106 protein-coding genes, 5 tRNA genes, 4 pseudogenes and 1 riboswitch (2 of these 116 cut by a window edge) are annotated in these 112,647 nt (G+C 72.1%); of the genes and pseudogenes, 64 read left to right on the forward strand and 51 right to left on the reverse strand.

Annotated features, from left to right (window positions below):
* Positions 1-99 carry the beginning of a hypothetical protein gene (locus E6W39_RS22375; protein WP_141635042.1) on the reverse strand. It extends 135 nt beyond the left edge of the window, so only the first 99 of its 234 coding nucleotides appear in the window; it begins with the start codon at positions 97-99; the stop codon falls past the left edge of the window.
* On the reverse strand, positions 96-473 hold the full coding sequence (locus E6W39_RS22380) for a hypothetical protein (RefSeq protein ID WP_141635043.1): 378 nt from the start codon (positions 471-473) through the stop codon (positions 96-98). Before E6W39_RS22380 ends, E6W39_RS22375 begins: the two co-directional genes overlap by 4 nt.
* 235 nt (positions 474-708) lie before the next feature.
* Here E6W39_RS22380 and E6W39_RS22385 point away from each other — a divergent pair, with 235 nt between their 5' ends.
* A complete protein-coding gene (locus E6W39_RS22385; protein WP_141635044.1) occupies positions 709-1,467 on the forward strand; it encodes a GntR family transcriptional regulator in 759 nt (252 codons plus the stop codon).
* 1,870 nt (positions 1,468-3,337) lie between these two features.
* Here E6W39_RS22385 and E6W39_RS22390 read toward each other — a convergent pair.
* The 5 genes from E6W39_RS22390 to E6W39_RS22410 all read right to left on the reverse strand — a co-directional run bounded on the left by E6W39_RS22390 (position 3,338) and on the right by E6W39_RS22410 (position 5,497).
* Positions 3,338-3,814 carry a glycine-rich domain-containing protein gene (locus tag E6W39_RS22390; protein ID WP_181799392.1) on the reverse strand — a complete coding sequence of 159 codons (477 nt, stop codon included), beginning with the start codon at positions 3,812-3,814 and terminating at the stop codon, positions 3,338-3,340.
* A gap of 426 nt (positions 3,815-4,240) precedes the next feature.
* Entirely contained in the window at positions 4,241-4,738 is a 498-nt protein-coding gene (locus tag E6W39_RS22395; RefSeq protein WP_141635046.1) for an NUDIX domain-containing protein, read from the reverse strand.
* Between the two features lie 5 nt (positions 4,739-4,743).
* Positions 4,744-4,950, reverse strand: a complete 207-nt coding sequence (locus E6W39_RS22400) for a hypothetical protein (protein ID WP_141635047.1) — start codon at positions 4,948-4,950, stop codon at positions 4,744-4,746.
* Positions 4,950-5,180, reverse strand: coding sequence for a hypothetical protein (locus tag E6W39_RS22405; protein WP_141635048.1), 231 nt, complete (start codon positions 5,178-5,180; stop codon positions 4,950-4,952). Before E6W39_RS22405 ends, E6W39_RS22400 begins: the two co-directional genes overlap by 1 nt.
* On the reverse strand, positions 5,177-5,497 hold the full coding sequence (locus tag E6W39_RS22410) for a sigma-70 RNA polymerase sigma factor region 4 domain-containing protein (RefSeq protein WP_141635049.1): 321 nt from the start codon (positions 5,495-5,497) through the stop codon (positions 5,177-5,179). The genes E6W39_RS22405 and E6W39_RS22410 overlap by 4 nt, the downstream gene beginning before the upstream one ends.
* 584 nt (positions 5,498-6,081) lie before the next feature.
* Here E6W39_RS22410 and E6W39_RS22415 point away from each other — a divergent pair.
* From E6W39_RS22415 to E6W39_RS22425, 3 genes are all read left to right on the forward strand, one after another.
* A complete protein-coding gene (locus tag E6W39_RS22415; protein WP_141635050.1) occupies positions 6,082-6,912 on the forward strand; it encodes a helix-turn-helix domain-containing protein in 831 nt (276 codons plus the stop codon).
* 8 nt (positions 6,913-6,920) lie between these two features.
* Positions 6,921-7,115, forward strand: a complete 195-nt coding sequence (locus E6W39_RS22420) for a DUF397 domain-containing protein (RefSeq protein WP_228718286.1) — start codon at positions 6,921-6,923, stop codon at positions 7,113-7,115.
* A 307-nt stretch (positions 7,116-7,422) separates the two neighbouring features.
* Positions 7,423-8,034 carry a glycosyl hydrolase family 18 protein gene (locus E6W39_RS22425; RefSeq protein WP_228718287.1) on the forward strand — a complete coding sequence of 204 codons (612 nt, stop codon included), beginning with the start codon at positions 7,423-7,425 and terminating at the stop codon, positions 8,032-8,034.
* Between the two features lie 337 nt (positions 8,035-8,371).
* On the opposite strand, the gene E6W39_RS39575 is transcribed toward E6W39_RS22425, so the two are convergent.
* Positions 8,372-8,521, reverse strand: a complete 150-nt coding sequence (locus tag E6W39_RS39575; RefSeq protein WP_181799393.1) for a hypothetical protein — start codon at positions 8,519-8,521, stop codon at positions 8,372-8,374.
* Positions 8,522-8,728: 207 nt separating this feature from the next.
* On the opposite strand from E6W39_RS39575, the gene E6W39_RS43065 reads away from it, so the two are divergent.
* Together E6W39_RS43065 and E6W39_RS22435 are read left to right on the forward strand one after the other, a co-directional pair.
* Positions 8,729-8,953 carry a hypothetical protein gene (locus E6W39_RS43065; RefSeq protein WP_181799394.1) on the forward strand — a complete coding sequence of 75 codons (225 nt, stop codon included), beginning with the start codon at positions 8,729-8,731 and terminating at the stop codon, positions 8,951-8,953.
* 97 nt (positions 8,954-9,050) lie between these two features.
* Positions 9,051-9,599 (forward strand): NUDIX hydrolase, encoded by a 549-nt coding sequence (locus E6W39_RS22435; protein WP_141635053.1) that lies wholly within the window; start codon positions 9,051-9,053, stop codon positions 9,597-9,599.
* Between the two features lie 15 nt (positions 9,600-9,614).
* Here the strand turns inward: E6W39_RS22435 and E6W39_RS22440 are convergent, their stop codons facing one another.
* Complete coding sequence (locus tag E6W39_RS22440) at positions 9,615-10,496, reverse strand: sigma-70 family RNA polymerase sigma factor (protein WP_141635054.1); 882 nt, start codon at positions 10,494-10,496, stop codon at positions 9,615-9,617.
* 72 nt (positions 10,497-10,568) lie between these two features.
* Here E6W39_RS22440 and E6W39_RS22450 point away from each other — a divergent pair.
* From E6W39_RS22450 to E6W39_RS22495, 10 genes and pseudogenes are all read left to right on the forward strand, one after another.
* Positions 10,569-11,926: pseudogene (locus E6W39_RS22450) on the forward strand (CoA transferase).
* 207 nt (positions 11,927-12,133) lie between these two features.
* Positions 12,134-14,260: an alkaline phosphatase family protein gene (locus E6W39_RS22455; protein WP_141635057.1), complete on the forward strand. Its 2,127-nt coding sequence runs from the start codon at positions 12,134-12,136 to the stop codon at positions 14,258-14,260.
* Between the two features lie 189 nt (positions 14,261-14,449).
* Positions 14,450-15,349, forward strand: a complete 900-nt coding sequence (locus tag E6W39_RS22460; protein ID WP_141635058.1) for a carbohydrate ABC transporter permease — start codon at positions 14,450-14,452, stop codon at positions 15,347-15,349.
* Positions 15,346-16,164, forward strand: coding sequence for a carbohydrate ABC transporter permease (locus E6W39_RS22465; protein WP_141635059.1), 819 nt, complete (start codon positions 15,346-15,348; stop codon positions 16,162-16,164). The genes E6W39_RS22460 and E6W39_RS22465 overlap by 4 nt, the downstream gene beginning before the upstream one ends.
* Positions 16,165-16,207: 43 nt before the next feature.
* Positions 16,208-17,584, forward strand: a complete 1,377-nt coding sequence (locus E6W39_RS22470) for an ABC transporter substrate-binding protein (RefSeq protein ID WP_141635060.1) — start codon at positions 16,208-16,210, stop codon at positions 17,582-17,584.
* Between the two features lie 152 nt (positions 17,585-17,736).
* On the forward strand, positions 17,737-19,101 hold the full coding sequence (locus E6W39_RS22475) for a hypothetical protein (protein WP_407658437.1): 1,365 nt from the start codon (positions 17,737-17,739) through the stop codon (positions 19,099-19,101).
* A 76-nt stretch (positions 19,102-19,177) separates the two neighbouring features.
* A complete protein-coding gene (locus tag E6W39_RS22480) occupies positions 19,178-19,954 on the forward strand; it encodes a MerR family transcriptional regulator (RefSeq protein WP_141635061.1) in 777 nt (258 codons plus the stop codon).
* Positions 19,955-20,099: 145 nt separating this feature from the next.
* The gene (locus E6W39_RS22485; RefSeq protein ID WP_141635062.1) at positions 20,100-21,416 is read left to right on the forward strand and encodes a hypothetical protein; all 1,317 of its coding nucleotides are present in this window, start codon (positions 20,100-20,102) and stop codon (positions 21,414-21,416) included.
* A 122-nt stretch (positions 21,417-21,538) separates the two neighbouring features.
* Positions 21,539-22,234 (forward strand): RNA polymerase sigma factor, encoded by a 696-nt coding sequence (locus tag E6W39_RS22490; RefSeq protein WP_141635063.1) that lies wholly within the window; start codon positions 21,539-21,541, stop codon positions 22,232-22,234.
* Positions 22,231-23,640: a hypothetical protein gene (locus E6W39_RS22495; protein ID WP_141635064.1), complete on the forward strand. Its 1,410-nt coding sequence runs from the start codon at positions 22,231-22,233 to the stop codon at positions 23,638-23,640. The genes E6W39_RS22490 and E6W39_RS22495 overlap by 4 nt, the downstream gene beginning before the upstream one ends.
* Positions 23,641-23,727: 87 nt before the next feature.
* Here the strand turns inward: E6W39_RS22495 and E6W39_RS22500 are convergent, their stop codons facing one another.
* From E6W39_RS22500 to E6W39_RS22510, 3 genes are all read right to left on the reverse strand, one after another.
* Entirely contained in the window at positions 23,728-25,224 is a 1,497-nt protein-coding gene (locus E6W39_RS22500) for an aminopeptidase P family protein (protein ID WP_228718288.1), read from the reverse strand.
* A 143-nt stretch (positions 25,225-25,367) separates the two neighbouring features.
* On the reverse strand, positions 25,368-25,637 hold the full coding sequence (locus E6W39_RS22505) for a hypothetical protein (RefSeq protein ID WP_141635066.1): 270 nt from the start codon (positions 25,635-25,637) through the stop codon (positions 25,368-25,370).
* Positions 25,638-25,726: 89 nt separating this feature from the next.
* The gene (locus E6W39_RS22510; protein ID WP_141635067.1) at positions 25,727-27,238 is read right to left on the reverse strand and encodes a PP2C family protein-serine/threonine phosphatase; all 1,512 of its coding nucleotides are present in this window, start codon (positions 27,236-27,238) and stop codon (positions 25,727-25,729) included.
* Positions 27,239-27,770: 532 nt separating this feature from the next.
* Between E6W39_RS22510 and E6W39_RS22515 the strand changes: the two genes are divergently transcribed.
* On the forward strand, positions 27,771-28,484 hold the full coding sequence (locus E6W39_RS22515; RefSeq protein ID WP_141635068.1) for a bifunctional DNA primase/polymerase: 714 nt from the start codon (positions 27,771-27,773) through the stop codon (positions 28,482-28,484).
* Positions 28,485-28,789: 305 nt separating this feature from the next.
* Here E6W39_RS22515 and E6W39_RS22520 read toward each other — a convergent pair whose 3' ends face one another.
* The 4 genes from E6W39_RS22520 to E6W39_RS22535 form a co-directional block, all read right to left on the reverse strand.
* Positions 28,790-29,764, reverse strand: a complete 975-nt coding sequence (locus E6W39_RS22520) for a DUF5926 family protein (protein WP_141635069.1) — start codon at positions 29,762-29,764, stop codon at positions 28,790-28,792.
* A gap of 126 nt (positions 29,765-29,890) precedes the next feature.
* Positions 29,891-30,436, reverse strand: a complete 546-nt coding sequence (locus E6W39_RS22525) for an ATP-binding protein (protein WP_141637888.1) — start codon at positions 30,434-30,436, stop codon at positions 29,891-29,893.
* Between the two features lie 227 nt (positions 30,437-30,663).
* Complete coding sequence (locus E6W39_RS22530) at positions 30,664-31,506, reverse strand: glycerophosphodiester phosphodiesterase family protein (RefSeq protein ID WP_141635070.1); 843 nt, start codon at positions 31,504-31,506, stop codon at positions 30,664-30,666.
* 61 nt (positions 31,507-31,567) lie between these two features.
* The gene (locus tag E6W39_RS22535) at positions 31,568-32,941 is read right to left on the reverse strand and encodes a purine-cytosine permease family protein (RefSeq protein WP_141635071.1); all 1,374 of its coding nucleotides are present in this window, start codon (positions 32,939-32,941) and stop codon (positions 31,568-31,570) included.
* A riboswitch (TPP riboswitch) is annotated at positions 32,933-33,081 on the reverse strand. (Overlaps the previous gene by 9 nt.)
* A gap of 239 nt (positions 33,082-33,320) precedes the next feature.
* Here E6W39_RS22535 and E6W39_RS22540 point away from each other — a divergent pair.
* The 6 genes and pseudogenes from E6W39_RS22540 to E6W39_RS22565 all read left to right on the forward strand — a co-directional run bounded on the left by E6W39_RS22540 (position 33,321) and on the right by E6W39_RS22565 (position 39,168).
* Positions 33,321-35,195, forward strand: a complete 1,875-nt coding sequence (locus tag E6W39_RS22540) for a S1C family serine protease (protein ID WP_228718290.1) — start codon at positions 33,321-33,323, stop codon at positions 35,193-35,195.
* A 74-nt stretch (positions 35,196-35,269) separates the two neighbouring features.
* Positions 35,270-35,357, forward strand: a tRNA-Ser gene (locus E6W39_RS22545).
* Positions 35,358-35,641: 284 nt separating this feature from the next.
* Positions 35,642-36,310, forward strand: coding sequence for a hypothetical protein (locus tag E6W39_RS40520; protein ID WP_141635072.1), 669 nt, complete (start codon positions 35,642-35,644; stop codon positions 36,308-36,310).
* Positions 36,311-36,424: 114 nt separating this feature from the next.
* Entirely contained in the window at positions 36,425-37,216 is a 792-nt protein-coding gene (locus tag E6W39_RS22555) for a COG4705 family protein (RefSeq protein WP_141635073.1), read from the forward strand.
* 75 nt (positions 37,217-37,291) lie between these two features.
* Positions 37,292-38,655 (forward strand): annotated as a pseudogene (locus E6W39_RS22560) (FAD-binding oxidoreductase).
* A 180-nt stretch (positions 38,656-38,835) separates the two neighbouring features.
* Complete coding sequence (locus tag E6W39_RS22565) at positions 38,836-39,168, forward strand: hypothetical protein (RefSeq protein WP_141635074.1); 333 nt, start codon at positions 38,836-38,838, stop codon at positions 39,166-39,168.
* Positions 39,169-39,189: 21 nt separating this feature from the next.
* Here E6W39_RS22565 and E6W39_RS22570 read toward each other — a convergent pair whose 3' ends face one another.
* Positions 39,190-40,170 (reverse strand): EamA family transporter, encoded by a 981-nt coding sequence (locus E6W39_RS22570; protein WP_141635075.1) that lies wholly within the window; start codon positions 40,168-40,170, stop codon positions 39,190-39,192.
* A 183-nt stretch (positions 40,171-40,353) separates the two neighbouring features.
* On the opposite strand from E6W39_RS22570, the gene E6W39_RS22575 reads away from it, so the two are divergent.
* Complete coding sequence (locus tag E6W39_RS22575) at positions 40,354-41,256, forward strand: glycoside hydrolase domain-containing protein (protein WP_141635076.1); 903 nt, start codon at positions 40,354-40,356, stop codon at positions 41,254-41,256.
* Here E6W39_RS22575 and E6W39_RS22580 read toward each other — a convergent pair.
* Positions 41,253-41,663 carry a nuclear transport factor 2 family protein gene (locus tag E6W39_RS22580; RefSeq protein ID WP_141635077.1) on the reverse strand — a complete coding sequence of 137 codons (411 nt, stop codon included), beginning with the start codon at positions 41,661-41,663 and terminating at the stop codon, positions 41,253-41,255. The two genes, E6W39_RS22575 and E6W39_RS22580, sit on opposite strands and share 4 nt — an antisense overlap.
* A 25-nt stretch (positions 41,664-41,688) precedes the next feature.
* On the reverse strand, positions 41,689-42,624 hold the full coding sequence (locus E6W39_RS22585; protein WP_141635078.1) for a zinc-binding dehydrogenase: 936 nt from the start codon (positions 42,622-42,624) through the stop codon (positions 41,689-41,691).
* Positions 42,625-42,738: 114 nt separating this feature from the next.
* Here E6W39_RS22585 and E6W39_RS22590 point away from each other — a divergent pair, with 114 nt between their 5' ends.
* Positions 42,739-43,695 carry a LysR family transcriptional regulator gene (locus E6W39_RS22590; RefSeq protein WP_141635079.1) on the forward strand — a complete coding sequence of 319 codons (957 nt, stop codon included), beginning with the start codon at positions 42,739-42,741 and terminating at the stop codon, positions 43,693-43,695.
* A 137-nt stretch (positions 43,696-43,832) separates the two neighbouring features.
* Positions 43,833-45,509: a long-chain fatty acid--CoA ligase gene (locus tag E6W39_RS22595; RefSeq protein ID WP_141635080.1), complete on the forward strand. Its 1,677-nt coding sequence runs from the start codon at positions 43,833-43,835 to the stop codon at positions 45,507-45,509.
* Between the two features lie 62 nt (positions 45,510-45,571).
* Here the strand turns inward: E6W39_RS22595 and E6W39_RS22600 are convergent, their stop codons facing one another.
* Positions 45,572-48,793 carry a hybrid sensor histidine kinase/response regulator gene (locus E6W39_RS22600; protein WP_141635081.1) on the reverse strand — a complete coding sequence of 1,074 codons (3,222 nt, stop codon included), beginning with the start codon at positions 48,791-48,793 and terminating at the stop codon, positions 45,572-45,574.
* Between the two features lie 198 nt (positions 48,794-48,991).
* Between E6W39_RS22600 and E6W39_RS22605 the strand changes: the two genes are divergently transcribed.
* The 3 genes from E6W39_RS22605 (at position 48,992) to E6W39_RS22615 (ending at position 49,433) form a co-directional block, all read left to right on the forward strand.
* Positions 48,992-49,085 (forward strand) — tRNA-Ser (locus tag E6W39_RS22605).
* A 165-nt stretch (positions 49,086-49,250) separates the two neighbouring features.
* A tRNA-Arg gene (locus tag E6W39_RS22610) sits at positions 49,251-49,326 on the forward strand.
* Between the two features lie 31 nt (positions 49,327-49,357).
* Positions 49,358-49,433, forward strand: a tRNA-Arg gene (locus tag E6W39_RS22615).
* A 384-nt stretch (positions 49,434-49,817) separates the two neighbouring features.
* On the opposite strand, the gene E6W39_RS22620 is transcribed toward E6W39_RS22615, so the two are convergent.
* Positions 49,818-51,581, reverse strand: coding sequence for an MFS transporter (locus E6W39_RS22620; RefSeq protein ID WP_141635082.1), 1,764 nt, complete (start codon positions 51,579-51,581; stop codon positions 49,818-49,820).
* A gap of 64 nt (positions 51,582-51,645) precedes the next feature.
* Here E6W39_RS22620 and E6W39_RS22625 point away from each other — a divergent pair, with 64 nt between their 5' ends.
* The 6 genes from E6W39_RS22625 to E6W39_RS22650 all read left to right on the forward strand — a co-directional run bounded on the left by E6W39_RS22625 (position 51,646) and on the right by E6W39_RS22650 (position 57,984).
* Entirely contained in the window at positions 51,646-52,236 is a 591-nt protein-coding gene (locus E6W39_RS22625) for an ArsR/SmtB family transcription factor (protein WP_141635083.1), read from the forward strand.
* A 104-nt stretch (positions 52,237-52,340) separates the two neighbouring features.
* Entirely contained in the window at positions 52,341-54,323 is a 1,983-nt protein-coding gene (locus tag E6W39_RS22630) for an Ig-like domain-containing protein (protein WP_141635084.1), read from the forward strand.
* A 199-nt stretch (positions 54,324-54,522) separates the two neighbouring features.
* Positions 54,523-54,801, forward strand: a complete 279-nt coding sequence (locus E6W39_RS22635; protein WP_141635085.1) for a hypothetical protein — start codon at positions 54,523-54,525, stop codon at positions 54,799-54,801.
* A 236-nt stretch (positions 54,802-55,037) separates the two neighbouring features.
* On the forward strand, positions 55,038-56,234 hold the full coding sequence (locus E6W39_RS22640; protein ID WP_141635086.1) for an SPFH domain-containing protein: 1,197 nt from the start codon (positions 55,038-55,040) through the stop codon (positions 56,232-56,234).
* Between the two features lie 504 nt (positions 56,235-56,738).
* Entirely contained in the window at positions 56,739-56,942 is a 204-nt protein-coding gene (locus E6W39_RS22645) for a hypothetical protein (RefSeq protein ID WP_141635087.1), read from the forward strand.
* 109 nt (positions 56,943-57,051) lie between these two features.
* Positions 57,052-57,984, forward strand: a complete 933-nt coding sequence (locus tag E6W39_RS22650) for a tyrosine-protein phosphatase (RefSeq protein ID WP_181799395.1) — start codon at positions 57,052-57,054, stop codon at positions 57,982-57,984.
* Positions 57,985-58,006: 22 nt separating this feature from the next.
* Here E6W39_RS22650 and E6W39_RS22655 read toward each other — a convergent pair whose 3' ends face one another.
* From E6W39_RS22655 to E6W39_RS22695, 10 genes are all read right to left on the reverse strand, one after another.
* Complete coding sequence (locus tag E6W39_RS22655; RefSeq protein ID WP_141635089.1) at positions 58,007-58,888, reverse strand: RNA polymerase sigma factor SigF; 882 nt, start codon at positions 58,886-58,888, stop codon at positions 58,007-58,009.
* A gap of 167 nt (positions 58,889-59,055) precedes the next feature.
* Positions 59,056-59,979 carry an RNA polymerase sigma factor SigF gene (locus tag E6W39_RS22660; RefSeq protein WP_228718291.1) on the reverse strand — a complete coding sequence of 308 codons (924 nt, stop codon included), beginning with the start codon at positions 59,977-59,979 and terminating at the stop codon, positions 59,056-59,058.
* Between the two features lie 98 nt (positions 59,980-60,077).
* A complete protein-coding gene (locus E6W39_RS22665) occupies positions 60,078-60,371 on the reverse strand; it encodes a Dabb family protein (RefSeq protein WP_101380866.1) in 294 nt (97 codons plus the stop codon).
* Between the two features lie 86 nt (positions 60,372-60,457).
* Entirely contained in the window at positions 60,458-60,622 is a 165-nt protein-coding gene (locus E6W39_RS39590; RefSeq protein WP_180356483.1) for a hypothetical protein, read from the reverse strand.
* A gap of 391 nt (positions 60,623-61,013) precedes the next feature.
* Positions 61,014-61,454, reverse strand: a complete 441-nt coding sequence (locus E6W39_RS22670; protein ID WP_228718292.1) for a DUF6917 domain-containing protein — start codon at positions 61,452-61,454, stop codon at positions 61,014-61,016.
* Entirely contained in the window at positions 61,451-62,431 is a 981-nt protein-coding gene (locus tag E6W39_RS22675) for a Gfo/Idh/MocA family protein (protein ID WP_141635090.1), read from the reverse strand. The genes E6W39_RS22670 and E6W39_RS22675 overlap by 4 nt, the downstream gene beginning before the upstream one ends.
* Positions 62,428-63,633, reverse strand: coding sequence for an Ldh family oxidoreductase (locus E6W39_RS22680; RefSeq protein WP_141635091.1), 1,206 nt, complete (start codon positions 63,631-63,633; stop codon positions 62,428-62,430). The genes E6W39_RS22675 and E6W39_RS22680 overlap by 4 nt, the downstream gene beginning before the upstream one ends.
* 21 nt (positions 63,634-63,654) lie before the next feature.
* Complete coding sequence (locus tag E6W39_RS22685; RefSeq protein WP_228718293.1) at positions 63,655-64,983, reverse strand: M20/M25/M40 family metallo-hydrolase; 1,329 nt, start codon at positions 64,981-64,983, stop codon at positions 63,655-63,657.
* Positions 64,977-65,963: a sugar phosphate isomerase/epimerase family protein gene (locus tag E6W39_RS22690; protein WP_220140252.1), complete on the reverse strand. Its 987-nt coding sequence runs from the start codon at positions 65,961-65,963 to the stop codon at positions 64,977-64,979. Before E6W39_RS22690 ends, E6W39_RS22685 begins: the two co-directional genes overlap by 7 nt.
* Positions 65,953-66,990 carry a Gfo/Idh/MocA family oxidoreductase gene (locus E6W39_RS22695; RefSeq protein WP_141635094.1) on the reverse strand — a complete coding sequence of 346 codons (1,038 nt, stop codon included), beginning with the start codon at positions 66,988-66,990 and terminating at the stop codon, positions 65,953-65,955. Before E6W39_RS22695 ends, E6W39_RS22690 begins: the two co-directional genes overlap by 11 nt.
* Positions 66,991-67,237: 247 nt before the next feature.
* Here E6W39_RS22695 and E6W39_RS22700 point away from each other — a divergent pair, with 247 nt between their 5' ends.
* The 7 genes from E6W39_RS22700 to E6W39_RS22730 all read left to right on the forward strand — a co-directional run bounded on the left by E6W39_RS22700 (position 67,238) and on the right by E6W39_RS22730 (position 75,212).
* Entirely contained in the window at positions 67,238-68,434 is a 1,197-nt protein-coding gene (locus tag E6W39_RS22700; RefSeq protein ID WP_228718294.1) for a DegT/DnrJ/EryC1/StrS family aminotransferase, read from the forward strand.
* Entirely contained in the window at positions 68,431-69,567 is a 1,137-nt protein-coding gene (locus E6W39_RS22705; protein WP_228718295.1) for a DegT/DnrJ/EryC1/StrS family aminotransferase, read from the forward strand. The genes E6W39_RS22700 and E6W39_RS22705 overlap by 4 nt, the downstream gene beginning before the upstream one ends.
* Before the next feature lie 291 nt (positions 69,568-69,858).
* A complete protein-coding gene (locus tag E6W39_RS22710) occupies positions 69,859-70,356 on the forward strand; it encodes a hypothetical protein (protein WP_141635095.1) in 498 nt (165 codons plus the stop codon).
* Positions 70,357-70,426: 70 nt separating this feature from the next.
* Positions 70,427-71,224, forward strand: coding sequence for a class I SAM-dependent methyltransferase (locus tag E6W39_RS22715; RefSeq protein ID WP_220140253.1), 798 nt, complete (start codon positions 70,427-70,429; stop codon positions 71,222-71,224).
* Positions 71,225-71,267: 43 nt separating this feature from the next.
* A complete protein-coding gene (locus E6W39_RS22720) occupies positions 71,268-72,233 on the forward strand; it encodes a UbiA family prenyltransferase (RefSeq protein ID WP_228718296.1) in 966 nt (321 codons plus the stop codon).
* On the forward strand, positions 72,230-73,822 hold the full coding sequence (locus E6W39_RS22725) for a class I adenylate-forming enzyme family protein (protein ID WP_141635096.1): 1,593 nt from the start codon (positions 72,230-72,232) through the stop codon (positions 73,820-73,822). Before E6W39_RS22720 ends, E6W39_RS22725 begins: the two co-directional genes overlap by 4 nt.
* Positions 73,823-73,880: 58 nt before the next feature.
* Positions 73,881-75,212: a protoporphyrinogen/coproporphyrinogen oxidase gene (locus E6W39_RS22730; protein ID WP_141635097.1), complete on the forward strand. Its 1,332-nt coding sequence runs from the start codon at positions 73,881-73,883 to the stop codon at positions 75,210-75,212.
* 4 nt (positions 75,213-75,216) lie between these two features.
* On the opposite strand, the gene E6W39_RS22735 is transcribed toward E6W39_RS22730, so the two are convergent.
* The 5 genes from E6W39_RS22735 to E6W39_RS22755 form a co-directional block, all read right to left on the reverse strand.
* The gene (locus E6W39_RS22735; RefSeq protein ID WP_228718297.1) at positions 75,217-75,846 is read right to left on the reverse strand and encodes a histone deacetylase; all 630 of its coding nucleotides are present in this window, start codon (positions 75,844-75,846) and stop codon (positions 75,217-75,219) included.
* Between the two features lie 68 nt (positions 75,847-75,914).
* A tRNA-Ser gene (locus E6W39_RS22740) sits at positions 75,915-76,004 on the reverse strand.
* A gap of 56 nt (positions 76,005-76,060) precedes the next feature.
* Positions 76,061-76,576 (reverse strand): tRNA adenosine(34) deaminase TadA, encoded by a 516-nt coding sequence (gene tadA, locus E6W39_RS22745; RefSeq protein ID WP_101380876.1) that lies wholly within the window; start codon positions 76,574-76,576, stop codon positions 76,061-76,063.
* A gap of 32 nt (positions 76,577-76,608) precedes the next feature.
* A complete protein-coding gene (locus E6W39_RS22750) occupies positions 76,609-77,172 on the reverse strand; it encodes a tRNA adenosine deaminase-associated protein (protein ID WP_228718298.1) in 564 nt (187 codons plus the stop codon).
* A gap of 261 nt (positions 77,173-77,433) precedes the next feature.
* Positions 77,434-77,640, reverse strand: a complete 207-nt coding sequence (locus tag E6W39_RS22755; protein ID WP_141635099.1) for a hypothetical protein — start codon at positions 77,638-77,640, stop codon at positions 77,434-77,436.
* 135 nt (positions 77,641-77,775) lie between these two features.
* Here E6W39_RS22755 and upp (E6W39_RS22760) point away from each other — a divergent pair, with 135 nt between their 5' ends.
* A complete protein-coding gene (upp, locus tag E6W39_RS22760; protein ID WP_101380879.1) occupies positions 77,776-78,411 on the forward strand; it encodes a uracil phosphoribosyltransferase in 636 nt (211 codons plus the stop codon).
* A gap of 8 nt (positions 78,412-78,419) precedes the next feature.
* Here upp (E6W39_RS22760) and E6W39_RS22765 read toward each other — a convergent pair whose 3' ends face one another.
* The 3 genes from E6W39_RS22765 to E6W39_RS22775 form a co-directional block, all read right to left on the reverse strand.
* Entirely contained in the window at positions 78,420-79,139 is a 720-nt protein-coding gene (locus tag E6W39_RS22765; protein ID WP_141635100.1) for a LytR C-terminal domain-containing protein, read from the reverse strand.
* A gap of 302 nt (positions 79,140-79,441) precedes the next feature.
* Positions 79,442-79,738 (reverse strand): type II toxin-antitoxin system VapB family antitoxin, encoded by a 297-nt coding sequence (locus E6W39_RS22770; protein WP_101380881.1) that lies wholly within the window; start codon positions 79,736-79,738, stop codon positions 79,442-79,444.
* A 120-nt stretch (positions 79,739-79,858) separates the two neighbouring features.
* Positions 79,859-80,140 carry a hypothetical protein gene (locus E6W39_RS22775; RefSeq protein WP_141635101.1) on the reverse strand — a complete coding sequence of 94 codons (282 nt, stop codon included), beginning with the start codon at positions 80,138-80,140 and terminating at the stop codon, positions 79,859-79,861.
* Positions 80,141-80,453: 313 nt separating this feature from the next.
* On the opposite strand from E6W39_RS22775, the gene E6W39_RS22780 reads away from it, so the two are divergent.
* Positions 80,454-83,201 carry a GH92 family glycosyl hydrolase gene (locus E6W39_RS22780; protein ID WP_141635102.1) on the forward strand — a complete coding sequence of 916 codons (2,748 nt, stop codon included), beginning with the start codon at positions 80,454-80,456 and terminating at the stop codon, positions 83,199-83,201.
* Between the two features lie 42 nt (positions 83,202-83,243).
* Here E6W39_RS22780 and E6W39_RS22785 read toward each other — a convergent pair whose 3' ends face one another.
* From E6W39_RS22785 to E6W39_RS22795, 3 genes are all read right to left on the reverse strand, one after another.
* Positions 83,244-83,837 (reverse strand): HhH-GPD-type base excision DNA repair protein, encoded by a 594-nt coding sequence (locus tag E6W39_RS22785; protein ID WP_141635103.1) that lies wholly within the window; start codon positions 83,835-83,837, stop codon positions 83,244-83,246.
* A 127-nt stretch (positions 83,838-83,964) separates the two neighbouring features.
* On the reverse strand, positions 83,965-84,744 hold the full coding sequence (locus E6W39_RS22790) for a crotonase/enoyl-CoA hydratase family protein (protein WP_141635104.1): 780 nt from the start codon (positions 84,742-84,744) through the stop codon (positions 83,965-83,967).
* 107 nt (positions 84,745-84,851) lie between these two features.
* On the reverse strand, positions 84,852-85,709 hold the full coding sequence (locus tag E6W39_RS22795) for an SCO6745 family protein (RefSeq protein WP_141635105.1): 858 nt from the start codon (positions 85,707-85,709) through the stop codon (positions 84,852-84,854).
* A 207-nt stretch (positions 85,710-85,916) separates the two neighbouring features.
* Between E6W39_RS22795 and E6W39_RS43070 the strand changes: the two genes are divergently transcribed.
* Together E6W39_RS43070 and E6W39_RS22805 are read left to right on the forward strand one after the other, a co-directional pair.
* The gene (locus E6W39_RS43070; protein WP_141635106.1) at positions 85,917-87,449 is read left to right on the forward strand and encodes an aminotransferase-like domain-containing protein; all 1,533 of its coding nucleotides are present in this window, start codon (positions 85,917-85,919) and stop codon (positions 87,447-87,449) included.
* Between the two features lie 300 nt (positions 87,450-87,749).
* The gene (locus E6W39_RS22805) at positions 87,750-89,183 is read left to right on the forward strand and encodes an amino acid permease (RefSeq protein ID WP_141635107.1); all 1,434 of its coding nucleotides are present in this window, start codon (positions 87,750-87,752) and stop codon (positions 89,181-89,183) included.
* Between the two features lie 116 nt (positions 89,184-89,299).
* Here the strand turns inward: E6W39_RS22805 and E6W39_RS22810 are convergent, their stop codons facing one another.
* The gene (locus E6W39_RS22810; protein WP_141635108.1) at positions 89,300-89,887 is read right to left on the reverse strand and encodes an NADPH-dependent FMN reductase; all 588 of its coding nucleotides are present in this window, start codon (positions 89,885-89,887) and stop codon (positions 89,300-89,302) included.
* Between the two features lie 217 nt (positions 89,888-90,104).
* Here E6W39_RS22810 and E6W39_RS41885 point away from each other — a divergent pair, with 217 nt between their 5' ends.
* The 3 genes from E6W39_RS41885 to E6W39_RS22820 all read left to right on the forward strand — a co-directional run bounded on the left by E6W39_RS41885 (position 90,105) and on the right by E6W39_RS22820 (position 91,578).
* Positions 90,105-90,518, forward strand: a complete 414-nt coding sequence (locus E6W39_RS41885; protein WP_228718299.1) for a TetR/AcrR family transcriptional regulator — start codon at positions 90,105-90,107, stop codon at positions 90,516-90,518.
* Entirely contained in the window at positions 90,476-90,901 is a 426-nt protein-coding gene (locus E6W39_RS41890; RefSeq protein ID WP_228718300.1) for a TetR/AcrR family transcriptional regulator C-terminal domain-containing protein, read from the forward strand. The genes E6W39_RS41885 and E6W39_RS41890 overlap by 43 nt, the downstream gene beginning before the upstream one ends.
* Positions 90,902-91,110: 209 nt before the next feature.
* The gene (locus E6W39_RS22820; RefSeq protein WP_141635109.1) at positions 91,111-91,578 is read left to right on the forward strand and encodes an SRPBCC family protein; all 468 of its coding nucleotides are present in this window, start codon (positions 91,111-91,113) and stop codon (positions 91,576-91,578) included.
* 94 nt (positions 91,579-91,672) lie between these two features.
* On the opposite strand, the gene E6W39_RS22825 is transcribed toward E6W39_RS22820, so the two are convergent.
* From E6W39_RS22825 to E6W39_RS44240, 3 genes are all read right to left on the reverse strand, one after another.
* A complete protein-coding gene (locus E6W39_RS22825) occupies positions 91,673-92,530 on the reverse strand; it encodes an isocitrate lyase/PEP mutase family protein (protein ID WP_141635110.1) in 858 nt (285 codons plus the stop codon).
* A gap of 194 nt (positions 92,531-92,724) precedes the next feature.
* Positions 92,725-93,450, reverse strand: coding sequence for a class I SAM-dependent methyltransferase (locus tag E6W39_RS22830; RefSeq protein ID WP_407658628.1), 726 nt, complete (start codon positions 93,448-93,450; stop codon positions 92,725-92,727).
* On the reverse strand, positions 93,362-93,577 hold the full coding sequence (locus E6W39_RS44240; protein ID WP_407658439.1) for a pentapeptide repeat-containing protein: 216 nt from the start codon (positions 93,575-93,577) through the stop codon (positions 93,362-93,364). Before E6W39_RS44240 ends, E6W39_RS22830 begins: the two co-directional genes overlap by 89 nt.
* A 154-nt stretch (positions 93,578-93,731) precedes the next feature.
* Between E6W39_RS44240 and E6W39_RS22835 the strand changes: the two genes are divergently transcribed.
* Both E6W39_RS22835 and E6W39_RS22840 read left to right on the forward strand, forming a co-directional pair.
* Positions 93,732-94,979, forward strand: coding sequence for an FAD-dependent monooxygenase (locus tag E6W39_RS22835; protein WP_141635112.1), 1,248 nt, complete (start codon positions 93,732-93,734; stop codon positions 94,977-94,979).
* A gap of 251 nt (positions 94,980-95,230) precedes the next feature.
* On the forward strand, positions 95,231-95,998 hold the full coding sequence (locus E6W39_RS22840) for a DMT family transporter (protein WP_220140254.1): 768 nt from the start codon (positions 95,231-95,233) through the stop codon (positions 95,996-95,998).
* Positions 95,999-96,138: 140 nt separating this feature from the next.
* On the opposite strand, the gene E6W39_RS22845 is transcribed toward E6W39_RS22840, so the two are convergent.
* A complete protein-coding gene (locus E6W39_RS22845; RefSeq protein ID WP_181799396.1) occupies positions 96,139-98,085 on the reverse strand; it encodes an ABC transporter permease in 1,947 nt (648 codons plus the stop codon).
* Between the two features lie 144 nt (positions 98,086-98,229).
* On the opposite strand from E6W39_RS22845, the pseudogene E6W39_RS22850 reads away from it, so the two are divergent.
* Both E6W39_RS22850 and E6W39_RS22855 read left to right on the forward strand, forming a co-directional pair.
* A pseudogene (locus tag E6W39_RS22850) lies at positions 98,230-98,436 on the forward strand (sensor histidine kinase); the annotation flags it as partial.
* On the forward strand, positions 98,400-99,044 hold the full coding sequence (locus E6W39_RS22855) for a response regulator (protein ID WP_141635114.1): 645 nt from the start codon (positions 98,400-98,402) through the stop codon (positions 99,042-99,044). The pseudogene E6W39_RS22850 and the gene E6W39_RS22855, both read left to right, overlap by 37 nt.
* 98 nt (positions 99,045-99,142) lie before the next feature.
* Here E6W39_RS22855 and E6W39_RS22860 read toward each other — a convergent pair whose 3' ends face one another.
* Entirely contained in the window at positions 99,143-100,075 is a 933-nt protein-coding gene (locus E6W39_RS22860) for an NADP-dependent oxidoreductase (RefSeq protein ID WP_141635115.1), read from the reverse strand.
* Between the two features lie 219 nt (positions 100,076-100,294).
* On the opposite strand from E6W39_RS22860, the gene E6W39_RS22865 reads away from it, so the two are divergent.
* Entirely contained in the window at positions 100,295-101,251 is a 957-nt protein-coding gene (locus E6W39_RS22865; RefSeq protein WP_141635116.1) for a GlxA family transcriptional regulator, read from the forward strand.
* Between the two features lie 168 nt (positions 101,252-101,419).
* Here the strand turns inward: E6W39_RS22865 and E6W39_RS22870 are convergent, their stop codons facing one another.
* Positions 101,420-102,514: an EamA family transporter gene (locus E6W39_RS22870; protein WP_228718301.1), complete on the reverse strand. Its 1,095-nt coding sequence runs from the start codon at positions 102,512-102,514 to the stop codon at positions 101,420-101,422.
* 184 nt (positions 102,515-102,698) lie between these two features.
* Between E6W39_RS22870 and E6W39_RS22875 the strand changes: the two genes are divergently transcribed.
* Together E6W39_RS22875 and E6W39_RS22880 are read left to right on the forward strand one after the other, a co-directional pair.
* The gene (locus E6W39_RS22875) at positions 102,699-103,214 is read left to right on the forward strand and encodes a MarR family winged helix-turn-helix transcriptional regulator (protein ID WP_141635118.1); all 516 of its coding nucleotides are present in this window, start codon (positions 102,699-102,701) and stop codon (positions 103,212-103,214) included.
* Positions 103,215-103,326: 112 nt separating this feature from the next.
* Entirely contained in the window at positions 103,327-103,803 is a 477-nt protein-coding gene (locus E6W39_RS22880) for a hypothetical protein (protein ID WP_141635119.1), read from the forward strand.
* Between the two features lie 8 nt (positions 103,804-103,811).
* Here the strand turns inward: E6W39_RS22880 and pdxR are convergent, their stop codons facing one another.
* Positions 103,812-105,245 (reverse strand): MocR-like pyridoxine biosynthesis transcription factor PdxR, encoded by a 1,434-nt coding sequence (gene pdxR / locus E6W39_RS22885; protein ID WP_141635120.1) that lies wholly within the window; start codon positions 105,243-105,245, stop codon positions 103,812-103,814.
* Positions 105,246-105,331: 86 nt separating this feature from the next.
* On the opposite strand from pdxR, the pseudogene E6W39_RS22895 reads away from it, so the two are divergent.
* A pseudogene (locus E6W39_RS22895) lies at positions 105,332-105,819 on the forward strand (carboxymuconolactone decarboxylase family protein).
* 16 nt (positions 105,820-105,835) lie between these two features.
* On the opposite strand, the gene E6W39_RS22900 reads toward E6W39_RS22895, so the two are convergent.
* Positions 105,836-106,876, reverse strand: a complete 1,041-nt coding sequence (locus E6W39_RS22900) for a helix-turn-helix transcriptional regulator (protein WP_141635123.1) — start codon at positions 106,874-106,876, stop codon at positions 105,836-105,838.
* Between the two features lie 111 nt (positions 106,877-106,987).
* Here E6W39_RS22900 and E6W39_RS22905 point away from each other — a divergent pair, with 111 nt between their 5' ends.
* The 7 genes from E6W39_RS22905 to E6W39_RS22935 all read left to right on the forward strand — a co-directional run.
* Entirely contained in the window at positions 106,988-107,527 is a 540-nt protein-coding gene (locus E6W39_RS22905; protein ID WP_141635124.1) for a DinB family protein, read from the forward strand.
* A 464-nt stretch (positions 107,528-107,991) separates the two neighbouring features.
* On the forward strand, positions 107,992-108,675 hold the full coding sequence (locus E6W39_RS22910) for a phosphoribosylanthranilate isomerase (protein WP_220140255.1): 684 nt from the start codon (positions 107,992-107,994) through the stop codon (positions 108,673-108,675).
* Positions 108,676-108,747: 72 nt separating this feature from the next.
* Complete coding sequence (gene upp / locus E6W39_RS22915) at positions 108,748-109,410, forward strand: uracil phosphoribosyltransferase (RefSeq protein WP_101380906.1); 663 nt, start codon at positions 108,748-108,750, stop codon at positions 109,408-109,410.
* Positions 109,407-110,366, forward strand: coding sequence for an EamA family transporter (locus E6W39_RS22920; RefSeq protein WP_141635125.1), 960 nt, complete (start codon positions 109,407-109,409; stop codon positions 110,364-110,366). Before upp (E6W39_RS22915) ends, E6W39_RS22920 begins: the two co-directional genes overlap by 4 nt.
* The gene (locus E6W39_RS22925) at positions 110,363-111,295 is read left to right on the forward strand and encodes a pseudouridine-5'-phosphate glycosidase (protein WP_101380908.1); all 933 of its coding nucleotides are present in this window, start codon (positions 110,363-110,365) and stop codon (positions 111,293-111,295) included. Before E6W39_RS22920 ends, E6W39_RS22925 begins: the two co-directional genes overlap by 4 nt.
* Positions 111,296-111,321: 26 nt before the next feature.
* Positions 111,322-112,392, forward strand: coding sequence for an alkene reductase (locus E6W39_RS22930; protein WP_141635126.1), 1,071 nt, complete (start codon positions 111,322-111,324; stop codon positions 112,390-112,392).
* Positions 112,389-112,647 carry the 5' portion of a ribose-phosphate diphosphokinase gene (locus E6W39_RS22935; RefSeq protein ID WP_141635127.1) on the forward strand. It continues 713 nt past the right edge of the window, so only the first 259 of its 972 coding nucleotides appear in the window; the start codon lies at positions 112,389-112,391; its stop codon lies off the right edge, out of view. Before E6W39_RS22930 ends, E6W39_RS22935 begins: the two co-directional genes overlap by 4 nt.

The raw sequence follows: 112,647 nt of genomic DNA on the forward strand, positions 1-112,647 counted from the left end.
CCGGGCCCGGCCCCAATCCATCCCGTCACGCATCTCGTCGCCCAGGTCGGACAGGCTATGCAGCCTCTGGCGCAGGTCCTTCCAGGTGCGGTGACTCACTTCGCAGCACCACCGCGCGAGCCACGCGGATCAGCCGGCGGCGTCTCTGGCACCGGCGGGATACCGCCCGCAGGCGCCATGGTCACCGAGTCGGCCCGGTACGCCAGACCCGCCCGACCCTCGATCTCCCACAGCGACGCCTCCAAGTTGGCGAAGGACACCACCTGACCCACCTCCACCACCGGCTCACCGGCAACCGTCACCTCGATCACCGACGCCCGGTAACCCACCGGCCGCACCGCCACACCCACCGTCCACAAAGGGACACCGTCACGATTGGCACGCTGTGCGCCCGTCTCACGGTCGGTTTTCTGCTCCTTGGACACGCACAGACAGACACCCACGCGCGCCAGATCAACGGGAACGTTCCGCAAGGTCAACCTCCTTGTAGGCTCCCGGAGATGACCACCTGGGTCAGCAGTCATCCGGATGAATCTGGGGGGAGCACTGATGATGCGTCAGCTTGACGATGCGCGCAAGGGGATTCATCCTGATGACTACTGAATGAGTGTCAGCGCATGCCCGATGACCAGGGCATAAGATGATCGAAAAAATGTTCTGACAGGCGAGTCCAGGCATGCGAGCCTGACCCGAAGGGGCGGACACCACATGGCAGTGCGACCAAAGGCCCTGTATCAGCAGGTCGCCGCAGAGATGCGACGCTCCATCGCACGCGGCCGATGGAAGCCAGGCGAGAAGATCCCCACCGAAGACCAACTGACCGTCCTGTACGAGGTCTCGCGCGCCACCATCCGCCAAGCCGTCGCCGAACTACGCAACGAAGGCCTCCTGTCCGTCGAGCAGGGACGCGGAACCTTCGTCCGCGAGCCCCGCCGCGAACCCGACCCCGTCTACGTCGAGCGCACCGTCTTCGAGCACGCGGACGGCACCTTCAACGGCCCCGGCTGCTGGCAGCACGACGAGACGCCAACGGTCTACACCGTCCGACTCGAAGACGCCCCCGCCGCCATCCTGCGAATCGACGAAGGCGAAGCCGCCTACCTGGTCGACCGCCTGATCACCCACAAGCCCACCGGCGCCCGCGCCCGACACGCCATGCTGCTCCCCATGGAACGGATCATCGGAACCGCGCTCGCCACCGATCCCAACGTCCTCCCCGCCGAGGCCTACGCCGTGCTGACCGCTACCCACGGCCCGATCGAGTTCCGCGAGGGCATCACCGCCCGCATGCCCAACCCCGACGAGAACGCCGCGCTTCACGTCCCCGACGGCACGCCCGTGCTCATCACCCAGCGCGTCACCCAGACCCAAGACGCCGCCAAGCGCCTGATGCTGGAAACCCTCACGTTCGGCGCTACCGGCGTGCACCTCACCTACACCCACCGCGCCGTGATCGGCGGTTCCTGACCGCCCCTTCCGGAATTCCTCGTTTACGTACTCAAGGGCGGCGGCGCGTTCGCGCCGCCGGGCGGCCTTGGCCCGCAGGCCGGGCATGCGGCCTGACGGCCGGTCCCGGCCGGCGGCCCGGCCGCCCCACGCGAACACCACCAGCCTCCCGCCACGACACCGCCAGACAGCAGTCAGGCCCCACTGCCACGCGCAGTATCAGGCCGAGTCGCCCCCGTCGTTCGAGTCAGCGAACCGCGCAAGCAGCGCTGCCAGTTTCCGCGCTCCCGCGGCCGTCCCTCGTAGACAAACGACCCCGCTCCCGTCGTCCCCCCAACCGGCCTGTGCCCGCACGACCTCATCGCCCACCAGACCCAGCCGAGCGAACGCCGCGTTCAACGCCGAGACCGCCTGTCGCGCCTCCAACCACGCCGCCGCGTAGTCGACGCCCGGCAGCTTCGGGCCACCGCCCAACCAGTTCATGCCCCCGTCATATGCCGGAGCGTCGTCTCTTTCCCAGTCGTCCATGCCCTCCACCCCTCGGCCAGACCTGATGAGCACATGCACAGGATCCGAACGAGCTCCCCGACACGCCCGGCGCGCGACAAGTACTGTAGTCGCAGCATCACACCAAGCAGCGACAAACACGCAACCGCCGTGTCACCGTCAACAAACCACCCACAATCACCACCGCCCCACAACGCAACAGCCCGACCACCCCCAACGCGGGTGATCGGGCCGCCACTTCAAACCGGTACTACCTGCCCAGCAGCAAGCGCCTCACCGCGCCAGCACAACCGAGGCACGCCCACACAGGTCGCGCAATACTGCTCATCATCGGAAGGCTGCCGACACGAACCGGGATCAACGGACGCACATGGCACCGCACACACACAGGCCTGGTGATCATCGCGCCACACCGCCCGGCATCCGGTGTGCGCCCGGGTAGCTGTAGCCCGGGTCCGGCAGTCCGGCCGACAGGGCGGCGAGTGCAGCTCGCCGAACTTCCTGCTGCCGCTCCTCATACGCTTGCCACAAGTCTGTCACGCGGGCCGTCTGAGTCGGAGCGGGCACAGGAGCCATTGCGGGAGGGAACACCGGCTTCGGCGGCATCGCGGTGGGCGGAACGGGCGCGGGAGTCGGGGTCTCGGTGACCCAGCGCCGAACGTGGCCGCGAACGAGTTCCGCCGGGTCCTCCCAGGGGGCTTCGGACTGGGCAGCGACGCGCGGCATAACCGCCAGCAACGTCGCATACTCGCGGGGCCGGGGCTCGCGCCATGAGCCAGGTGGGAGCACGCCGAGCTGCACCCGGATCGGTTCGAGCTTGGCGGGCCGGTCCGGCGTCGCCGGGATAGCCCAGGCCAGAGCCCAAGCAATGCAGAGGCAGATAGCCCAGGCAAACGCCCAGGCGATAGGGTGTGTCATGTCGGAGCCCTCCAGTGGCTTCGGCCATGCCCCGGGGGTGTGTCCAGCACCCGCCGGGGTCTCTCTTTTGTTGTGGTTTCGAACGTAGACCGGCTCGTCTCGATCTGTCTAGCCGTCAGCTGAGGCTAAGGCCTGATTACTTCAGCCAGTCATCGTCTCCAGGCACAGGCGCCCGGTTGTGACGCTTTCGCTCCACAGGGCCGTGACGCGGCGGCCGCAACCAGACAGTTCGGAACCCGAGCGGAGTTCCAACCAGCTGGTCATACTGCTCACAGCCCGGAGGCCACAGAACGGGAATCAGGTCGTCAACTGCCAGCAAGCCGACTGAGACCGCGTATGCGGCGTAGACGTGATCCCGTAGCCAGTCGGGAGCGTCTTCCGGTAGGTCACTCACCATGAGCATGGGCTCAGCATGGCAGAACCTGGCAGTGAGCGAGTCAACTACCGGGTTCTGCCTGCCTACTTGCTAGGCGACGTTCGGCCCGGTGTTCGAGCAGTCTCCAGTGCACGACCCCTCAGGGCCGGGCGGGCTGTGCTCACAGTCGGCCGCGACGGGAATGCTCGTGTCCGCCGGTCCGGCCCACAGCGCGTGATCCACGGGGTAGCCGGCGGTGCTGATCGCTCGCATGGTTCGCTTGAGCGCGTTCGGGTCGTGGCGCGTCACGTCCGGTGCCTCAGGCCTATGGTGAACGAACACCCCGAGCTTCGTGCACAGTTCCGCGTACAGGCGGGTGTGGAGGATCAGCGCGTGCCATCCCTCGTCCACGACGCGGGAGGGCTTCAATCGAAGCTCCGGGAATTCCGCGCACGCTGCCACGAACGCAAGGGCTTCGGTGGTGATTCGCTGCGCGATCTCCGACACCATGCCCGGGTTGTTCTGCCGCACGGTGGCGACGACGCCCGAGAAAGCTTCCTCGGACAGCAGGGTTCGGGGGTCGAGCATTTGAGCGGTATTCATTGTGTTTCCCTTCTGGCTCTGTCACTTGCAGGACCCGCCCCGGCGTCCGGGGTTGGGCGAGCACAGCTTGAGCCCGTCCCGGGGCGGGAGCTTTGGGGCCGCCTCAGGAGGCGCGCTCAGCCGGTGCAGATCCTCTGCATTCCGTTGGGCGTGATCTTGACTCCAGACCCATAACCCAGCGGGCAACTCATGTTGCCGTAGCTTCGAACCACGGCGATCGCCGCGAGCTGCTTCCCGTTCATTTCCTAATCCGTTCAACGGAGTTGAGTGGATGGGCCTGCCCGTCGACGTCCGCGCACTGACGGACGGGATCGAGCGCCGCACTGGTCGCATGCCATGACTCCAGTGCGGAGCTGGTGCCCCGCGCCGGCGGGAGAAGTTCCAACGGTCGGCGCGGGAGTCTTGGAGGCACTACGCGGCAGGCTCGCCCGCGAACAGCACAGGCAGCTCCTGGCCCCGATCCAGCATGTACAGCGCCTGGCGGATGCGGCGTGCCTGGTACGGCTCGCAGAGCTCGTTGAGCCGGTCACGGGGCAGCCACACCAGCGCATCGATCTCGTCCCGGGCGTCGACGGGCACGCTCAGCGCGGCGGCCTCGGCGTCGGTCAGCATCCCGCCGTTGAAAACTACGTTGAACCCCTCGGTGGCACCGGTGGCCGGATTGGCGGGGGTCTGGTCGAACGCCAGGATGCCCGTCAGATCGCGCCGGATCCCGGTTTCCTCGAACAGTTCACGGGAGCCCGCAGAGTTGCTCCGCTCACCCTGGCGGGCAGCACCGCCGGGCAGGATCGGCTTCGGCTTGTAGGTGGTCTGAACCCCGAGGACGTCACCGTCCGCGTTGGTCACGAGCACCACGCAGCCGATGCGGCGGCGCGGCTGGTTGGCGGCGTCAATGTCGTTGTGGGCCAAGGTAGTTACTCCTCTGTGATAGTCAGGTTGAGTGGCACGTCTTCGGGGATGCCCAGCGCTTCACGAACCGCGTCGGACACCGCCTCTTCGCGGTGCCTGTCGAAGTCGTCTTCAGCGACTTGGGGGTAACCGTCAGCCCCCTCAATCTCCAGCTCGTAGCCCGAGATCGGACGGACGACGACGTTCACGACGCGAGGCGTCTGCTCGGCCATCAGGCGACGGCGCACAGCTGCACGGCCGCGAACTGCTTCCGGCGGACGGCCGCCGAGTTGGCCGACTGTCCGTCGGTGCCGCGCAGCAGGTCAACGCTGGTCTCGTGAAGCGCTTTCATCACGCCGAGCGTGACGTCCAGCTGCTCCGTGGGCGCGTGGGCGTTGGCCATCGCGTGCAGCATCGTGCCGGTGGCGTACAGCTCGGCGCGGATGGCGTCGACGGTGCTCATAGAGGCTTCCTCTCGATTGTCTTGAGGCTCCCGTCCGCCAACGTGCGCGCGCCGACGGACGGGGGCTCTTGGGTTGGCCAGGGCTGGCGATAGCGCACCCCTGCCTCTCTCAGGCGTTTGCTGACCAGCGGGCCCGTGCAGCCCAGTCGGGCGGCAATCTTGGCGATGGACAGCCCCTCTTCCAGGTAGAGACGCACCATCTCGTCGGCCGAGAACTGACGCGCGCTGCCGCCTATTACGGCGATGGCGCGAGCAAGCGTGAACGCTGAAGGATCAAGCACCGTAACGGAGTTGTCGCCCCACTCGATCCAGCTCACGCTATGTCCCGATCGCCATGGAGCTGAGCACGGACCTCCACCCTCCGGACATACCGCGAAGCGCGCTCAAAACCGGTCTGGCAGTACGGCAGGGTGACCGCGCATCCCTCGTCCGTGTAGATCTGCGGCCCGGGTGCGATCAGGGTCTGACGATCGCAGCAGACGCACCGCCCGAACCGCCACATGCGGCGCGGCGGCAATGAAATCGGCGATCGCGCGAACGGCGTTTCATCCGGGGGGAGTTGACTCATCAGGCACCTCCGCATGGCGCGGGCACTGGCAGTCTGCCGGCGGCCCGTATAAGAGGTTCCGACCTTGCCGCGACGCCTCGCCAGCGAGGTAGTCAAGGCGCATCGCCTCGAAGTCGGCTTGGGTCGCCGTGTGCTTGCTCCGATACGGCGGCGGGTTGGCTCGTTCGGACACAGCACAGCTCCTTTCAAGGAGATCACTGGATCACAAGGCCAGGCGCCCAGGCGCAGGCCTTTCGCTCAGTAGCCACTCGACTACCGGGAGGGCGTCTACCATCTCTCCCGACGGGAACTCGTGCAACTTTCAGTGGGCTCAATACAAGTTGACGGAGGGTCATGAACATCAAGCGCCTGAACCCTGGCGCGTCCCCGAGGGCAGCCTTCGGCGACCAACTACGCAGGTCACGACTCGAAAAGGGCTGGACGCAGGTTGAGGCCGGGCTTCATCTCGGCTGCACGGGCGCACACGTGTCCGGCGTAGAAACTGCGTCCAAGTTGCCTGGTCGTCTGTTCGCCGTGAGGGCGGATGAGGTCTTCTCTACGGGCTTGCTGTTTCAGATCCTCTGGCAGGCCATCAAGGGTCGATCGTTCCTCGAAGGCTTCCCGGAGTACCTGGCAGAGGAAGCGAAGGCCGTTGAGGTTCGCATGTTCGAACTTGATGTGATCCCCGGCCCCTTGCAGACGCCGGAGTACGCAGCGGCTATCGCGAAAGCCGACGTGGCGCGAGGCATCATCGACGAGACGCAAGCCAAGGAGCGGTTGGCTCTACTGGCAGCGCGTCGACGTAGGTTGATCCAGAGTCCGGCCGGACCGTACTTCTATGCCGTACTCAATGAGGGCTGCCTGCGTCGCGTGGTCGGCGGTCCAGCGGTCATGGTCCGGCAGCTTGACGCCCTTGAACAGGCATCTGCTAGCCCGAGGATCACCATCCAGGTAGCCCCATTCGCTCTGGGTGAGCACCGGCCGTTCGTACTGCCAATCAGCTTGCTGTCACTGCCTGATCGATCGTTGATCGGGTACACGGAGTCGGAAGGTCAGGCAACTCTCGTGCGGGACGCGGCCACTCTCGCCACCTGGGATAGGGCCTACCATCATCTTCAGGTAGGTGCGCTGTCTGAACTTGCGTCCCTCGACAAGATCCGCGCTGCTCGGGAGGAAAATCGGTGAGTATGGCCATGGCCGACGTTCGCTGGCGGAAGTCGTCCTACAGCCAGCAGGGGGGCAACTGCGTCGAGGTTGCCGACGGCCTCCCCGGCGTGATGCCCGTTCGGGACTCGAAGGACCCAGAGGGGGGCGTCCTGATGATTCAGGCGGATGCGTGGCAAGCGTTCGTCGGTGCCGTCAAGGTCGCAGCGCTCCCGAGCGCCTGACTGCCAACGTCCCGCGATCGCAGCCCCGACAGATGCTCGCCTGTCGGGGCTGCCGCATTGTGGCCACTGCCGGCGAAGGAAGCTTTACGCACCTACCGCTGGCGGAACCCGAGTCGAGCAAGACCGGGGGGCCACTCGGCCAAATTGCGGTCAGGCCCAGAAGCCCTGACCGAGTCGCAGCAGCTTACGGCCCCCCGGCCATGCCCGACCCCACCACCGGCAGGACACCGCCCAAAGCTTCCCCCGCCTCTTGCCGACCGCCCACGCCCCAGCCAGGCCCCGCGCCACCCGGCCGAACGGCACCCTGGTGGGATCGTTATGGGAACTACATCCGCATCACCATTGCAACATCATGTCCTACGACATGCACGGCGCCTGGGACGCGACCGGCCCGACCAACCTCCAGGACCCGCTGCACGACAGCCCTGACGACCCCAGCAAGGCGGTCGCCCCGGGCACCGAGAAGTACAACGTCGACAACGCGGTCAACGCCTTCATCAACGGCGACCCCGCCTACGGCATCAAGGGCGGCTTCCCGGCGAACAAGCTGGTGCTGGGCGTGCCGTTCTACTTCCGCGGCTGGACCGGCGTGCCGGCGGGTGGCAACAGCGGCCTCTACCAGAGCGCCACCGGCCCGTCCGCCGCGCAGGCCACCAGCCAGGCGGCCGGTGTGGCGTTCTGGAAGGAGCTGGTGGCGACCGGCAAGACCGGCTCGGCCGATGTGCACTGGGACCCGACCACCCAGAGCTCCTGGATCTACGACGGCACCGACTTCTTCACCGGTGACACCCCGCAGGCCATCGCCGCCCGCGGCACCTATGCCAGCGGCAAGGGACTGGGCGGCATCTTCGCCTATTCCCTGGAAGCCGACGACCCGTCGGGCACCCTGGTCAATGCCATGACCAGCAGCATGAAGTAGGACATTTACGGTCCATCAGGAACATTCCTCCCCGGTCCTCGGTGTCAATTCGGCACCGGGGACCAGGGCTATTCGATGTGTCATCAAGACCTGTTAATCTCAGCCTTTTTCCGCCGCACCCGCGCTGGCGGACTAGACGGGGTAAGAGGGAAAGAAACATGGCGATCCGCCGGTCAAAGCAGAAGGCACAGGTCATCGAGAAGCTCTCGCAAATGGCACCGCCTGGCGAGCAGTTCATCGCGTGCGTCCACGTGGAGACCGGTCCGAGCCCGTGGCTCAACGGGATCTTCGACGAGATCCCGGGCCTCGGTCTGATCGTCGCGCTGACCCGCAAGTTCTACTTCCTGACGCTCACCAGCAGCTCGGTGGTCGTCAACACGGCCAACCGCTGGACCAACCGCCCCGGCGACGTGATCGCGGTCTTCCCGCGCCACGCCTTCCCGGTCAGCCGGGTCAAGCGGCGCAGCATCTGGAGCTCGATGTACATGCAGCTCCCGACCGACAGCAAGCCGAAGCGCATCAACATCCACCGCTACTGGCGCAACGAGCTCGACCAGCTGAGCGCGGCCTTCCCGCCCGGATCGATCGACCCGAGCTCGCAGCCGTTCGAGAACGTCCCGCAGGGTCAGCCGTTCCCGCCGCAGGGTCAGCCGTTCCCGCCCCAGGGCCAGCCCTTCCCCCGCAGGGCGCGCCGATGCCGCCGATGGGCGCCCCGGTGCCGCCGCAGGGCCAGCCGTTCCCGCCGCAGGGCGCGCCGATGCCGCCGATGGGCGCCCCGGTGCCGCCGCAGGGCCAGCCGTACCCGCCGCAGGGCGCGCCGATGCCGCCGATGGGCGGCCCGGTCCCGCCGCAGGGCGCCAACCCGTACACGGGCCAGCCGGGCCAGCCGGGCTACGCGCCGCACCCGGACCAGATGTGACGCGCCACCGCTGATGCGCCAACCGGGCCCGCACCCTTCCCATGGGTGCGGGCCCGGCGGCATTCGGGGCTCGTCGCAGCGGCCGGATACTGAAGCCATGACCGAGCCAGAAGCAGTGCCCGCCTTCAGCCGCATCGGAATCCGTGTCGGGGCGCTGGTCTTCTGCGGGGACGAGGTTGCGCTCATCCGGCGCGAACGGCCCGGTGGGGTGCGGTTCTTCACGCCGCCCGGGGGCAATGTCGAGCCTGGCGAGGACCTGGAGGCCGCGTTGTGGCGGGAGCTGGACGAGGAGCTCGGGCTCGCCCGGGGGCAAGTAGCCGCCGCCCCCGAGCTGTTGTGGGTGGTGGACCAGCGCGTCAGCCGGCCCGGGCCGACTGCGGCGCCGCGCAAGCTGCATCTGGTCTACCGGCTGCACATCAGCGAGGCGGTGCGCGATGGCCTCGCCGCCGAGGAGTACGACGAACTCCCCGACGGCACCCACGAGGTGGGCCACATCGACTGGCTGGACTACCGCGGCACCGCCGACCTGCCGGTCTTTCCGCCGATCGGCCCGGCCCTCGCGACGCTTCCGACCCCCGACGCACCGATCAGCAGCGCCGCGCTGCCCGCCGTCACCGACGCCAACTACACCTGGGTCGAACGGTGAGACGAGGCGGCTGCCTCAGTCGTCCAGCAGCGTCAGGTCCAGCTGCGCCAGGCGGTCCTGGTCGGCCAGGATGTTCAGCTCCACCACGCGGTCGTCGGCGACCGTGAACGACATCACCGAGACGACCTGCTCGCCGTCGCTGGACACCATCCCGTACGCGCCGTTGATCAGCGCCGGGTGGCTCTGGTAGGCGAACTGGCGGAAGAACAGCGCCTGCGAGGCCACCGCCGCCGCGCCGCGCACCAGCCGGCCGCCCACGCCCACATCGGCGCGGAGCAGCACGTCGGGGTCGAGCACGGCGAGCAGGGCGTCGAAGTCGCCGGCCTGGGAGGCGGCCATGAAGGCGTCCACCACGGCGCGCTGCCGGCCGACGTCCGGCTCCTGGGCGGGCGCCGAGCCCTGCACCCGGCGGCGGGCGCGACTGGCGAGCTGGCGGGTCGCGGCCGGGGTCTTGCCGACGATCGGGGCGATCTCCTCGAACGGCACGGCGAACATGTCGTGCAGCACGAAGGCGAGCCGCTCGGCGGGGGCCAGGTGCTCAAGCACCACCAGCAGGGCCAGCCCGACCGAGTCGGCCATCAGCGCCTGCTGCTCCGGGTCGGCGGTGTCGGAGGCGGTGGAGGTGACCACCGGGTCCGGCACGAAGGTGTCGTCGAGCGCGTCCTCGCGGCGGGTCCTGCGGGAGCGGAGCATGTCGAGGCAGACCCGGCCGACCACGGTGGTGAGCCAGGCGCTCAGGTTGTCGATCTGCCCGGTGTCGGAGCGGCTCAGCCGCAGCCAGGCTTCCTGCACCGCGTCCTCGGCCTCGGGCACCGAGCCGAGCATCCGGTAGGCCACCGCGCGCAGTTGTCCCCGGTCGGCCTCGAAGCGGTCGGCCAGCCAGTCGTGGTCGTCCATGATGATCTCCTCCCCGTCGTGTCGTTCATATCACTGACGGATGCCGGTCAGAGGATGTGACAGGCGGGCAGAATGCGGCAGGTGACGACTGACGACTTCACCACCGCCGCCTGGTCCGCCCTCGGCGGGGACCCGGCCGCCGCCACCGCCGTCGAGTACCGCGAGGTGCCCGGTGCCCTGGCCAGTCCGCTGCCCGTGCGACAGCTGGCCCGGGCCACCGTGGCCGCCTGCTCGCTGGCCGCCGCCGAGCTGCTGGCCGAGCGCAACGGCACCGAGGCACTCGCCATGGGGGTCCCCCCGGCCGGAGGCTGGGGAGGATCGACGAGGGCGCCGTGGCCACGGCGTTCACCAGCGAGCGCCAGCTGCGCATCGACGGCCGGGCGCTGACCACCTTCGCCCCGCACTCGGGCTTCTGGCGGACGCTGGACGGCTGGGTACGCACCCACGCCAACTACCCGCACCACCGGGCCCGGTTGCTGGCCGCGCTGGGCCTGCCCAAGGACGCGTCGGCGGAGCAGCTGGGCAAGGTGCTCAGCGAACGCAACTCCGCCGAGGTGCAGGAGACCGCCTACGCGGCCGGCGCCCTCGCGGTGGCCGTCACCGGCCCGGCGCCCACCGACCACCAGCTGATCGAGTACCTCGAACCGGGCGCCAGCACCCGTCGCCTGGCCCCTGCCGAGCTGCCCGCCGCCGGGGTGCGGGTGCTCGACCTGACCCGGGTGATAGCCGGCCCGGTCGCCACCCGCACGCTCGGCCTGCTGGGCGCGGACGTGCTGCGCATCGACTCGCCCCGGCTGCCGGAGAGCGAGGACGCACACGCCGACACCGGTTTCGGCAAGCGCTCGACCCGGCTGGACCTGGCCGAGCCGGCCGACCTGGACGTGCTGCGCGAGCTGGCCGCGACCGCCGATGTGGTGGTGGCCGGATACCGCCCCGGCGCGCTGGACCGGTTCGGGCTCGCGCCCGAGGCGCTGCCGGGCACCATCGTGGTGCAGCTCAACGCCTGGGGCTGGCACGGTCCATGGGCCGGGCGCCGGGGCTTCGACAGCCTGGTGCAGGCGGGCTGCGGGATCGCCGAGCTGACCGGGGACGGCACGCAGCCGGGCGTGCTCCCCGCCCAGGCCCTGGACCACGGCACCGGCTACCTGATCGCGGCGGGCGTACTCCGTGGCTTGACGGAGCGTCAGCGCACCGGGCAGGCCGCCCGGTTGCGCTACTGCCTCGCCGGCACCGCGCAGTGGCTGCTCACCACGCCCGCCGAGCCCACCGCCCAGGCGCCCTTCGACCCGACCCCGTACCTGGTGGAAACGCCGTCCCCCTACGGACTGCTGCGCCACGCCCGGTCGCCGCTCGGCTACCAGGGCGTCCCGGGCGGCTGGCAGCACGGCCCGAGCCGGTGGGGCAGCGACGAGCCAATCTGGAGGGCCTGACTTTCAGTCAATCTTGCGCCGTTCACCCTGACTTCACCACGGCAGCGCGCACGCCTCCTGTTGCGTTCAGGTCGGCTGTGGCAGCCTGTGGCACGCGTGGCGGGGGGTGGCTCGGGCTGCCCTCCGGCCAGCGATCTACGCGCGTCCCCGACATGGCACCACTGCGGGCGCGCGGACGTGCCCGCAGGCGCCCAGAGAGGGAGCAGGATGCGCAGGAGCAAGTGGCTGGCGCTGTCGCTGACGGCGGGGCTGGGGCTGGGGATGGTGACCGCCGGTGCGGCGACCGCCGACCCTGGCCACCGCCACCCGCAGTCGAACGGTTGCCAGATCTCGGCCGACGGCCGGGACGTGCAGCATGTGATCTACCTTCAGTTCGACAATGTGCACTTCACCCGGGACAACCCGAACGTGCCGTCCGACCTCGAGCAGATGCCGCACCTGCTCGACTTCCTCAAGGACAACGGCACCCTCGACACCGACCACCACACGCCGCTGATCGCCCACACCGGAGACGACATCCTCACGTCGATCACCGGCCTGTACGGCGACAAGCACGGCCAGTCGGTCTCCAACTCGTACCGGTACTACAACCCGGACGGCACCACCAACTCGGCCAGCAGCTTCGCCTACTGGACCGACGGCGTGGCCGACACCTCGGTGCCGAAGCCGTCCGACAGCGCCCCCACCATGGTGGGCCCGGACGGCAAGATGGCGCCGGCGCCGTGGGCCGGCTACACCAAGGCGGGCTGCGACTTCGGCTCGGTCTCCACGGCCAACACCGTGCTGGAGAACACCACCGTCGACATCAACAAGGTGTTCGGCACCGACGGCCCGCAGTACGCCGAGGCCAAGGCCGACCCGGCCAAGGCGCAGGCCGACTACGTGGGCATCGGCGTGCACTGCGCCAAGGACTCCGCGCTCTGCGCCAAGGGCACCCCCAGCCCGGACGTGCTGCCGGACGAGCCGGGCGGCTACGACGGCTACCAGGCCCTGTTCGGTGCCAAGTACGTCGACCAGGCGATCAGTTCGGACGGCGTGGTGCGCAGCACCGCCGGCACCCCGATCACCGACCCGAAGGGCAACCCGGGCTTCCCGGGCTTCGACGCGATGACCGCCGACAACTCGCTCGGCTACGTCGCGCAGATGCAGGAGGCCGGCGTGCCGGTCACCTACGCCTACATCTCGGACGCGCACGACCAGCACGGCGCCGGCGCCGGTGCGATGGGACCGGGCGCGGCCAACTACACGGCCCAGTTGAAGTCGTACGACAACGCGTTCGGGAACTTCTTCGACCGGCTCAACAAGGACGGCATCAACAAGAGCAACACGCTCTTCGTGGTCACCTCGGACGAGAACGACCACTTCGTGGGCGGCCAGCCGACCCCGGCGAACTGCGACGGCATCACCGTGCCGTGCAGCTACCAGCAGATCGGCGAGGTGAACGCCAACGCCCGTGGCCTGCTGGCCACTCAGCAGGGCGTCACCACCCCGTTCCAGGTGCACGCCGACTCGGCGCCGAACTTCTACCTGAACGGCCGGCCCGGCCAGGACGACCCGGCCACCAGGTCGTTCGAGCAGGCCTGGTCCAAGGTGACGGCGGTCAACCCGATCACCGGCAAGACCGACACCGTCTCCAACTACCTGGCGGACCAGGCGGAGCAGAAGATCCTGCACATGCAGACCGGCGATCCGCTGCGGACGCCGACCTTCACCTCGTTCGCCGATCCGAACTACTTCGTCTACGCGGGCGCGGCCAACTGCAACGCGACCTGTGTGGCGCTCGGCCCGGCGTACGCCTGGAACCACGGTGACTTCTCGCCCGACATCAACACCACCTGGCTGGGCCTGGTCGGCCCGGGCGTGCGGCACGACGGGGAGACCGGCAAGGTCTGGTCGGACCACACCGACATCCGTCCGACCATGTTCGCGCTGCTCGGCCTGAGCGACTCGTACACCCACGACGGCCGGGTGCTCACCGAGTTCCTGGACAACAACGCGCGTCCGGGCAACCTGCGCGGGCAGCACGGCCGGGACTACCAGAAGCTGGCCGCGGCCTACAAGCAGCTGAACGCGGGCGTCGGCGCCTTCGACTCGGCCACCCTGAAGGCCTCGACCCGGAACATCGAGTCGGTCAGCGCCGGTGACCAGCAGTACCAGCAGGGCACCGCGCAGCTGACCGCGCTCGGCAACCAGCGGGACGCGCTGGCCGGGCAGATCGCCAAGGTGCTGGACGCGGACGCCTTCGGCGGCCAGCGGATGGACGCCCCGCAGGCCGACCGGCTGACCGCCCAGGCCGACACCCTGGTCAAGCAGGCCCAGCAGCTGGCCGGTTGAGCTGCGAATAACTGACTGAGCGTCACTCTGCCGTCCTGGGACTGCTGTTCCCAGGGCGGCAGGTTCGCATCCGTGTGGTTGTGGGCATGACACCCAAGCGTCGCCCGCCCGCTACCGAGCAGTCACCCGGGCGCGAAACGGTCTGGCGAGCAAGGCACGGGGACACCCCGGGGGAGGAAGAGAATCCGCATGCCACGACCACCGTCGTCCGCCCGGCCCGCCGAGAAGGCGCTGGCCTGGGCCTTCCTGCTGCCCTCGGTGGCCGTCTTCGCGCTCTTCCTGGGCTATCCGCTCTACCGCAGCTTCTACTTGAGCACGCACGCCAACGACCTGTTCGGGGCGCCCACCCGGTTCGTCGGCCTCCAGCACTACGCGGACCTGCTGAGCTCCGCAGAGTTCGCCCGCACGCTGGCCACCACCGGGCTGTTCGTGCTCCTCACCGTGCTGCCCGGGGTGCTGGGCGCGCTGCTGCTGGTGCTGCTGCTGGAGAGCCGGATCCGCGGGGTGCGGCTGCTGCGCTCGGCCTTCGCGCTGCCGTTCGCCTTCTCGGTGGCCAGCGCCTCGGTGGTGTTCGGGGTCTTCTACAACCCGGCCACCGGGGTGATCAACGGGCTGCTCTCCCACCTCGGGGTGGGACCGGTGAACTGGCTGACCGACTCCGGGGTCGCGCTCGTCTCGCTCGCGCTGGTGACGATCTGGCTGAACCTCGGCTACAACGTGCTGGTGCTGTCGGCCGGGGTCGGCTCGATAGCCCCGGAGATCAGCGAGGCGGCCCGGCTGGACGGCGCCGGCGGCTGGCGGCTGGCCCGCTCGATCACCGTGCCGCTGCTCGGTCCGCACCTGTTCTTCCTGGTGGTGGTCTCCACCATCAACGCGCTGCAGACCCTGGGCCAGATCAACATCCTCACCAAGGGCGGCCCGGACCACTCCACCACCACCCTCAACTACTCGGTCTACCAGAAGGCCTTCGCCTTCGGCTCCAGCGACTTCGGCACCGCCAGCGCCCAGGCCGTGGTGCTGCTGCTGGTCGTGCTCGCCTGCACCGCGCTGCAGTTCGGGGTCATCGAGCGAAAGGTGCACTACGCATGAGTCGCGTGCTGGGCCGTGCCGCGGTCTACCTGCTGCTGGCGGCCGCCGCGCTGGTGGTCTGCTTCCCGGTCTACTACGTGCTGGTCGGCTCCTTCATGACCAACGCCGACCTGGCGGTCTACCCGCCCGCGCTGGTGCCGCACCACCTGACGCTGGGCAACTTCAGCGGGGCGGCCAGCTCGGTGCCGCTGGCCCGGCAGTACCTCAACTCGGCGCTGGTGGCCGGGCTGATCACCGTCGCCCAGCTGCTCACCTCGATCCTGGCCGCCTATGCGCTGGTCTTCCTGCCGCTGCGGCTGCGCGGCGCGGTCTTCGGGGTCTTCCTGGCCACCCTGATGGTGCCGTGGGAGGCCGTGATCATCCCCAACTACCTGACCCTGTCCGACTGGGGGCTGGGCGACAGCTACACCGCGCTGGTCCTGCCGTTCCTGGCCTCGGCGTTCGGCACCTTCATGCTGCGCCAGGCGTTCCGGCAGTTCCCGGCGGAACTGCGGGACGCGGCGCGGATCGACGGCGCCGGGCACTGGCGGTTCCTCTGGCGGATCCTGGTGCCGCTCAACAAGCCGACGCTGGCGGCGGTCGCCATCTACGTCTTCCTGTCGGCCTGGAACCAGTACTTCTGGCCGCTGATCATCACCCGCAGCGCGCAGATGCAGACCCTGCAGATCGGGCTGGCCGGCCTGCACGACGCCGATGTCGCCAACCCCGGGCTGATCCTGGCCGGCGTACTGCTCTCGGTGCTGCCGACCCTGCTCCTGGTGGTCTTCGGCCAGCGCTTCATCGTCCGCGGACTGACCGCCGGTGCGGTCCGCTGATCCACCGAACCAGGCTGAGACCTAGCTAGAAGGAGACAGTGACGTGCGCAAGCTGCTGGCAGCGACGGTGGTGGCGGGCCTCGCCCTGACCGCGTGCAGCTCGTCGACGGGGAGCGGTTCCGGATCGGACGGCTCGGCGCCGGGCGCCCAGGCGCTCACCGACGCCAAGGGGGTGACCACGGTCACCTTCTGGCACGCCATGACCGGGCAGAACGCCACCGTGCTGAACGGGCTGATCGACAAGTTCAACCAGGAGCACCAGGGCAAGATCCAGGTGAAGCCGGTCTTCCAAGGCACCTATGACGACGTGATCTCCAAGTACAAGGCGTCGGTGCAGCAGAAGGGCACCCCGTCGCTGGTGCAGGTCTACGACATCGGCACCCGGTTCATGATCGATTCCAAGCAGACCGTGCCGGTCCAGGCGTTCGCCGACAAGGACGGCTACTCGCTGACCGACATCGAGGCGCCGATCCGCAACTACTACACGGCCGGCGGCAAGCTGGTCTCGATGCCGTTCAACTCCTCCATGCCGCTGCTCTACCTCAACGCCGACGCCTTCAAGGCGGCCGGCCTGGACCCGACCAAGCCGCCGCAGACCCTGGCCGAGCTCGGCGACGACGCCAAGAAGCTCACCGTCAAGGACGCCGGCGGGCAGACGACCCAGTACGGATTCGGCGCGGCCATCTACGGCTGGTTCGTGGAGGAGCTGCTGGCCGAGTCCGGCACGCTCTACTGCGACCAGAACAACGGCCGGGACGGCAAGGCGAGCAAGGTGGTCTACGACTCGGCGCAGGGCGCGCAGGCCCTGCAGTGGTGGGCCGACCTGGTCAAGAACGGCTACGCGGTCAACACCGGCCGGGTCACCGCGGACGCCCAGGCCGCCTTCAAGGCCGGCCGGGTGGCGATGAACCTGGAGTCCACCGGCGTGCTCGGCGGCTATGTGCAGGCGGCCAAGTTCCAGGTCGCCACCGCGCCCTACCCGAAGATCAACGACGGCGACCCGGGCGGCCCGGCGATCGGCGGCGCCTCACTCTGGATCGACGGCCCCGGGCACTCGGCGGCCGAGCAGCGGGCGGCCTGGGAGTTCACCAAGTGGCTCGCCGAGCCGGCCCAGCAGGCGGCCTGGCACACCGGCACCGGCTACTTCCCGATCAACGGCAAGGCACTGGACGACCCGACCGACAAGGCCTGGGTCGCCAAGCACCCGCAGTTCCAGACCGCGATCGACGAGCTGAACGCCACCAAGCCGTCCGCCGCCAACGCGGGCTGCCTGCTCGGCGTGATGCCGCAGGCGCGCCAGGGCGTCGAGAATGCCATCGAGCAGACCATCAGCGGCTCCAAGACCGCCCAGCAGGCGCTCGCGGACGCCGCCAAGGCGATCCAGCCGGCCATCGACAGCTACAACAACTCGGTCGGCTGACTTCCGGTGCCCGGTCGAACCGCCGTGCCTCGACGCTCGACCGGGCTCTGACCTGCGGCGAAACCGAACCGCCCGGGAGGTTTGGCCCGCCGTTCGCACTGATCGCATAGGATGTCCGGCCAGTGGGGGCAGGTCCGGGGAAGAGGAACCAGGTGCGCGGAGCAAGCGCAGAGCAGGGCGCGACTGACTACGGGTCGAAGACCGGCCGGATCGGGAGGATCCCGGTCCGTCGGCACCACGTGCTGCTGTTCGCCTGGACGGTGCTCTGGTTCGTGATCGTCGAGCCGAGCGGTGGCTTCTCCTGGCACTACCTGCGCCAGGGCGAGCAGCTGCTGTTCAGCCACGCCGGCGACGGCGGGCTCGCGCTCTACGCGCATCACCCCGAGCTGCAGATCGGCCCGGTCAGCCTGGCGGTCGCCCGGCTCTTCGGCGCGCCGTGGCCGCCGCACATCGGGCAGGTGCTGGCCGAGGGCTTCATGTCCATCCTCGGCCTGATCATGGTGGTCATGGTCGGGCGCACCGCCGCCTGGTACTACCGGGGCACCGGCACCAACCACCGCCGGCTGCAGCAGCGGATCCTGATCGCGGGCCTGGCCTTCATCCCGATGTGGGTCGAGGTCTCGGTGCGCTTCGGGCACATGGACGACGTGCTGGCGCTCTTCTTCACGATGCTGGCCGTGCACGCCATGGTCCGCAACCAGGCCGCCGCGACCGGCATCTACCTGGCGATGGCGGTGGACTCCAAGCCCTGGGCGGTCGCCTTCCTGCCGCTGCTCCTGGCGCTGCCGAAGAAGGACTGGAAGCGCGCCGCCATGTGGTGCATCGGCCTGGTGGCGATCGCCTGGCTGCCGTTCTACCTGAGCAACCTGGGCTCGCTTTCGGCGGCGAAGTTCACCATCCCCAACCAGCCCGCCTCCTCGCTGCGCTGGCTGGGCGTCTCCGACCCGTCCACCCCGGTGTGGGACCGGCCGGCCCAGTTCGCCATCGGCATGGGCCTGGGCACCCTGGCGGTCTGGCGCGGGCGCTGGCCGGCCGTGGTGCTGGTCGGGTGCAACGCGCGGATCCTGCTGGACCCGAGCGTCTACACCTACTACACCGCCTCGATCCTGCTCGGAACCCTGCTCTGGGACGCCGTCGGGCAGCGCCGGCTGGTGCCGTGGTGGAGCTGGATCGCGCTGTTCTCGCTCTACGGCAGCGCGCTGGCGGTCCCCTCGGACTCGGCCAAGGGCATGATCCGGCTGGCCTTCGTGGTGGTCTCCACCGCCTATGTGCTGCTCTGGCCCACCAAACGGCCCCGCCGGCGCGGTGGCGGCGGCTCCGGCACCCGGCGGCGGTCGGTCGGCGCGGAGCGGCCCACCCTGGCGCTCACCCCGATCTCGGCCCCGATCGGTGGCGGCAGCGCCGCGGCCGGCGGCCCCGCGCCCAGCGGGGGCGGCGGGCGCCGGGCCAAGGGACGCGGCGGGATGCCCCGCCAGCCCGGCGGCGAGTACCGCACCCCGGCCACCTCGCGCAGCTGACGCCCTCCTCCGCCGGGCTTGACCCTCCCGCTACGTCAGGCCCGAGGGTGGTGCCCGAGCGAGGAGGGAGACCCCGATGAGCGGTGGGACCGACGGCTACTCGGTCGGCGACGTGGCCAGGATCGCCAAGGTGACGGTGCGCACCCTGCACCACTACGACCAGATCGGCCTGCTGTCGCCCGGCGGCCGCACCGCGGCCGGCTACCGGCTGTACCAGGACCGCGATCTGGACCGGCTGCAGCAGATCCTGTTCTACCGCGCGCTCGGGTTCTCCCTGGACGAGGTCGCGGCCATTCTCGACGACCCGCAGAGCCGTCCACGTGACCATCTGCGGCGCCAGCACGCCCTGCTCAAGGAGCAGATCCGGAAGCTGGAGGAGTTGGCCGAGGCCGTGGAGCACGCCATGGAGGCGGAGAAGATGGGCATTCAGCTGACGGCCGAGGAGAAGTTCGAGCTCTTCGGTCCGGACTACGACGAGGCCTGGGAGCAGGAGGCCGAGCAGCGCTGGGGCGACACCGACGCCTGGAAGCAGTCGCAGCAGCGCACCGGCTCCTACAGCAAGGAGGACTGGCAGCGGATCCAGATCGAGACCGCCGCGCTGAACGAGCGGATCGCCGCCGCGATGGCGGCCGGCGAGGCGCCCGACGGGGAGGCCGGCATGGACCTCGCCGAGCAGCACCGGCAGCACATCTGCGAGAACTTCTACGACTGCACCTACGAGATCCACCGGGGCATCGCCTCGCTGTACGTCGGCGACCCGCGGTTCACCGCAAACCTGGACAAGGTCGCCCCCGGCATGGCCCAGTGGCTGCACGACGCGATGCTGGCCAACGCCACCCGGGCCGGCCACTGAGAAATTCTTGAGACCACCTGCAACCCCCGGGGTGCTGGACGTCTATCAGGGTGAGAGCAAGGGGAACGGGACCGGCCGGGTGACGGCACGCCCGGTCGGGGGCTCTCAGCAGACTGAGGACATCCACACCCTGGGGGGTTGCGTCGTGCGCGCGTCCGTTATCGACCGAATTGCCAAGATTTCTGTTTCGGCCGCGCGCCGCGCCGACACCGCCCGGGTCCGCCGGCTGGCGGCCACCGTGCCGCTGGCGGCCGTGGTCGCCGTCGGCGCGGTCGGCAGCGGCACGGCGAAGGGCGACGGCACGGCGCCGGCCGCCGCCGTCAAGGCGGCCGCCCGCCCGTCCGCCGCCATCCCCGGGGCCGGGGTGCCGGTCGCCCCCAGCGCCCCGGCGAGCCCCGCCGCGTCCACCGCCTCGGCCGCGCCGACCACCGGCGCCGACGCGCGCACCCCGGTCGCGCACACCCCCACCGGCCACTCCAAGGCCCCGGCCGCCCCGGCCGCCGCCGCGCAGTCCACGGCCCCGTCCTCGACCGGCCCCGCCGCCAAGAACGAGCTGTCCGCCGGTGTGCCCGGCCAGGACGCCGTGGCCATCCGGTTCAGCGGCCTGGGCCTGGGCCCGAACCAGGGCCTGCCGGTCGGCGCGATGAAGCCCACCGGCTTCTCGGTCACCTGGACCAACACCAGCGGCCACCGCCTGGACGCGGTCGCCCCCGTGGTCGCCGCCCAGCACTACGCGCACGCCCGCTGCCAGGGGACCTCGATGGCCCAGGGCGGCCTGCAGCGCCAGGACGCCTCCGGCTGGACCGACCTGCCGCTCAGCCAGGGCCTGGGCACGGACTACGCGTACAGCGGTGACGACGCCGCCTTCGCGCTCGAGCCCGGCGCGAGCCGCACCATCGACTACCGGGTCGGGCTCGGTGCGGACAACGGCCCCGGCACCCTGCTGCTCGAGGCCGACGCCTTCCTCCCGGTCTCCAAGCAGTCGCACCCGCTGCTCGGCGGGACCACGGACGAGGTCACCGTCACCGACGACCACCGTCCGACCGCCTCGATGCCCACCATGACGCCGCACCCCACCTCGGTCGAGGTCGGCGGCCCGGCGGTCGAGGTGGAGGTCTCGCCCGGGAACTTCACCAAGGAGCAGATGGGTTGGCTGGCCCCGCGGCTGACCTTCAACGACGCGGCCGGCGAGCTCCGGGCCCAGGACGTCACGGCCGAGGTCATGGTCAACGGCGCCTGGAAGCAACTCCCGGTGCGGCAGGACTGCGACGGCGTCGCGGTGGACGCCTCCTCGGTCGCCACCATCCCGGCACCGGCCGGGCGGGTCTTCAACTACGACTTCCGGTTCGCGCTGAAGGCGAGCACCGCCAAGGGCATCACCTCGCTCACCGTGGGTGCCGGTGCCGTCGGTGACGCCCACTACGCGGCGCCGGTGACCATCCCGGTGGCCGTCGTCCGCTGACGGGTCGGCTGCTGCGAAAATCGCCCTTCCAAGATCAATTACATCAAGATCAACTGCGCCAAGGCCAACAGTCTGGACGGCGACCGTCCCCCGCCGCCGTCCCCGGGGGAAGCAGAACGCACATGTCACTGGTAGTCGGCCTGCCGCCCGCTGTGCTTGCGCGCAGCGGGCGACGGGCCTGGGCGCCCGCGGGAGTGCTGAAGGCGTTCTTCAGTGCGCTGAGCCCGGCCGCGGGCTCGGAGGAGCCCTCCGAGTCGCCCGGGCAGGCGGCCGCCGTCCGCCGGTCCGGATTCCGGCTGCTGCGCGGCGGCCGGGCGCCCGAGCAGGAATCCCGCCCCACCCTGACCGAGCTCTACCACGCCCACCGGCTCGGCCTGGTCCGGCTGGCGGTGCTGCTGGTGGACCGCCAGGACATCGCCGAGGACGTGGTGCAGGAGGCGTTCGCCGCGCTCTTCCAGAAGCACGGCGAGCAGTTGGACGACGTCGACAACGCGCTGGGCTACCTGCGCACTTCGGTGGTCAACGGCGCCCGCTCGGTGCTGCGCCGCCGCAAGACCGCGCGCGCTTACGTACCGCCGCACGAGGCCGACGCCCCGTCCGCCGAGGAGCACGCCGTCCTCAACGACGAACACCGCCGAGTGGTGGCCGCCCTGCGGGAGTTGACCGAGCGCCAGCGCGAGGTGCTGGTGCTGCGCTACTGGTCCGATCTGTCCGAGGCGCAGATAGCCGAGGCCCTGGGGATCTCCCGAGGAGCCGTGAAGTCCACCGCGAGCCGGGCCCTGGACGCCCTGGAGAAGCAGCTGGAGAAGGCCAGATGACGACTGATCAGAAGCATCCCGAGGGCGGCGGGCCCGGCGACAGTCCGGTGGAGCGGCTGTTGCGCGAGGCACTGGCCGCCCGGGCCGACCAGGTGGGCGTGCACGATCTGCGCCCGGCCGCGCCGCCGAGCCGCCGGATCCGCCGGCTGAAGCCGGTCCACGCGGCACTGGTGCCGCTGGGGCTGGCCGCCGCCGTCACCATCGGCTTCGCGGGCTTCAGGTCCAGCACGGTGGCGGACCGCGCCAAGCCGGCTCCCGCCGGCTCGATCACGGCGAGCCGCAGCGCCGCGCCGACGCCGAGCCCGAGCGGCAGCCCGGCGCCGAGCCCCAGCGCCTCGACGAGCGCGAGCGCGAGCACGAGCACGAGCCCGGACGCGGCGGGCGGCTCGCCGGGCGCCCCCTTGAGCGACCAGTCGACGGCGACCACGACACCGCCGCCCGGCGACGCACCGGCGGCACCGGTCAGCCTAGGGGCGGTCCAGTCCTTTCGCGGGGTCAACTTCCGGCTGCCGAGCGGGTGGTCGGTCAGTGTCGGGAGCCCGTTGGGGGACCAAGCATGCCTGGAGGCGCCCGACCCCAATGCCACCATCGGCCTGGGCGCATGTGGCCCGAACGGCATCACGCTCGCCGTCTACACGACCACCCAGGAGGTCAACCAGGCCGTCGACCCGACGCTGGACGAACTGGACAGGTCCCAGGCCTGGAGTCACCAGCCGTACTGCTACGACCCGCAGAACCCGCACAACGGCGACGTGAGCCTGGCCTCCTACGACAAGTCGACGGTCACCCTGCCCGCCGGCCAGGCCGGCCTGGCCACCTGGAACGTCAACTGCACCGGCGGCGGCCAGTTCACCGCCAGGATGTGGGGCTTCCAGCAGCAGGTGCTGCTCGCCGTCCGGGGGCTCGACCCGAAGTACGAGAGCGGACTGCAGGCGGTGCTGGGCAGCCTTGACCTCAGCGGCCACCTGCCGCCGATGCCCAACCCCGTGAGCATCAGCACCTCGGGCCTGGGCCAGGGCGGCCAGCAGGTGCCGGACGACAACACCAAGGTGCCCTTCTCGGTGACGTTCACCAACACCGGCAGCACGCCGCTGCTCCAGGTGCTGCCGGACGTCACGGTTCCCGGCGCCGGCGCCGGCACGCTGGAGGAGCAGGCGGACGACGGCTCCTGGGTCAGCGTTGGTCTGGCCCCCGGCGCCCCGGGCCCGAAGGGGAACGTCCCGGCCTTCCAGCTCGCCGCCGGGGCCGCCAAGACGGTCAACTACCGCATCTCGTTCGCCCCGGCCGCGAACTTCGCCCAGTCGCCCCTCAACCTGGTGGCGGTGGCGTGGCTGAAGTTCGTCCCGGAGGGCAGCCTCAGCACGCTGGGTACCAGCTTCGTCCACCTGCCATTGGTCACCAAGTGACAATGGCACGAGCCCAGTTGAGAACGCCTCAGGGGGTGCCCGGACCACCGGGCGCCCCCTGAGGCGGGTCTTGGCCGTTCGACCGGGTCAGCCGTTCAGCGCTGCCATCCACGCCTCGACGTCCGCCGAGGTGCGCGGCAGGGCGGCCGAGAGGTTCTCGTTGCCGGTCTCGGTGACCAGGATGTCGTCCTCGATCCGGACGCCGATGCCGCGGTACTCCTCGGGCACCGTCAGGTCGTCGAGCTGGAAGTACAGGCCCGGCTCTACGGTCAGGCACATGCCCGGCACCAGCTCGGCGTCGACGTACTGCTCGCGGCGGGCGTGGGCGCAGTCGTGCACGTCCAGGCCGAGCATGTGGCCGGTGCCGTGCAGGGTCCAGCGGCGCTGCAGGCCCAGCTCCAGCACCTTCGCCACGTCGTAGACCGCCGGGTCGAGCAGGCCCCAGGCGAGCAGGTGCTCGGCCAGCACCCGCTGGGCGGCGTCGTGGAAGTCGCGGAACCGGCCGCCCGGCTTCACCGCGGCGATGCCGGCCTGCTGGGCCTCGTAGACCGCGTCGTAGATCTTGCGCTGCAGCGGGGTGAAGGTGCCGTTGATCGGCAGCGTGCGGGTCACGTCGGCGGTGTAGAGGGTGCTGGTCTCCACGCCGGCGTCGAGCAGCAGCAGCTCGCCGGGGCGGACGTCGCCGTCGTTGCGCACCCAGTGCAGGGTGGTCGCGTGCGGGCCGGCGGCGGCGATGGTGCCGTAGCCCACGTCGTTGCCCTCGACCCGGGCGCGGCGCCAGAAGGTGCCCTCGATCCAGCGCTCCGAGGTGGCCTTGGCCCGGTCCAGCTCGCGCACCACGTCGGTGAAGCCGTTGACGGTGGCGTCGCAGGCGGCCCGCAGCTGCTCGATCTCCCAGGCGTCCTTGACCAGGCGCAGGCCGCTCAGGAAGACCCGCAGCTCCTCGTCGCGCTCCTCGTCGGTGCCGAGCGCGCCCTCCAGGCCGGCGTCGTAGCCGCGCACCAGGCGGGTCGGCACGGCGGTGCCGGCGGTCAGCTCCTCGACGGCCTCGCGGACATCGCGGGCCGGCACGCCGAGCAGCCGCTCCGCCTCGGTCAGGCTGTGGCGGCGGCCGACCCACAGCTCGCCCTGGCCGTCCAACCAGAACTCGCCGTTCTCCCGGTTGGAGCGCGGCAGCAGGTAGAGCACCGCGTCGTGGCCGCCGGCGGCGAGCGGGTTCAGCACCAGCACGGCGTCCTGGGTCTGGTCGCCGGTGAGGTGGACGTACTCGCTGGCCGCCCGGAACGAGTACTCGGTGTCATTGGCCCGGGTGCGCAGGTTGCCGGCCGGGACCACCAGGCGCTCGCCGGGGAAGGCGGCGGACAGCGCGGCGCGCCGGGCGGCGGTGTAGGAGGCCTGCTCGACGGGCTGCAGGTCGTGCAGCTCGGTGTCGGCCCAGCCGGACTTCATCGACTCGGCCAGCTCGTCGGACACGCCGTCGTACAGGCCGTTCTTACGGGCCTTGATCGGCTGCTCCGCGGCCTCCTCGTCGGTGCCGGTGCCCTCGGGGTTCTCCGCCACTGCCGGGGTGCGGTCCTCGGTCACGTTCGTCGCCTCCTTGCGATTCCCTCCGCCCCGGGGCGCATCGGATCGCGACACGACACGGGCGGCTGTGGCTCCCATGGTACGGAGCGGTGCCCGATCACCCGTTCGGCAGGGCCCGGGCGGGCCCTGCCGAACGGGGTGGGTCAGCCCTTGCCCCAGGTCTGGGTGGACCAGAGGGCCCCGCCGGTGGTCGGGCCGCCGCCGGGTGCGTACACCACCACGTTGGCATCGTCCTGGACCAGCAGGGAGGCGCCCGGGTGGCCCCAGGTGTGGCTGGACCAGAGGGCGCCGCCGGTGTTCGGGCCGCCGCCGGGCCGGCCGCCACCAGGGCTGAGCCGACCACCAGACCGGCGGTGAACAGTGCGGCCGCGGCGCGGCGGAGCAGTTTCGCTTGACGCATCGTTTCCCCCCACGGGAATCCTTGGAAGCACCGCATGGTGACGGTGCATCAGTACAGGCGGGTGGGGCCGCGTCAGGTTGCGTGAAGGACGCGAGGAACCTTCTACTCGAACCGCACCGCGAGCATCACCAGGTCGTCCGCCGCCTGGACGGGTTCGCTCGCGCACGTCGCCAGCAGGTACCCGCACAGCCGGTCCGGATCGTTGCGCAAGTCGCGGGGCGCGTCGGCGGCGGCCTTGCGCAGGCAGGCCTGGCCGGCGTGCAGGGTGGCGCCGCAGCGGCGGGCCAGGCCCTCGGTGTAGAGCAGCAGCAGGTCGCCGCGCTCGGCGCTCAGCTCCACCCCGGGCGCCTCCCAGCAGCTCAGCATGCCGAGCGGTGCGGAGAGCGAGGTCTCCACGAAGTTGGCGCCGTACCGGGTGACCAGGATCGGCGGGCAGGCGCCGGCCCCGGCCAGGGTGATCTGCCGCTCCAGCGGGTCCACGCAGGCGTAGACGGCGGTCGCGGTGCGGGTCGGCTCGGTGGTCTTGAGCAGCAGCTCCAGGTCGCCGAGCACGGCCACCGGGTCCTCGCCCTCCAGCACCGCGTAGGCGCGCAGCGCGGCCCGGATCCGGCCCATCGCGCTGGCCGCACCCGGCGCGGAGCCGGGCCCGGCGCCCGGGCCGTCACCGGTGACCGAGCCGACGCTCAGCCCGAGCGAGCCGTCCGGCAGTCCGATCGCGTCGTACCAGTCGCTGCCACCCGCCTGCTCCAGGCCGGCCGGCACCCAGCGGGCGGCCAGCCGCAGGCCGGCCGGCCGCGGCAGGTGGTCGGGGAGCAGCCCGCGGCGCAGCGCCTCGGCGGCGCGGCGGCCGCGCTCGGCGGACAGGCGGCAGGCCAGCAGCGGTGCGGCGAAGGCGGCGTAGCGGCGGGCCAGCTCCTGGCGGTCGGCGGCGGGGCGGGTGGGCTCCGGGAAGAACCAGGCGGCGGCGGCCAGCGGCCCGTCCTCGGCGGTGGCCAGCGGCACCGCGTAGCAGGCGGCGAGCCCCAGGTCGGCCGCCACCTCGCGGAACCGGGGGGACACCTCGGTGCCGTCCAGCAGGTCGGGGTGGAGCAGCTGGTCGGGGCGGTCGACCGGGTCGAGCAGCCCGGCGAACGGGCCCTGGCGCACCGGCACCGTCTCCAGCGCGCCGATCGCCGCCCGGTCCAGCGCCAGGCCGACCATCGGCCCGTGGCCCGCGTGGTCGGGCCAGCCGGCGCCGATCGGGCCGCGCAGCCCGCAGGGGTCGGCCGGTTCGCCGCCGTCGGCGCCGCGGGCCAGGGTGACGAGCAGTCCGCAGCGGGCGCCGAGGAGTTCGGCGCCGGAGTCGAGCAGCGCGGTCAGGGCGGCGGGCAGGTCGCGGGCCGTGGCCAGCCGCTCGGTGTGGTGCTGCAGCCAGTCGAGCGCCGCCGGCGGCTCCAGCGGGACGAGCACCTCGGCCGGCCAGGGGGCGGCGGCCGCCCGCTGGGGCAGGTCGAGCAGGCTGGTCAGTCGTCCACCGGTTGTTGACGGTCCGTCAGTCGACTGGTCGCAGGCAGAGCTGCCGTCCTCCCGCTCGGGCGTGGTCCCACTGGCACCGGACGGACGCTTGTCACTCATGCCGCGACTCCCAGCGCGGTGGCCCGGACCGCCCGGACCCCCATGGCCCAAGCCCGGCCAAACCACTCTTTAATGTCCCGTTTCTACACAGGTCGGTCGGTACGTGTCCAGGATCGGGCCGCAGCCGGATGGCTGGTTCTTCCCCGGCGCTTCCTCGCATCCGCCACGGCCATGAGGACTTCCTGGGAACCGCCGCGGGAGTGGAGCACCCCGGGAGCGGGCAGAAGCTGACCAGAAGGCTGCCGGAACCCTGCCCGGAGCGTAAGGATCCCCCCGCCCGGCAACCGCGCTGACCAGAAGTCACTCACTCGTACGGTGGAACCGGACGGCGCCGAACGGCGTCCATCCGGTCGCATCAGGGATTCTCGAAACCATGACCCCGGCCGCTCGCTCCCCCAGCCTCCGGCCGGGGGGACCCCCATGGCCGGCGGTGCCTTCCCCGAGTTGCCTCCTGCGGCTGTCCGGCCGCGCGTCAGGTCGTGATCCACCCGCTCGCCTTGATCCACCCGGTCACGGAGAGGAACGAGTGCCCATGCGTGAGACGCGGGAGCCGTCCGGCAGACACCGCCGGACCCGACAGGCCCTGCTGCAGGCGGCGTTGACCTGCACCCAGCGGTGGCACTGGCCGGTGGTGCCCGGTGCGGTGCCGGTGCTGCGGGCCGGCGACGGCACCGGGCCCTCGGTGTGCTGCGGCTGCGCCGATCCGCACTGCCCGGTGCCGGCCGCGCACCCGCACGGCCAGTCGCTGCTGGCCGCCACCACCGACGCCCGGATGGTGCGCTGGTGGTGGGAGCGGCACAGCCCGCAGGCGCCGGTGCTGGTGGCCACGGGGACGGCGGTGGCGGCGGTCAGCCTGCCCGCGGCGGCGGGTGCCCGGCTGCTCGGCTACCTGGACGCGCTGCGGATCCCCTGCGGGCCGGTGCTGGCCGGGCCGACCAGGTGCGCGCTGCTGGTCGCGCCGTACGGCTACCCGGAGTTGGGCGAGCTGCTGGCCGCCCAGGAGGCGACGCTGCGCCCCGGTGGTGCGCCCGGGCAGGTGCCGAGCTGCGTGCGCTACCACGGGCCGGGCGGGTTCCTGGTGCTGCCGCCGTCGCGGGTCGGGCTCGGCCAGGCGGCGGTGCGCTGGGTGCGGCGGCCGGTGCCGCTGCCCGGTGGCGGGGTGCGACTGCCGCCGGTGGCACAGCTGTTGGAGGGGCTGGTGGCGGCGGGCTCGGCGGTGCCGGACGGCAGCCGGCTGGCCTACTGACGGCGGGGCGGGGGCCGATCGCGGCTGACGTTCGGGGCCCGACCGCTCAAGGCGGGCCCAGCCCCTCAACTCGGGCCGGACCGCCCGACTTTGGCCCGACCGCTCAACTTTGGGCCAGAAAAGGAAAATCCGGCCGCTGGCGACGGGGGATGCACCAGCGACCGGACTTTTCAACAGTAACAAGGATTGGCGCCATAGCCAAAGCCCCTGGCGGGGTTGGTCCTGAGATTTCCCTGCCCAGGCGGGTGGATGTGACCAGTTTCACGCCGATTCGGCCGGAAACGATCACATGGCGCCAGCACCGGTCAGTTCAGCGTGACCTGACGGCTCACCAGGTTCGCCCGGGCCCGGCGCTCCTCGCCAGTGAGCGGCGCCTCCTGGGCCAGTGCGCCTGCCAGGCGTTCGGCGAAGGTGGCGGCCGGCTTCTCGCAGTCGGCGGCCGACATCTCCACCGGCAGGTCCCAGACCGGCACGGTCAGGCCGTGCGCGCGGAACGAGCCGACCAGCTTGGTGCCCTCGCCCAGCGAGGCGTCGCCGGTCGCGGCGAGCCGGGCCAGCGCGTCCAGCAGCTGCTCCTCCGGCACCGTCATCACCCAGCGCAGGTGGTTCTTGTCCGGGGTGCCGCACCAGTAGGCGCTGTCCACGCCGGCCAGCTTCTCGGTCGGGATCGCCGAGGCGTTGGCCCGCTCCAGCGACGCGGCCACCTCGCCGCTGGCCGACTCGGCGTCCTCCAGCCAGAACTCGAAGCCGGTGTGCACGGCCGGCGCGAACGGCGCGTCCAGGTCCAGCAGTTCCTGCAGGCGCGGACCGTCGGCCGGTGCCCGGCGGGTCGGCACCGGGGTGCCGGGCTCGATGGTGAGCGCCTGGACGAGCGCGTCGGCCAGGTCCCGGCTCAGGTCTCCGGAGGACGACTGGGTCTGCAGACCGAGCAGGATCGAGCCGTCCGGACGGCGCAGCGCCGGCCAGGCCAGCGGCAGCACGGTGGCCAGGGTGACCGACGGCACCTCGCCGGCGGCACCGGCGGCCGCCGCGGCGGTCAGGGTCAGCGGAGCGGTGGCGGCCGGCACCAGCTCGCGCAGCGCCACCCAGTCCGCCTCGCCGGGCAGCCCCTCGAACGGGCGCTGCACCAGCTCCTGCTCGGCGTGCGCGGCCTGCCGGCCGTGGCAGGCCTTGTAGCGGCGGCCGGAGCCGCACGGGCAGGCCTCGCGGGCGCCGACCACGGGGACGGTGCCGGTCGCGGCGGTGGACTGGGCGGACTTGTTGGCGGCCTTCTTGGCCATGGCGCGGCTCTCCCGGGAGTGGGGTCAGTGTCTCCGGGGCAGCCTACTGAGAATCCGCGGCCGGCTACCGTCGCCCGCGGCGGCGCCCGGCCGCGCCTGCCACGGCTACCGTCGCGCCCGCTGCAGCTACGGCTGCACCCGCTGCGGCTCCGGTGCCCGGTCGTGCGCGGGCAGCGCGGCCCACACCGTCACCTCGCCCGGCGCGTCGCGCACCCCCCAGTCGGTGGCCAGCTGGCCGACGATGCTCAGCCCGCGGCCGCCCCTGGCGGTCAGCGAGGGCCGGGCCGGCAGCGGCCTGGTGGTCGCGCCGCCGTCGGTGACCTCCAGGGTCAGGGTGCCGTCGCCGTGCATCTGCCAGCGCACCAGGATGCCGCCGAGATCTTCGGTCGCGGAATCCCTGACTTCATGGTGCCACGTCATATTGCTGCCATTGCCCGGAAATTCCTCGGCGATGTCCCGTTCCGTAAGGTCCAGCAATGGACCGAGCGGCCGGGCATAGCGGCAGGAATTGCTGAGCAGTTCGGAAAGGATCAGGACCGCGTCATCGATGACGGTGTCAGGCACCTCCTGGTCGCCCAGATCACGGCGCAACCTGCGCCGGGCTGCCCCGACGCTGGCCGGGCCGTGCGGCACCGCCATGGTCGATGAAGTCGGCACTTCACGCGCCACCATCAACGCCACCCCCGGACCTCCTTCAGCGTTTGCCGAGGGATGGATGCCCCGGTGGAATGCGACGGAAACGGCTCCGGGTGCACGGGGTGCGTCAATTGTGAAGTCGTCGCGACACTCATCGACTTTCGCGACCCAGCGTACGCAAAAGGTGATTATCCGCTTACGCTGCGTCAATCGCAGGAGTGGGATTCCGCCGCCCCGGGTATTGCCTTGCGCCGGGCGTACGCTCAGCGCCCGAGTTGGTCCAGCACCGCGCGGGGCCGGTTGGTGATGATCGCCGAGACGCCGAGTTCCAGGCAGAGCTCGACATCGGCCGGCTCGTCCACCGTCCACACGTGCACCCGGTGCCCGGCCGCCCGCAGCGCGCGGACCAGCTCCGGGCGGCGGCGGACCAGCTCGATGCCCGGCCCGGCCACCACCGCGCCCTGCGGCAGCCCGGCGCCCGGCCAGAGCCGCAGCAGCTCCGGGTGCTCGAACAGGAAGACCCGGGGGAACTCCGGCGCGGCCTTGCGCACCCGGCCCAGCGCCAGCCCGGAGAAGCTCATGATCCGGGCGTGCGGCCGCTCCGAGGCGCCCTCGCCGTCGGCGTCGTACGGCCCGACCGCGCCGGCGATCCCGAACCGGCGCAGCATCGCCACCAGCTCGGTCTCCACCCGGCCCCGGAACCGCACCGGGTGCTTGGTCTCGATCGCCAGGTCGACCCGGCGGCCGGCGTCCGCGACCAGCTCCAGCAGGCTCTCCAGGGTCAGCACCGGCTGCGGCTCGGGCCGCTCGGGGTGCTTCCAGGAGCCGAAGTCGTAGGCCCGCAGCTGCTCCAGGGTGAGCGCGGAGACCACCCGGCGGCCGCCGTCGGAGACCCGCTCGATGGTCCGGTCGTGCACGCAGACCAGCTGCCCGTCAGCGGTCACCCGCACGTCGCACTCCACCGCGTCGGCGCCCTCGGCCAGGGCGCGCCGATAGGCGGCGAGGGTGTGCTCGGGCAGCGCGGCGGAGGAGCCGCGGTGCGCCACCACCTGCACCGTCTGCGCGGTGCGGGTGGCGTTGGGGGCCGTCAGATCGGGGGTCGTCACGGGCTCCAGCCTAGAGCCGCGAGATGACGCGAACGCGACGGGCACCCCAACAGCCGGACCGTCAGGCCTTGGGAGCCGCCCTGGTCAGCGCCCAGGTGGCGAGCCCGGCGACCAGGAACGAGTAGAGCGAGGCCGAGGTCCAGTCGCCCGGGGTGTAGTGCAGCAGCGAGTGCGCCTTGGTCCAGAACGCGGTCCAGCCGGTGGTGATCGGGGTGGGCGACAGGTACTGGTAGGTCGCGAAGCCGAGCACCCAGGGGAGCAGCAGCAGCGGCCGGGACGGCGCGTCCTGGGTGAGCGCCCAGCCCTGCCGGCGGCCGCGGCCGAGGAAGTAGTCCACCGCCAGCACCGCGAGCAGCGGCACGAAGACCGAGCCGATCAGGTAGAGGAAGTTGGAGTACCAGGTGGCGAGCTGGTTGATCTGGGTCGCGACCGCGGTGACCAGCAGGCCGATTCCGGCGGTCAGCCAGCGCCGGTCCACCCGGGGGAGGAGGTTGTGCAGCGACATCGCGGTCGAGTAGACGTTGGCGAACGACTGGTCGGCCTCGCGCAGCACCAGCACCAGCAGGAACGCCCAGCCGGCCGTCACCCCGGAGAACGAGGTAAGCAGGTTGTCCACGTTGTTGCCCTTGGCCTGCAGCAGCGCGACCAGGCCCAGCAGGTAGCACCAGACCTGGGCGACGGTGTAGCCGGAGAAGGTGCCCCAGAACGAGGCGCGCGCGGTGCGGGAATGCCGGGTGTAGTCGGCGGCCAGCGGCACGAAGGAGACCGAGATGGCGATGATCGCGTCGGTGGCCTGGGAGAAGCCGTGCCAGTTGCCGCGGCCCGGGTTGGGGATGTGGTGCCGGCCGAGCTGGATGGTGAAGTAGACCATCGCCACGGCCACGGCGACCGCCACGTACTTGCGCAGTGCCGTGATCGAGCCCAGCGGCCAGATCGTCAGCACCGTGGTCACCGCCCCCGCCACCAGCACGAACAGCCAGTGCCAGCCCTGGGTGCCGACCACCGTCTGGGCGCCGCTGGAGATCACCAGCAGCTCGTAGATCCCCCAGCCGACGCACTGCAGCACATTGAGCACGGTCGGCAGGTAGGAGAGCCGGGTGCCGAACAGGCCGCGCAGCACCGCCATCGCCGGGGCGCCGGTGCGGGCGCCGATCAGCGCGGCCACCGCGAGCATCGCGGTGCCGATCACGGTGCCGAGCACGATCGCGGTGGTCGCCGCGGTGATCGACAGCTCCTGGCCCTGGGCGCCGAGCACGGTGCTCGCGGTGGTGAAGCCGATCAGGCTGATCCCGAGGTTGGCCCAGAGCGCGAACTGGTCCCGGAAGCCCAGGGTGCGCGGCGGCGCGGTGTCCAGCACCAGCGGCGCCTCGGCGCGAACGGGCGGTGCGTCCTGCAGCACCGCGGTGGAGGCAGGGGAGGGCGAAGCAGCCGTCATGGCGAAACTCCCTACGCCGGCATTACCCGGACAGGTTCCGGCGGTCTGCGCTCCCTCGCCCGCGCCGGCGAAATCGCCATGGCGTACGGTCGACCAGCGCACTCTCAGCCTGGTGGGTCCAAGCTCCCGCGTGTCAGATTTGGCCCGGAAAGGGTAGCCCGACACGCGGAATACGCCAAGGATGGGGGAATGCGCCGTCCGGATCGGCGGGACACCACGTTCGGTCGAGGCCGATCGAGTGGTCCCGAGGGGTGGGCGATCGCGGGCCGTCGGGTGTGCCTAAGGATTCTTACCAGTTCTTCAGGCAGGCCCTTACGGCAACCAGATCGGGCATGCGAAAAACTATGGGCCAAGGTCCTGTCAGCGATGGAGGTCGTCCGTGAGCACCGAGCACGAGAGTGGTTCCACCGGGCCGCAGGGGGAGCAACTCTCCAGCGGTCACGGCGAGCCGGGGGGCACTCCGGCGGTCGGTGGTCCGGCGGCGCCGGGCACCGGAGAGGTGACGCCGACGGTGGCGTTCGGCAAGGTGCCGGCTCCCGAGGCGGAGCCGGCCGCGCCGGCTGACAAGACGATGGCGTTCGGCCGGGTGCCGGCCCCCGAGGCTCCTGCCGCTCCGGTCGGCGAGCCCACCGTCGCCGAGGGCCTGAGCGCGCCCGAGTACATCGACGCGCCGCCGCCCGCCGTGCCGGGTGCCGGCTCCGGATACGTGGACGCGCCGCCGCCGGTGCTGCCGCCCGCCCCGGCCCAGCCGGCGCCCGCCGCGGAGCCCGTGGCCGTCGAGCCCCTGGTCGCGGAGCCCGTGGCGGCGGAGCCCACGGTCGTGGAGCCCCCGGTCAACCCGTACGCGACGCCGACGGCCGCCGCCGACCCCCGGGTCGCCCCGCAGATCACCGCCGGTGTGCCGGCCGGGTCCCCGCAGGAGCCGCACCACCCGTTCGGCGCCGGCCACCCGGTCGGCGAGGGCTGGGGCGGCGCGCCCACCGCCCCGGGCGGCCCGGGCTACCCCGGTGGCCCCGGTTACCCCGGTGGCCCGGGCGGCGACTACCCGGGTGGCCCGGGTGGCGAGTACCCGGGTGGTCCGGGTGGCGACTACCCCGGCGGCTGGGGCCAGCCGGCCCCGCGCAAGAAGGGCAAGGGCGGCCTGGTCGCCCTGATCGCCGCGATCGCCCTGGTGGCGGGCCTGGCCGGTGGTGTCGCGGGCGCCGCGATCAAGGGCGGTGACTCGTCGGGCAACGCGGGCAGCAGCCACAACAGCACCACGGTCTCGGTGAACGGCGGCACCCAGGCGTCCAACCGGGCGCCCGACTCGGTGGCCGGGATCGCCAACAAGGCGCTGCCCAGCGTGGTCACCATCAAGGCCGAGGGCAGCAGCGAGTCCGGCACCGGCACCGGCTGGGTCTTCGACACCGAGGGCCACATCCTGACCAACAACCACGTGGTCGCCCCGGCCCAGGGCGGCGGCAAGCTGACCGTCAAGTTCTCCGACGGCACCACCTACCCCGCCTCCGTGGTCGGCCAGGCCAAGGGCTACGACATCGCCGTGGTCAAGCTGGACAACCCGCCGGCCGGCAAGCTGGTCCCGCTCCCGCTGGGCGACTCCGACCAGGTGCAGGTGGGCGACACGACCATCGCCATCGGCGCCCCGTACGACCTGGAGGGCACCGTCACCTCCGGCATCGTCAGCGCCAAGAACCGCCCGGTCCAGTCCGGCGACCAGGCCGGCAACCAGACCTCGTACATGATGGCGCTCCAGACCGACGCCTCGATCAACCCCGGCAACTCCGGCGGCCCGCTGCTCAACGGCCAGGGCGCGGTGATCGGCGTCAACTCGGCGATCCAGTCCAACTCCAGCGGGAGCGGCCAGGCCGGCAGCATCGGCCTCGGCTTCGCCATCCCGATCAACCAGGCCAAGCGGGTCGCCCAGATGCTGATCAAGACCGGCACCCCGGTCTACGCGACCCTCGGCATCCTGCGCAACGACGACTACCAGAACGGCGACGGCGCCCAGGTGCAGACCCAGTCCATCCAGGGCACCCCGCCGGTCACCCCCGGCGGCCCCGCCGACAAGGCCGGCCTCAAGGCGGGCGACGTCATCACCAAGCTCGGCGGCGTGCAGGTCGACGGCAGCCCGGCCCTGGTCGCCACCATCTGGACGCACTCCCCGGGTGACCAGGTCCAGGTGGACTACACCCGCAACGGTCAGGCCAGCACCACCACCGTCACCCTCGGCAGCCGCTCCGGCGACACCAACTGACCCACAAGGTGCACCGGGCCCGCCAAACCCGGTGCACCACACCCCCTTGGACCCGTTAGGCTGACCTCCGCCTGGGAGAGCTGCCCGAGCGGCCTAAGGGAACAGTCTTGAAAACTGTCGTGCGGTGACCCCGTACCGTGGGTTCGAATCCCACGCTCTCCGCTGGTAGGCGAAAGCCTGGTCAGGGCGGGTACCGGTGACATGCCGGTACCCGCCCTTTTTCGGAGGGGGATTCTCTTGAGGCGCACCAACGTGCTCAGACGGACCGCCGTGGCGCTGCTCAGTGCCGCCGCGCTGGCGGTCACCGCGCCGGCCGCCACCGCCGCCGCACCGGCCCGAAGGCCGCTGCTCCGAAGGCCGCTGCCCCGGCGACGACGTACACGTTCCTGGAGAGCGGGCAGCAGCTGCTGCCGGGGCAGAGCCTGACCAACGGTGAGTCGACCCTGGTGATGCAGGGCGACGGCAACCTGGTGATGTACCTGGTCGGCCCGACCGGCAACCACGGCCCGGCCATCTGGTCCACCGGCACCTGGGGCCACAGCGGCGCGTACGCGTACATGCAGCCCGACGGCAACCTGGTGGTCTACCTGCAGGGCCGGACCGACTCGTCGGCCGCGCTGTGGAGCACCAACAGCTGGGGCCACTGGGGTGCCAAGGCCCAGCTGCTGAACGGCTGGTTCTGCGTCTTCAGCAACGGGTTCCTCTGGCAGACCCCGACCGGCCTCGCGCCGGCGGTCGGCAGGGGTGCGGACGCGGGGAGCGTCCTCGATGAGAGCCGGGGCATCGCGGCCACCACCTGGATCGAGTCGAACTCGGTCTGGCTGGTCAACCAGGCCGACGGCAACCTGGTGCTCTACCGCAAGCGCGACGGCGCGGCGCTGTGGTCCACCGGGACCTCGGGCAAGCCGGGCTCGATCGCGTTCATCTCGAACACCACTGGCACCCTGTTCCTCTTCAACCCCACCTACGGGACGACCTGGTCCACCGCGGACTTCCGCAGCCCCGGCGCCTACGCCAAGGTGCAGGACGACGGGAACTTCGTGGTCTACCGCGCCGGCGGCGGTCCGACCACCGGCGGCGCCCTGTGGTCCACCGGGACCTGGGGCGACTGGTAACCGGCGACGCCGTGCTGCCCGGCCCCTGACCTGCGACGACGGTCAGGGGCCGGGGCGTTCCGGCCGAGTCTGATCTTCAGGTGGTCTTCAGGTCGGCCTGACATATTGGCGGCCATGACGACTGCTCAACTCCGGCCGAGTGAGCCGGCCACATCCGCGCGGGCTGTGCTGAGCAAGGTGCCCGAGGTCACGGCGCTGTTCTGGGTGGCCAAGGTGCTGACCACCGGCATGGGGGAGACCGCGTCGGACACCCTGGCGAACTCGCTGGGGCCGATCCCGGCGGTGGGGCTGGGCGGCCTCGGCCTGCTGGTGGCCCTGGTGCTGCAGTTCCGGGTGAAGCGCTACGTGCCGGTGGTGTACTGGTTCGCGATCGTCATGGTCAGCGTCTTCGGCACCATGGCGGCCGACGGGCTGCACGTGGTGGTCGGGGTGCCGTACCCGGTGTCGGCGTCGCTCTTCCTGGTGTCGCTGGTGGTGATCTTCGCCTGGTGGAAGAAGGCCGAGGGCACACTGGCCATCGACAGCGTCCGGACGACCCGTCGGGAGCTCTTCTACTGGGCCGCGGTGCTGGCCACCTTCGCGATGGGCACCGCCGTCGGCGACCTGACCGCGTACGGCTTCAACCTCGGCTGGCTGGAGGGCGCGCTGCTGTTCGCGGTGGCGATCGCGCTGCCGGCGCTGGCGCACTGGCTGCTGCGACTGAACGCGGTGCTGGCCTTCTGGCTGGCCTACATCCTGACCCGGCCGCTGGGCGCCTCGCTCGCCGACTGGCTGGGCGCGCCCAAGAAGCACCACGGCCTGGGCTACGGCTACGGCCCGGTGACCGCCGTGCTGACCGCGGTGATCGTGCTGGTGGTGGCCTACCTCCAGGCCACCCACGGGCGGCAGAAGCGCAAGCACGCCTGACCCGTTCGCGCCGCAGGGCGCGTAGGCTCCGTTCCGTCCTCGGATCCGGCACGACCGAACCGAACGGAGCCCGTGATGAGCGAGTTGACCACCCGGCTGCTGGCCGGCCTCCCGGACTCCGCGGTGGTCGTGGACCCGGCCGTGACCGCCGCCTACCGGCAGGACATGGCCGGGTTCTGCGCGTCCGGGAAGCCGGCGGTGCTGGTCTTCCCGAGCACCGTGGAGCAGGTGCGGCACGTGCTGCGCACCGCCGGCGAGCTGCGGGTCCCGGTGGTGCCGCAGGGCGCCCGCACCGGGCTGTCCGGCGCGGCCAACGCGGTGGCCGGCTGCATCCTGCTGTCGCTGGTGAAGATGAACCGGATCCTGGAGCTGGACCCGGTGAACCGGCTGGCCGTGGTGGAGCCCGGCGTGGTGAACGCGGTGCTCTCCCGGGCCGCCGAGGAGATCGGCCTGAGCTACCCGCCGGACCCGTCCAGCTGGGAGTCCTGCACCATCGGCGGCAACATCGGCACCGGCGCCGGCGGGCTGTGCTGCGTCAAGTACGGGGTGACCAGCGAGTACGTCCTCGGCCTCGACGTGGTGCTGGCCGACGGCCGGCTGCTGCACACCGGCCGGCGCACCGCCAAGGGGTGGCCGGCTACGACCTGACCCGGCTGTTCGTGGGCTCCGAGGGCACCCTCGGGGTGGTGGTCGGCGCGGTGCTGGCGCTGCGCCCCAAGCCCGCCCCGCAGTTGGCGCTGGCGGCCGAGTTCGCGGATCCGGGGGCGGCCTGCGCGGCGGTCAACGCGGTCGTGGAGGCCGGCTTCACCCCGTCGCTGATGGAGCTGATGGACGGCGTGGTGGTGCGGGCGGTCAACAAGCTGGGCCGGATGGGGCTGCCGGAGTCCACCCGGGCGCTGCTGCTGGTGGCGTTCGACGGGGTCGAGCCGCAGCGGGAGTTGGCGGCGGTGGCCGAGCTGTGCCGCAAGGCGGGGGCCACCGAGGTGGTGCCGGCCGCGGACCGGGCCGAGTCGGAGCTGCTGCTGGCGGCCCGCCGGCTGGCGCTGCCCGCGCTGGACACCCTGGGCACCACGATGGTGGACGACGTGGCGGTGCCGCGCTCCCGGCTGGCCGACATGCTGGCGGGGGTGGCCCGGATCGCCGAGCGGTGCGGGCTGACCATCGGTGTGGTGAGCCACGCGGGCGACGGCAACACCCACCCGGTGGTGGTCTTCGACGCGGACGACGCCGACCAGACGGCCCGGGCCAGGGAGTCCTTCGACGAGATCATGGCGCTGGGGCTGGCGCTGGGCGGCACGATCACCGGGGAGCACGGCGTCGGGCTGCTGAAGAAGGAGTGGCTGGCCCGGGAGTTGGGGCCGGTCGGGCTGGAGCTGCAGCGGCAGCTCAAAGGCGTGTTCGACCCGTTGGGGATCCTGAATCCGGGCAAGCTGTTCTAGCCGTTCGCTCTGATGTCGGATGGTTCGGCCGGCCGGACTCACGCGATCGAGGGAATCGGCCGGCAGGCACTGGAAGTCGGCGGCCGGATTGCCCAGGCTGGATTTCGGCGTCGCAGCCCGCAGGAGTTCGTCTGGCCGCGAACTCCCGTACCAGATACCCGAATTCGTGGAGGATTTCGCATGGCTCGCATCCGCATGGCGCGGACGATCGCCGCACTCGCCGCGGCTCCGCTCGCCGCGGGTCTGCTGCTGGCCGGCGCCGGCGCCTCGTTCGCCGACGACGGTGCCGGCTCCTCGGGCAACTCCAATGCCGGTGTGGTGTCCAGCGTGGGCAGCGGCAACATCTTCGGCGGCGTCGACGGCAACGCCAACTCGACCCAGCAGGTGGCCACCGGCGGTGGTGCCTCCAACCAGAACAACACCCTGGGGGTCAAGGGCAACTCCGGGGTGGTCTCGACCGACCAGGGCAACCGCAACGTGGACATCACCTTCGCGCCGATCAACCCGCGCTGACCGGTGATCGCCGACGAGCCGTCAGTCGTGGCGGCTCGTCAGCGTTGCTCCGGCGCTCGCGCTGACCACGCAGGCGATGCCCAGTAGCTGGGCCCAGCCGAGCAGTTGGCCGAGCACCAGGAGCCCGACCAGGGCGCTGACCGCCGGTTCCGGGCTGAGCAGGATGCTGAACACCCTCCCCCAGCCTTCGGCCGGGAGGTGCCCCATCTGCAGCCGCCGCAGCGCCGTCATCTCCAGCACGTAGGGGATCAGCGGCAGCAGCATCGCCACTCCGGCGGTGGTCAGCAGCAGTTGACCGGGGTGGGCGGAGCCGGCCAGCCCGTGCCAGGCCTCGCTGAGGCCGAACGGCGCCAGCACCGCCGCGCCCACGGTCATCGAGACGGCCAGCCCCTGGAAGCCCGGGAAGACCGCGCCCACCTTGCTGGTGGCCACGATGTAGCCGGCGTAGCAGACGGCCGCCGCGCCGCCGTAGGCCAGGCCCAGCGGGTCGAGGGCGTGCCCGCCGGCACCGCCCCCGCCGAGCAGGGTGAGCAGCGCCACCCCGCCGGCGGCAAGCACGGCCCAGGCCAGGTGGCTCACCCGCCGCGAGTGCATCAGCGCCACCGCGAGCGGCCCGAGGAACTCCAGGGTGGCCGCGGTGCCCAGCGGCAGCCGGGAGGTGGTCAGCGCGAAGAACAGGGTCATCGCGGCCGAGGCGGTGCCGAGCAGCGCCGCGGCGGCCAGATCGCGGGCGCTCCGGCCGCGCAGTCGGGGCCGGGTGGCGGCGAGCAGCACCGCGGCGGCGCAGCACAGCCGCAGGAAGGAGGTGCCCATTACCCCGAGCGAGCCGAACAGGTGCGTGGCCAGGGCCAGTCCGGTCTGCAGGACGACCATGGCCAGCACGCAGAGCAGCGGAGCCGGTGCCGGCCCGAGCACGCCGCCGTCGGCCGGGGCGGCGGCCCCGGTCGCCGAGGTGGACGGGATGGCGGGGGCGGCTGGTTCGCGATGGTCGGTGGTGGACATCAGCCGAGTCTGACGTCAGGACCATAAACCTGACAAGCCCCTGTCTTAGAACGTGATACAAAGACATGAGCTGTTCCTCTGACTGTCCGTCACGAGATCGATGGCTCGCCCGAACGGGTGGAGATCGGGGGTGCTCCGGTGTCGCTCGGCCCGCTGCCGGAGGCGGGCGCCCAGGCTTGAGGAATGCTGCGCTACCTGCGTCCGGCGGCCGTCTCCGCCGCCGTCCTGGTGCTGCTGGTTGCCAACGACGCCAGCGCCCATCGACTGCCCGCCGCCCTGGCCGGGGCGATGGCCGGGCCCGCCGCCACGAGTGCGAGCAAGCACCGGGTCACGGTGCTCGCCGATCCGGGCCGGGCCAGGCTGACCATCGCGCCGCACACCGTGTTCACCGGCAGCGGCTTCGACGCCTGCTCCGCTCCGCCGCTGGGCGCGATGCGGGTCTGGCGCGGCGCCTCGCCGTACGGCGCGGTCGGCATCTACACCAGCGGCAGCCAACGAGCCTGTGCGCAACCCGAGCTGACCAGGGAGTGGGTGCGCGAGGCGCGGGCCCTCGGCTGGCGGCTGATGCCCACCCACGTCGGCCGCCAGGCGCCGTGCGCGGACCGGCCGGACAAGCCGGACCGGATCGACCCGGACAATGCGGCGGCGCAGGGGCAGGAGGAGGCCGCCGAGGCCGTGCACGGCGCCCGGGTGCTGGGCTTGGGCCCGGGCACGCCGATCTACCTGGACATCGAGGCCTACCAGCCGGGTGATGCCGACTGCGCCAAGGCGGTGATCGACTTCGCCGAGGGCTGGACCCAGGCGCTGCACCTGGCGGGCTACTTCTCGGGCTTCTACTCCAGCGTCGACTCCGGCATCACCGACCTGGCGGACGCCGCCCGGGCCGGTGCGGCTCCGCTGCCGGACGCCGTCTGGTACGCCCGCTGGGACAACCGCAGCTCCACCGACGGCTCCGGCGCGCTGGACGCCGACCAGTGGCCCGAGCACCGCCGGGCGCACCAGCTGACCGGCAGCAAGGCGCAGACCTGGGGCGGTGTCGAGCTGGACGTCGACACCGACCAGCTCGACACCCTGGTGGCGCGTTAGCCCTGCGGGAAGAGCACCTGGGCGACGTGCTTGGTGTCCAGGTACTCCTCGACGCCGGTGATCCGGCCCTGCGCGACGGTGAAGATGCCCAGGCAGCGGTTGGCGTACTGCCCGCCGCCGGCCGCGGTGCCGTCGGCCTTCCACTCGGCGACCACCTTGTCGCCGTCGGCCAGCACGCTGACCAGCGTCACCTTGGGCGCGCCGCCCGGGGCGAACAGGCTGCCGGCGCCGACCAGGAAGTCGTCCACGATGGCGTCGCGGCCGGTCCACACCCGGCTCAGCGGCAGGTCGCCCGGGTAGTGCCAGGTCGCGTCCTCGGCGAAGCTGGCCCGGATCACGTCCAGGTCGCCGTCGATGACCGCGTTGACGTACCGGATCACGACGGCCTTCGGGTCGAGCTCGGTCATTGGTCCAACTCCTTCGCGGAAAAGATCAGTTGACGGTCAGGACGGCGTTGCCGCGGATCTGCCGGCCGCGCAGGTCGGCGAGGGTGCGCGGGGTGTCGTGCCAGTCCCGCACGGTACCCAGCTCGGGGTGCAGCCGGCCTTCGGCGGCCAGGCGGACCAGGGTGGCCAGGTCGGCGCCGTCCGGCTCGTCCACGTCGGCGTAGCTGAACTGCCGGATGGTGGCGCTGGTCGGGCCGTTCAGCAGGGCGAAGAAGTCCAGGGTCACGGGCTGGCGGCTGGCCTGGCCGAACCAGAGCAGCAGTCCGCGCTTGGCCAGCCGGGCCAGCGCGATCGGCAGGTCGGCGCCGCCGGTGGACTCCAGCACCAGGTCGAACGGCCCTTCGGCGTCGGCCACTTGGTGTACCACCCGGGCCGCGCCCAGCTCGCCCAGGCGGTGGCCGCGCTCGGCCGAGGCGGTCACTGCGGTCAGCTCGGCGCCGCCTGCGGCGGCCAGCTCGGTCAGATAGTGGCCGACGCCGCCGGAGGCGCCGGTGAGCAGGATCCGCCGGCCCGCCAGGTGGCCGGTGTGCCGGGCGGCGGTGCGCAGCAGCCGCAGCGCGGTGAGGCCGGCCAGCGGCAGCGCGGCTGCCTGGACCGTGCCCAACTGCTCGGGCAGCACCGCCAGCTGGCCGGTCGGTACCGCCACGTACTCGGCCCAGCCGAGCGCCGGCGGGTGGCCCACCACCCGGGAGCCGACCGGCGGCCCCGAGCCGTCCGGCGCGGCCTGCACCACCAGGCCCGCGACGTCCTTGCCGGGCCGCCAGTCGCCGCCGGGCGGACGCTCCAGCTGGAAGGTCTCGCCGCGGTTGACCGAGTAGGCCTCGACCTTGACCAGGGCCTGGTCGGGGCGCGGTGCCGGCTCGGCGACCTCGGTGAGGCGGACGGTTGCCGCGGCGTCGCGGGTGGCGGTGAACGCCTTCATCTCTGGCTCCTCCGTGCGGTGTTGACGTGACCACCCTCCCGCCGCGGGACGGCACCGGTCCAACAACCGCCGGGCAGCCTTGACAACCGCTGGTTGTCGGCGAGGATGGGCTTCGTGGATCTTGACCCGGCCCAGTTGAGGGCCTTCCTGGCCGTCACCGAGCAGCACCACTTCGGCCGTGCCGCCAAGGAGTTGGCGATCACTCAGCAGGCCCTCTCCAAGCGGATCGCACGCCTGGAGGCGACGCTCGGCGAGCGGCTGCTCGACCGGGACGGCCGGGGAGCGGTGCCAACCGCCGCCGGAGAACGGCTCATCGAGCCGGCCCGCGCGGTGCTGGCGGCCTGCGCCGCAGCCGTCAACGCGGTGCGCGGCTCGGCCGGCCCGCTGCGGCTGGACGTCTGGGGCCACCTGTTCGCCCCGCTGCGCACGGTGGGCGAGGTGGCCGTCGAGCCGGGTGCGGTGGAGATCGGGCACGGCCGCGACCTGCCCTCGGTGCTGGCCGCCCTGCTGCGCGGCGAGATCGACGCCGGCTTCGGCCGCCACCACCCGCTGCCCGACGACCGGGACCGCGAACTCGCCCACCGGCTGGTCAGGTTGGAGCCGGTGGACGCCGTGGTCGGCCCGGACCACCCGCTGGCCGATGCCACCTCGCTGACACCGGCCGACCTGCGGGCGAGCCAACTCCTGCTCCCCGCCGCGCTGGTCCGCCTGGAGTTCCTGCAACGCTTCGCCGAGCGCTTCGAGTTGACCTCACTCGCCGTGGAGTCCAACCTCGGCGCCGAGCACTTCCTGGCCCACCTCGCCGCCTCCCCGACCGCCGTCACCCTGCTCCCAGCCGACGTTCCGCTGCCCGCTGCCACCCCGGGCCTGCGCACCATCCCGCTGGTCGACCCCACCCCCCTCTACGCCTGGTCCCTGGTCTGGCCCGAGCGCACCCCCCACCCCGGCATCCCCGCCCTGCTGCACGCCTTCGCCGAAACGGGCCGGCATCGCCGCTGGCTGGAGTACCACCCGGAGCGCGACTGGCTGCCGGAGGCGGAGTCCGCCGAGCTGCGGGCGGCCGTGAGCTGAGCCGCATGTCTCATTCCGCCCGAACCTGCTGACATCGGGCGCCCGGCGGGTCCAGAATCGGCACTTGGGCCGCGCGGCTACCGGTGGGTAGCCTGCGCGGCACCTGGCAGAGCAGCCCGGTCAAGGAGGCCCACCGCGTGTTCAGCACCATGCAGGACGTACCGCTCACCGTTGCCCGCATCCTGGAGCACGGGTCAACCCTCCACGGGCGGGCCACCGTCACCACCTGGGACGGCACCGGCCCCCAGGTCCGCACCTTCGCCGAGGTCGGCGCCCGGGCCGCGCAGCTCGCCCACGCGCTGCGGGACGAGCTGGACGTCACGCCGGAGCACGTCGTCGGCAGCTTGATGTGGAACAACGCCGACCACCTGGAGGCGTACCTCGCCGTCCCCGCGATGGGCGGCGTGCTGCACACGCTCAACCTGCGGCTGCCGGCCGCGCAGTTGGCGTTCATCGTCAACCACGCCGCCGACCACGTGATCATCGTCAGCGGCAGCGTGCTGCCGCTGCTCGCCGCGGTGCTGCCGCAGCTCACCTCGCTCAAGCACATCGTGATCAGCGGCCCGGCCGACCGCTCGCTGCTGGCCGGCTTCACCGGCAGCGTGCACGAGTACGAGGAACTGATCGCCGGGCGGCCCACCGACTACCCGTGGCAGAGCGAGATCGACGAGCGCAGCCCGGCGATGATCTGCTACACCTCCGGCACCACCGGCGACCCCAAGGGCGTGGTCTACAGCCACCGTTCGATCTTCCTGCACTGCCTGCAGGGCAACGCGGCCGCCGCCTTCGGCCTGACGCCGGCCGATGTGGCGCTGCCCGTGGTCCCGATGTTCCACGTGGCCGCCTGGGGCATCCCCTACGCCGCCTTCATGTCCGGCGCGGGCCTGCTGATGCCGGACCGGTTCCTGCAGCCGCAGCCGCTGGCCGCGATGATCGAGCAGGTCAAGCCCACCGTCAGCGCCGCCGTGCCGACCATCTGGAACGGCCTGCTGGAGGAGCTGGACCACCCGACCGGCCGTCAGCAGCCCTACGACGTCTCATCGCTGCGCCAGGTGGTGATCGGCGGCTCGGCCTGCCCGCCGGCCCTGATGCGCGCCTTCCAGGAGCGCCACGGCATCCGGGTGGTGCACGCCTGGGGCATGACCGAGACCTCGCCGCTGGGCACCTTCGGCCTGCCGCCGGCCGGGCTGGACGAGGAGCAGCAGTGGCACTACCGCGCGATGCAGGGCGTCTTCCCCGCCGGGGTGCAGGCCCGCCTGATCGGCCCGGGCGGCGAGCGGGTGCCGCACGACGGCCACAGCGCCGGTGAGTTGGAGGTGCGCGGGCCGTGGATCGCCGGCGCCTACTACGGCGGCGCGGGCAACGAGCCGGAGCGCCCGGAGGACAAGTTCACCGAGGACGGCTGGCTGCGCACCGGCGACGTCGGCACCATCACCCCGGACGGCTTCCTCACCCTCACCGACCGGGCCAAGGACGTGATCAAGTCCGGCGGCGAGTGGATCTCCTCGGTGGAACTGGAGAACCAGCTGATGGCCCACCCGGAGGTCGCCGAGGCCGCCGTGGTGGCGGTGCCGGACGAGAAGTGGGGCGAGCGCCCGCTGGCCGCCGTGGTGCTGCGCCCGGACGCCGCCGTGGACCTGCCCGGCCTGCGGACCTTCCTCGCCGGGCGGGTGGCCTCCTGGCAGCTGCCGGAGCGCTGGACGCTGGTCGAGTCGGTGCCCAAGACCAGCGTCGGCAAGTTCGACAAGAAGGTGATCCGCGCCGACTACGCGGCCGGCCGCCTGGACGTCGTCTGGGAGGACGGCAAGAGCTGAGCCGCCGAACCCGTGCCGCGCCCCGGTCGGTCCGAGGCGCGGCACGATGGCTTGACGGACCATCAAACAGCGTGCTGGCGCTCCCCGTTGACCACGTCCAGTGAGCCGATCCGGCCCAGCAGGTCGACTATCCGCTGCTGCACGTCCGGACTGGTCGAGCGCTCGGCCAGGAAGAGCACGGTCTCGCCGGTGCGCAGCCGGGGCAGCTCGGCCGGATCCAGGTCCACCGAGGTGTAGACCACCAGCGGGGTGCGGTGCAGCCGGTCGTTGGCCCGCAGCCAGTCCAGCAGGCCCAGTTGGCGCCGCTGGATCCGCATCAGGTCCATCACCACCAGGTTGGGCTGCACGTTGCTCGCCTTGGCGACCGCCTCGTCCTCCGTGGCCGCGTGCTCCACGTGCATGCCGCGCCGCTCCAGGCTGGCCGTGAGCGCCGCCGCGATGTCCGGGTCGCCCTCCACCAGCAGCACCCGGGCCGCGTGGTGCTCGCTGTCCTTGGGCGCCAGTGCGCGCAGCAGCACCGCCGGGTCCGCGCCGTACGCGGCGTCCCGGGTGGCCTGGCCCAGACCGGCCGTGACCAGTACCGGCACCCGGCTGTTCAGCGCCGCGGTGCGCAGCGACTGCAGCGCCGTGCGGGTGATCGGGCCGGTCAGCGGGTCGACGAAGAGCGCGGCCGGATAAGCGGCGACCTGGGCGTCCACCTCCTCGCGGGAGCGGACTATCACCGGGCGGTAGCCGCGCTCCTGGAGCGCCTGCTTGGTCGACGGATCGGGCTCCGGCCAGACCAGCAGCCGCCGCGGCCGGCCGTCCGCCGCCGGGCTGACCATGGGCGGGTAGTCCGGGTACTCGGGCAGCCGAGGGGCGGCGGCCGGGGCGGCGCCCTCGTCCTCCCCGGTCAACCGGGGCAGCTCGCTCTGGCCGGGCGCGGGCAGCGCGGGGGCCAGGGCGGCGACCGGGCGGGGCGGGGTGCGCTGCTCCAGCGGGGCGGCCGGGGCCGGGAAGGCGCTGCCGAAGTGCCCCACCGGGCGGGGCGGGGTCAGCTCGGCCAGGCCGCTGCCCACGGGCACGGCGGGGGATGCGGGCGGCGTCGGCGCGTCAGTACGGGCCGGCAGCGAGCTGGCCGTACCGGCCTCGGTCGGTCGGGCGGGCTCCAGCGCCATCGGACCGGAGCCGCCGGTCTGCCCGGCACCACCGGACTGCCCGGCGAGACCGATCTGGCCTGCGCCGGCGGACTGGCCTGCGCCACCGCTGTGCCCTGCGCCCGCCGACTGCTCGCCGCCCGGCAGACCGAGCCGACGGCGGCGACCGGTCGGAGCCGGCGCCTCGGCGACGGGGGTGCGCGGCTCGACCGGCAGGGCGTTCTCCAGGCCGGGGTAGACCGGCAGAGCGGAGTCACCGCCGGCCAGCGCCTGCTCCAGACCGGGATACGGCTGCACCGCGGGCACCGCGGGCCGGGCGGGCTGCTCGGCGGCGGGCGCCCGCTCCGGCAGCGCCCGGCGGCGGCGCGGGCCGCTCGGGGGCGCGGGCTGCTCGGCGGGCTGCTGCGGCTTGGTCAGGTCGACCGGTGCGGACTCTCCGCCGGCCATGGGGGTCCCCCCGGCCGGAGGCTGGGGGACGCTGGGAGGCGCCCCTGGGCCCGCAGCCGCCGCCTCGGCCTCGGCGGGCTCCGCCTCGGCCGACTTCGCGCCGGCGGAACCCACCAGGGCGTCCACCATCTCCGGCGGCAGGTCGGGCAGCACGGCGGTGTCGGTCTCACGCGGCACCTGGTGCCCGCCGTTCGCGGAGCGGGCCGCCGCCGCCTCGGCCGCGGCATCGTCCAACGGCAGTTCCACCACATAGGTGGTGCCGCCACTGGGCAGCTCATGCGGCTGGAGCACGCCGCCGTGCCGCTCCACCAGGTCCCGGGCGATCGGCACGTACACCTTGCTGCCGCCCTTGCCCGGACCGCGGATCTCGACCCGGGCCATGTCGGCACGCTGCGCGGCGGCCACCACCACCATCGGAGCCTCGCCGCCGTCGGCCACCGAGCCGGTCAGCGCGACCCCGCTGACGTCCGCCACCAGATACGCCAGCGCCTGGGCGAGCCGCTCCTGGTCGGCGGTCAGTTCGACGGAGCCGGCGTGCACCGAGAAGCGCAGCCGACCGGGGCCGACCAGCCGGCCCGCCTGCTCGACGGCGCCGGTCACCAGCTTCTCCAGGGAGGTGGGCGCGCGGTGCAGCTCCTGCTCGGGGCCGTCGGCCTGCTGGTGCGCCAGCACGCCCTCGATCAGCACCCCGAAGCGCCGGCAGTCGTCGGCCAGCGCCCGCAGCATCCAGTTGGCCTCCGGCCACAGCTGCCCGGCGGGGTCGGCGGCCAGTCTGTCGATCCGGTCGCGAAGCGCCTGCAGGGCACCGCTGACCTCGGTCTCCAGCACCGCGCTCAGATGCTCGGCGCGGGCCGTCAGGGCCAGCTCCTGGGTCCGGTCGGTGAACGTCATGACGGCGCCCACCAACTGGTCGCCGTCCCGCACCGGGGCGGTGGTCAGGTCGACGGTGACCGGGCGGCCGTCCTTGCGCCACAGGGTGGCGCCGCGCACCCGGTGCTTGCGGCCGGACGACAGGGTGTCGAGAAGTGCCGACTCGTCGGCGGCCAGCGGGGTGCCGTCGGCCCGGGAGTGCTGGACCAGGGTGTGCAGCTCGCGGCCGCCCAACTCGCTGGCCCGGAAGTCCAGGATGTGCGCCGCGGCCGGATTGACCAGCACCACCCGGCCCTCGAGGTCCACGCCGAGCACGCCCTCGGCGGCGGCCCGCAGGATCATCTCCGTCTGCTTGTGCTGGCGGCGCAGCTCCGCCTCCACACCGAGCCGGCCGCTCAGGTCGCGCACCATGAGGAGCAGTAGGTCGTTGGCGCTGGAGCCGGTGCGGTACGGGTCGTACGGCGCCGGCGGGGAGAACGCGTAGCCGCGGCCCTCGGAGGCGCCGTCATCGGCGAAGTCGTTGCCGAGCACCTCACACGGGAAGCTGCTGCCATCGGTGCGGCGGGCGGTCATCCGGACCGGCTTGGCGGCCTCGTCGGTGTCCTTGGGGACCGGGCGCATCGAGCCGGGGATCCGGCTGGGATCGAATTCCGGCAGCAGGTCGAGCACCCCACGGCCGATCAGAGAGGTACCGGGTGTCTGCATCGCCTGCACGGCCGCCTGGTTGGCGTCCACCACGGTGCCGTTGCTGTTCACCAGCAGAAGGGCATCGGGCAGCGCGTCGAGTATCGCGGCGAGGCGAGCAGCGCCTCGGATCGGCCTGCTGCTCACGTCGAAGGTCTCCTCACGACTCACGACTTGCAGCCGGCCGCGGTGGACCGGGTGCCTGGCGGGGTTTGGAGTATCCCATTGTTTTTGCCGAGAGCACGACCTGCCTAGTAACGTAACCAGCGGTTGGTGTCGGAGCCCCGAGCTGTGGCATCATCGCATGCACGCGGTCGCAACCGGAGACGGTTCGATCGGGTGGATGGAGGCTTCGCCTAGTCCGGTCTATGGCGCCGCACTGCTAATGCGGTTTCGGGGTTATTCCTGATCGAGGGTTCAAATCCCTCAGCCTCCGCCAGAAGGGCCCCGCCGACTTCGGTCGGCGGGGCCCTTGGCGTTCCAGGCCTGTTCAAGGGGCTGCACCCGCCTGCGGGGTGCCCCGGAACAACCGATTTCGCCCCAGGTCGGCGTTCATGTAATGTTGTCCCCGCACCGCCCCGGTGGCCACAAACCGCCAGGGCGAGCGCTCATAGCTCAACGGATAGAGCACTTGACTACGGATCAAGAGGTTGCAGGTTCGAATCCTGCTGAGCGCACCAACCCCCGCTCGCGGCCCCCGTGGCCGTCCGAGCGCTCATAGCTCAACGGATAGAGCACTTGACTACGGATCAAGAGGTTGCAGGTTCGAATCCTGCTGAGCGCACCACCCCGAAGGCCCCTCGCCCCAAGCGAGGGGCCTTCGCCGTTCCGGGGCACCCGTTCGGGGATCGCCCACCCGGGCCCCGGATCCCTCTCACCCTGGCCACTACGCGCGGCGGTTGAAGCCGCGGTGCTCTCCGGCTCTGTCGCCCCAGCCGCCGTTGCCCCCGGTTCGGGCCGGCTGTGGGATGTCTGAGTCGCTGCCCTGCTGAGCCCCGGCCCGCGACGGCGTGCGGGATCCGCCCCGCCCCGGCCACCGTTGCGCCTGGGCCCGCGATGGTGTGCGGGCTCCGCCCCGCCCCGGCCACCGTTGCGCCTGGGCCCGTGGTGGCGCGCGGGATCCGCCTAGCCCCGGGCACTGTGCTGCTCGGGCCCGCGCCGGCGCCCGGTGTCAGGGCGAGCCCGACCCCGGCCAGCCGGCCCTCCACAGTGCCCGGCTCGCGGTGGCCGGTAGCAGGGCAGCGGCCAGCATCAGCGCGAGCAGCGCGAGCGTGTCGCCGGGGGAGAGCCGGGCGAGCAGCAGGCCGGCCCCCAGGGTGCCGGCCGGGATACCGAGCATCACGGCGGTCATGGTGGCGGCGATCACCCGGCCGCGCAGTTCGTCGGGGACCTGCTGGAAGATCAGCACGTCCAGCATGACGCGCAGGGCGGGCATCGCCAGGTTCGCCGCAGCCAGGGCGAGGAAGACCGTGGGCGCCCCACCCGGCAGCAGCGGTGCGAGCAGCAGCGGCACGCAGAGCCAGGCCGCGCCGAGCAGCAGCCGCCCGGGCCCGGCCAGCCGGTGCAGTCGGCCGACCAGGAGGGCACCGGCGAGCGCGCCGACCGCCTCACCGGCCAGTGTGAGCCCGGTACCGGCACCACCGACGCCGCGATCGCGCAGCAGCACGATCACCGCGAGCGTCATTGCGGAGCCCACCAGGTTGAGCGGGATCGCGACCCCCAACGTGGCACGCAGCACCGGCGCGGCCAACAAGAACCGCAGCCCAACCCACGAGCCGGCGGCCGGCCCAGTGTGACGTGGGAAGTCGGCGGGGGTGACTTTGCGATCTGCGCTTGGGCGGCCCGGATGCTTGTCGCGGGTAGTTGGGCGCGCAGGCTCGGCGGGCCCAGCGGCCGCGTGGCGTGGAACGTCGATGGGGTCGACTTTGCGGTCTGGGTTGGGGTGGCCTGGTCGCTTGTTGTGGTGCGCTGCGCGGGCAGTTGGGAGCCCGAGCCCCGGGCGCGCGGTCTCGGCGGGGCCAGCGGCTGGGTGGTGTGGAACGTCGGCCGGGTCGACTTTGGGGTCAGCTCCACGGTGGCCCGGATGCTTGTTGAGGAGTAGGTCGGTGGCGCCGACTTCCCGGTCCACTCCCTGCTGGCCCAGCTGCTCGCTGCGTGACCCCGCCGGGGCGGGGTCACGGCGAACGTCGGCGTCGCCGACCTCCCGCCCCCCTTCGCGGTGACCCGCCTGGTCACCGATCCGCCCCGCGCAGGCGGTTGGGCCGCCACTGGAACCCGGGAAGTCGACCCCGCCGACTTCCCGTTCTTCCTCCCCCTCCCCCTCCGCCCCTACCGTCACCCTCCGGCCGTCGAAGCGCACCAGGAAGGTGGCCAGGACGGCGAGCAGCGACCCGAACGCGATGGCCATGGCCGGGAGTGCCTGCCCGGCTGCGAGTAGCAGGCCGGCCAGTGGTGGGCCGAGCAGGGCGGCGGTGCTGCCGCGCAGTTCGTCGCGGGCCAGGGCCTGCCCCAGCTGGGCGGGTGGCACCACCGCGCGGATCGCCAGGGTGCGGACCGGGCCGCCGTATGCGGCCGCCGCACCGGTGACCGCGGCAGCCACCAAGGCGTGCGGCAGCGTCAGCTGATGGGCGATCAGGGCCACCGCCAGGCTCGCGGCGGTGAGGAAGCGCATCGCGTCGGCGGCCAGCAGCACGCGCCGCCGGTCGCGCCGGTCGGCGACCGCACCGCCGTGCAGTCCGCACAGCAGGGTGGCGCCGAGCCCCACCGCACCGAACGCGCCTGCCGCGGTGGGTGATCCGGTGAGCTGCAGCAGTAGCAGCGGGTAGGCGGTGTCGGCCAGTCGGGCGGCGATCGAGGCGGCGGCGGAGCCGGTCCACAGCAGCTGGAAGCGGCGGTTGGAGCGCAGCGGTAATACGGAATCGTGAACGTTCACCATAGAGTGAATGGTTACCCTCAAGTGAGCATGCTGGCAACCCCTGAACCCGTGTCAGACTGGCCGGATGCAGGAGAGGCCCGAACCACGCCTGGTGGACGATGTCGCGACGCTCAAGGCGCTGGCCGACCCGGTCCGGCTGGCGATCCTGAGCGTCCTGCGCCGCCACGACCCGCAGCCGCTCACCGCGAAGGAGCTGGCCACCGAGCTGGACGAGCCGCAGACCAAGCTCTACCGCCACCTCAAGCAGTTGGAGAAGGTCGAGCTGATCGAGGTGGCCGGCACCCGGCTGGTCTCCGGCATCGTGGAGAGCCGCTACCGGGCGCGCCAGACGGGCCTGAGCCTGGCCCCTTCGATCTTCGCCGCCGGCACGCCCGAGCGGCCGGAGGCACTGGCCGCGCTGCTGGCCGCGATGGATGCCTTCCGGCGGGACTTCGAGCAGGACTTCCTGAACGACCGCATCGACCTGACGCTCCCCGAAGACGGAGCCCCCGGATTCTTCGCCCACAGCACGTTCCGGCTCGCCCCCGAGCACGCGGCCCGGCTGCGCGTGGGGCTGCGCGAGCTGCTGGCCGAGGCGACCCGCGACGAGGTGGGCCCCGAGGAGGACGGGGTGGAGGTCAAGCTCTTCGCCATCCTCTACGGCGGGCAGCCGTAGCGCGGCCGTACGGGTGGTTCACCGACGCCACCAGCGAGTGGCTCGGCTGACTGGACGTTAGATCGTGATTCCTTCTTGTCACATCGTGTGCACAGGAGGGTCCCATGACCGCGAGCTCGCCACGGACCGGCCGCCCCAACCGTCATCGGCGCAGCCGTCGGCGCCGTCGGACCGTGGTGGTCGCGGCCGCGCTGACGACCGGCCTGGGCCTGGGCTTCGGCTGGCTGCAGACCGTCTCGCAGGCGCAGCAGACTCCGCCGACCTGGACCGACGGCCACCACGCCGTGCTGCGCTCCGGGCTGGGCGTGGACCTGACCTTCGCCCCCGCACCCGGGGTGACCGGCCGCGCCGGCGCCGGGACGCTGGGCAGCGCCGCACCGTACACCGACGGCGTCGACGCCAAAACGGCCGCCGAGCTGTTCCGGATGACCGAGGACCACCCCGCGGCGGACGGCTCCTGGCGCACCCTGGGCACCCTGCGGCTCACCTTCTCCCGCCCGGTGCGCAACCCCCGCCTGCACCTCAGCGGGCTGGCCGGCACCGTCGGCGGCACCTCATCGGCGCTGCGGCTGACCGTCACCGGCGGCACCCCGAGCGCACCGGCGCCGGCCGCCCGCTCGCCCTGGCGCGGCTGGACGGTGGCCGACGGCGCATTCGCCCCGGCAGCTGAGGACGGCACGGCGGACGCCACGCTCGACCCGGCCGGCAGCCTGGAGCTGGACGGCACCTTCACCACCGCCACCCTGCGCGTCGACCGGCGCGACACCGCGGCGCCCGGCAGCAGCGCCGCACCGCCGGCGCTGCACCCCGCCGTCACCGTGACCGTGGACGAGGCACTGGGCAGCGCACCCGCGAGCTACGGCGACGCCTCGCACGTGATCTCCGACCTGTTCCTCGGCAGCGACGCGATCGGCCCGGCCCCGCGCACCGGCCTGGCCAACCGCAGCCGGCATCCGCAGCCGGCGCCGCCGCAGCGGGTGCTGGAGTTCCGACCCGGCCGCGCCGAGCACACCGCCAACGACCCGGCGCTGAGCTTTCCGGCGTCCGTCCAGGCCGGCCGCTACTACGACGTGACGGTGCCGGTCAGCCCCGGGCGGGCCGGCGCCACCCTGGCCGGCTGGATCGACTTCCGCCACGAGGGCAGGTTCGACAGCGCCGAGCGCGCCCAGGTGGAGGTGGCGCCCGGCGCGGGCAGCGCGACCCTGGAGTGGCTGGTGCCGGCGGACGTGTCCTCCGGCGACACCTGGGCCCGGCTGCGGATCGCCCGCGACCCGGCACAGGTGGTGGCACCGGACGGGCCCGCCGACGCGGGGGAGGTCGAGGACCAGGCCGTTCACCTCCGTGTCACGGCCGCCAAGCCGGAGATCACCAGCCCGGTGGCCGGCACGCGGACGAGCGATCAGAAGCCCGACGTCAAGGGTGACAGCGGGGTGCCGGGCGGCTCCGTGCTGGTGCGCGACGGCGCGACGCCGCTCTGCCAGGCGCCGGTCGCCAAGGACGGCAGCTGGGACTGCCGTCCCGACATGCCGCTGGCACCCGGTGACCACCACCTGGCGCCCGTCCAGGCCGGCGGCAACGGGACGGCGGAGGCCGGCGCCCCGGTCGGGCTCGCGGTCGACACCGCGCCGCCGTCCGCACCGAAGCTCACCGTGCCGGCGTACACCAACGACCCCGAGCAGCCGATGACCGGCACCGGCGGGCCCGGCTCGATGATCGTGGTCACCGACGGCGGGTCCGACAACGAGGTGTGCCGCACGGCGGTCCGGGCCGACCGGTCCTGGAGCTGCCTGCCGGTGGAAGACCTCAGCGAGGGGTCGCACCAGCTCACCGTCACCGCGTCGGACCTCGCCGGTCACACCAGCGCGGGCGGCACGGCCACCATGATCGTCAAGACCACGGCACCGGCGAAGCCGGTGATCACCGCGCCCGCACCGGGCCAGGACGTGCACGAGCCGCGCCCCCAGCTGGCCGGACCGCCCCGAGCGCGGCAGTCGCCCCGTCGAGTGCGGTCGCCTCGCCGAGCGCCGGCGGCCCGTCAAGTGCGGCAGCCGGTTCGAACGGGAGCGGCGCCACGAGCCGTGCCGTAGTGGCGGCTGCCGTCCCCAGCGAGGACGCTGGCCCGGCCCTGGGCGGCAACGCATCGGGGAGTGCCACCCCGGCCGCAACCGCCGAGGCATCGGCGGCGAGTCCGTCGGCATCCGGTGCGCCTGCTGACTCCCCGGCAGGGCCGGCCGTCCCGGTGCAGGTGCCGACTGCGCAGCCGGGTGCGGCGACCGCATCCCCCAGGTGGCCTCGTCGGCATCCGCCGCCGTCCCGTGCGCCGCGGCATCGAGCGGCTCGCCGGCGCCCGTTGTCGCCGACCAGACCACCGCTGCCTCCTCGCCCGCCGTCGAGCCGGTGGCACAGTCCGACGCGCTGCCGCCGCCCGCGGATCGGCTGACGGGAGGTCATGCCTCGCTCGGTGGCTGGCGCGCGGCGACGTGCGGGGTGTTCCTGATCCTGGCCGGCCTGACCCTGATCGCCCGGCGCATGGTGGCTCGCGGGCCGGAGAACCGGCGGGACTGAACCCCTGTGTCCGCCGTCCGCCGACAGGTGGGTGAAGCGTCCCTTCCCGGTGGGGCGGCGGGAGCTGTCGGAGCGTCAATGAGCTGGCGCTCCATCAGTGGATGCACCGCCAGTACCTTTTGACACGCCATTGCCCAAATGTCGCATTTGCTGACCTATGTACCTAGCCTGGGCTTTCGCACTGTCCGTCAGATCCGGTCGGCAGTGCCTGCCGCGCCGACCCTGAGGAAACCCGCATGGACGCCCAACGCGATTCCGCCCGCCGCCCGCTCGCCGGGGCGACCTCGTTGCCCAGGGTGGCCCTCCCGAACACCGAGTCCCCGATCGCCGAGGACCCCGCCCCCACCGAGCCGCAGCCCGTCATCCGTCCACAGCTTGTGGACAGCCGGGCCGAGGTGGCCGCCCGTCGCCCGCCGAAGGTGGCCCCGGGGCTGCGGGAACGGCCGGCGCTGGTGCTGCCGGGCTGGGTGGCGCTGCTCGCCGTGCTGCTGGCGCTGGGCTCCGCCGCCTTGGTGCTGACCCGGGTCGGGGTGATCCCGCGCTTCGGGGGCTCGCCCGATCTGCGGACCGCGGCAGCTCAGCAGGCCGACGGTGCGGTGGTGACCGACACCGCGTTGGTCGCGGTGACCGCCGCCGGCCTGGTGGTCCTGGTCTCGCTGGCCGGCCTGCTGGCCAACGGCAGCGGTGAGACCCGGGTGCTCAGCCGCTGGGGCCGCTACCGGGGCACCATCCGGCGAGCCGGGCTGGTCTGGGTCAATCCGATGCTGCGGCGGCGCCGGGTGGACGTCAGGCTGCGGCACTGGCGCAGCGAGCCGGTGCCGGTGACCGACCGGGCCGGGATCCCGATCGTGGTCCGGGTCCTGGTGGTCTGGCGGATCAAGGACACCGCCCGGGCGGTCTACGCGGTCGGCGACCACGAGGCCTACCTGCGCGAGCAGATCCACGCGGTGCTGACCCGCACCGCGAGCACGCTGCCCTGCGACAGCAACTCCACCCCCGGCCCCGCGCTGCGCGACGGGCAGTGGTTCGCCGACGAGCTCAGCCGGGGGCTGGCCGCCGAGGTGGCGCCCGCCGGTCTGGAGGTCTTCTCGGTGCAGCCGGTGGCGCTGGACTACGCGCCAGAGGTGGCCGAGTCGATGCGCCGCCGCCGGCTGGCCGACCTGGACGCGAGCCTGCGCACCGTGCTGGTGGACGACGCGGTGGAGGCGGCCGCCCTCGCGGTCCGCCGACTGGAGCGGGCCACCGCTCAGGAACTCGACGAGGCGGCCCGCAGCGCCCTGATGGAGCAGCTGCTGGTCGCGTTCGTCGCACCCGCCGGGGTGGCGAGCACGCTGCTCGGCACCATCCCGGCACCGGCCGCCCGGGCAGCCGCCGCGGTGGGCGTCCCCAGGGACTCCCGCCACGGTGCCCACAAGGAGGGGAATCGCGCGTGAAGACAGCCACCGAACCCGGACTGATCGGCTTCGAGGAGCGGATCGGCGAGCTGCCGGTGCCGCAAGGCTGCGACTGCCGGTCCTGCCGCTCGTAGGCGGGCACGGCACGGCTGCGGAGCAGCCTGCCGGCCGCGCGGGCGAGCCGAATACAGCAGCTCAAGGGGGTCCGGGGGCCTGCCTGGCGACCACCGTGCTGGCCGGGGCCGGAGTGATCGGCCTCGGGCTCGGCGCGGGCACCCCGAAGCGATGCGCCCCGCGTCCCGGCAAGCAGGTCCGGATCTCCACCCTCGGCAGCGGGTACTGCCCGACCCACATGGGCCGCCCGTAGACCGTGTCAATCCGCCATCCGAGCTGCGGCGTTCCCGCTCACACCGGTGGACGGGAACGCCCGGCCGTGTTCCCGGAGAACGGCGGGTGGCCGGTACCGGTCCGGGGACGGTGAGTCACTCCGGCGAGGGGTCCGGGCTGTCCCGGGGCCCCGGCCATTGGTTAGAGTCCCGTCCCATGGCTGAGAACAACTACGAAGACAACGCCGGCAACACCCAGATGTTCCGGGCCTTTGTGGAGACCCCGCCGGCCCAGGAGCGGGCCAATGTCTCCGTGCACCGCAGCAGCGGCGGCGGTGGCGGCCGGACCGGGATGATCGCGCTCGGTGCGATCGTCGCGGTGGTGGTCGTGGTCGCGGTGGTCTGGCTCGCCGTCAAGTAAAACGTCCGAAGGGTCACCACGCGGAACGCTGTCCGGGCGCGGGTCCGGTTCGTACTCTTGGTCGGACGCGGCGCCACCGAACCGCCGCGGCCGACCCAGGAGGACCCAGGTGATCGAGCAGTCCGCGCAGTACCAGCAGCCCGCGCCGGCGGCAGCCGAGCTGGCCGCCCGGAGCCTGGGCCTGGCCGGGGCGGTCAACGCCCGCGACCTGGGCGGCTACCGCACCGCGGACGGACGGGTGCTGCGCAGCGGGGTCGCGCTGCGCAGTGACGGGCTGCACCGGCTGCAGGAGGCGGACCTCGAGGTCTTCGCCGCGCTCGGGGTGCGGCACGTGGTGGACCTGCGCAGCCTGGACGAGGTGCGGGAGGCCGGTCCGGACCGGGTGCCCGGCCTGCCGGTGGCGGACGTCTCCGCGGTCGAACTCTCCGCCGAGCCGCTGAGCGTGACCGCCGACGGTCCGGGCGGCATCACCCTGCACCACCTGCCGGTCTTCGCCGCCGACTTCGACATCTATGTGGCGCTGCGCGACGCGCTGGCCGACCGGGACCCGGTGGCCCAGCGGGCGCTGCTCGGTGACGGCCGGATGGCCGCGACGATGACCGGCCTCTACCGCTGGTTCGTCACCGACCCGGTGGCCCGGGAGCGGTTCGCCGCGGTGCTGCGGCTGCTGGCCGCCCCGGACGCCCCGCCCGTGCTGTTCCACTGCACGGCGGGCAAGGACCGCACCGGTTGGGCGGCCGCGCTGGTGCTCACCGCGCTGGGCGTGGACCGGGCCACGGTGGTGGCGGACTACCTGCTGACCAATGTGCGCTCCGGCGCGATCGTCGACCAGATCGTGGCCAGCTTCTACCATCGCGGCCTGATGGAGGACCCGTCCCTGCTGCTGCCGATGTTCCGGGCCGACCAGGCCTATCTGGCGGCCGCCTTCGAGGAGGTGGCCGCGGGATGGTCCGGCTTCGAGGAGTTCTGGCGGGCCGGCCTCGGCCTGGACGACGCCGTGCTGGCCGGCCTGCGCAAGAACCTGCTGGGTGACGACGACTGAGTGGCCGTCACCCGGATGGGCGTCAGCTCTCGCTGGTCAGCCCGTCGCGCAGCTGGGTGAGGGTCTTGGTGAGCAGCCGGGAGACGTGCATCTGGGAGATCCCGATCTCCTCGCCGATCTGGGACTGGGTCAGGTTGCCGAAGAAGCGCAGCATGATGATCCGGCGCTCCCGGGCCGGCAGCTTGGCCAGCAGCGGCTTCAACGACTCCCGGTACTCGACCCCCTCCAGGGCGAGGTCCTCGTAGCCCAGCCGGTCGGCCAGCGGTCCGTCACCGTCCTCCTCGCCGGGGCCGGAGTCCAGGGAGCTGGCGGTGTAGGCGTTGCCGACGGCCAGGCCCTCGACCACCTCCTCCTCGCTGACCCCGAGGCTGGTGGCGAGCTCGGCGACGGTCGGCGAGCGGTCCAGCCGCTGGGCGAGCTCGTCACCCGCCTTGGTCAGCGCGAGCCGCAGCTCCTGCAGCCGCCGGGGCACCCGCACCGACCAGCTGGTGTCCCGGAAGAAGCGCTTGATCTCGCCGACCACGGTGGGCATCGCGAAGGTGGGGAACTCCACCCCGCGCTCCGGGTCGAACCGGTCGATCGCCTTGATCAGGCCGATGGTGCCGACCTGGACGATGTCCTCCATCGGCTCGTTGCGGCTGCGGAACCGGGCCGCGGCGTATCTCACCAGCGGCAGGTTGAGCTCGATCAGGGTGTCGCGGACGTAGCCGTGCTCCGCGCTGCCCGGAGTCACCGTGGCAAGCCGCCGGAAGAGTGAACGGGAGAGGGTGCGGGTGTCCAGTGACGGCTCCTGCGGCGGCGGCATCGGCGTCCGCTCAGGAGCGTGCTCAGGCGTGTGCTCAGGAGCGTGCTCGGCAACCGCCGTACCACCGTGGATCTTCGCGCTGTCCAACTCCGCGGACATGCACCCACCCCCTTGTGACAGGTCGGACCGGAGCCGCCGCTCGGCTCCGGATGCGCGCCGAGTGATCGGCGCCCCCCAATCGCTTGCTTACCGGAACAGCGCGGGCGGCAAACCCGAACGTCACCAGATGTCACCCGTCGGAAACACCACGCGACGCGACCTGAGACTCATTCTTCCCAGGAGTTTCCGGTCCTGAGCCTGGTCAAGATCCTGGAGAGCAGCCGGGATACGTGCATCTGCGACATGCCGAGCTCGCTGGAGATCTGCGACTGCGTCAGGTTGGCGAAGAACCGCAGCATCACGATCCGGCGTTCCCGCTCGGGCAGTTGCACCAGCAGGTGGCGCACCATGTCGCGGTGTTCGACGTCGGTGAGTGCCGAGTCCTCGTAGCCGAGCCGGTCCAGCAGGGCCAGGCCGCCCTCGTGCTCCTGGGCGGCCTCCAGCGAGGCGGCGTTGTAGGCCCGGCCGGCGTCCAGGCAGGCCCGCACGTCCTCCTCCGGGATCCGCAGGCTGGCGGCGATCTCCGGCACCTTGGGCGTGCGGCCCTGGGTGACCGTCAGCTCCTCCATGGCGCCGCTGACCTGGACCCAGAGCTCCTGGAGCCGCCGGGGCACGTGCATGGTCCGCACGTTGTCCCGGAAGTAACGTTTGATCTCCCCCAGGATGGTGGGCAGCGCATAGGTGGGGAACTGCACGCCGCGGCTCGGGTCGAAGCGGTCGATGGCGTTGATCAGGCCGATGGTGCCGACCTGGACCACGTCCTCCATCGGCTCGTTGCGGCTGCGGAAGCGGGTGGCGGCGTAGCGCACCAGGGGGATGTTGATCTCGATCAGCGCGGCCCGCACCTGCTCGCGCTCGGGTGCGTCGGCGGGCAGCTCGGCGAGCCGCTCGAAGAGCACCCTGGTCAGGGTGCGGACGTCGATCGGGCCGCCGGCCTCGGTCGGGTCGTCCGCCGTGGCACCGCCGTCCCGGTCGGCCGCGCGCTCCAGGCCGGGGTCCGCGCCGGTGTCCGGCTGGCTCTCCTGGATCGGCACCGGAAGCGCCACCCCCTCTTCGTTCACCGCCTCGCCCTGCCCGGCCAAATCGGTCATAGCATCACAAGCCGGGCGTGCTTCGATCAAGCACCGGGCTCAGGCGTGTTGACGGACCGTCGGCTCGGGTGGGGCGGTGAACGGGAGGCGGGCGGGGGTCAGACCTCGAAGTCGGCGACGACCAGGGTGGCGATCGCGCGCCACTGCTCGGCGACCGCCACATGGGCCGGGTGGGTGGCGTACACCTTGAGGGCGTCCTCGTCGGCGAACAGGCTGTTGAGCGCGAAGTCGTAGGCGACGTCGCGCGGGCTGAAGTTCCAGCCGCACTGCCACTCCAGCAGCTCGGGGATCTGCCGGTCGAGGCCCTCGAAGCCCTGGGCGGCGGCCTGGGCGCGCGGGTCGTCCTTGGTGACGCCTTCGTTGAGCTTGAACAGGACCAGGTGGCGGATCACGGGACGCTCCTTGCGGACATGCGGGGTAACGGACTGACGGACCTGGTCACGCTACTCGACGCCGCGGCGGAGGCCCGCCCCGGCGGCTACTTGATCAGCCCGGTCATGAAGTCGCCGATCGACTTCGCGGCCTCGGAGACCCCCTCGAAACCCGACTGGACCAGCTCGGCCGCGCGGGCGGGGGAGTGAATGATCGTGTACCCCACGAAAATCAGCAGCAGATACATGCCGATCTTTCTCGCCTGTGCCATCGAACCGCCCACCTCCACCGTCGGTCACGGCCCCGCGCACCCGTGAACGCTGGCGTTCGCACGGCGACCCCTCAGCGCAGCTTATCCACCGATCGGCGCAATGGGGTGAGCAACGCGTTCACTCGCAAGGACCAAGGTCCCCCGGGCCGGGGCCCTTGTGCGGATGCCGGGGAGCGGGGTGCGGGGCAGGATGGTTGACGTACCGAGGATCTGGCAGGAATCCCGGGTACGTGGGTCCGGAGGTCCCCGCTGTGGGACCGGGCGCCGTGCTTCCCCCCGATGCGGCGCCGGTTGGGGACCTCCGCACGGGGAGCCGCCCGACCCCCCGGGGCGGCTCCCCCCAAATCACAGGGCTTCACCGGTGGGTACAGCTTCACCGCTGGGTACGGCTTCATCGCTGAGTGAAGCGCACCTCGGCCTCCGGGGCCAGCCCCAGTTCCTCGCCGGTGATCGGCTCCCCGGTGCTGATCAGGATGTTGTAGTGGTTCGGGAAGTGGCAGGCGTCGAAGCCGAGTACGGTGCCGACCGGCCGGCCGCCGATCCAGACCGTGTCGCCCCGGTCGATCACCCCGGCCCGGGAGATCTCGGTGAAACCCAGGAACCCCACCCGGTCCACCCGGGTGCCCGGAGTGCCGTCCGCGACGTCCGTGGTGACCAGCTCGTGCAGCTCGCCGGCCCGGACGCAGCGGCTGGCGTACGGCTCCACCGTCATGCCGCGGTCCTCCCGGCGGTGGATCAGCACCTTCACCAGCTCGCCGGCCACCGGCCGCTTGGCGCCGTCCTCCTGGCGCTCCGCCGTCATCGGGCTGGGGGGCATCGAGCCGGCGGTCATCGGGCAGCCTCCTGGGGGACGCGGATCGCGGGGTGGGTGGCGCCGGTGTCGGCCGTTCGATAGGCGGCGTGCACCAGGTCGAGGGCGTGCGCACCGCCGTCCCGGTGGGCCGAGGGGTCGTCGAGCGCGGCTCCGAAGGCGGTCAGGATGCCCCGGTACTCGTGCCAGAGCGACTCCTTGAAGCCCGGATGACCGGCCAGCAGATCGGCCTGGCGGACCGTGCCGTCGGCCATGACGAGCCGGACGTCCTTCAGCTCGCCGGGGTAGGACCAGTCCAGCTCGACCCGGGCCCGCGCCGGGTGCGGCCCCTCGGCGACCAGGTCGATCACCGCCGCCCGGTCCAGCCCGGCCGCGTCCCGCTCGATCTCGGCCCGGGTCACGGTCAGCTCCGCCTCGCCCAGGCAGCGGCGCACCAGGTCGAAGGCGTTCGGGCCGTTGTCCGCCACGCAGCCGCCGCCGCAGCGGGCCGGGTCCAGGTACCAGCGGTCCTGGCCGACGTGCTCCTCGATCCGCTCCAGGTAGCGCACCCGCACCTGTCGGACCGGCTGGTCGAGACCGGCCAGCAGTTCCAGCAGCGGGGTGTTGTAGCGGCGGTGGAAGGCGGTGAACAGCGGCGTGCCGTGCTCGGCGGCCAGGGCGGCCAGCCGGGGCCCGTCGGCCGGGTCGATCGCCAGCGGCTTCTCCACGCAGACCGGCACCCCTGCGGTCAGCAGGTCGCGGCAGAGCGGGGCATGGGCGTCGTTCGGCACCGTGAGCACCGCGCCGGCCAGCTCCGGGTGGTCCGCGAGCAGGGCGTGGTGGTCGCGGTAGGCGGGCGTTCCGGCGGCCCGGTGCGGGGCGAGCGCGGCCTCGTCCAGGTCGCAGACGGCGGCCAGCTCGAAGGCCGGGTCGGCTTCGATCGCGGCCAGGTAGAACCGGGAGATGACGCCCAGTCCGATCACGGCCACCCGGCGTGCGGGCAGTCGGCGCGCGCTCATTCGGCGGCCGCCTGCGGCGTGGCGCCGATCGGCCGCGGCGGGGTCAGCGCGCAGTCCGCGGCCAGCTCGGTGAGCTCCTGGAACCGGGCCGGCGCCAGGTGCACCCCGCCGATCAGCTGACGTTCGGCCAGCTCGCCCTCCGGGTGGCCCGGGTAGCCGACCGGGTTGGCCGGGTCCACCGGAGGACAGTCCAGCAGGGTGCCGAACAGCTCGCCGGCCTGCCGGGCGAAGTCCTGGCCGTCCCGGAGGGTGCCCGGGGCGATCGCCAGGGCCAGGTAGCCGATGTCGTCGTCGCGGCCGCCGGGGCGCCCGTCGCCGGTCAGCGCCGCCCGCTCCGGGCCGAGTCCCGCCCCGGCCAGCAGGGCGCCCAGCACCTCCACCACCAGGCCCAGGCCGTAGCCCTTGTAGGCACCGGTCTGCGGGCTGCCGCCGAGCCAGAGCAGATGGGCCTCGCCGCGGTCGAAGGCGGCCGGGTCGGTGACCGGGTCACCCTGCTGGTCGGCCAGCCAGCCCGCCGGGATCTGCTGGCCGGCCCGGGCCGCGGCCCGTACTCGCCCGGTCGGCACCGCCGTGGTGCTCATGTCCAGCACGAACGGGTGCAGCCGATCGCCGGCCGGGGCCGCGACGCTCAGCGGATTGGTGCCGAGCAGTGCGGTGCGGCCACCCGGCGGCCGGGCGATCCGCTGCCGTCCGCAGTTGGCAGCGACCAGGCCGATCAGGCCGCGCCGCGCCGCCCGCAGGGTGTGGAAGCCGGCGCAGCCCAGGTGGGTCGCGCCGCGCACCGAGACCAGGCCGACACCGTGCCGCTCGGCCCGCTCGACGGCCAGGTCCATCGCCGCCGGCGCCGCCCACAGGCCGAGCGCCCGCCGGTCGTCCAGCAGCACCGCGGCGCCGAGGTCGGCCAGCACCTCGGGCTCGGCGCCCGGATCGGCCCGGCCCTCGTCGAGCAGCGGCAGGTAGAGCCGGGTCAGGTTGACCAGGCCGTGCGAGGTCAGCCCGGTCAGATCGCCGTAGAGCAGCGCCTCGGCGGCGGTCCTGGCCCGGGCGGCGGGCAGGCCGCGGGTGGCGAACACCTCGGCGGTGAAGCGCAGCAGCTCCGGGTAGCGCACGGTCACCCCGGGCCGGGGTCCGGGTGGCGCGGTGCCCAGCCGGGCGCCGTCGCCCTCGGCGTGGTGGGTGGTGAGCGTGGGTGTCAGCGACATGCGGTGCTGGCCTCCTGGGTCTCAATGAGCGGGGCTGGTGGTGTGGTGGGCGACGCGGGGCGGCGGGACGGGGCCGGCGCAGTCGGTGTCGAAGGCGGCCAGCAGGTCGCGCACCGACCGGGCGAAGGCGGCCAGCTCGGCGGTGTGCACGAACTCGCCGTCCGCGTGGGCGCGGTTGCCGGCCAGGGTGCCCGGGCCGAGCACCGCGGTGTGGGTGCCCGGGTGGCCGGCCAGCCAGATCGCGTCGCAGGTGAAGCCGGGTTCGTCGGCCGGCCACTCGGCGATCCCGGCGCCGGCCAGCAGCTCGGTCAGCCAGGCGTCGCCGGCCGTCGGCGCCAGGGCGGGCAGACCGCGCTTGAGCCACTCCAGCCGGGTGATCTCCGCGGCGTCCACTGCGGTGCGGGCCAGCAGCGGGTTGGCGGCGAACCGGTCGGCGAACGCCCGCAGCCCCTCGGCCAGCCCCTCGGTGACCGCCTGCTCCAGGCGGGCCGCGGTGGCCGGGTCGGGGTAGGCGAGGTTGAGCAGCAGTTCGCCCCCGCCGTAGACCCGGTTGTGCAGCCGGCCGGTGTGCAGGCCGGCGATGCACAGCCGCCCGTCGCCCGGGGTGATCGTGCCGGCCAGGTGCTGGGCCAGGAAGCCGAGCAGCACGGTGGCGTTGTGGCCGGCCCCCGGCTGGTCGTCCACCGCGTCCTGGCCGTGCGCGGTGATCCGGGCGGTCATCGCGGCGGTGCAGCGGGTCAGGGCCCGGTTGCCGGTGGGCTCGCAGAAGACGTTGAGCCGGCCGTAGTGCCCGGCGGCCACCAGCGGCCGGGTGCCGATGGTGCCCAGCGCCCCGCCCTCCTCGCCGGCCACCGCCTGCACCAGCACGGCGATCCGCTCGGCCAGTCCGGGCCGGGCGGCCAGCGCCGCCCGCACCCCGGCCAGCAGGGCGACGGCCGGCCCCTTGGCGTCCACCGCGCCGCGGCCGTGGAAGGTGCCGCCGGTCGGTCCGTCGACGAACCGCACCGGCTGCCCGCCGGCCACGGTGTCCAGGTGCACGTTGAACATCACGGTGCGCTCGCGCGGGGTGTCCGACGCACCGAGCCGCAGCAGCAGCGAGGGCTGGTCGGCGAGGAACGCGGGGTCGGCGGCCGCGGCACGCACCGGCAGTGGCACGTCCGGGAGTTCGGCCCAGGCCCGGCCCGGCGCTTCGTGCCGCAGCACCGCGAAGCCGCATTCGGCGGCGGCCGCCGCGGCGTAGCCGCGCTGGGCGTCCCAGAGCCGCGGGGCGTGGGCCGGATCCTCCAGCGGCCCGGCGGTGGGCAGGGTCAGCAGTTCCAGCAGCAGCCGGCGGTCGGTCGGGGTCAGCACGGCGGTGTCCACTCCAGTCCGGCGGCGGTGCCCCGCCAGCTGCCGCCCGCCGTGGCCGCCGCGGTCTCGGCCAGTTCGCGCAGCGCCTGCCCGCAGCGGGCGAAGGCGGCGCGGCAGGCGGTGGGTTCGTCCCGGTGGCCCTCGTGCGGGCGGACCGCGACATGGGGTTCGATCGACCAGTGGCCCTGGTAGCCGGCGGCCAGCAGCAGACGCAGGCAGTCGGCCACCTCGGCGTCGCCCTCGCCCGGCGTCCGGTAGGCCACCGCGTCGCCGGACAGCCGCACCGCGTCCTTCACCTGGACGTGGCGCACATACGGTGCCAGCGGGCGCAGCAGCTCCAGCGGGCGGTAGCCGTGGGCCGCGCCGTTGCCGGTGTCGAAGAGCAGCCCGAAGGCGTCGCTCCCGGCCGCGTCCAGCAGGCGCAGTGCCCGGTCGGCGTCCCGGCCGGCCCAGCCCGAGCAGTTCTCGTGCAGCAGCACCACGCCGTGCCGCTCGGCGCTGCGGGTCAGCACCCGGATCCGGCGCAGCACCTCGCGTTCCCAATCGTCCTGTGGGAGGCCGTCGTTGGGGTAGGACATGATCCGCAGGAAGCGGGTGCCGAGTGCCGCGCAGCGGTCCGCCAGCAGCGCCAGTTCGTTCAACTCCTGGTCGAGGTCGCAGGAGACCGGGCGGGCCCAGCCGCCGATCCGGGATGCGACCACAGGTACTCGCAGGCCGGCCTCGGCGATCCGGGCGGCGGCCCGGGCGAACGCGGGGCCGCTCAGCAGGTCCAGCGGCTGGCCGTCCACCGAGCGCAACTCGATGGCCTGCCAGCCGAGTTCGCGGGCGGCGGCAAGCTGGCCGGTCAGGTCGGCGGCGGCCTCGTCGGTGATCCCGCAGTAGTCGATCCTCCTCCAGCCCACGGCCGGGGGTGCCTCCGTGATCGGTCTCGCCGGCGGGGAGTTGCCGGTGGTCTGCTCGGGCGACAGCTCAGTGGACACAGGACAACTCCCGTTCGGTCGACTCGGGTGGTCGGATGACCAGGTCCGCACCGCTGAGCCGCTTGGCATCGCTCAGCAGGCGGACCGCCCTGACCTGTGGGTCGAACTCGCCTTGCGGTGGCAGCGGGCCGGCCAGGAAGCGGGCGTAGGCGCGGCGCAGGTAGCTGCTCAGCGCATCGTCGGGAAAGATCTCGCGGCTGTTCAGACCCCGTCCGGTGAGCCGGAGTTGGGCGTACTCGTCGTCGGCGCTGCCGGGGTAGTGGCCGATCGCGGTCCCGTTGGCGAAGCGCAGTGCGATCCGGCGTTCGCGCACCGGTGACATCAGGTCCGAGACGATCTCGGTGCGCACGCCGCCGTGGTGGGCCAGCACCAGCCGGGCGCTGCCGAGCGCGGGGCGCAGCTGGTCGCCCACCCGCAGGTCCCGCCAGTCGGCCCGCAGCACCTCCGCGTCGCCGGCCAACTGCAGTGCCACGCCCAGCGCGTGCGGGATCTCGATGTCGAAGGCGGTCGGGTGGCCGTCGGTGGTCAGCGAGCGGCGGAACCGCGGCTTGTGCTGGCGCACCGAGATCCGGCGCAGCGCGCCGAGTTCACCGCCGCGCACCAGTGCGGTCAGGCGCTCGGTGAGTGTGCTGGCCAGCCACGGGGCCACCACCGCGACCTCCAGGTCGAGGCGGTGCACCAGGTCGGCCAGGGTGTCCAGATCGGCCGGGTAGGCTGCGAGCGGCTTTTCGACGATCAGCCGCCGAAAGCCCAACTCGGCTAGTTCGGCAACGAGTTCGGCGCGGCGCTGGGGTGGCGTGCAGATGTGCACCACGGTTCGGGCCGGGTCGAGCACCTTGCAGGCGGCAGCCGGTGAGGGCATTAGGCGCAGGTCGGGGGAGTCGGGTAATGCGGCCGGGCTCGGGTCGACGGCGAGCAGTGGCGCATCGGCGAACAGCCGTGCGGTTTCGTGTCGCAGTCGCAGCAGCACCGGCAGGTGCAGCCCGGCACCCGCTCGGCCGAGGCCGATGATGAGGGTGCGGAACATCGCGCGGTGCCACCTCCTGGGCGGTTCGGGGCCCATGGGTTCAGGCCGGATCGGAACGGCGACAGGGTGCCGATCAATCTGACGGCAAGTCAACTCACTCTGGGCGCTTACCTTCACTAAAGAGTGGTTTATGAGTAATCAGCACTCTTTTGACGGTATGCCGCTGGACAGTCGACGTAGCCTCGGTCCCCAATCCGAGCCTTCGCCGCCGCCAGGCCGGGGAGGCTTCGTCCTGAGAGGGGAAGCGTTGCAGCCATCCACCGCAAACCCCGGCGCGCTGCCCAGGCAGCCGGCCGGGCGCCGACCGGTGCCGTTCTTCACCCAGGCCCGCACCTTCGAGGAGCTCTGGCCGCTGATCGAGCGGCGCGCCGTGGAGGTGCTGGACGACGGCAAGTTCTCACACGGCCGCCAGGTCGCCCGACTGGAGCGGGCGTTGGCCGAATACACCGGCGCCCGCCATGTGGTCGGAGTCAACAGCGGCACCGATGCGCTGGTCCTGCTGCTGCGGGCGGCCGGGCTGCGGCCCGGCGACGAGGTGGTGGTGCCCGCGTTCAGCTTCGTCGCCTCGGCGAGTTCGGTGGTGCTGGCCGGCGGCCGGCCGGTCTTCGCCGACATCGACCCGCAGACCTATGCGCTGGATCCGGCGGCACTGGAGGCAGCCGTCACCGAGCGGACCAGGTTCGTGATGCCGGTCCACCTGTTCCACCGGCTCGCCGATCTGCCCGCGCTCTGCGCGGCGGCCGGCCGGCACGGCCTGACCGTGGTGGAGGACAGCGCCGAGGCGATCGGGATGCGCCTGAGCGGGCGCCACGCCGGGCTGTTCGGCGCCGGCGGGGTGCTCTCCTTCTTCCCGACCAAGACGCTGGGCGCGATCGGCGACGCCGGCGCGGTGCTCACCGACGACGACCAGATCGCCGCCACCGCGGCCGCGCTGCGCCACCACGGCCGGTTCGGGCGCACCATCGGCGACTTCACGACGATCAACACCGGCTCCACGCTGCCCGGTTGCAACAGCAAGATGGACGACCTGCAGGCGGCCGTGCTGCTGGCCAAGCTGACCAGGCTGGACGCCGACATCGCCCGCCGGGCCGAGCTGGCGGCCGCCTACGACGAGCGGCTGGCCGATGCGCCGGGGGTGCTGCGCCGGCCGCCGGTGGGCGGTATCGAGGGCCAGGTCTTCTACGTCTACCTGATCGAGACCGCGCGCCGCGACGAGCTCGCCGCCTACCTGGCGCTGCACGGGGTCGAGACCGAGGTCTACTACCCGTCACCGCTGCCGCTGCAGCCCTGCTTCGCCGAACTCGGGCACCGGGCAGGCGAGTTCCCGGCCGCCGAAGCAGCCTGCACCCGCACCCTGGCGCTGCCGCTCTACCCGGAGCTGGAGCTCGACCAGGTCGACACCGTCTGCGAACTGATCCGAGCGTTCCATCGGGAGAACGAGTGAACACCGCCCAGTTGACCGAGATCCCGTTCTTCCCGCCGGACCTCTTCGAGGGTGACCGGGCCGAACTGCTGCGCCTGCTCCGCCAGATCGGCACCGGTCCGAGCCAGCGGTTCATCCTGGGCGAGCAGACCGCGCTGCTGGAGCGGGAGTTGGCCGAGCAGCTGGGTGCGGCCGACGTGGTCGCCTGCTCCAGCGGCACCACCGCGCTGACCATGGTGCTGGCCGCGCTGGAGGTCGGGCCGGGCGACGAGGTGGTGGTGCCGGCCTTCGGCTGCGCCCCGCTGGCCGCCGGCGTGGTGCAGGTGGGGGCCCGGCCGGTCTTCGCCGACATCGACCCGTGGACCATGGTGGCCGACCCGGCGGCGATGGAGCGGCGGATCACCGGGCGGACCAAGGCGCTGATGCCGGCGCACCTGTTCTCGGTGATGGCCGACATGCCGGCCTTCCAGGCGCTGGCCGAGCGCCACGGGCTGCGGCTGGTGGAGGACTCCGCGGTGGCCCAGGGCGGGGTGCTGGCGGGCCGGCCGGCCGGGCTGTGGGGCGAGGCGGGGGTCTACTCCTTCGTCCAGGTGAAGACCTTCGGCATGCCCGGGGAGGGCGGCGTGGTGGTCACCCGGGACGCGGAGATCGGCCGCACGGTGCGGATGCTGCGCAACCACGGGCAGGACGGCAGGGTCCGGTTCCGGCACCACCGGATCGGCTGGAACAGCCGGTTCGACGAGCTGCAGGCCGCCTTTCAGAGGCACCGGCTGCCCGGCCTGCCGGCCCGGCTGGAACGGCGGGCCCGGATCGCGGCGTACTACACCGAGCGCTTCACGCCGCTGGCCGGGCGCGGGGTGCAGCCGCCGCCGCCCGGCACCGAGGGGCGCTGCTACTACGTGTACACGGTGCTGGCCGAGCGGCGCGGGGCACTGGCCGCCCACCTGCGGGCGCACGGCATCGCGTCGCACGCCTACTACCCGCAGATCCTGCCCCGGCAGGAGGCCTTCGCGCCGTATGTCCAAGCGGGGGACAGCTGGCCCGCCGCCGACCGGGCCGCCGAGCGAGCACTGTCGATCCCCGTCTATCCCCATTTGACGGATCGCCAGGTGGAGTACATTGCCGATGTTGTGTGCGATTTCGCCGTCAGTTGAACGAAGTTGATGGATAGTCATCATTTTCTTGGCCCTGACGGGTGATGCTCGCGCGGAGTCCGTCGGGGCCGCCTTATGGGTGAAGAACGTTCACCGTCCGAGTGAAGTCCGGGATCGGTCATTCGGGACTTTTTTGCGCCGGATCCGGTCAAGAGCCCAAGTGCCGCAAGGGCTGGCGGTGTGCCGAGTCCACCGACCCGCCGATGACACGGAGAGTGACGAAAAGCGGCCGGGCTGTGATCGACTGGCGCCGAGCTCGGGCATCCGGCCCGACATGTCCTAGGAGGACCCATGCAAATCACGGCCAAGCGCTCCGTCGCCATTGCGGTCGCCGGTCTGGTCGTGGGCACGGTCGCTGCCCTGAGCGTTCCGGCCCTCGCGGACAACGCGCCCGCGACCCCGAACGCCACCAAGATTCCGGCGATGACCCTGGACTTCGCCGGCACCAACGGCGAGGCCGACAGCCCGCAGGTGGTCGGGGCCACCTTCGGCGGCCGCGCCGTCGTCAAGGACACCAGCGGCAACAAGGTCGGTGAGGCGTTCGACGTCTGCGCCAAGGACGCGATCAACACCAAGTCCGACGTGGTGTTCTGCACCGGCACCATCAACACCAAGGAGGGCAAGATCTCCTTCAGCGCCACACTGCCGATCAGCGACGACGCGGCCAACCCGGAGCGCGCCGCCGAGACCGGCGTGGTCAACGGCGGCACCGGCAGCTACGAGGGTGTCACCGGTCAGGTCACCTTCACGCCGCGGGCCCAGGGTGTGTTCGACGCCACCTTCAGCTGAGCCCAGCACAGTTCCACCGGGGAGCCGTCGATCCGTCGACGGCTCCCCGTCTGCTGCCACCTTGCCGTTCGTGACCGGAGCACCCCCGATGACCGCCTATGCCATGGCCGAGGCCACCGACCTCGCCGGCACCCAACTGCGCGCCCTGCGCGAGGCCTACGACCCGTACACCACCGAGCGGTTGGCGGACACCGGAGTCGGGCCCGGGTGGCGCTGCCTGGAGATCGGCGCCGGCGACGGGAGCATCGCCCGCTGGCTGGCCGACCGGGTGCTGCCGGGCGGTGAGGTGCTCGCCACCGACCTGGACACCAGGCGGCTGGCATCCGGCGCCGGCTTGCGGGTGCTGCGCCATGACATCGGCCAGGACCCGCTGCCCACCGGCGAGTTCGACCTGGTGCATGCCCGGTTGGTGCTCCAGCACGTGCCGAACCGGCGGGAGGTGCTGGCCCGGCTGCGGACCGCGCTGCGCCCCGGTGGTTGGATCCAGATCGACGAGTTCGACACCTCCTACGCCCCCGCGCTGCTCACCCCCGACGCCGCCGCGGCGCGGCTCTACGAGGCCTATCTCGCGGCCAAGGAACAGCTGTTCGGCGCTGCCGGCGGCCGGGTGACCTGGGGGCGCGAGTGCGCCGCCGAACTGCGCGACGCCGGATTCGAGCAACTCGACCCGCAGCCCCGGATCTTCCTCTGGCGGGCCGGACACCCCGGCCTGGAGCTCCAGCTGTGCCTGCTGGAGATGCTGCGCGACCGACTGCTGGCAAACGGTTTGACCGAGCGCCAACTCGGCGGGCTCGCACACCTGATGAGCGATCCGCAGTTCGCCGCCTGCTCGCCGGTCGTCTACTCGGTGCAGGCCCGCCGAGCCTGACCGGCCCATTCGACACCCCACCTCACGAAGAGGATTCCCCACCGTGCTGGACACCTTCGCGCCAGTCGGGCGGTACCGGCCCACGGCCGCGTCCTGGCGGGCCTACGTCCGCCTCGCCAAGCTGGACGTCTACGACTACTACCTGGCCACCCCGCTGCTGCTGGCCATGCTGCTGCCCGCCCACCCGCTGACCGGCCGCGGCTGGGCGGTGATCGGGCTCTTCCTGGTCGGCGGGATCGCCATGTTCGCAGGGCTGTGCTCCCTCGACGACGTGACCGGCTACCGGGACGGCAGCGACGCCGCCAACTACGGCCCCGACGCGCCCGCCCGCCGACTGGCCCGCAAGCCGCTGATCGCCGGCACGCTGACCGAGCGGCGGGCCGTGCGGTTCGCCTGGTGGGCGATCGCCGCGCAGTTCGGCTGCTGGGGGCTGGCGTTGGCGATCGCGCCGCACCGGCCCTGGTGGGCCGTCGCGGGCACGGTCGGCTGCCTGTTCGCCGGCTTCCAGTACTCCTGGTGGCTGCGGCTGAGCTACCGGGGCTGGCAGGAGTTCCTCCTCGCCTTCTACGGCTGGGTCTTCGTGCTCGCCCCCTACGGGCTGGTCACCGGCCGGGTCGAGGGCTTCGCGGCGGTGCTGGGGCTGGTCTTCGGGCTCGGCCCGCTGCTGTTCGGCGTCTACTCCAACGTCAACGACATCGCGGGCGACCGGGCGGTGGGCCGGCGCACCGTGGCGGTGCTCGCCTCGCCGGCCGGCAACGCGGCCTTCATCGCGGCGCTCTGTCTACTGGAGGCCGCACTGCTCCTGGCACCAGCTCAACTGGGCTACGCACCAGGCTGGTTCGCGGCCCTGATGGCTCCGGTGATCGCGCTGCGGGCCGGTCAGTTCACGCTCGGCCTGGTGGCCGGCTCCCGGGAGATCCTGCGGGCCCGCCGACTCGGCATCCACACCCACCGGGTCTGCACCGCCCTGCTGGTGGCCGCTTGCCTGATCAACGGGGGTGCGGCATGAGGCTGTTGCGCCCGCGGCCGCTCGACTTCGGCCCGCTCATGGAGACCCTGGCCGACCGCGGCTCGCCCACCACCGTCCGACTGAGTCGCCCGCTGGACCTCGCCCCGGACGCCGGCTGCGTCTGGACCATCCCGCAACTCGCCGAGCTGGTCCGGGAGATGTCCGCCGCGCTGGCCGCCGCCAAGGTGCGACCCGGCGACCGGGTGGCGATCCACAAGCGCAACCACTGGGACTACGCGCTGCTGGCCGCCGCCGCCGCGCGGATCGGCGCAGTGCCCGCGCTGATCTCCGGAGTGCTGCCGCCGGACGCGCTGGCGGCCCTGCTCGCCCGGCTGCGGCCCGCGCTGCTGCTCTCCGACCGGGCCACCCTGGCGGGCGCGGCCGACCGGCCCGCCGTGCCGACGGTCTGCCTGGACGGGGCGATGCCCGGCAGCACCGCACTGGCCGACCTGCGCGGCGGCGCCGTCCCCGCCGTCCACCGGCGTGCGGACGACGAGCCGCTGGTGATCATGCACACCTCCGGCACCACCGGGGTGCCGAAGCTGGTGGTGCACTCCACCCGCAGCCTGGTCCGCCGGATCACCGGGTTCGAGGCGCGCCCCTGGCCGGTCACCGCGCTGCGCTCCTCGGACACCACGGCGAGCGCGGTCTCCTTCGCGCACGGCCGGGCGGTTTCCTGGACCATCTCCACGCTCTGGGGCCGGCCGGAGAACGCCCTGCTGCTGGCCGACGACGGGCCGGCCGCCGTCCGACTGCTGCGCGCGCACCCGCCCACCATCGTGGAGGCGGCGCCCGCCGTCTACCAGCACTGGCAGCCGCTGGCCGCCGAGCCCGACGGCCCGTTCGCCCGGGGGCGCCTGTTCATCAGCACCTTCGACGCCGTGCACCCGCCCACCGTGCGGGCCTTCCTCGACGCCAGCGACCGCCGGTTCCCGGTCTGGATGCAGGCCTGGGGCCAGAGCGAGACCGGGCCGCTGAGCTTCCGCTTCTTCGTGCGCCGCTCGCTGGCCCGGCGCGACGAGCGCCACCCCACCACCCGCGACCTGGGCCGGCCGGTGCCCGGCTGGGTCGGGCTGCGGGTGGTCGACCCGGCCACCGGACGGCGACTGCCGCGCGGCCAGGTGGGCCTGCTGCAAGCCCGGGTACCCGGACTCTGCCAGGGCTATGTGGGTGAACCCGAGCGGTGGGCCGCCAAGCGCGACGGGCGCTGGTTCAGCACCGGCGACATCGGGACGCTGACCAGGACCGGCGGGGTACGGGTGCTGGACCGCGAGGTGGACATGATGCCGGGGGCCAGCTGCGTCGAGTTGGAGGACGTGCTGCACGAGCGGCTGCCGGAGGTCGAGGAGGCCGTGGTGCTGGGCGCCGGGCCCGGGCAGCCGGCGCTGCCGCTGCTGGTCACCCGGGACGGCCTGCTCGACCCGGGCCGCTGGCAGCACGCGGTGCGCGACCTGCCGCCGCTGGCCGAGCCGCTGCTGCTCGGCTGGGAGGCGCTGCCCCGCACCGGCACCGGCAAGGTGCGCCGCAACGTACTGCGCGACCGCTATCTGGCGGACACGGCGCGGTACGGCAGCGGGCAGTGGACCTGATGCCGCGTCAGGCCGCCTTACCCGTGGAGTTTTCCCCACCTTCTGATTCGGAGACCGTGTGACCATCCCTGATTTAGATGTCGCCGTCATCGGAGCCGGCCTCGCGGGCCTGGCCACCGCCCACCGCCTGCGCCGGGCCGGCCGCTCGGTCCAGGTCTTCGAGGCCGACTCCCGGGTCGGCGGCCGGATGGCCGCCGGCCACTACGGCGGCTACCGGATCGACGAGGGCGCCGAGACCATCGCCCTGCGCGGCTACCCCGCCACCTGGCAGCTGATCCGCGCCGTCGGCCTGGCCCCCGCCGACGTGCTGCCGATCCCGCACTCGCTCGCCCTGTGGCGGCACGGCCGGGCCCACGCCCACCTGGGCCACCCCCGCGGCCTGCTCAGCGGGGCCGGGATGGCGGCGCGCGGCCGACTGGACTGGCTGCGGTTCGCCGCCGACCTGGGCCGTGACACCGACCCGGAGCGCCCCGAAGCCACCAGGTTCCGCGACCTGACGATCGCCCAGGCCGCCGCCCGCTACCACCCCGACCTGCACGACGCCCTGCTGCAGCCACTGGCCGGCTGCCTCTTCGGCTGGGACACCAGCCGCTCGGCGCTCGGCCCGATGGCCGTGCTGCTGGCCGCCACCGGAGTCGGCACCCGCTGGCTGACCTACCGCGACGGCATGGGCGCCCTCGCCCGCGCGCTGGCCCGGCAACTGCCCGTCACCCTGGACAGCCCGCTGGCCGAGGCCACCGCCGACCCCGCCGGCGTCCGGCTGGCCTTCGCCGACGGCCGCACCCTGACCGCCCGGCAGGCGGTGCTGGCACTGCCCGCGCCGCAGATCCTCACGCTGCGCCCCGACCTGCCCGAGCACGAGCGGCCCTACCTCACGGCGGCCACCTACACCCCGATGCTCAAGGTGGCCTGCCTGCTGGACCGCCCGCTGCCCTCGCCCACCCGCAGCCCCAGCTACGGCCTGATCGTCCCCGAGACCGAGAGCCGACTGGTCTCCGGCGTGGTCCTGGACCACCTCAAGGCCCCCGGCCGAGCCCCGCTCGGCCGCGGCCTGGTCTCGGTGCTGATCTCCCGGCACGCGCTGCCCGAGCTGCTCGCCGCGCCCGACGCCGAGGTGATCGCCGCTGCCACCGCCGAGGCCGCCCGCTTCCTGCCCGGCCTGCTCGGCGCCCTGCGGACGGCGCACGTCTTCCGCCACCCGCTCGGCCTGCCCGAGGCCACCCCCGAGGCGCTGCGCCTGCGGCCAGGATTCCTCAGCCGCCCCCGGCAGGCCGTCGACTACGCCGGCGACTGGCTGCCGCTGCGCCCCAACTCCGAGTCGGCCGCCCGCTCGGCGGTGCTGGCGGCCGACCGGGTGCTCGCCGCGTTGCCGCAGCGGGTGCCGGTCTGACCGTTCACGCGGTGCGGGCGAGCAGCTCCGCCACGGACGCGGCCGACCAGCGGCCGGCCGCGCCCGGGCGGCTCGCCAGGTAGGCGGCGATCCGTTCGGTGCTCCAGCCGTGCGCCTCGGCCAGCCCGGCGGCCAGCTGCCGCAGATACGCCTCGGCCGGCGCGTTCAGCGGCGCCTCGGCCGGCGACCATGAGGCGGTGAAGGTCAGCATCGGCTCGCCGTCGACCTCGCCGACCAGCAGCAGGGTCTCGTACCGCCCCGGGCCCAGCTCGTCCCGCCCGGTCGCCAGCACGGTGGCCAGATCCAGGTCGGCCCCCGGTGGGCGGTACATCTCCTGCGCCACGATGTCGGAGAACTGGCCCACCGTCACCCGGTACGCCCGGGCCGGCACCACCCCCGCCCCCGCCTCGTAGAACCCCATCCCGCCGCCCCACTGCCCCGACACCCCCGCGAAGTACAGCCGCCCCGGCAGCTCCACCCCGCGCGCAGCGCTCGGCATCCCCCGATCCCGGCACCCCGGATACGTCCGCACCCCACCCGCCGCCTGCCCGCCCTGCACATAGCAGCGCAGCCGCTCGACGGCCATGTTCGACCCGTACGCCGCGTACCAGATCCACCGTGGCATGCCGCTCATCACCCAGGTTCCCCACTCGGCCAGGCAACGACGAAGGCGCCCACCGGGAATCGATGGGCGCCTTCGGATGGCGGTAGCGGTGGGATTCGAACCCACGGTGGAGTTGCCCCCACACACGCTTTCGAGGCGTGCTCCTTTGGCCGCTCGGACACGCTACCGAGAGGAGACTCTACCGGACTGGGTGGCCCGCGACGAAATCCGTTCTCGGTGGTGATCAGCGGTGGGTGTCGAACCAGGCGCGCAGCTGGGCGGCGCAGGTGTCGGCGAGGACGCCGGGAACGACCTCGGGGCGGTGGTTGAGGCGCGGGTCGCGCAGGGCGTCGAAGAGGGAGCCGGCGGCGCCGGTCTTGGGTTCGAGCGCGCCGTAGACGACCCGGTCCAGGCGGGCCAGCACTATGGCGCCCGCGCACATGGTGCAGGGCTCCAGGGTGACCACCAGGGTGCAGCCGCCCAGGCGCCACTCGCCGAGCGCGGTGGCGGCCTGCCGGATGGCCACGATCTCGGCGTGCCCGGTCGGGTCCCCGACCGCCTCGCGCACGTTGTGCCCGCGGCCGATGACGGTGCCGTCGGGGCCCAGCACCAGCGCGCCGACCGGCACGTCGCCGGTTGCCGGGGCCAGCGCGGCCTCGGCGATGGCCTGCCGCATCGACGGCTCCCAGCGGTCCCGCACCGGGTCGGGGCGGACCGGGGCCGGGAGCGGGGCCAGGGCGAGGTCGAGGTGGGGCTGCATCCCTCCAGTGTGGCGGACGCAGCCCCGCGGCCTCAGCGCACGGCCTCCAGCACCTCACCGCAGCCCAGTGCCTCGGCGAGCTCGGCCAGGGCGTCGCCGGGTTCGGCGCCCTCGCCGCTGAGCTCCAGCAGGTCCGCGGCCGGCACGCCGAACTCGGTGAGCAGCTCGGAGTCGCCGAGCGGGCCGACCGGCACACCGCCGGGGCCGGTCAGCGGGCGGTCGTCGTCGTCCTCGTCGTCGGCGGAGAGCTCGGCGTCGTCGTCCTCCAGGTCGGTGACCAGGTTGTCGAGGTCGTCGAACTCGCTGTCCCCGGCGCGGCCGACCAGCTCCTCGGTGAGGACCACGTCCCCGTAGGAGCTGCGGGCGGCCGCGGCGGCGTCAGAGACGAAGATGCGCGGGTCGTCCTCGCCGTCCACCCGGACGACGGCGAACCATGTGTCCTCCTGCTCGATGAACACCAGGACCGTGTCGTCGTCCTGCGCCGACTCGCGTGCCAGATCGGCAAGGTCGGCCAGGGTCTCGACGTTGTCCAACTCGGTCTCGCTCACATCCCACCCGTCCTCGGTGCGAGCAAGCACTGCAGCGAAGTACGCCACCAGGGACTCTCCCAAATGGTCTCGGCCGTAGGCGGACTCGGGCGAACGCGGTCTGGCCGCCCCCGCACCAGAGGCGGTCCGCTGTTCGGACCGTCCCATCGGCATCGTGACAGATAGCCAGGCTTCGCGGGGAGTGTTCGGCAGCGCGTCTTCGCAGGTCGTGTCGGATTGGACCCGCGAATACGCGTCAGATGGCTCGGATTCGCCGCTCCGCGGCCGGTGATCGCCCCCTGATCATGTGCGAACCGGCTGTTGGTCGTGTCAGATCCGGAAGGTACGCATGCGGAGTGCTTCACGCATTCGGCGCTCCTTGGTCTTGCGCGGCTGCACCCGGGCCCGCAGTTCGCGGGCCTCGGCGAGTTCGCGCAGGAAGACGGCGCGACGCCGGCGGCGCTCGGCCTCCGGCTCGGGTGTGTTGCCGGCTGGCTCGTCGGGGTCGGCGGAGGAGTTCTCCGAGTTCCTCTCCATACTGTGCGACTTTCCCAGAAGTCCCGATTCGACACCATCGGGCGGGATGACGCCTTCCGGGGATCGGTCATGATCCCGGTGAAGCCCGGCCACGTATGGTCGTGACCGGTCCCGGAACGCGGTTAAGGTCCCTCTATGCGGATCCACGTCGTCGACCACCCCCTGGTGGCCCACAAGCTCTCCACGCTGCGCGATGAGCGCACCGACTCCCCGACCTTCCGTCGCCTCACCGACGAGCTGGTCACGCTGCTGGCCTACGAGGCCACCCGGGACGTGCGGACCGACGAGGTCGAGATCACCACCCCGGTCGCGGTGACCACCGGCACCCGGCTCAGCTACCCGCGGCCGCTGGTGGTGCCGATCCTGCGGGCCGGTCTGGGCATGCTGGACGGCATGACCCGGCTGCTGCCCACCGCCGAGGTCGGCTTCCTGGGCATGGTCCGCAACGAGGAGACCCTGGAGGCGTCCACCTACGCCACCCGGATGCCCGACGACCTGTCGGGCCGGCAGGTCTACGTGCTGGACCCGATGCTGGCCACCGGCGGCACCCTGGTGGCGGCGATCCGGCTGCTGATCGACCGCGGCGCCACCGATGTGACGGCCGTGGTGCTGCTGGCCGCGCCGGAGGGCGTCGCCGTGATGGAGAAGGAACTGGCCGGGCAGCCGGTCACCGTGGTCACCGCCGCGATCGACCAGCGGCTGAACGAGCACGGCTACATCGTCCCGGGCCTGGGCGACGCGGGCGACCGGCTCTACGGCACGGCCGGCTGAGCGGCCGCTCAGCAGCTGCCCGGCTGCGGGGAGGGGCTCGGCGACGGCTTGATGGCGGCGGCCAGCGCGGTGGCCGCCGCGTTCTGGTCGAGCAGCTGGGAGAAGCCGGAGCCGATCACGAAGTCCACGCTGCCGTCGCTGCGGCCGTCGTTCATCGTGGCGGACCCGGCGACCTGGGCACCGAGCAGTGCCGCGGCGGCGGCCCCGGACTGGCCGCCGACCACCTCGGCGGCGCCGGGCACCTTGTTCTGCAGCGGGCCCGGCGCGTTGCCGACCTTGCCCACGGTGAAGCCGCGCTTCTTCAGCTCGTCGGCGGTGCGCGCCGCCAGCCCGTTCTTGTCGCTGGCATTGAGCACGTTGACCGTGACGGTCTGGGGTGACGGCACCGCGGTCACGGCCGGCAGCGGGGTGCCGAGCGCGCCGGGGGAGGCGGAACCGGAGGGGGAGCCGGAACCGGAGGGTGACGGCGAGGCGGAGGGCGCGCCCGTGACCGGGGCGGCCAGCGGCTTGCCCAAGGGGTGGGCGCAGGCCTGGGCGAGACCGTGCTTGGCCTTGCCGGTGAAGATGTTCACCAGTTGGACTCCACCGAGGGCGATCAGCGCGAGTGCGAGCAGGGAGCCCACCAGCATCAGCACCCTGCGCCCGCGCCGTGGCGGTGGGCCGAGCCGCGGATAGCTGGTGCCAGTGATCCGGAACTGCTTCCCCTTCATGCCGTGGGGAGTCAACATGCTCACAGTCTGTCTCCCCTTGGTGGAAGGGCAGCCTTGCCGATGGGTGACGGGCGCGTCGCGGGCGATCGGCCGCAGCGCGGGGCGGTGGGTCCGCAGCACTGGGCGACCGTGGTCAGCAGCCTAGTCCGGTTCCCTGGATGAAGGTAATAAATGATCATCCTTTGGCCGCACCCGAGCACTCGAAAGGGTGTACTGACGATCATTCGGCGGGCAGGCCCGAGCGGAATCCCGAGCTCATGAAAGTGACAACGCGCGCGGGGGCGCCAACGTTGCGGGGGTGATGTGTCATCAGCCCCCCGTCAGTCGAGCTCCAGGACTCGGGCGTGCAGCACCTGGCGCTGCTGCAGCGCGGCCCGCACCGCGCGGTGCAGCCCGTCCTCCAGGTACAGGTCGCCGTGCCACTTGACGACATGGGCGAACAGGTCGCCGTAGAAGGTGGAGTCCTCGGCCAGCAGGGTTTCCAGGTCCAACTGGCCCTTGGTGGTCACCAACTGGTCGAGTCGCACCGGGCGAGGGGCGACGTCCGCCCACTGGCGGGTGCTGGTCCGGCCGTGATCCGGGTACGGCCGCCCGTTGCCGATGCGCTTGAAGATCACACGGAAAGCCTACCCGTACCGGCGCGGCTGGTGCAGCAAACGCGCGGCCCGGGCAGTGGTCTCGGCCACGTGGGCCCCGGAGGTTCACTCCAGTCGCAGAAAGTTTCCGAAATCCAGGCCTCAACTCCTCAGTGCGGCACCGATCCGGTCCAGCGAGGAGAGCCGCATCAGTCCGTAGCTGTAGAACTCGACCTCGGGCACGCCGAGCTCGCGCAGCACCGCGACCTTGGCGGCCGGGTTGGCCGGCCCGTCGCAGTCCACGGCCATCGGGCGCAGGACCACCGCGAGCCCGGTGGGGCGGACGCCGATCGCGGCGGCCGGCGCCGGGGCCAGCCGCCGTCCGGCCCAACGCGCCGGGTCTGGCCGAAAGTACGCCGCGCCCGGCTCCAGGTAGCGCACCACCCGGGTCGGGTGGTGCGGAAGGACGTGGCGCGCGCCGCGTGGTAGACGGCGGCCAGGGTCACCCCGCCGACCCCCGCCCGGTCGGTGAGGTTGCCGAAGAAGGTGTCCGCACCCTCGTCGAGCAGGTCGGTGGCGAAGGCGAGGACGGACGACTGCACGGCGCGACTCCGGAATGCGATCGGGCGGGACGGTCCACGCCGGCCGCCACCCCGGAGCTGGTCTAGACCTGGCAGGCGCAGACGGGCTCACACGTCCGGGTGACCGTGGCCTGTCGTATCGCCGGACGCCGGATCGGCGGCTTGACGATGAGCAGATGAGAGACCGTCAGTTCTTCGCCGCGACCCGGGCTCCGCTAGCCGTGGCCGCCGCCCTGCTGGTCGCCGGAGCGGCCCCGCCGGCCGTCGCGCACCGAGCCGCCAGCCCTCGAACCGCCATCAGCGACCCCGCGCAGTACGTCAATCCGTTCGTCGGGACCAAGCCGGGCGGCATCGACTACGGCAACGGCGGCGGCGCCGGCAACACCTTCCCCGGTGCCACCGCCCCGCTCGGCATGATGCAGTGGAGCCCCGACACCGTGACCTACCAGCACGGCGGCTACTTCTACGACGACCAGCGGATCCGCGGCTTCAGCCTGACGCACATCTCCGGCGCGGGCTGCGGCGACTACGGGAACATCCCGTTCATGCCGTTCCTGGGCGACACGCCGGTGGCGCACGAGACCTTCTCGCACGCCCACGAGAGCGCCGCGCCCGGCAGCTACGCCGTCACCTTCGACAACGGCCTGCGCACCGAGCTGACCACCACCCAGCGCTCCGGCATGGCGCGGTTCAGCTACCCGGCCGGCCAGGCCGCCTCGCTGCTGGTGGACGCCGGGCGGGCCTTCAACAAGGCCTCCGGCTCGGTGACGGTCGGCACCGACACCATCTCCGGCTACACCGACGGCGGCGGCTTCTGCGGTGCGGGCAACCACTACCGGATCTACTTCACGGCCCACTTCGACCAGCCGTTCGCCAAGGCCGGCACGGTGCGCGACGGCGCGCTGGACGCCTCCCGGCACACCGCCACCGGGCAGAGCGAGGGCATCGCCCCGCAGCCGCCCAGGTCCGCCCAGGCCCAGCGGCTCCGGCAGCCCACCGAGCTGGTGCACCCGGACGCGCCGGCCACCGGCTCGGACGCCCAGGCCATGGTCACCTTCGCCCCGGGCAGCACGGTCACCGCCCGGGTCGGCATCTCGTTCACCAGCGCCGCGGGCGCCGAGGCCAACCTGGACCGCGAGCAGGCGGGCGCCGGCTTCGACAAGCTGCGCGACGGCGTCCGGTCCAACTGGAACGACATGCTCGCCCGGATCGCGGTCAGCGGCGGCACCACGCAGCAGAAGCGCACCTTCTACACCGCGCTCTACCACTCGCTGCTGTCCCCCTGCGCGCTCAGCGACGTGGACGGCCAGTACCCGGGCATGGACGGGCAGGTGCACCAGAACCCGGACGGCAAGGTCCAGTACGCCGACTTCTCGGGCTGGGACGTCTACCGCTCGCAGATCCAGCTGCTGGCGCTGCTGGCCCCCAAGGAGGCCTCCGACGTCGCCCAGTCGGTGCTCAACCAGGGCGCCCAGGCCGGCTACTTCGACCGCTGGACGCTCGCCAACGGCGGCACCGGTGTGATGGTCGGCGACCCGCTGCCGATGATCGCCGCCGAGATCCACGCGTTCGGCGGTACCGACTTCGACGCCGCCGACCTGCTGAGCCGGGCCCTGGACGGGCGCGGCAACGACAAGGAGCGCCCGGGCCACGCGGTCTACGACAACCAGGGCTTCCTGCCCGTCAACACCCCGGGAGAGTGGGGCCCGGCCGCCGGCACCCTGGAGTACGCCACCGCCGACTTCGCGCTCAGCCAGCTCGCCGAACGGCTCGGCGACCGTGAGGACCACGACGCGCTGCTGCACGCCTCGGCCAACTGGCGCAACACCTTCAACGCCGACAGCAAGTACATCCAGCCGCGCACCGCGGACCACACCTGGCCGAGCTTCAACCCGAACAGCGGCGACAACTTCGCTGAAGGCAACGGCGCCCAGTACACCTGGAACGTCCCGTACAACCAGCGCGGGCTGTTCGACGCGATGGGCGGCAACGCCTCCGTGACCAACCGGCTGGACTCCTTCTTCCAGCAGCTCGACGCCGGTCCCGGCGCGCCCTACGCCTACCTGGGCAACGAGCCCAGCCTCTTCGCCCCATGGGCCTACGACTACGCGGGCCGTCCGGACCGGACCGACGACGTGGTGCGCAGTGCGGTCACCACGCTGTTCGGCGACACCCCCGGCGGCGAGGTCGGCAACGACGACCTCGGCGAGATGGGCTCCTGGGCGGTCTGGGGCATGATCGGCCTCTTCCCGATGGTGCCGGGCCGGGCCGAACTGGTGCTGGGCAGCCCGCTCTTCCAGGGCATCACCATCAGCCGGGGCAACGGCGCCATCATCGACATCAAGGCCCGGAACGCCTCGGCCGATGCCCGCTACGTGCACGGCCTGCGGGTCGGCGGCCAGGCCAGCACCCGTCCGTGGGTGAGCGCCGATCTGGTCGGCCAGGGCGGCACCCTGGACTTCGACCTGGCCACCACCCCCGACCCGAGCTGGGGCCACGACCCGAAGGACGCCCCGCCGTCCTTCGACGTCGGCCCGGCCCGGGCGGCCAGCGGGCCGATCACCGGCCTGGGCGGCAAGTGCCTGGACGTCGACCAGGGCGCCGGCCCCACCGTCCAGCTGTGGGGCTGCAACGGGACCAACGCCCAGCGCTGGACCCTGGCCGGGGACGGCACCGTGCAGGCGGCCGGCAAGTGCCTCGACGTCGACGGCTCCGGCACGGCCGCCGGCACCGTCGTCCAGGCCTGGCCCTGCAACGGCACCGGCGCCCAGCAGTGGTGGCCGCGCCCCGACGGCTCCCTGTTCAACCCGCCGTCCGGGCGTTGCCTGGACGACCCGCAGAGCCGCACCGACGACGGCACCCGGGTGCAGTTGTGGGACTGCAACGGCACCGGCGCCCAGCACTGGGTGATGCTGAACCACTGACGGCAACACCAATGACGGCAACCGCCGGGTCCTGGCCTCGGGTCAGGACCCGGCCTTCTTCTTCGCCTTGGCCGCCTGCTTCATCTGCTGCTTGTAGGAGCGGACCTGGAGAAGCGTCTCGGCGTCGGTGATGTCCGCGACCGAGCGGTGGGAGCCGTCCTCGCCGTACGGTCCGGCCGCCTCCCGCCACCCCGCCGGCCGCACCCCGAGCTGCTTGCCCAGCAGCGCCAGGAAGATCTGCGACTTCTGCGGCCCGAACCCGGGCAGTTCGTTCAACCGGCGCAGCAGCTCCGCGCCGCTCGGCGCATCCCGCCACACCGCCTCCGCCTGGCCGCCGTACCGCTCCACCAGGAACCGGCACAGCTGCTGCACCCGGCCCGCCATCGACCCCGGATACCGGTGCACCGCCGGCTTCGCCGCGAACAGCGCCGCGAACTCCTCCGGATCCCGGCTCGCGATCGCCCCCGCGTCCAGCTCCGCCACCCCCATCCGCTGCGCGACCGTGTACGGCCCGGTGAACGCCAGCTCCATGGGCACCTGCTGATCCAGCAGCATCCCGATCATCAGGGCGAGCGGACTACGGCTGAGCAGCGCATCGGCATCAGCCTGCTGCGCGAGACGAAGCGTGACGGCCATGCCCCCATGATGACGCCCAGTCAGGACGGGGCAACTCGGCGTGCCCGTCAGTGCGCGGCAACCTGGGGTGTGGTGGCTGCGTGCCCGTGAGTGCGCGCCAACTCGGCTGGCTGTCAGTGCGTGCCCGTCAGTGCGGGCGCCGGCGGGTCAGGAAGCGCCGCAGGCCCTCGGTGACCCCCGGAGTGGGAAGGGTGGCGGCGAACTGGGCGGCCTCGGTGGCCAGGGCCTCGTCGATGGGGAGGTTGAGGCCGCGGGTGACGGCGGTGAGGCAGGCAGTCACGGCGGTCGGGGCGTGCCGGATGATGCGGTGGGCCAGGGCGTGGGCGGCCGGGAGCAGGTCGGGGGCCGGGACGACGGCGTTGACCAGGCCGAGTTCGGCGGCCCGGGCGGCGTCGACGGGGTCGCCGGTGAGGATCAGCTCCAGGGCGCGCTTGCGGCCGAGATGGCGGGGCAGGCGCTGGGAACCGCCGAACGGGGGCGGGAAGCCGAGGGTGATCTCGGGCTTGGCGAACGTTGCACCGGCGGCGGCCAGAGCCAGCGGTGCGGCCTCGGTGATCTCGCAACCGCCGCCGTAGGCGAGGCCGTTGACGGCGGCGATGACCGGCTTGGGAAAGTTCTCGATCCGCCGGGTGATCCCCTGGCCGCGTCGCACCACCTCGCGCAGTGCCCGCTCGGTGCCACCGGAGATGCTCGCGGCCAGGTCGCCGATGTCGGCTCCGGCGCTGAACGCCCGGTCGCCCGCCCCGGTCAGCACCACGGCGCGGACGGTGTCGTCGGCCTCGACCCGGTCGAGGGCGGCGTCCAACTCGTCGATCAGGGCGTAGCTGAGGGCGTTGAGTTTCTCCGGGCGGTTGAGGGTGAGGGTGGTGATCGGGCCGTCGGTGGCGGTCAGCACCAGGGCGGTCATGTGGGGCCTTTCGGGGTCAGGGGGCAGTGGGCGGGGGCGGGAGCGGGTTCAGGGGCGTGCGGAGTCAAGGGCGTGCGGAGTCAAGGGCGGGGGTCGTGGGTGCGGGGTCAGGGGCGGGGGACGCCGATCGGGTTGGGGAGCGGGACCACCTGGCTGTCGATCAGATGGCGGCTGAGCGGGGCGGCCAGCTCGATGGCCCGGGTGAGGCCGGACTCGCCGAGCAGCATCACCGGGTCCGCGGCCAGCCGGTCGGTGGCGGTCTCCAGCTCCCGGCGGAGGGTGCCGCCGGACTTGGTGAGCCGGCCGCCGCGGTCCAGCAGGCCGCGGGCCACCAGGCGGCGGCGGGCGCCGTCCCATTCCGCGTCGGTCCAGCCGCGGCTGCGCTGGATCAGGTCGGCCGGGACGGCGCCGGTGGCCACATGGGTGAGCCCGGCTTCCAGGCCGGTCAGGCCGGCGTGGGTCACGGCGATCACATGGCCGTCACCGCGGTGTTCGCGCAGCACGGTGGCGGCGAGCCAGAGCCGGCCGAGCGGGTCAGCCGGCCGGGGTACGTCGGACCAGGCGGCGGCCAGTGGCCGGCCCTCGAAGGCGCAGCCCTCGACCGCCCGTTCCAGGAGGTCGACCAGTTCGTCCAGGCCGGTGCGATCGGTGGGCAGGGTGCGGTCCAGGGCCGAGCGGACCGCGTCCAGCCGGGCGTCGAGCACCTTCTCGGGGGCGGCCTGGGTCCAGGCGGCGGGCAGCGCGTAGCCGGTCTTGACGGGGGAGAAGGCGAAGAAGAGCGCGGCGGCGGCCGGACCGCCGAGGGCGCCGAGCGGTGCGATCCGGCCCGCGAAATAGCCCCGCCACCAGCCGGTGAGGCCGACCGCGCGGGCCGCCTCGGCCGGCTCCGGGGTGAAGTAGACCAGGGCGTGCAGCGGCTCGACCGCCTCCCAGAAGCGGCGGGCGAGGGTGGGGCTGGGCTGCATCGGACGGGCACCTTTCCGGGCGGCTGTGGTTCGGGGCGACTGTGTTTTGGACGGCTGTGCTTTTTGGGGCGACCGTGGTTCCGGGTGGCTGTGGTTCGGGGTGGCTGTGGTTCTGTACGGCTGTGGTTCCGGGCGGCTGTGTCTTCCGGATGGCTATGTGCAGCGTGGACCTTGTGAGCCGCCTCGGGACAGTGCCAATCTGACCGAATGGACCAGGATCTGGGCTGGTGGACGCGGATCGCCCTGGACGGCTGGCAGCAGCGTCCCGGCCCGCGCTACCGGCAGATCGCCGAGGCCGCCGCGGCGGCGGTCCAGCGTCGCCTGGCGGTGCCGGGCGACCGGCTGCCACCCGAGCGGCTGCTGGCCGACGCCCTGGCGGTCAGCCGCGGCACCGTGGTCCGCGCTTATGAGCGGCTGGTCGAGAACGGCCTGGTGGAGCGGCGCCAGGGAGCCGGGACCTACGTCAGCCGGCGTCCGGCCTGGACACGCGACCGGTCGGCGGTGCCCTCCGGTCGGGTGCCGGCACCGGACGTCGAACTGATCGACCTCTCGCTCCCGGTACCGGCGGGCACCGGACATCTGCCCGCGGTCGGTGCGTTCCCGCCGCTGGACGGCTACGGCCACGGGGTGCACCCGGCCGGTCTGCCCGAGCTGCGGACGGCGCTGGCCGAGCAGCTGACGCACCGGCTGCGGCTGCCCACCGAGGCCGATCAGCTGATCATCACGGCGGGCAGTCAGCAGGCGCTGGCGCTGCTGGCCACCGCGCTGTCGGCACCGGGGCGGACCGTGCTCACCGGGTGCCCGACCCGCCCGGGGCTGGCCGAGCTGGTCGCGGCGCGGCAGGCGAGCGTGGTGGGCGTGCCGCTGGGCCCGGAGCAGCAACTGGACGTGGCGGCGCTGGCCCGGGCCGGGCGGCGGACACCGTCGCCGGTGCTGTACCTGGACGCCGCGGCCCACCGACTGGCCGGCACCCGCCGGGCCGAGCTGCTGGCGGTCGTTCGGCGGTCCTCGGGCGTGCTGATCGAGGACCTGTCGCAGCTGGGGCTGGGCGGCTTCGAGGTGGAGCCGGGCGGGGCGCAGGTGGGTTTGGACGGCCAGGTGGGGGTCGGTGGTTCCCAGGTGGGTTCCGGCGGGGCTCAGGTGGGGGTGGGTGGCTCCCAGGTGGGTTCCGGCGGGGCTCAGGTGGGGTTGGATGGCGGGGTGCCGCTGGCCGCGCTCGATGAGGGGGTGGTGGCCGTGGGTTCGCTGTCAGCCACCTTCTGGGCCGGACTGCGGATCGGGTGGCTGCGGGCCCCCGCTCCGCTGCACGAGCGGTTGCTGCGGCTGCGGGGCCTGGCCGACCTCGCCCCGTCCGTCCCGGCGCAGCTGCTGGCCCGGGAGCTGCTGGCCGCCGCCGGCCCGGCCTGGCACCGGGAGCTCGGCCGGGCACTGCGGGAGCGCCGGGAGCTGCTGCTGCGCCTGCTCGCCGAGCAGTTGCCGGGCTGGCGGGCGCAGCCTTCGCCGGCCGGGCTGGCGCTCTGGGCCTGGCCGCCGGTCGCCGACAGCACCACCTTCGCCCACCTGGCCGCCGCCCGGTTCGGGGTGCTGACCACCCCCGGGGCTGCGGCCTGTGCGGACGGCCGCCATCTGGCCGGCCTGCGGCTGGGCTATGCGCAGGCCCCGGACACCTTGGAGGCCGCCGTGGACCGGCTGCGGGCGGCGTGGGAGGAGCACAGCCGCCAGCTGGCGGCAAGCCGCTGACCGGAGGACGTGCAGCGGCCAAGGCGTCGATCGCGTTGACCTGTCGATCGCGTTGGGCAGTCGATCACGTTGAGCTGCTGATCACCTGGATCAACGGTCTAGCCCGGACCGGCCGCTCGCGACTTTCAAGCCTGCCACTCGGGAATTGTCATAATCTCGATATCTACTTCGCAGTATCCTCAGATGATGCTCAATAAACGGGGGGGATTGCTCACAGAGGCTTTCTGTTTATGACATTTCCGGGTTACGTTTCCTGCCGTTGCGTGGCCGAACGCCCGCCGCGCAGGAGAGGCAGTAACCATGAGCACGGAAGCCCCGAAGCGCTCAGCGGCCACGGCCGAGTCCGGTGGGAACCCGGACCAGCAGCTGAAGGCCGGACTGAAGAACCGCCACCTGTCCATGATCGCCATCGGTGGGGTGATCGGCGCCGGCCTGTTCGTGGGCTCCGGCGCCGGCATCGCCGCCACCGGTCCGGGCATCCTGCTGTCCTACGGGCTCGCCGGTGTGCTGGTGGTCCTGGTGATGCGGATGCTCGGGGAGATGGCAGCGGCCGACCCGCAGAGCGGCTCGTTCTCCGCCTACGCCGACCGGGCGCTGGGTCGCTGGGCCGGTTTCACCATCGGGTGGTTGTACTGGTTCTTCTGGGTGGTCGTGCTGGCGGTGGAGGCCACGGCGGGTGCCAAGATCCTCAACGGCTGGCTGCCCGCCGTGCCGCAATGGGCCTTCGCGCTGCTGGTGATGGCGGTGCTCACCGGGACCAACCTGTTCTCCGTCTCGTCCTACGGTGAGTTCGAGTTCTGGTTCGCCGGGATCAAGGTGGTGGCGATCGCCGCCTTCATCGTGGTCGGCGTGCTGGCCATGTTCGGCCTGCTGCCCGGCACGCATGCCGTCGGCAGCGCCAACCTGGTCGGCCACGGCGGCTTCCTGCCGCACGGTGTCGGGGCGGTCTTCACCGGCATGCTCACCGTGGTCTTCGCCTTCATGGGCAGTGAGATCGTCACGCTGGCCGCGGGCGAGTCGGAGGACCCGGAGAAGGCCGTGACCAAGGCTACCAACAGCGTGATCTGGCGGATCGGCGTCTTCTACCTCGGTTCGATCTTCATCGTGGTCACCCTGCTGCCGTGGAACTCCGCCTCGGTCAAGAGCAGCCCCTATGTGGCGGTGCTGGAGCACGTCGGCATCCCGGGCGCGGCCCAGGTGATGAACGTCATCGTGCTGACCGCCGTGCTCTCCTGCCTCAACTCCGGCCTCTACACGGCCTCCCGGATGGCCTTCTCGCTCGGCCGTCGCGGTGACGCCCCGGCCGCCTTCGCCCGGGTGACCGGTCGGGGTGTGCCGCGGACCGCGATCCTGGCGTCGGTGGTCTTCGGCTTCATCGCGGTGTTCTTCAACTACACCTCGCCCAACACCGTCTTCCAGTTCCTGCTGAACTCCTCGGGCGCGGTGGCGCTCTTCGTCTGGCTGGTGATCTGCTTCTCGCAGCTGCGGATGCGGCGGATCATCGAGCGCGAGGCACCCGAGCGGCTGACCGTGCGGATGTGGCTCTACCCGTATCTGACCTGGGTGGCGATCGGCCTGATCGCCTTCGTGGTGGTCTACATGTTCACCACGCACGACGGCCGGGTGCAGATGATCCTCTCGCTGGTGGCCGCCGCGGTGGTGCTGATCGCCGCGCAGGTGGTGCAGCGGCGGCGGAAGGCCGTCGTGGCGGACAAGGCGGACGAGGTCCTGTAGGTCCGTTGTCTCGTAGGCCTGTTGGCCCTGCAGTCCTGCGGGGGCGGCGGCCGGTTGGCCCGGTGGTCCTGTAGGCCGCCCGTTCTCGATCCGCCCGTGCGTGGGCTGACTTGTGGTCAGCTCCCGTACGGGCGGATCGCCTTTGCCTCCTTCAGGGCCAGCGCCCACCAGGTCAGCTGGTCCAGCATCGACTTGGCCGCGGTGGCGGCGGCCGGGTCGACGGCTTCGCCCTCGGCGTCGAACTTCTCCCAGGCCGACGCGAAGCTGACGGTCTCGCGGATGCCGACCGCGTGCAGCTCGGCGAAGACCAGGCGCAGCTGCTCGACGGCGCGCAGGCCGCCGGAGATGCCGCCGTAGCTGACGAAGCCCACCGGCTTGGCGTGCCATTCGGCGTTGTGCCAGTCGATGGCGTTCTTCAGCGGAGCCGGGAAGCTGTGGTTGTACTCCGGCGTGACCACGATGAACGCGTCGGCCGCGGCGATCCGGGGCTTCACGGCGGCGAGCAGCTCGGCGTCCGCCTCCGGCAGCGACTGGCCGAAGGCTGGGAACGTGGTGGGCAGCGGCGTCTCGACGAGGTCGATCAGGTCGAGCTCCAGCTCCGGGCGCTCGGCGGCCTGGCGGCGGATCCAGTCGGCCACGGTCGGGCCGAACCGCCCGTCCCGGGTGCTGCCGGTGATGATCGCGATGCGCAGCGGCGTGCTCATGATGGTCCCCCTCGATGGCGTGTACGTCGTATCGATCGAGATACAACGTACACGGGGGCTGTGTACGTTGTCTACTGGCGATACGCTGTACACGGCGCGAGCGCCTAGGGGGCGCCCAGGGAGCGCTGAGGCGCTGAGAGCGGAAGGCGAGGAAGGCGCGGAAGCCGCTGAGGCGCTGAGGGAACTGAAGGTATTGAGTGGATCGAGGAGGTCGGTTGTGAGTCCGCGCAATCCGCGTAACGAAGCCCGTCCCGGAGGTGCCGATGAGCGGCCGGTCTCGCTCTGGGAGCGAGTCGCGCGCCCCGCGCCGACCGCCCGGGTGGCGCTGACCCCGGAACGGATCGCCGTCACGGCCGTGGCCGTCGCCGACGCGGAGGGACTGGACGCGATCACCATGCGCCGACTCGCCGCCGAACTGGGCGTCGCGCCGATGGCCGCCTACCGGTATGTCTCCGGCAAGGGCGAGCTGCTGGACCTGATGGTCGACCTGGTGCACGGCGAGCTGGAGCTGCCGGAGGTGGAGCTCGGCTGGCGCGAGGCGTTGCGGCTGCTCGCGCTGCGCAATCGGGAGCTGCTGCTCGCCCATCCGTGGCTGGTGCGGATCGCCGGGGGCGAGGGGCACTGGCGCTGACCCCGAACCGGCTGGCGATCGCCGAGCGGGGGCTCGCGGTGCTGGACGGGCTCGGGCTGGATGCCGACACCGCGTTGGCGATCACCCGTTCGGTGGCCACCTATGCGCGAGGGATGGCCGGGAACGAGATCCTGCTCCGCGAGCTGATGACGGAGCAGAACTGGGCCAGCGGGGAGGAGCTGCGCAGCGGCCTGGCGCCGCAGATGAGTTACCTGATGAGCACCGGCCGCTACCCGCTCTACAACCGGAGTCTGCTGACCCAGCGGCGGAAGGATGATGCGCTGTGGCAGTTCGAGCTCGGCTTGGAGCTGTTGTTGGATGGGGTCGAGGCTCGGCTGGCGGGTGGCGGCGTTCAGGGTGGCGGTGACGCTGAGGGACGGTGACGGCGCCCGAGACGGTGGTGGCGTGTGGGGTGGTGGTGGCGTGTGGGGTGGTGGTGACGTGTGGGGTGGCGGTGACGCGTGGGGCGGTGGTGATGCGTGGGGCGGCGATGGCGTCCGTTGACATGTGACCATGGGGAGAGGAGGCGGGCCTGGTGGTCACCCGGCGGGCGGCTGGGCTCAGCGACCTGAAGAGTCGACTGGAGAGTCCGATGGAGAAGGTCTTCGAGATCTACATCCGCGCCACGCCCGAGCGCCTCTGGCAGGCGATCATCGACCCCGACATCCGTGCCAAGTACAACTTCGGCGCCCGGGTCAGCTCGGACTTCACTCCCGGTGCCCGCTATGAGATGACCGCCACCGCCCCCGATGGCAGCCCGGTCCCGCTCGGGGAAGGCGAGATCCTGGAGGTCGACCCACCGCGCCGGCTGGCGCAGAGCATGCAGGCGCTGTGGAGCGACGAGGTGAAGCGCGAGGGCATCTCCCGGGTCACCTGGGAGATCCAGCCGGTCGGCGATGATTCCTGCCGCTTGCTGGTCGTCCACGACCACCTGCTGGAGGGTGCGAACGACGAGCTCTACGGTGGCTGGCCGATGATCCTCTCGGGCCTGAAGACCTGGTTGGAGACCGGTGAACTGCTCACTACCCCAGGGTCGTTGCGGTACGGCCGCGGCAACTGAGGCGCCGGCAACCGAGGCGCCGGCAATCGAGGCGGCGGAACTGAGGCGGCGGCACTGAGGTAGCGGCCAGGTGGTGGCGCTCGGCGGGGGTGCGTCAGTCGCCGAGCAGGGCGTTCAGCTCCGGGTAGGGGATCGCGTCGGCCACCGCGTCGTAGCTGCCCTGCGTGTAGAGCTCCTGCGCCGCGCGGCGGACCACCGCGTAGGCGCTCTCGGCCACCGCGGCACCGAGGCTGACCCGGGCCACCCCGATGCTGCCCAGCTCCGCAACCGTCGGCGCACCGGCACCGACCAGCACGTTCAGCGGCACCGACACGCCCTTGAGCAGCTCGCTCAGCTCGGCCAGGTCGGTCACCCCGGGAACGAAGACGCCGCTGGCCCCGGCCGCGACGTAGGCGGCGGCCCGGTCCAGGGTCTCCTGGCGGCGGGCCGCCGCGTCCTCGCCGACGCCCCGTAGGTAGGTGTCGATCCGGGCGTTCAGATAGAGCGGGATGCCGGCGGTATTGGCCGCAGCCCGGGCCGCGGCCAGGCGTTCGGCCTGCTCGTCCACGGGGAGCAGCGGGCTGCCGCCGGTCGTGGACCGGGTGCCGTCCTCCAGGTTGACGCCGACGGCGCCGACGGCCAGCACGGCGGCGACGGTCTCCCCGACCCCCGCCGCGCTGTCGGCGAACCCGTTCTCGATGTCGGCCGTCACCGGCAGGTCGACGGCGGCGACCACCCGGGCGGTCAGTTCCACGGCGAGTGAGCTGCCCAACGTGCCGCCGTCCTGGGCCCCGAGCGCCCAGGCGACGCCGGCGCTGGTGGTGGCGATCGCCGGGGCGCCGGATGCGGCCACGATCCGGGCGGTCGCCGCGTCCCAGGCGTTGGCCAGCGCAAGTGGCCGATCCGCGCGGTGCATGGCGTGGAAGGAGAGCGCCTTGTCGTGCTGCGTCCGAAGGGTTTCGCTGATCGTCATGGCGTCAGTTCAGCAGGCATGCATGGCGGTTGTCGCGTGAATCGGCGCCAGTTGGATGGTGGGCCAACGGATTGGTGAGCAAGTGGGCCAGTTGGTCGGGGGTGCTGCCGCGCGGTTCCTCGCGGGTGAGTTGCTTGCGGGTGAGTGGATCGCGGGTCAGTTGGTAGCGGGCTCGTGGGTGATTTGCTTGCGGGTCAGTTGCCTGCGGGCTTGCGAGCCTCGATCAGGAAGCGGGTGGTGGTGGCGACGAACGGACCGTCCTGGCGGAGCTGCTGGTCCAACTCGCGCAGCCGGTCCCGGTACTGGTCGACGGTGAAGCCCGGGACCATCCAGATCACCTTGCGCAGGAAGTAGATCACCGCGCCGATGTCCAGGAACTCGGTGCGCAGCTTTTCGAACCGCAGGTCGACCATCTCCAGGCCGACCGCCTCGGCCTCCCGTCGGGCCCGCTCGGGGTCCCGGGCCTGCTTGACCTCGGCGGGCAGCGGACCGAGGAAGTACTCGACCAGCTCGAAGACGCTGGCCGGGCCCACCTGTTGGGAGAAGTAGCTGCCACCGGGGCGCAGTACCCGGGCGATCTCCGCCCACCAGGTCGTCACCGGATGCCGGCTGCTCACCAGGTCGAAGGCGTTGTCACCGAAGGGCAGCGGCGGCTCGTCCGCGTCCACCACCACTGCGACGCCGAGGGGGTGGAGCAGCGCGGTCGCCTTGGCCACGTTCGGTGGCCAGCTCTCGGTGGCCACCGTGAGCGGGGCCAGCTTCGGCAGGCCGGCCAGCACTTCGCCGCCGCCCGTCTGCAGGTCCAGCGCCGAATTGACCTGCGCCATCCGCTCACCCAGGAGCCGCTGATAGCCCCAGGACGGACGCTGCTCGGTGGCGCGCCCGTCCAGCCAGGAGAAGTCCCAGCCCTCGACCGACACCTGCTCGGCCTCGGCGACCAGCTCGTCGAAGGTCCGCTTGTCGAAGGTCCGCTCGTTGGAGATCCGCTCGCTGGAGGCTCGCTCGTCGGAGGCTGACTCGTTTCCACTGCTCATGGCATCGGAGCATGCCAGCCAGAAGGCGTGATCGCCCAGCATTTAGTTCGTGATGCCATACGCAATGCTTCTGACAGCCAGACAGGCCAGCTCTTGGACGTATGACGCACAGGCCCGCAGGCTGGGTGGTGAGAGCCGGACCGAGCAAGCGGAGAGGGTGGAGCCAGATGAAGGTGCTGATCGCGGGAGCGGGGATCGGTGGACTGACCGCGGCGCTGAGCCTGGCGGAGGCGGGGATCGAGGTGACCGTGCTGGAGAGCGTGCGCGAGATCCGCCCGCTCGGCGTCGGAATCAACCTGCAGCCGCACGCGGTGCGGGAGTTGATAGAGCTGGGACTCGGGGAGGCGCTGGCCGCCACCGGCATCGCCACCGCGGAGCACGTCTACACCGACGAGCGCGGCGGCATACTGTTCCGCGAACCGCGCGGTGCGGCTGCCGGGTACCACTGGCCGCAGTACTCGATCCATCGGGGCGAGTTGCAGCTCCTGCTGCTGGAGGCGGTGCGGGAGCGCCTGGGTCAGGCTGCGGTGCGAACCGGCACCAGGGTGGTCGACTTCACCGTCGACTCCGATGCCGTGTGCGTCCAGCTGGTGGACCGAGCCTCCGGTGTGCGCTCCGAGTTGACCGCTGACCTGCTGGTCGGGGCTGACGGGCTGCACTCGGCGGTGCGCGCCCGGCTGCATCCGAGCGAGGGGCCGCTGCTCTGGTCCGGGGTGCGGATGTACCGGGGAACGGCGGAGGCCGCAACGTTTCTGACGGGCCGTTCGGCGGTGATCGCGCAGGGCGCCGGGGGCCTGACTTTCCTTGCCTACCCGATCTCCCAGCGGGTCGCCGAGCGAGGCCGTGCCTTGGTCAACTGGGTCTTCCAGGTGCCGATCGCAGAGCCGGGGCCGCTGGCCGGCGAGGCCGATTGGAACAGTCCCGCGGATCCGGCCGAACTGCTGGACCACTTGGACCAGTTCGACGGCTGGCGGGACCATTGGCTCGACCTGCCCGCGCTGATCGGCGGCGGGGGGCCGATCCTGCGGTTCCCGATGGTCGACCGCGACCCGCTGCCTTCCTGGGGCGCCGACCGGGTCACGCTGCTCGGCGACGCGGCCCATCCGATGTACCCGGTCGGCGCGAACGGCGCTTCGCAGGCGATCGTCGACGCTCGGGTGCTGGCTTATCGCCTGGCAGGCATGGGGGAATCTGCGGTTGGTCAACTGGCCGATGTTCGCGGCGCGTTGACCACGTATGAGCAGGAGCGGGCTGCGGCCACCGCTGCCGTGGTCGAGGCCAACCGGGTCATGCTCAGCGCCGATGGTGCCCTCAGCACGGTGACCGACGACTACCGCCGGGCGACTGGTGCCGAGGTGGAGAGGCTGAACGGGCGGGCTTCGCTGGCGCCGAGGGCTGCGCGCAACGCAGTCTGAGTGGCGCGGGGGCCGGGAAGCGGTGTGAGCGGTGCGGGCCCGGGGAGTGGTCCGAGTGGCGGCGGGGCCGGGGGAACCGTTTGGCAATGGCGGGCGATCGTTGGGTTAAGGTGCGCCGAAGAATATGGAGTTGTCTAGCCAACTATCGACCGATCGGCGCTCGATCACGTAGGGTCCGGCGAGGTGGGGCTCTTCCGTGGAGCCGTCAACGGTGCTGCGCAGCAGCCTGGTTACCGGACTGGAAGCTGACGATGTCGCTTGGCGTGGCGGGATTGGTGCTCTGTGCGGCGGTGCTGCACGCGACCTGGAACGCGCTGCTACGGACGCAGGCCGACCGGCTCTGGCTGGTCACGGTGATGAGCTTCGTCTCGACCGCGATCGGCCTGCCATTCGTGATCGCCATGCCGTTGCCGCCGGCGGCCGCCTGGCCGTATCTGACGGTCTCGGCGGCGGTGCAGGTGGTGTACACCCTCTTTCTGCTGCTCTGCTACCGCGTGGCGGACCTCGGCTCGGTTTATCCCGTAATCCGGGGCAGCGTGCCGCTGCTGGTCAGCCTGGGGGCGGCGCTCTTCGCCGGGGAGCGCCCGGGGTTGCCCTCTCTGCTGGGGATCGGTCTGGTGTCGTTCGGGATCACGGCGATGGTGCTCGGCCGGCAGAGCGGCGGGGCGAAGGCGCTGATGCTGGCGCTGGCCACCGGCGCCATCATCGCCACCTACGCGGTGCTCGACGGGGTGGGTGTGCGGCTGACGGGCAACTCGATCTCCTATGCGGCGTGGATCTTCGTGGTGTACGGCGTGCTGGTGCCGGTGGTCTATGTGGCGGCCCGGGGGCGGTTGGTGGTGCGGGGTAGGGGACCCGAGGTGCGGGTGGCGGCGCTGGCCGGAGCTGGCCAACTGGCCACCTACGCCATGGTGGTGTGGGCGTACCGGCTCAGTCCGCTGGGGCCGGTCTCGGCGCTGCGCGAGACCAGCGTGGTGTTCGCGACGCTGATCGGGTGGCGGTTCCTGGGGAGAAGCTGACCGCCGCGCGACTCGGAGCCTGCGCGGCGATAGCCATGGGTGCCTGCTGTCTGAGCTACTTCGCGACTTGACTGGTGAACCGTTCAGGAATGCGCCTAGTTGATGGGGCGTCGGGCTGGTTGGCCCGGGTGGGTGGTCGGCTACTCGGCCCGCAGGGCTCCCGCAGTGCTGGTGCGGGCGGCCCACCCGGCGGGGAGTAGAGCGCCGACGACGGCGATCACCAGACCGCCCAGAAGGAGCGGCACCAGGACGGCCGGTTGGTAGACCGCGATGTCGGCATGCGGCATCCGGGTGCCGGCGGCGGTGCCCATGGCGGGAACCACGTAGTCGTGCAGCACGATGCCTATCGGTACACCGATCAGTCCTGCGACCAGTCCGATGCCGGAGACCGACCAGAGCACCATGGCAACGGTCTGCCGCGGTGACATGCCCAGGGCCTTGAACACGCCCAGGTCGTGCACGCGTTCGCGAGTGTCGAGCAACACGGTGTTGAGGACACCGAGCCCGGCTACCGCGACGAGCATCAGGGTGAGCATCAGGGCCAGTGCGTCCATGGAGACGACCATGCCGTTCAATCCGGTGTATCCCGGCACCGGTGGGACCCCGTAGGGAGTCAGGGCCTCGCCCAGGGAGCCCAGGTACGCCTGCTGGTTCGTCCCTGGGGTCAGGTCGATGTCAATCTCGATGCTCTCGGGCATGACTTTGGCGTTCAGGCCGTTGAGCGAGGCCTCATCGGTCAGGATGACCATGCCTGACTCCTGCACGCTGAAGGCTTCGCCGACGATCCGCACCTGGGCACGATGGTTGTCGTTGGCCAGGGTTATGGTGTCGCCGACATGGGTGCCGGTCGTGGTCAGGAAGCCCGACGGGACCACTACTTCACCGGGGCCGCGGAACCAACGGCCGGACACCATCTGGTAGGCGCCCCAGGAGTAGTCGCCCTGGTAGGCGAGCACGCTGGTCTCGCCGGCTCGGCCGACGACGCTCACGCTGGTATGGCCGAAGCTGAAGAACCGTCGGGTGCCGGGTTGGGCGGTGATCAACGCCTCGATCGCGGGCATGTTGGCAATGTCCGGCTTGTGCGTCATACCGGGCATGGTGATGGCGGGCGGTGGGACAGGGTCGACCTGCACGGCACCGGGCGACTTCCGGTTCATCCCGTCCTGGACGGCATTGAGGGAGATGGTCAGCCCTGCGCCGAAGGTGACCCCGATCGCGCCCAGAACCACCGCGGCAACCATGGCCGCGGAGCGGCCGGGCCTGGCGAACGGACCGGCCAGACCCAGGATCGCAGTCCGGTGCAGCGGCAGTCGGCCGAGCACCTGGCGGGCCGTCCGACCACGCCCGTTGCTCGGGGTGCGGCCCACGGTGAGCGCTTGCGTGGTGCGCAGGCGGCCGGCACGCAGGGCGGGCAGTAGGGCGGCACCAGCCACGGCGGCCAGTGCGACGAGCGCAACGACCACGTCCAGCCAGGGCGCGATCGAGGTGCTGCCGGCCACCTGCGCCTCGTCGGCACGGTTGAGGATCGGGATGGCTGCCAGGTTGCCGAGGATCAGGCCCAGTAGGGTGCCGACCACCGATGGGGCCAGGGCCAACCCCACGTACGCCCGCACGACCTGTCCCGGAGTGAAGCCCACCGCCTTGAGGATGCCGATCCGTCGGCTTGCTGAGCTGACCGCCCCGCTGACCACCACGCCGATGATCAGAACCGACATGCAGAGGCCGAGGACACCGAAGCTGACCAGGAAGGGCACGAAGGTCGCCGAGGTCTTGTCCGCCGCCAGCTTGATCGTCAGGTAGGAGTCCGCGCTGGTGAGCGAGCCTGCGGGCACGGAAGCGGTGAGCTCGTCCCGGTCGGCGGCCACCTGCTGATCGGTCGCGGCGCTGGTGAAGCGGTACAGCATCTGCTGGTCGGGCACGGTGCCGGGTTTGGCCAGGGCCGTCAGTTGGGCGGGCGAGACCCAGGCGTCCGCACTGTCGCCGGCCGATCGGGCCATCCCGACCACGGTCAGCACCGGAGCGCCCGGTGCGTCCGAGAAGGTCAGCTGGTCACCGAGGCCCGCGATCGCCATGTGCTCGTTCAGCACTACCTGACCGGGGGCGCTCGCCCAGGTGCCGGAGGTGATGGTCAGGTCGTCGACCGGCCCCCGGGATCGGCGCGGCCCACAAACACCGCGGGCGGAGTCTGGGCGCCCACCGGCATCTGGGACTTGTTGGCCCCGAAGCGTGGCCATACTGACGGGATGCTGCGCGTCGCCGTGACCGACGACGGCCGAGGCGGGGCGGATCCGGCGCTGGGCACCGGGCTGCGCGGTGTCGAACGGCGGCTGGCAGCCTTTGACGGCGTGCTCGCCATCAGCAGTCCGTCAGGTGGCCCGACCATTGCGACACTGGAGATCCCATGCGGGTTGTCATCGCCGAAGACCTCTTCCTCCTGAGGGACGGTCTGACCAGGCTGCTCCAGGCGCACGGCATGGAGGTCGTGGCCGCGGTGGAGACCGAAGCGGAGCTGCTGGCCGCGGTAGCCGCCAACTCGCCGGACGTCGTGCTGGTGGATGTGCGGCTACCGCCCACGTTCACCGACGAGGGACTGCGGGCTGCATTGGAGGCCCGGCGGGTGGTGCCCGGGCTACCGGTCCTGGTCCTCTCCCAGTACGTCGAGCAACTGTACGCCCGTGAACTCCTGGCTGACACGGACGGCGGCATCGGCTATCTGCTGAAGGACCGGGTGATGGACAGCGTCCAGTTCGTCGACGCGGTGCGGCGGGTAGCGGATGGCGGCACGGCGATGGACCCCGAGGTGATCTCCCGGCTGCTGACCCACAACGCCGGCAACAGCGCGATCGCCGCGCTCAGTCCGCGAGAGCGCGAGGTGCTCGGGCTGATGGCGGAGGGGCGCTCCAATGCGGCGATCGCCCAGCGCCTGGTGATCACCGAGCGGGCGGTGGCCAAGCACACGGCGTCCATCTTCCTCAGGCTCGCCCTGCCGCCCTCCGACGACGACAACCGCAGAGTGCTCGCGGTGCTGGCCTACCTCAACGGGTGAGGCCGGCAAGGGACACCGGCGCACCGGGGTGCACCTTGCCGGGGTGCCCACCCGCACCGGGGTGCCCCTGCACTCGCCGCACCCCGCGCCTGCCCCCGTCACCGCACCGTCAGCACCACCTTGCCCGTCACCCGGCCGGTGTCGCCGAGGGCGTGCCCCTTGGCGGCGTCGGTCAGCGGGAAGACCGCCTCGACAACCGGGCGCAGCCGGCCCGATTCGATCAGGTCCCGGATCCCGAGCATGCCCGCCTGGTCGGCCTCGACCAGGAGCGGGGTCACCCGCACACCCAGCCCGGCGGCCTGCTCCGTCAGGTCGGCGACCCAGGAGCTCAGGGCGATGGAGACCAACTGCCCGCCGCGCTTGAGGACTCGGAGTGAGCGCTCGGCGACCTCGCCGCCCACCGTGTCGAGGACCACGTCCACCGGCTCGATCCGGGTGAAGTCCTCGGTGCGGTAGTCGATGAGCTCGTCGGCGCCGAGTTCGCGCAGCAGGTCGTGCTTCGGCGCACTCGCCGTGCCGATGACCACGGCCCCGCGAGCCTTGGCGATCTGTACGGCCAGGTGCCCCACGCCACCCGCTGCGGCGTGCACCAGGACCCGCTGGCCCGGCTGCACGTCGGCGGTGTCCACCAGGGCCTGCCAAGCGGTGAGGGCAGCCAGCGGAACGGCGCCCGCCTGCACATGGTCGATCCCGGTCGGCTTGCGCACCAGGGCCCTGGCGGGCGCCACCACGAACTCGGCGAACGAGCCGTGGCCGTGCGGGTAGGGCAGCATGCCGAAGACCTCATCGCCGACCTGGTGGATGGTCACTCCGAGGCCGACCGCCTCGACCGTGCCGGAGACATCCCAACCGAGTACCAGGGGAAGCTGGTTGACCATGCCGGGAAAGCGGCGGTGCTTCCAGTCGGTGGGGTTCATCCCGGTGGCGTGCACCCGTACCAGCACCTCGGAGGGGCCGGGCTGCGGACGCTCCAGTTGGACCAGCCGCAGCACCTCGGGGCCGCCGTAACCGTCCTGCGAGATGGCGTTCATGGGCGGTGCGTCGGCATCGACCTCGGCGCCCGGGAAGACCAGAGAAGCGAGCGCGGGCGTGGAGACGGATGCGGCGCCGGCCGGAGCGGCGTCCGCAGAAGTGGCAGGCGCAGCAGGTGTAACAGACGTAGCAGGGGTGGTTGTCATGCGAGCCAGCATGCTGTGGGGCTGACCTGCGCAAACAGTGGCCCGGAGGTCATCATGTGCAAGAATCGGGCCATGCGTCGAGTGGTGGTCCTGGCCCTTGAGGAAGTCATCCCGTTCGAGTTGAGCCTTGCCTCCCGGTTCCTCGGGGCTGCTGTCGACGCTGACGGCCGCCCGCTGTACTCCGTGATCACCTGTTCGCTCGACGGTCGTCCGGTCCGCACCTCGGCCGACTATGCGATCAGCGTCGAACACGATGCGAGTGCGCTGGCCGAGGCGGACATCGTGGTGATCCCGGCGGCTCGGACCTTCACCGAGTTCATCGACCGCAGCACGCTGCCGCCCGGTGTGTCCGAAGCACTGGCCGGGCTGCGTTCCGACACCCGGATCGTGGGCATCTGCATCGCCACCTTCGTGCTCGCCGCCGCCGGTCTGCTGGACGGCAAGACCGCGACCACGCACTGGTACCACGCCGCCCGCTTCCAGCGCGCCTACCCTCAAGTGGACGTGGCGCCCGATGTGCTCTTCGTGGACACCGGCCGGGTGCTGACGTCCGCCGGCGCCGCAGCCGGCATCGACCTGCTGCTCCACCTGGTCCGCCAGGACCATGGCAGCGCGGTGGCCAATCACGTGGCCCGCCGTTGCGTGGTCCAGCCGCAGCGCGAGGGCGGCCAGGCCCAGTACGTGGAGCGTCCGATCCCCGAGCACGCCGACGCCGGTACCGCCGCCACCCGCGCCTGGGCGTTGGAGCGGCTCCACGATCCGCTCCAACTGGTCGACCTCGCCCGTCATGCCGGAATGAGTCGACGGACCTTCACGCGCCGCTTCCGGGCCGAGGTCGGCCTCAGTCCGGCCCAGTGGCTCATCCAGCAGCGCCTCGACCTGGCGCGCCATCTGCTGGAGAGCAGCGATCTGACGATCGGTCGGATCGCCGAGCGGACCGGCTTCGGAAGCGATGTCACACTGCGCCAGCATCTGCGGGCGGCCATCGGCGTCTCGCCGGGGGCCTACCGGCGCACCTTCCGAGGATGATCGACGGCCCGCTGCACCGCTCCCCGGTGGCCGAGGATGACCGACGGCCCGGCCGGTCCGCTCGATGGCGGTCGGCCGGGCCGAAGCCGGACGGTGGTGCACCCGGGCCCACCGGCCAGGGGAGTTGTCAGTGGGCCCGGGGCGCTTCGGGGTGGGGCGGTCAGCTGATCAGGCCTCAGTCGCCAGCTGTGGCAACTTGGTGCTCTCGGCCGGCTCGGTAGCGGCCGGAGCGGCGAGCGTTGCCGATGCGGCCGGCGTCGTCGAGCCGGTCAGTGTTGCCGATGCGGTCAGCGTCGCCGGGCTGTCCGGAGTTGCTGCGGCCTGCTCGGCGTCGTCGCCCGTACCGGGCTCGACCGCCGCGGTGGCCGGCTTGGCCGCCTTGCCCTGGCCGGCGACCATCGCGCCGAGGGCGAGCACCAGGCCGAGCACCTGCCAGCCGGTCAGGGTCTGGTTCAGCACCAGGATCCCGCCCACGGTCGCCACCAGCGGGTTGATCAGGCCGAGGAACGAGGCCGGTCCGGCGCCCAGCTTCTGGATGCCGCGGAACCAGAGGAAGTAGGCCAGGGCGGTGCCGATCAGGACGAGGTAGGCGAAGCCGATCACGTTGCGCCCGGTCAGCGCCGGCGGCATGCCCTCGGTGAAGGCGGCCAGCGGCGCCAGGAAGATGCCGCCGACGGTCAGCTGCCACGCCGTCATGTCGACCAGGGTGATCCCCTCGGGACGTCCCCAGCGCCGGGTGAGCACGGTGCCCACCGACATCAGCACGGTCGCGGCGACCATGGCGACGATGCCCGTGGTGTCGAGCTTCGCCCCTGCCTTGAGGACCAGCAATGCGACGCCCGCGGCGCCGATCACACCGGCCATGATCGGCCGTAGTCCGGGCCGCACGCCGAGCAGGCCTATCGAGAACCCGGTCACCAGCAGCGGCTGCAGTGCCCCGATGGTCGCCGCCACGCCACCGGGCAGGTGGTAGGCGCCGATGAAGATCAGGGGGGAGAAGAACCCGATGTTGAGCATCCCCAGCACGATCGCCCGCCACCACCAGATGCCCTTGGGCAGCTTGCGGCCCAGCGCCAGCAGCAGCAGACCGGCCGGCAGCACCCGGATCGCGGCCGCCAGCATCGGGCGGCCCTCGGGCAGCATCTGGGTGGTCACCAGATAGGTGGTTCCCCAGGACGCCGGCGCCACCGCCGCCGCGGCGGCAATCCCGGCCCGACCGACCCAGCCGCCACCCCGCCCGGCCGATCCGTTCAGTCCGTTCACGCGCTCCCCACCCATGATCCCGCCGCCTCTCAGCGTTGACTATCTGAACGTTGAGATATTTCTACGCCGCAGGGCGCGTCTCGTCAAGTCTCTGAACGTTGAGATAATGAAGGCCGGGTACGAGTCCCGCGAGCACCGGTACGAGTCCCGCAGGCAAGGGCCAGGACATCTCAGGAGGCAGGCCATGGAGCAGCAGCGCGACGCCGTTGACGACATCGTCGACCAGTGGGCCAAGGAGCGCCCCGAGCTCGACACCACGTCCATGGCCCTGGTCGGGCGGCTCAACCGGTTCCAGAGCCATGCCGATCTGGTGCTTCGTGAGTACTTCGCCCAACACGGCCTGGACTTCTCCGAGTTCGACGTGCTGGCCACGCTGCGCCGCTCGGGCGAGCCGTTCGAGCTGAACGCCCGGGCGCTGCTCAGGTCGGCCATGGTCACATCGGGTGCGATCACCAACCGGGTGGACCGGCTGTCCGCCAAGGGCCTGGTCGAGCGGCGGCAGAGCACCACCGACCGGCGCGCCGTGCTGATCAGGCTCACGCCGGTCGGTCGGGAGCTGATCGACCGGATCGTGGAGGGGCACATCGCCAACGAACGGGAGCTGGTCGCGGCGCTCAGCCCCGAAGAGCAGACGCAGCTGGACGGCCTGCTGCGCAAGCTGCTGGCCGCCCGGGGCGACACCGCGCTCGACGCCCGCTGACTCGAAGCACTCGCTGACTCGTCCCGCCCACTGAAACCGCAGCGTCCGCTGACCCGGGAGCGCCGCATGAACCCCTGGTCGGCGGCTCCCGCCCTGTGATCGACTTGGGCCCGTGAACGCCATCCTGACGAGCCTGATCGCGGTCCTCGGCACCCTGCTGGGTTCCACCGCCACCCATGTGTTCCAGCAGCGCACCGCGCGCCGTGCCGAACACCTGGCCCGCCAGGAGCGGTTGCGGCGCGAGCGGTTGGACGCGTACAGCGGGTATGCCGGGCTGCTGGTGCTCTTCCGGCAGGCGATGCTGCACCACTGGTTCTGCGTACACGAGGACACGGACGCCGAGGAGGAGGTGGCGCTGCGCCAGCGCTCCTTCGAAATCCGGTCACAGGCCCAGCACGCCCTGTTCCAGGTGCAGTTGATCACCGACGACGGTCCGCTGGCGGACGTCGCCGCCGAGGCGTTCCGGCAGGTCGGGAAGATCGACCGGGCTCGCGACCGGAAGGACGTGACCGAACGGCGTGACCTGACCCAGGTGTTGATCAACGACTTCGTCAACGTGGCCCGCCAGTACGTGGGTTCCACGCCTTAGGAGCAGCGTCAGGTGGCCGGAGCCGCCAAGTCCGGTGGCAGCACCCGGCAGAGCGCGTCCAGAGCGGCGCGCCAGGCGTGGTCGGGCGGGGTGGCGTAGCCGACCACCAGACCGTCGAGGGTCGGCCCGTTCGCGGCCGGGTGGCGGAACGGGGCCAGCCCGTCGAGCGCGACCCCATGCCAGGCGGCGGCCTTGAGAGCGGACCGCTCGGTGCCGGGCGGCAGTTGCAGCACGGCATGCAGGCCGGCCGCGATCCCGCTGACCGCGATGTGCGGGGCCTGGGTGGCCAGGGCGGCCACCAACTGGTCGCGGCGCTGCCGGTAGTGCTGCCGCATCCGGCGCAGGTGGCGGTCGTAGGCGCCGGACTCCAGGAACGCGGCGAGGGTCAACTGGTCGACCACACTGGTGAACCCCTCGCGTTCGCCCTTCCCGGCCAGCACCGGATCCACCAGGTGGGCCGGCAGCACCAGCCAGCCGATCCGCAGCGCGGGGGAGAGGCTCTTGCTCACCGAGCCCAGGTAGATCACCCGTTCCGGGTCCAACCCCTGTAGTGCGCCCACGGGTTGGCGGTCGTACCGGAAGTCGCCGTCGTAGTCGTCCTCCAGTACCACGGTGCCCCGGGCCCGCGCCCAGTCGACCGCGGCCACCCGCCGCTCCGGGTGCAGCGGTCCGCCGGTGGGGAACTGGTGCGCCGGGGTGAGCAGCGCCGCACGGACGCCGCCCAGGGAGCCCAACACGGCGGTGTCGGCGCCGTGTTCGTCCACTGGGAGCGGACGGGTCGGCACCCCGGCGGTGGTCAGCAGCTCGCGGTGGAACGGCAGGCCGTAGGACTCCACCGCCAGTGGCCCGCGCAGCACCGCACCGCCGGTGAACAGCAACCGCAGCCCGGCGGCGAACCCGGCGGTCACCACGATCCGCTCCGGCTCCGTGCGCACCCCGCGGGCCCGGGCCAGATACTCGGCCAGCGCGCGGCGCAGCTCGATCCGGCCGCGCGGATCACCCGGGCCGAACGCCTCGTTGGGCGCGGCGCCCAGAGCCCGCCGGGTGGCGGCCAGCCAGGCGGTGCGCGGGAACGCGGCGGCGTCCGGCTGGCCCTGGGTCAGATCGTGCACGGGTGCCCGAGCGGTGACCCGTCGCGGCACCCGCACGGCGTCCGGCGTCCCCACCCGGTCGGCGACCCGGGTGCCGGACCCCTGGCGTGCCGTCAACCAGCCCTCCGCCACCAGCTCGGCATAGGCCTCGGCCACCGTGTTGCGGGCCAGCCCGAGGTCGGCCGCCAGCGACCGGTACGGCGGCAGCCGACTGCCCGACGCCAGCCGCCCGTCCCGCACCGCGTCCCGTAGCGCCCGGGTCAGCGCCGCCCGCCGACTGCCGGTCGCGGCCAGCTCAAGATGCAGGTCACTGCCGATCCGCTGGCCCGAATTGACCCACGATTCGCTCATGGAATTGCACCCTATGCGAGGTCGATCATCCCCGTAGCTTCGTAGCCATGACGAACACGACGAGCACCATGAACACCACAAGCACCATGAACACCACGAGCACTGCGAGCACGCCGAACCACACCGGTACCCCTCGAATCAACTTCGCCCAGCTCGCCCCAAGGCCTTCAAGGCGCAGATCGGCTTCGACGCCGCCGCCCGCGAGGGGCTGGACCCGGCTCTGATCGAACTGGTCCTGATCCGCTGCTCCCAGCTCAACGGCTGCGCCTACTGCCTGCACATGCACACCTCCGACGCGCGCAAGGCGGGCGAGAGCGAGGAGCGCCTGCACATGGTCTCGGTCTGGCGCGACGCCGCCCACTTCTTCACCCCCGCCGAGCAGGCCGCCCTGGCCCTGGCCGAGGCCGTCACCCGGATCTCGGACGGCGTCCCGGACGACGTCTACGCCCGCGCCGCCGAGCACTTCGACGAGACCCGCCTGGCCAACCTGATCGCCCTGATCCTCGCCATCAACACCTGGAACCGCATCGCCATCACCACCGCCAAGCTCGCAGGCACCGACGAGCGGGCGTGACGCGCGGGGTGAGCCGTCACGAGTCCCGTCCCTCCAGTCCCTCCGACCTCTCTTCCCCCTCCGGCCCTGCTGCCTCCTCCGCCCCCTCCAGCCCCTCCCGGGCCGCGCGGTGGAAGCGGTCGGCCCAGTCCCGGAGGTGGGGGAGCAGGGCGGGCGGGTGCAACACGCGGAAGTCGGTGCCGAGGACCCCGAGGGCCATGCACGCCCAGTCCAGGCTGTCGGCGGTCATCCGGATCCGGCAGTGCCCGGCGTCCACCTCCTCGATGGTGCACCAGTGGCCGATCAGTCGCTGGGCGGTGGCGGCCGGGAGGTCGGCGAGCACCTCGACGCGGTGGGGCTGGACGTGGAAGCGCCGGCTGGCGCGGACGAACTCGGCGGCGTCGGCTGCGGGCAGCTCGCGGGGGCGGAACCGGGCGCCGGCGCCCTGCGGGTCGGTGAGCCGGTCGACCCGGAAGCTGCGCCAGTCGTGCCGGATGAGGTCATATGCGACCAGGTACCAGCGGTGGTCGAGGCAGACCAGCCGGTGCGGTTCGACGTGCCGCTCGGTGCGCCTGCCGTCGGCGGCCGCGTAGCCGAAGCTGAGCTGCTCGGCATCGCGGCAGGCCAGCGCGACCACGGTGAGCGCGCCGGGGTCGACGCCCGCCTGACCGGCCGCGGTGCCCCAGCCGGTCGGCACGGTCATGGTGCGCAGGGCCTCCACCCGGTGCCGCAGCCGGACGGGCATCACCTGGACCACCTTGGCCAGCACCCGCACCGAGGACTCGGCCAGGCCGGCCACCGCTCCCTCCGCGGCGGCCTGGAGCCCGACGGCGAGCGCGACGGCCTCGTCGTCGTCGATCACCAGCGGCGGCAGCGCCGCGCCGGCGGCGAGCTGGTAGCCGCCGTCCACGCCGCGCTGGGCCTCCACCGGGTAGCCGAGTTCGCGCAGCCGGTCGACGTCCCGGCGCAGGGTGCGCACCGAGACGCCCAGCCGTTCGGCCAGTTCGGTGCCGGGCCAGTAGCGGTGGGTCTGCAGCAGGGAGAGCAGTCTCAGGGTTCGGGTACTGGTGTTCGCCACGCCGGAGATTCTCCTCTCCATTGAGGACGGAAACTGACCGCTATGGCTCCTAACGTAGGTGTCGAGCAAGGGAAACCGAAGCCGAAACCGAAGCCGAGAGCGGGAGCAGTCATGACCGACACCACCAACGCCACCACCGAGCTGTCCGGCGAGCGGGCTGACCTGCTGGAGACGCTGACCACCGCACGGCACTTCCTGCGCCTCACCGCCCGCGACCTCACCGACGACCAGGCCCGGCAGCGGACCACCGCCAGCGAGCTCTGCCTGGGCGGCCTGATCAAGCACGTGACGTCGACCGAGCGGTTCTGGGCGTCGTTCATCGTCGAGGGCCCGTCGGTGATGCCCGACTTCACCACCCTGACGGAGGCCGACTGGGCCAAGCGCGGCGAGGAGTTCCAGCTGCTGCCCGGCGAGACGCTGGCCGGTGTGCTGGCGGAGTACGAGGAGGTGGCCCGCCGCACCGACCAGCTGGTGGCCGCGCTGCCGAACCTGGACGCCGCGCAGCCGCTGCCCAAGGCGCCCTGGTTCGAGGCCGACAAGTCCTGGTCGGCCCGCCGCACCCTGCTGCACATCGCCGCCGAGACCGCTCAGCACGCCGGCCACGCCGACATCATCCGCGAGTCGCTGGACGGCGCCAAGAGCATGGGCTGACCCGGGAGACGAGAAGGAACCTTGAACTCCACGTGAGACGAGAAGCAACCCCGAACTCCACGGGAGACGAGAAGCAACCTTGAACTCCAGGCGAGACGAGAAGCAACCCTGAACCCTGCGTGAACTGACGGTCCATCAGCCACCTTGTGGCGATGGTCCGTCAGTTTGTTCCCTCGCGCTCCCGTTCGGTGTACGGAGCACCAACGTGGCGTAGTCAAGCCAAGGTTGCGGCAGAAGGCTGAGATCCACGGCCCGACTCCGTAGGCTGCCGATGTCGGAAAGTTTGACGTCGAATCGGGGGCGCGGCCGAGGTCCCGATCGGCCGGATCCGGCGCCACCGTGTCCGCCGGGACGGGTGGACCGAGTTGGCTCAGAGGCCTGTGGGGGGTTGGAGCACTCCGAAGCACCGGGGGTGGTTTCCGCCTGCCCGCAGTCATTGGCATATCCCAACGAGGGGGAACTCCATGACCACCGTGAACAAGCTGGTCCAGGTCGCAGGCTGCATCGACGCCGCGGAAGCCGACATGATCATCGGCGAGGGGGCGGACTGGATCGGCTTCGGGCTGCGCCTGCCGTCCGGCAAGGACGACATCTCCGAGCAGGACGCTGCCGCGATCATCAAGGGCTTCGAGCCGCCGCACGCCGGCGTGCTGATCAGCTACCTGACGGATGCCCAGGAGGTCAGCGACTTCTGCACCCAGCTCGGCGTGGTCGCCGTCCAGCTGCACGGGGATGTGGCGACCGACCAGCTCCGCCTGCTCAAGGAGCTCCGCCCGGAGCTGTTCGTGCTGAAGTCGCTGGTGGTCAAGGCCGACAACGCCGAGGAGCTGCTCCAACTCGTCGACGACACCCACCCGTTCGTCGACATGTACATCACCGACACCTTCGACCCGAAGACCGGTGCCAAGGGCGCGACGGGGCTCACCCACGACTGGAGCATCTCCGCCGAGCTGGTCCGCCGCTCCCCGAAGCCGCTGATGATGGCGGGCGGCCTGAACCCGGAGAACGTCGGGGACGCGATCCGCGCCGTCCGTCCGGCCGCCGTGGACGCCCACACCGGTCTGGAGGGCCCGGACGGCCGCAAGGACCGGGCCAAGGTCGCCAAGTTCGTCGCCGAAGCCCGTCGTGCCTTCGACGACATCGGCTGATCGCCCTTCCGCAGCCCACTCCCCGGCGCACCGTCAACTCGCCTTCTCCCCATCCACCGTGGAGGCCCAGCCGTGAGTACCGAACACGTCCACCTGTTGCCGCAGACGGATCAGCTCCGCGCCATGCACACCATCGTCCGGGACCGGGACTGCTCGCAGGAGGACTTCCGGTTCTACACGCGGCGCATCATCCACCGTCTGCTGGAAGCCGCCCTGGATCTGCTGCCGTACGCCAAGCGGGAGGTCACCACCCCGGTCGGCGTCACCTACCTGGGGCTCGAGCTCGTCGACAAGGTGTGCGCCGTGCCGGTGATCCGCGCCGGTGAGGCGATGGAGGTCGAGCTGCTCGATGTGCAGCCCGACATCCCGATCGGCAAGATCCTGATCCAGCGCGACAAGCAGACCAAGCTGCCGAAGCTCTACTACAAGCAGCTGCCGGCGGACATCGGCGAAGGCCATGTGCTGCTGCTGGAGCCGATGCTGGCCACCGGCGGTTCGGCCCTGGCAGCCATCGACGTGCTGCTGGACTCGGGGGTTTCCGAGGAGAAGATCATCATGATCAACTTCCTCTCCTCGCCCGAGGGCCTCGAGCGCTTCGCCAGGGAGCGGCCGGGGCTGCAGATCGTCACCAGCGCCATCGAGGACCGGCTCAACGAGCACGCATTCATGATCCCCGGCATCGGGGACTTCGGCGACCGCTTCTTCGGAACCACGGACTCCGGAGCTAGGAAATGAGCAATCGGCGCGGTGGTGGCGGCGGTCTCGCCGCCACCTCCCTGATCACGGCGCTGGCGCCGATGGTCTGGGGTTCGACCTACCTGATCACCACCGAGTTCCTGCCCCCCGAGAAGCCGCTGCTGGCCTCCACCCTGCGGGCGCTGCCGGCCGGCCTGATCCTGCTGCTGATCACCCGGCAGCTGCCCAAGGGCATCTGGTGGTGGCGCGCGCTGGTGCTCGGCGTGCTGAACATCGGCGCGTTCTTCTACTTCCTGTTCCTCGCCGCCTACCACCTGCCCGGCGGTGTGGCGGCGCTGATGGGAAGTGCCCAGCCGATGATCGTGCTGGTGCTCGGTGCGGTGCTGCTGCGCGAGAAGATCATGCCGCAGCACATCGTCTCCTGTCTGCTGGGCGCCGGGGGCATCGCGCTGCTGGTGATCGGCCCGAAGGCCGGCCTGGACGGCATCGGTGTGGTCGCCGGTCTGCTCGGTGCGCTCTGCATGGCCTCGGGCATCGTGCTGGTCAAGCGCTGGGGCCGCCCGGAGGGGGTCTCCCTGATGACCTTCACCGGTTGGCAGCTCACCGTCGGCGGCATCCTGCTGCTGCCGATCTGCCTGGCCACCGAGACCCTGCCCGACCACCTGACCTGGAAGAACATCGGCGGCTTCGCCTACCTGGGCCTCATCGGGGCGCTGATCGCCTATGTGCTGTGGTTCCGCGGTCTGTCGCGGCTGCCCGCCCTGGCGGCGTCGTTCCTCTCCTTCGCCTCGCCGCTGTGCGCGACCGTCCTGGGCTACGTCTTCCTCAACCAGTCACTGAACGCCATCCAGCTGGTCGGCGCCGTGGCGGTGATCGCCGCGGTGGTCATCGGCCAGCCGCGCCGGACGAAGGCCCCGACGACGGTGGCACAGAGCAGTCCGGCAGCGGTGACCGAGGCGGAGCCGTCGACCAGCCCGAGCGAGGGAGTGAGATGAGCACGACCATCCCGATCGTCTACAGCGAAGAGGTCCGCGAGGCCCTGCACGAGCGCCGTCCGGTGGTCGCGCTGGAGTCGAACGTCATCACGCACGGCCTGAAGTACCCGCACAACGCCGAGACCGCGCACCAGGTCGAGGCCGCCGTCCGCAAGGGCGGCTCGGTGCCGGCCACGATCTGCATCGAGGACGGCGCGATCCGGGTCGGCATGACCGCGGCGGACATCGAGCGGTTCGCCTCCGAGGGCGGCATCCCCAAGGTCTCCAGCCGCGACCTGCCGGTGGTGCTGGCCCGCGGCGGCCGCGGCGCGACCACGGTGGCGTCCTCGCTGGTCGCCGCCGAGCTCGCGGGGATCCCGTTCTTCTCCTCGGCCGGTCTCGGCGGGGTGCACCGGGGCGCCGAGACCACCATGGACATCTCCTCCGACCTGATCCAGCTCACCCGCTCCAAGGTGGCGGTGGTCTGCGCGGGCGCCAAGATGATCCTCGATCTGGCGCTGACCATGGAGTACCTGGAGACCCAGTGCGTGCCGGTGATCGCGCACGGCTCGGACGACTTCCCGGCGTTCTACTGCGCCTCCAGCGGCCTGCGCGCCCCGCACCGGATCGACGACGAGGACCTGATCGCCAAGGTGGTCGCTACCCACTGGGCCGCCGGGCACCCCGGCGGGGTGGTCATCACCACGCCGCCGCGCGACGAGGACGCCGTCGACCCGGTCGTCGCCGAGGCGGCCATCAACGATGCGCTCGTCCAGGCCGAACGGGACGGTGTCACCGGCCAGGGCCTGACCAAGTACCTGATGCACGCGGTCGATCGGGCCACCGGCGGCCGTACCGCGCAGGCCAACATGGCGGTTCTCATCTCCACGGCCGAGGTCGGTGGCCGGATGGCCGCCGCCTATGCCCGTTACCAGTCCGACCACTCCTGACCCATCGCTCGAAGAGGCAACAAGACATGACTTCGCTGTTCGATTCCGTCACCGTTGGCAAGTTCGCCCTGAAGAACCGGCTCGCCATGGCACCGATGTCGCGCAACCGGGCGCTGCCGTCCGGGGACGCCACCGAGCTGATGGCCGAGTACTACAGCCAGCGCGCCGCCGCCGCCCTGATCATCACCGAGGGCATCCAGCCCTCCCAGGTGGGCCAGGGCTTCATCAACTCGCCCGGCCTGCACAGCCCCGAGCACGCCCGCAGCTGGCGGGTCGTCACCGACGCGGTGCACGCCGAGGGCGGCACGATCGTCGCTCAGCTGATGCACTCCGGGCGGATCGGCCACCCCTCGCTGTACCCGAGCGCGCACCAGTCGGTGGCCCCGTCCGCGATCACCGCCGGCGGCCAGTGCTTCACCCCGGACGGGATGCAGGACTACCTGGAGCCGCACGAGCTGACGGCCGATGAGATCAAGTCCACTATCCAGGACTTCGTGACCTCGGCGCGCTACGCGGTGGACGCCGGCTTTGACGCGGTCCAGCTGCACGCCGGCAACGGCTTCCTGCTGCACCAGTTCATGGCCGAGAACACCAACACCCGCACCGACGGCTACGGCGGCTCGCTGGGCAACCGGATCCGCTTCGCCGTCGAGGTCACCGAGGCCGTCGCCGCCGCGATCGGCAACGACCGCACCGCCGTGCGGATCTCCCCGGCCAACCCCTACAACGACATCGTCGAGGGCGACACCGAGGCGCTCTACCAGGCGCTGGTGCCGGCGCTGCCGGAGCTGGCCTTCCTGGAGGTCTGCGAGATCGTCACCCGCCCGATGACCAGGACGATCCGGGAGCTGTGGCAGGGCAGCCTGATCGTCAACCCGCACGCGACCCAGGACTCGTTCCCCGCGACCGCGAAGACCGGGCAGGAGATCCTGGACGAGAACCTGGCCGACGTCGTCTCGGTGGGTGCGCTCTGGCTGGCCAACCCCGACCTGCTGGACCGCGTCAAGGCCGGTGGCCCGTTCAACGAGGTCGACCAGTCGACCTTCTACGGCGGCGACCAGCACGGCTACACCGACTATCCGGTGCTCGGCCGATGAGGGCCGTGGTCCGGGGCACCGAGCGGGATCTGCTGCTGTTCTCCGGTCGGGCCCACTCGGAGCTCAGCGAGCGGATTGCCCAGGAGCTGGGCACCGAGCTGGTGCCGACGCAGGCGCGGGACTTCGCCAACGGCGAGATCTACGTCCGCTTCGAGAAGTCGGTGCGCGGCGCGGACTGCTTCGTGGTGCAGTCCCACACCGCCCCGATCAACACCTGGATCATGGAACAGCTCATCATGGTCGACGCGCTGAAGC

The sequence above is a fragment of the Kitasatospora acidiphila genome (assembly GCF_006636205.1).
Taxonomy (GTDB): Bacteria; Actinomycetota; Actinomycetes; order Streptomycetales; family Streptomycetaceae; genus Kitasatospora; species Kitasatospora acidiphila.

Bases quoted from the DNA above. Each gene is read 5' to 3' on its own strand.
- E6W39_RS22385 (WP_141635044.1), top strand. From the start codon at position 709: ATGGCAGTGCGACCAAAGGCCCTGTATCAGCAGGTCGCCGCAGAGATG.
- E6W39_RS22390 (WP_181799392.1), bottom strand. From the start codon at position 3,814: ATGCTCGACCCCCGAACCCTGCTGTCCGAGGAAGCTTTCTCGGGCGTC.
- E6W39_RS22400 (WP_141635047.1), bottom strand. From the start codon at position 4,950: ATGGCCGAGCAGACGCCTCGCGTCGTGAACGTCGTCGTCCGTCCGATC.
- E6W39_RS22405 (WP_141635048.1), bottom strand. From the start codon at position 5,180: ATGAGCACCGTCGACGCCATCCGCGCCGAGCTGTACGCCACCGGCACG.
- E6W39_RS22415 (WP_141635050.1), top strand. From the start codon at position 6,082: ATGAACATCAAGCGCCTGAACCCTGGCGCGTCCCCGAGGGCAGCCTTC.
- E6W39_RS22420 (WP_228718286.1), top strand. From the start codon at position 6,921: ATGGCCGACGTTCGCTGGCGGAAGTCGTCCTACAGCCAGCAGGGGGGC.
- E6W39_RS39575 (WP_181799393.1), bottom strand. From the start codon at position 8,521: ATGTACATCGAGCTCCAGATGCTGCGCCGCTTGACCCGGCTGACCGGG.
- E6W39_RS43065 (WP_181799394.1), top strand. From the start codon at position 8,729: ATGCCGCCGATGGGCGCCCCGGTGCCGCCGCAGGGCCAGCCGTTCCCG.
- E6W39_RS22435 (WP_141635053.1), top strand. From the start codon at position 9,051: ATGACCGAGCCAGAAGCAGTGCCCGCCTTCAGCCGCATCGGAATCCGT.
- E6W39_RS22440 (WP_141635054.1), bottom strand. From the start codon at position 10,496: ATGGACGACCACGACTGGCTGGCCGACCGCTTCGAGGCCGACCGGGGA.
- E6W39_RS22455 (WP_141635057.1), top strand. From the start codon at position 12,134: ATGCGCAGGAGCAAGTGGCTGGCGCTGTCGCTGACGGCGGGGCTGGGG.
- E6W39_RS22460 (WP_141635058.1), top strand. From the start codon at position 14,450: ATGCCACGACCACCGTCGTCCGCCCGGCCCGCCGAGAAGGCGCTGGCC.
- E6W39_RS22465 (WP_141635059.1), top strand. From the start codon at position 15,346: ATGAGTCGCGTGCTGGGCCGTGCCGCGGTCTACCTGCTGCTGGCGGCC.
- E6W39_RS22480 (WP_141635061.1), top strand. From the start codon at position 19,178: ATGAGCGGTGGGACCGACGGCTACTCGGTCGGCGACGTGGCCAGGATC.
- E6W39_RS22490 (WP_141635063.1), top strand. From the start codon at position 21,539: ATGTCACTGGTAGTCGGCCTGCCGCCCGCTGTGCTTGCGCGCAGCGGG.
- E6W39_RS22495 (WP_141635064.1), top strand. From the start codon at position 22,231: ATGACGACTGATCAGAAGCATCCCGAGGGCGGCGGGCCCGGCGACAGT.
- E6W39_RS22510 (WP_141635067.1), bottom strand. From the start codon at position 27,238: ATGAGTGACAAGCGTCCGTCCGGTGCCAGTGGGACCACGCCCGAGCGG.
- E6W39_RS22515 (WP_141635068.1), top strand. From the start codon at position 27,771: ATGCGTGAGACGCGGGAGCCGTCCGGCAGACACCGCCGGACCCGACAG.
- E6W39_RS22520 (WP_141635069.1), bottom strand. From the start codon at position 29,764: ATGGCCAAGAAGGCCGCCAACAAGTCCGCCCAGTCCACCGCCGCGACC.
- E6W39_RS22525 (WP_141637888.1), bottom strand. From the start codon at position 30,436: ATGGTGGCGCGTGAAGTGCCGACTTCATCGACCATGGCGGTGCCGCAC.
- E6W39_RS22535 (WP_141635071.1), bottom strand. From the start codon at position 32,941: ATGACGGCTGCTTCGCCCTCCCCTGCCTCCACCGCGGTGCTGCAGGAC.
- E6W39_RS22555 (WP_141635073.1), top strand. From the start codon at position 36,425: ATGACGACTGCTCAACTCCGGCCGAGTGAGCCGGCCACATCCGCGCGG.
- E6W39_RS22565 (WP_141635074.1), top strand. From the start codon at position 38,836: ATGGCTCGCATCCGCATGGCGCGGACGATCGCCGCACTCGCCGCGGCT.
- E6W39_RS22570 (WP_141635075.1), bottom strand. From the start codon at position 40,170: ATGTCCACCACCGACCATCGCGAACCAGCCGCCCCCGCCATCCCGTCC.
- E6W39_RS22575 (WP_141635076.1), top strand. From the start codon at position 40,354: ATGCTGCGCTACCTGCGTCCGGCGGCCGTCTCCGCCGCCGTCCTGGTG.
- E6W39_RS22580 (WP_141635077.1), bottom strand. From the start codon at position 41,663: ATGACCGAGCTCGACCCGAAGGCCGTCGTGATCCGGTACGTCAACGCG.
- E6W39_RS22585 (WP_141635078.1), bottom strand. From the start codon at position 42,624: ATGAAGGCGTTCACCGCCACCCGCGACGCCGCGGCAACCGTCCGCCTC.
- E6W39_RS22620 (WP_141635082.1), bottom strand. From the start codon at position 51,581: ATGGTGAACGTTCACGATTCCGTATTACCGCTGCGCTCCAACCGCCGC.
- E6W39_RS22625 (WP_141635083.1), top strand. From the start codon at position 51,646: ATGCAGGAGAGGCCCGAACCACGCCTGGTGGACGATGTCGCGACGCTC.
- E6W39_RS22630 (WP_141635084.1), top strand. From the start codon at position 52,341: ATGACCGCGAGCTCGCCACGGACCGGCCGCCCCAACCGTCATCGGCGC.
- E6W39_RS22640 (WP_141635086.1), top strand. From the start codon at position 55,038: ATGGACGCCCAACGCGATTCCGCCCGCCGCCCGCTCGCCGGGGCGACC.
- E6W39_RS22645 (WP_141635087.1), top strand. From the start codon at position 56,739: ATGGCTGAGAACAACTACGAAGACAACGCCGGCAACACCCAGATGTTC.
- E6W39_RS22655 (WP_141635089.1), bottom strand. From the start codon at position 58,888: ATGTCCGCGGAGTTGGACAGCGCGAAGATCCACGGTGGTACGGCGGTT.
- E6W39_RS22660 (WP_228718291.1), bottom strand. From the start codon at position 59,979: ATGACCGATTTGGCCGGGCAGGGCGAGGCGGTGAACGAAGAGGGGGTG.
- E6W39_RS39590 (WP_180356483.1), bottom strand. From the start codon at position 60,622: ATGGCACAGGCGAGAAAGATCGGCATGTATCTGCTGCTGATTTTCGTG.
- E6W39_RS22670 (WP_228718292.1), bottom strand. From the start codon at position 61,454: ATGACCGCCGGCTCGATGCCCCCCAGCCCGATGACGGCGGAGCGCCAG.
- E6W39_RS22675 (WP_141635090.1), bottom strand. From the start codon at position 62,431: ATGAGCGCGCGCCGACTGCCCGCACGCCGGGTGGCCGTGATCGGACTG.
- E6W39_RS22680 (WP_141635091.1), bottom strand. From the start codon at position 63,633: ATGTCGCTGACACCCACGCTCACCACCCACCACGCCGAGGGCGACGGC.
- E6W39_RS22695 (WP_141635094.1), bottom strand. From the start codon at position 66,990: ATGTTCCGCACCCTCATCATCGGCCTCGGCCGAGCGGGTGCCGGGCTG.
- E6W39_RS22710 (WP_141635095.1), top strand. From the start codon at position 69,859: ATGCAAATCACGGCCAAGCGCTCCGTCGCCATTGCGGTCGCCGGTCTG.
- E6W39_RS22725 (WP_141635096.1), top strand. From the start codon at position 72,230: ATGAGGCTGTTGCGCCCGCGGCCGCTCGACTTCGGCCCGCTCATGGAG.
- E6W39_RS22735 (WP_228718297.1), bottom strand. From the start codon at position 75,846: ATGAGCGGCATGCCACGGTGGATCTGGTACGCGGCGTACGGGTCGAAC.
- tadA (WP_101380876.1), bottom strand. From the start codon at position 76,576: ATGCAGCCCCACCTCGACCTCGCCCTGGCCCCGCTCCCGGCCCCGGTC.
- E6W39_RS22755 (WP_141635099.1), bottom strand. From the start codon at position 77,640: ATGGAGAGGAACTCGGAGAACTCCTCCGCCGACCCCGACGAGCCAGCC.
- upp (WP_101380879.1), top strand. From the start codon at position 77,776: ATGCGGATCCACGTCGTCGACCACCCCCTGGTGGCCCACAAGCTCTCC.
- E6W39_RS22765 (WP_141635100.1), bottom strand. From the start codon at position 79,139: ATGTTGACTCCCCACGGCATGAAGGGGAAGCAGTTCCGGATCACTGGC.
- E6W39_RS22780 (WP_141635102.1), top strand. From the start codon at position 80,454: ATGAGAGACCGTCAGTTCTTCGCCGCGACCCGGGCTCCGCTAGCCGTG.
- E6W39_RS22785 (WP_141635103.1), bottom strand. From the start codon at position 83,837: ATGGCCGTCACGCTTCGTCTCGCGCAGCAGGCTGATGCCGATGCGCTG.
- E6W39_RS22790 (WP_141635104.1), bottom strand. From the start codon at position 84,744: ATGACCGCCCTGGTGCTGACCGCCACCGACGGCCCGATCACCACCCTC.
- E6W39_RS22795 (WP_141635105.1), bottom strand. From the start codon at position 85,709: ATGCAGCCCAGCCCCACCCTCGCCCGCCGCTTCTGGGAGGCGGTCGAG.
- E6W39_RS43070 (WP_141635106.1), top strand. From the start codon at position 85,917: ATGGACCAGGATCTGGGCTGGTGGACGCGGATCGCCCTGGACGGCTGG.
- E6W39_RS22805 (WP_141635107.1), top strand. From the start codon at position 87,750: ATGAGCACGGAAGCCCCGAAGCGCTCAGCGGCCACGGCCGAGTCCGGT.
- E6W39_RS22810 (WP_141635108.1), bottom strand. From the start codon at position 89,887: ATGAGCACGCCGCTGCGCATCGCGATCATCACCGGCAGCACCCGGGAC.
- E6W39_RS22820 (WP_141635109.1), top strand. From the start codon at position 91,111: ATGGAGAAGGTCTTCGAGATCTACATCCGCGCCACGCCCGAGCGCCTC.
- E6W39_RS22825 (WP_141635110.1), bottom strand. From the start codon at position 92,530: ATGACGATCAGCGAAACCCTTCGGACGCAGCACGACAAGGCGCTCTCC.
- E6W39_RS44240 (WP_407658439.1), bottom strand. From the start codon at position 93,577: ATGCTCCGATGCCATGAGCAGTGGAAACGAGTCAGCCTCCGACGAGCG.
- E6W39_RS22835 (WP_141635112.1), top strand. From the start codon at position 93,732: ATGAAGGTGCTGATCGCGGGAGCGGGGATCGGTGGACTGACCGCGGCG.
- E6W39_RS22840 (WP_220140254.1), top strand. From the start codon at position 95,231: ATGTCGCTTGGCGTGGCGGGATTGGTGCTCTGTGCGGCGGTGCTGCAC.
- E6W39_RS22855 (WP_141635114.1), top strand. From the start codon at position 98,400: ATGCGGGTTGTCATCGCCGAAGACCTCTTCCTCCTGAGGGACGGTCTG.
- E6W39_RS22860 (WP_141635115.1), bottom strand. From the start codon at position 100,075: ATGAACGCCATCTCGCAGGACGGTTACGGCGGCCCCGAGGTGCTGCGG.
- E6W39_RS22865 (WP_141635116.1), top strand. From the start codon at position 100,295: ATGCGTCGAGTGGTGGTCCTGGCCCTTGAGGAAGTCATCCCGTTCGAG.
- E6W39_RS22875 (WP_141635118.1), top strand. From the start codon at position 102,699: ATGGAGCAGCAGCGCGACGCCGTTGACGACATCGTCGACCAGTGGGCC.
- pdxR (WP_141635120.1), bottom strand. From the start codon at position 105,245: ATGAGCGAATCGTGGGTCAATTCGGGCCAGCGGATCGGCAGTGACCTG.
- E6W39_RS22905 (WP_141635124.1), top strand. From the start codon at position 106,988: ATGACCGACACCACCAACGCCACCACCGAGCTGTCCGGCGAGCGGGCT.
- E6W39_RS22910 (WP_220140255.1), top strand. From the start codon at position 107,992: ATGACCACCGTGAACAAGCTGGTCCAGGTCGCAGGCTGCATCGACGCC.
- E6W39_RS22920 (WP_141635125.1), top strand. From the start codon at position 109,407: ATGAGCAATCGGCGCGGTGGTGGCGGCGGTCTCGCCGCCACCTCCCTG.
- E6W39_RS22925 (WP_101380908.1), top strand. From the start codon at position 110,363: ATGAGCACGACCATCCCGATCGTCTACAGCGAAGAGGTCCGCGAGGCC.
- E6W39_RS22930 (WP_141635126.1), top strand. From the start codon at position 111,322: ATGACTTCGCTGTTCGATTCCGTCACCGTTGGCAAGTTCGCCCTGAAG.